Source organism: Halorubellus amylolyticus (assembly GCF_034808145.1).
Lineage (GTDB): Archaea > Halobacteriota > Halobacteria > Halobacteriales > Natrialbaceae > Halorubellus.
This window is the reverse complement of record NZ_JAXHGM010000001.1, coordinates 382,106-491,472: the sequence shown is the minus strand read 5'-3', so window position 1 is coordinate 491,472 and position 109,367 is coordinate 382,106. Positions and strand designations below refer to the sequence as shown.

Genomic DNA, 109,367 nt, shown 5'->3' with positions numbered 1-109,367 from the left:
TCGCGGTGGTCGCCCAGGAGGTCAAGGAGCTCGCGAGCGAGACGAAGGACGCCGCCGAGGACATCGAGTCGCGCCTAGAGAGCATCCAGGACCAGACCGAGCACACGGCGAGCGAGGTCCAGCAGACCGCGGACCGCGTCGCCGAGCACACCCGGAGCGTGCGGGACGCGGCCGGTGCGCTCGACGAGATCGCCGAGTACGCCGCGGAGACGAACGACGGCGTCCAGGAGATATCCGCGGCGACCGAACAGCAGGCCGCGAGCACGGAGGAGGTCGTCGCGATGGTCGACGACGCGGCGACGGTCAGCGAGGAGACGACCGCGGAGGCGGAGAACGTCGCGGCGGCCGCGGAGGAGCAGACGACGGCGCTCACGGAGGTGTCGAACTCTGCGAGTTCGCTGAGCGAGCAGGCGTCACGGCTCTCGGCTGCTCTAGACCGGTTCGATACCGCCGCCGAACCGGACGACGACGACGTCGTGTTCGACGAGGAGACGGTCGCGAGCGCGTTCGACGAACACGCCGACGGCGAGCCGCGTCCCGCGGACGTGGACCGTCCCGGAGAGTCAACCGAACCCGAGTTCGACGCCTTCGGCTCGGACGCGGACGCAGACGGCGACTCCGGAGCGAGCGACGTCGACGGTACCGACCACGACCACGCCACCAGCGACACCGGCGACGCCACCGGTGACGACGGCGGCCCCGACGAGACGTCCGCCGACAGCGACGGTTCGGACGACGAGACGTTCACGTTCGGGAACTGACCCCAGTCGCCTCGAATTTCTCCTGCCGCGTCTCGAACGAGGGCGACGCTCGACAGTCACGAGCACGACCACGACGGACCGGCGCTACCGCTCGCCGGTTCGGCGAACGACCAGAAACGAGCTCTCAGGCGTCCGCGACGACCGCCCAGAACGCATCGAGATCGCCGTCCATGCGCTCGATGAGCGCGCGGAACTCCGCCTTCGTCTCCTCGGTCACCGGGACGTGCACCATGCCCGCGTCGGGCTGCCCGTACACGACGCTCGCCCCGACTGGCGCAACCATCACCGCCGGCAGCACCGCGAGGTCCTCCTCGCCGTCGACGAACACCGTCGTGGCGTCGTCGGTCGCGAGCGCGTCACCGAGCGCGCGAACGAGCGCCGCCGAGAGCGCGCCCGCCGGATTCGAGACCGTCACGTCCGGGTCCACGACCGCGTCACGGACCGCGTCGTCGACGACCTCGCGTTTCGTGTGCTCGTCCACCACCGCCACGTCCGGCTGCCGGTCAGCCTGCAGGAGGTGATACGTCACGATGTCGCCCACCGCGACGAGGGGGCCGTCGACGTCCGCCAGCAGTGCGTCCGCGTCCGTCTCCACCGGCCCGAACGGCTCCTTGAACGCCGACCGGAGCGACTCAGGGAGCGTCAACAACACGTCCTCGACCGCCTCGGACCCACCGTCACCGGCCGCAGACACGTCGTCCTCAGGCGCGGCCCCGTCGTCGGAAGACGGCACGTTACCGGACCTTCAACGCGTACGCGCCTTCCTCCGTGACCTCCATCTCCTCGGCAATCATCGAGGACTCCGGGTGCGCGATGACGACGTACCCCGCCCAGTCCTCCGACAGCGACGTCGACCCACAGCTCGGACACTGGTTCGCGTCCGGGTCGACGACGCGATGACACTCGCGGCAGACGAGGCGATCGTTCGCCATCTAATCACCCGCCTCCGCTTCGCGACCCTGACGGTCGGCCTCCAGCCACCCGTGCTTACCCAGGCCCGGCTGCTTCGCGGTGAGGCCAATCTTGGAGTCGCGCGGGTTCCGCTCGTCGATACTCTTCGTCACGATGCGCGCCCGGATGGCGTCGTCGACGCCAAGCGTCTGGTTCGACTCGCTCGACGCGAGCTGCTGGTTCTCGCCGTCGTACGCGAGGTACTCGTCGCTGATCTGGGAGACGTGCAGCAGGCCGTCGACCGGCCCGATGCCGACGAACGCGCCGAACTCCACGACCTCCACGACCGTCCCGTCGACGACCTCCTGCATCTGCGGGTCGAACGTCACCGCGTCGAACTCCGCCTCGTAGTACACGCCCGGGCGGTTCGGCAGCACCGCGCCCGTCCCGATGTCGTGTACGTTCACGACCGAGACGACGCTCCCGACGTCTTCGTCCATTCGCCCCTCGAGTTTGTCCTGCAGCAATCGCTTGACGAGCTCCGGACTGACGTCCGCGAGCTCCTTCGGGGGGACCTCTACCGTATCCTTGAGCCTGACCTTCTTGTACATCGCTATGGTCGAGTGATATCCAGTTTGTTCGTGCCGCGTAATGCTATTACCGGAACGTTCGCGTCCAAGACGGCGTCGCGAAGCGGCCGGTCGTTCGTGACGACGGCGTCCACTCGCCCTTCGGTGGCGAGTTCGACGAGCGCGTCGTCGGCGTACGATTCGGTGGTGTCCACGCGCTCGCAGCGCTCGACGGCCAGGTCGTACCCGACCGACGCCGCAGTGCCTTCCAGCCCGCCGCCGTCGGCGAGCTTGCGGAGTTCCTCGACGACCGCTTCGGGGACGACCGGCTGGGCGTCCTCGACCACACGGTCGAGTTCGTCGAACAGCCGGACGTCGAGTTCGACCGGCATCATGAGTGCACTGGTGTCGAGCGCCACGCGCATCGGTTCGTCACCCGTCGAGCGTCCCGACGCCGATGAGCCGCCAGCGCGCGCCGACGCGGCGGTTGATGGCGATCTTCGCGCCCGTCTCCGAGCAGACGGGGCGTTTGAGGTTCACCTCGCACTCGCCGTCGCGCGCCGACGTGACGGCGCCGACGGTGGTGGCGGTGCCGACGGTGAGCATGAGCGGTTCGCCGGTGTTGATGGGTTCGACCTCGGTCATGTCGTCGCCGACGACGCGGTCGAGCAGGTCGACCGACATCGTGAACGAGTCCCAGACCGGTGGGAGCGACCCGGGTTTCCCGGCGAGCTGGCCGGCGAGCGCGTCACCCTTCGTGAGCGCCGGGTCGAGGCCGGTGCCGACGCCGAGCAGGCCACCGGGCGAGACCTCGTCGACGGACGTGCCGCCCGCTTGCAGCGAACGGATGCTCGTCTCGATGGGCCGGTACTCGGTCTGACCGCCCTCCTCGACCTCGCGACCGGGCTTGATCTCGATGTCGTCGTCGGGCTCGAAGCGCCCGCGGACGAGACTGCCGCCGACGACGCCGCCGAGGAGGTCCTCCCACGTGGTGCCGGGGCGGTTGATGTCGAAGCTCCGCGCGCAGTGCAGGAGCGGGTCCGCGTCGGGGTCGCGTTCCGGCGTCGGAATCTCGCGCTCGATCGTCTCGATGAGGACGTCCGTGTTGACGTCCTGCTGGGCGCTGATCGGGACGACGGGCGCGCCTTCGGCGACGGTGCCCTCGACGAACTCCTGGATCTGCTCGTAGTTGTCGCGCGCTCGGTCGGCGTCGACGAGGTCGACCTTGTTCTGCGCGATGACGATGTTCTCGATCCCGATGATGTCGAGCGCCATCAGGTGTTCTTCGGTCTGTGCCTGCGGGACGTCCTCGGTCGCGGAGACGACGAGGACGGCGCCGTCCATGATCGCGGCGCCGGAGAGCATCGTCGCCATCAGCGTCTCGTGACCGGGCGCGTCGACGAACGAGACGGTGCGCAGGACGTCGGTCTCGACGTCGTGCTCGGGGCAGGTCTCCTCGACGGTGAACGCTTCGGTGTCGTCGCACTCCGGGCACTCGCGGAACGTCGCGTCCGCGTACCCGAGTCGGATGGAGATGCCGCGCTTCATCTCCTCGGAGTGCTGGTCGGTCCACTCGCCACTGAGCGCCTGCACGAGCGTCGTCTTGCCGTGGTCGACGTGGCCAACGAGTCCGATGTTCACCTCCGGTTGTCGGTGTGTTCCTGACATCTTCAAAGAGGAATCTTGGATACGAATACCCTTGTGCGCTTGATAAACCCACCGTTCCTGCTTTCGCGCGCGGGGCGTCTGGGTCGTCGAGCGGACGCGAGGACGCGCGGTCGTCAGACGCCGGATCGGTCAAACGCCGGACTGCGCGGCGGGAATCGACTACACGCCGAACCACGCGGCGATGCCGAAGGTGGTGACGACGGCGAGCAGCGCCTGGAGGGGGGCGCCGACGCGAGCGTAGTCGGTGAACTTGTACCCGCCGGGGCCGTACACCATGAGGTTCGTCTGGTAGCCGATGGGCGTCATGAACGCGGTGGAGCCGGCGAACGTGACGGCGAGCAGGGCGGCGAAGGGGTCGTGGCCGAGGTCGACGGCGGTCCGGGCGGCGATGGGGCCGAGGAGGACGATGCTGGCGACGGGCGTGACGACGTTCGCGAGCACGCCGGTGAGGAGGTAGAAGGCGGCGACGACGGCGACAGCCGGGAGGCCGCCGATGGTGGCGCCGACGGTCTCGGCGATCCAGGCGGCGCCGCCGGTCGCTTCGAGTGCGGTGGCGAGCGGGAGGACGCCCGCGAGGAGGAAGACGACGTTCCAGGAGACGGCGTCGTAGCCGGTTGCGGGGTCGATGGTTCGCGTGGCGAACGCGAGCAGGCAGCCGGCGAGCGCGGTGAGGTAGATGGGGAGGGCGGTGAGTGCGGCGGCGAGGACGGCGCCGCCGAGTGCGAGGAGTGCGAGCGGCGTCTTCGGGTGGAGGTCGGGGAGGTCGCGAGCGAACGCGTCGGCGAACAGGCCCCTGGTGACGAGGAGGCTCCCGCGGTCCTGGAGGTGGTCGGCGGCACCGTCGCTCGCGTGCATGAGGAGGGTGTCGCCGGCGGTGAGTTCGGTGCCTCGAAGCGCCTCGTGGCGGACGTCGTTCCCGCGCCGGATGGCGATGACGGTGGTGTCGAAGCGGGTCCGGAACCCGATGTCGAGCGGGCTGCGTCCGACGAACGTGGAGTCGCTGGGGACGACGGCCTCGTAGAGCGTGCTCGCCGTCCAGGGAGCGGCGAGGTCCTCGGCTTCGACGACCTCGCGCGGGAGTTCGCGGAGGTCGTACTCGGTCGTGAACCGGTTGCGTTCCTGGCGGCTCCCCTGGAGGGTGAGGACGTCGCCGGCCGCGAGCGCGCGGTCGGTCTCGGCGGCGACGACGACCTCGCCGTCGCGCTCGAACTGGAGGACGTCGACGTGCTGTTCGAGGTCACCGAACCGTTCGTCGACCTGCATGCCGACGAGCGGGGAGTCCTCGCGGACGACGGCGACGCCGAGGTAGCGTTCGAGCTCGTAGACGTCGACGAGGTCCTCGGTCGGTTCGATGCGTTCGGGGACGAGGCGACGGCCGACGGTGAGGAGGTACGCGCCGCCGACGGCGCAGACGAGGAGGCCGACGGGCGTGAGTTCGAACATCCCGATTGGGCCGTGGTCCATGACGCCGGCGGCGGTGAGGTCGACCGCGATGTCGCTCGCGAGGACGTTCCCGGCGGTGCCGACGAGCGTGAGCGTGCCGCCGAGCATGCTCGCGTAGCTGAGGGGGAGGAGGAGCTTGCTCGGGGAGAGGTGGGCGTCCTCGGCGAGGTCGGTTATCATCGGGATGAAGACGGCGACGACGGGCGTGTTGTTCACGACGCCGGCGAGTGGCGTGGTGGCGGCGACGGTGGCGAGGAGCGTCCTGCGTTCGTCGCCGCGCGTCCAGCGCGCCATGAGGACGCCGAGGTAGTCGACGAGTCCGGTGCGTTGGACGGCTTCGCTGAGGACGTACATCGCGAGGATGGTGAGGGTGGCGGGGCTCGCGAACCCGGCGACGGCCTGTTCGGGCGTGACGCCGGTCCAGGGTTCAAGGAGCGGGAGGGAGACGAGGACGCCGAGCGCGGTGACGTCGGGCGGGACGACCTCGGTGACGAACGCGAGGAGCGCGAGCGCGACGACGAGGAACACGACGAGCGCGCCCGTGCTGAGTGCGGCCATCGTCGTGCTTTCTCGGGGGTGGGTCTTAACTATCGACGTCCCGTCGACCCCGGCCTCAGGTGACAATATAAATACAAAAACTGGTTTTCGGGAACGTTTAGGGTGGCTGCGGTCGGATTCGGTGACATGAGTCGCGCCAGTATCACGGAGTGCGAGGACTGCGTCGAGCCCGCGGAGGCGTTCTCCGTCGTCGGGAACGAGACGCGCCTCGCCATCCTCGAGGCGCTCTGGCAGGCCGACGCCGAGGTCGTCCGGTTCTCGCGGTTGCGGGAGGCGGTCGGGGTCAGGGACAGCGCACAGTTCAACTACCACCTCCAGGAGCTCGTCGGGCAGTTCGTCGCGGGCGGCGACGAGGGATACGAGCTGAAGTACGCGGGGAAGGCGGTCGTTCGGGCGGTCCTCGCGGGCGAGTTCACGCACGACCCGGAGTGGGAGGCGTTCGAGATCGACGGCGAGTGCGTGGCGTGTGGGTCGACGCTCGTCGCCGCGTACGCGGACGAGACCATCGCGGTGTCGTGTCCGGAGTGCGGGCACGCGCACGGCGAGTACCCGTTCCCGCCAGGTGGGCTCACGGACCGGTCGCGCGAGGAGGTGATGGCGGCGTTCGACCAGCGCGTCCGCCACCTGCACTGCCTCGCCGCGGACGGCGTGTGTCCGGAGTGCAACGGGAAGATGGAGAGCGAGGTGGAGCGCGGCGGCGACTGCTGTCTGGGTGCGGACCTCCGCGTGGAGCACGAGTGCGCCCAGTGCGGGCACTCGCTGTGTTCGGCGGTCGGCCTGGTGCTCCTCGACCAGTCGGACGTGGTGACGTTCCACCGCGAGCACGGCGTCGACCTGAACGGGACGCCGTACTGGCAGCTGCCGTGGTGCGTCTCCGACCACCACACGACGGTCGAGCGCGAGGACCCGCTCCGGGTCGCGGTCGACGTCCCACTGGACGGCGAGACGCTCCACGTCGCGATGGACGCGGACCTCCAGGTGGTCGACGTCGCGCGTCGCTGACGGCCCCAGTGGGTGGGGCGGCTACTGAACGAGAGTTCAGTACGAACGCCTACAGAAGCGCAAGTCAGACCCACAGAAACGTAATCTAGATCACCATTACGGGGTCGTGGGCTGTAGATAGAGATGAAGATGAACTCCCACAACCACTCGAAGAACGGCCCCAACGCACTCGACGTCCCCGGGGCGGTCGCACCGACGTCGCTCGAATACCAGAAGACTTTCGCTCGCACCGTCGGCCACTTTTCCCCGTGCCCTCCAGACGAACCGCCCTCCGACGCGTCGGCGTAGCGACCGCGGTCGGCCTCGCCGGCTGCAGCGTCCTCGACCGCGGCGTCGACGGCTACGTCCAACTGAAGTCGATCTTCGGGACTCCCGTCGACGGGGAGGACCGCGGAAACGAGCACGTGCTCCGCGTCCAACTCGCCTCGTCGCCCGGTTCCGAGCCGCCAGACCTGCGCCAACACGACGACAGGTGGACCGACCGCTTCGACGACCCCCGGAGACCCGTCGTCTCCGACGACCTCCACGCCGACCTCGAACGCGAGTACGACGACCTCCACTACCTCGTCGGCGTCTGCTCGCCCGCGTGGGCCGACGACGACGAACGAATCGGGTGCTACAACGTCCGGACCACCCGCGAGAACTTCAACGCGGTCCAGGTCCACCAGCGCGTCCGCGCGTCCTCCGACGGCACGTCCCTCACCATCCACTCGACCGACGGCCAGTGGGCGTTCGACTCGGACGAGGACGCGACCTGACCGCGCCGCGAGCACGACGCTTTTGCCCTCGCACCCCCTGGATTCGAGCGTGACCGAGTTCGGGTTCGAGCTGTCGCTGTGCGCGCACCTGGAGCGCGAGCGCGACGGCGTGCTCGCCCGCCAGCTCGGCGGCGGCGTCCGCGCGCCCGGGAACCGAGTGCTCGACGTCGTCCACGTCGAACCCGGCCCCGGCTTCGACGACCGCGCCGCCATCACGGAGCGCCGCATCCCGGACCCGGCCGTCCGCGGACCCGCTGGCCCCGGCCGCGCTCGCCCGTGGCGCGACGCCCTCCCCGACGGGCTGCGCGAGGAGTCCGCGCGCCGGGTCGCCGACGCCGCGGTCGACCGCGGGTTCTTCGAGCGCGAACGCCGCGGGAGCCGCGAGTACCTCCGCCAGACCACCCGGTACCCCGCGGACTGGTTCGGGCGCGTGCTCGCCGTCGAGAACAAACCCGACCTCGGCACGCCGGGAGCGCTCGAACGCCAGCTTCGCCTGGACGTCTCGCTCGCGCTCGTCGACGCGGTCGCGCTCGCGACCGAGAGCCACGTCACCGGCGCGCACCTGAACCGCATCCCGAGCGAGGTCGGCGTCTGGCGCTACCACCCCGAGACCGACGCGCTCGAGGTCGTCCGCGAGCCCGAGCCGCTCGGCGTCGACGAACCCGGCGTCGAACTCCTCGACGAGCAACCGGCCAGGACCGACGTCGCCGTCGTCGACGCCGACGAGAAACGCGGCGCGCGCCGCCGACTCGCCGAGCGCGCGTACGGCAAGGGCTGGCGGACGTTCGACCTCCCGGACTGCGAGCGTGTCGCACCCGACGCCGACCCCGTCGCCGACAACGCGACCCTCCCGTACTGTGCGTACCACGACCGCGTCGTCGACCCCGCCCGCGACTGCGGCGTCGACTGTCCCGGTCATCGGCCCGCCGACTCACCGGACGCGGACCTCGCCGCCGAACGCGACGCCCACGGCGCCTGGAAGCGCGACCCCGACGGCCGCCGCACCCGACAGAGCGGCCTCGACGCCTTCGAGTGACGAGCGAGCCACCGCGCTCGCGGGCGACCGGAACCGGAATCGTTCTTGGCGCGGACGCCCTCCGCTCGGGTATGGTCGCGTTCGAACTCCGGGACGTCGCGGGCGGCTGGGACACCGCCGCCCTCGGCCCCTCGGACCACGTCGAGTTCGCCGTGCACGCCGACGACGGCGCCGTCGTCCACACGTACGGGTCGTTCCACCAGCTCCTCCGGCTCTACGACTGCGCGAGCCGCGAGCGCACCAGGCACCCGCAGTTCCTCGGGTACGACCTCGCCGAGCGCGGCGACCGCGTCCACGTCGACCTCCACGGCGGCCGCGTCGAGACGACGTACGACGCGCTCACCGACGCCCTCGAAGCGTTCCTCGGAGACGTCTTCGACGCGCTCGACGACCACCCCGCGCACGGGTCGCGCGACGACCACCTCGCCACCATCGCCGAGCACGACGTCGCACTCGTCGACGTCACCGCGCTCTACGACGACCTCGCGACCGACGACTGAGTCACCAGCGACCGCGCAGTCGCCGTCACCGCGCTCGACGACGACCGCGCGACCGGCGACCGCGCGAACGCGGGGCTTTTGCCCGGCGGCGACCAACGAGCGGTCGACCGTGGACCTACACGTGCGGTACGAGGGCGACGACGACCCGAAGAAGTGCACGGCCCGCAAGCTCGAACGGTTCGACCTCGCGGCACTCCATCGCTCCGACCGCGCGACGCCGTACGGCGTCGTCCTGAATCCCCACGCCGAGGTCGCGCTCTCGCCGGCGGACGCCGACGCGAACCGGCTCGTCGCCCTCGACTGCTCGTGGGAGACCGCCGGCGAGGCGATGTTCAGCATCGCCGGCGACCACCGCGCCCTCCCGTTCCTCGTCGCCGCGAACCCCGTGAACTACGGGAACGCCTTCCAGCTCACGACCGTCGAAGCGCTCGCCGCCGGCCTCCACATCCTCGGCGAACCCGAGCACGCCGAGCGCATCCTCGCGAAGTTCACGTGGGGCGAGACGTTCCTCGAACTCAACGCCGAACCGCTCGACCGGTACGCCGCCTGCGAGAACTCGACGGAGGTCGTCGCCGTCCAAGACGACTACCTCGCGGACGACGACCGCGACGGCGACGGCGGATAGCGGTCGCCGGACGGCCGGTCAGGCCTCGCGCCGCAGGCGCTGCACGACGAACTCCCGCTCCAGCTTCCCGAGGAACTGGCCGAGCTGGGGGCCCTCGTCCTCGCCGAAGAACAGCTCGTAGCCCGCGCCGAAGAAGTCGCCGATCGGGATGTCGTTCGCCTTCGCGGTCTCGTAGATCTCGCCCTGGATAGCGTCGCCGTCGTGGCCCGCGTCGACGAACGCCGCGAGGTCGTCGAGCGCGGCTTCGGTCTCCGCGTCGAGGTCGACGTCCGGGAGCGTCTCGAGGACCGTGTAGTTGTACTCGTTGTCCTGCCGGCTCGCCCACGTCCGCGCTCGCTCGACGCGCTCGAACGCGCGGTCGACGACGGCGTCGCTGGGGTCCTCGGGGAGGTGCCCTTGCTTGACGGCGTGCTCGACGCGGACGTCGTGGTCGGGGAACATCCCCAGGACGGCCGCGAACGTGTACGGGATGCGGGTCGGGCGTTCGTCGGCGGGCGCGTCCGCGCTCGCGGTCCCCGGGTCGAGGTGGTCGACGAGGAACGGATAGACGCGTTCGGCGCGCTCGCGTTCGTCCTCGCTCGCGTCCACCTCGCCGTAGTAGACGCCCTCGAAGCGGTCGAACTCGTCGACGAGCTGGTCGAGTCGCGACAGCGGGAAGTCCCGCGCCTTCTTCGGGTTCTTCGCGAAGAAGAAGCGGAGCACCTCGGGTTCCAGCAGGTCGAGGACGTCGTCGACGAGGACGACGTGGCCCTCGCTCGACGAGAACGGTTCGCCGTCGAGCGTGAACCACTCGTACACCATCGGGACCGGCGGTTCGTTCTCCAGGAGGGTCCGAGCGACGTCGTCGCCGCTCGGCCACGACCCCTCGGCGTGGTCCTTCCCGAACGGCTCGAAGTCCACGCCCAGCACCTGCCACTGTGCGGGCCACTCCAGGCGCCACGGGAGCTTCCCCTCGCGGAGCGTCGCGGTCCCCTCGTGTCCGCACCCCGAGATGACCTGGTCGCCGGCCTCCATGTCCGTGCACTCGTAGTCGACCTCGCCCTCGCTCGCGCGGATGGCGGTGACGGTCTCCGTGACCTTCCCGCACTCGCCGCAGATGGGGTTGAACGGGACGTAGTCGTCGTCGACCTTGTCCTGGTACTCGCGGAGGACGTCCCGGGACTCGTCGACGTGCTCGAGGACGAACCGGGTGACGGCCTCGAACTCGCCGTCCTCGTAGAGGTCCGTGTTCGAGACCAGTTCGATGGGGACGCCCAAGGCGTCAGCGCCGGACTGGATGAGGTTCGAGAAGTGCGCACCGTAGGAGTCACAGCACCCGAACGGGTCCGGAATCGCGGTGTAGGGGTGGCCGAGGTTCCGGCCGAGCGCGCCAGCGTCGACGTCGCCGAGGTCGACGAGGTTGCCGTCGAGGTCCGCGAGCTTCCGCGGGAGCTTCCGCAGCGGGTCGCGGTCGTCGCTCGTGAACACCTGCCGGACGTCGTGGCCGCGCTCGCGGAGCACCTCGGCGACGAAGTACCCGCGCATCACCTCGTTCATGTTCCCGAGGTGCGGGACGCCCGACGGCGAGATACCGCCCTTGACGACGATCGGCTCGTCGGGGTCCCGGTCGAGGACGACGTCCGCGACGTGGTCCGCCCAGAAGGCGTGCCGGCGGTCCGCGCCGTCGTCAGCGCTCAGCGTGTACGGGCTGATGGCGTCGTCGCTCACGACGCATCACCGCCCGCGACGAGGGGGTCAGTCATACGAGAACGTCCGGTCGAACCGTTCTTAAGGGTTGTCAACTCCCGAAAGTGGCTGCGACCGGAGGAGAACGGCGAGCGAGAGCGGAGACGGAAGGTCGGACGCGCTACTCGGCCCAGTACGTGAGCTGGTCGCCGGCGCCGTCGGGGACGACGTCGGTACCGTCGTGTTCGCCGTACCGGACGGCGTCGAGGACGCGGTCGGGCTCGGTGCCGTCGAGGACGATGGTGCGGGTGCCGGCGCGCTGGATGATCTTCGCGGCGAGCAAGTCGACGGGCGCGGAGGAGCCAGCGTTCATCTCGAGGCCGGCGATGACGTCCACGAGGTCGGCGGCGGAGAGCTCGGGGTACTGTTCCGCGTCGTCGTCCTCGTTGGGGTCCGCGGAGTACACGCCGGGGACCGAGGTGGCGTACACGAGGAGGTCCGCGCCGACGTACTCCGCGACCGCCGCGGACACCGCGTCCGTGGTCTGCGCGGGCGTGACGCCGCCCATCACGCAGACGTCGCCGTTCCGGAGGACCTCGCCGGCCTCCTCGTAGTCGGTGGCGGGGGCGCTGGCGACGCCGTCGCCGAGTGCCGCGATGAGGAGGCGCGCGTTCAGTCGCGTGACGTCGATACCGAGCTGGTCGAGTTCGATCTCGTTCGCGCCGAGGTCGCGAGCCGCCCCGATGTACTCGCGAGCGACGCCGCCACCGCCGACGACGGCCGCGACCTGGCATCCGTCGTCGACGAGCGTCCGGACGACGTCCGCGTACGCCGCCACGCGCGGGGAGTCGAGGTCGGGCGCGAGGACGCTTCCGCCGATGGAGACGACTACCTTCATGTTACACCCGCATACCTCGGTGGCGTTCATAAGGGTTGCCAACTCGCGCGCGGTCGACCGTCTCGATATCGTCTGTGTGCGCCGTTTCGGCGCCCGTCGCGTCGGAGCGTGAGACGTGCGCGTCTCATGCGTTCGCGCGGTCAGCTGGTGCCTACAGCACCGAGAGGTCACATTACGCGGACATCTCGAGACAGCGAGTAGGAAAAGATTTCGAAGCGTTAGCGGCAGTTGTAAAACGTCTAAACGTCTCTGAGTCCTCTGTGAAACGAAAGAGAATCGACTCGAAACGTGAAATGAACACGGCATGACTCGAAAAAACACTAAACGAACCGAAGGGACTGCCCTTTATAACATCCTCCCGGTGATAGCGATGAGCGAGGCGAACCACAATGAGCGCAACCACGCAACCCTCCACCGACGAAGCGCCGAGCAAGGAAGCCCGCCTGACCGAGTACCTGCGCGAGAAGGCCGCCGACGGCGAGATGTACTTCAAGTCGAAGTTCATCGCCGACGAGGTCGGCCTCTCCCCCAAGGAGATCGGTGCGCTGATGGTCAAGCTCACCGACGCCGCCGAGGACCTCGAGATCGAGAAGTGGTCGTACACGAGTGCGACCACGTGGCGCGTGGAACCCGCCTGAGTCGGCTCTCGAGCGGACGTCGTCCGCGGTCCCCGCTGGTCCCCGCAGCCTTCCCCCACACCAACACGCACGCTCACCCACCCACGACGTGTCCCGTCGTCGACTGACGGCACGCGGCGCCGTGGGTTTTTACCCGACCACGCCGTAGCGAGAGATAGATGCAGCCCGGTGACCCCGCTCGGTCCGCGAACTCGCCAGCAGGCGGACGGCCGTCGACGCCACCCGGTGCGCCGGACCCTGCGGCGTTCGACGAGCAGTTCCACACGTACGAGACGCAGGTCATCGACGGCGAGATACGATACTACGGCGAGCCGCTGGGCAGCCCCGAGGCCGTCGTCCGCGACATCTGGGAGGTGTTCCACGACCACGACTACGAGGTCGAGTTGACCGTCGAGGCCGGACGCTACGTCCTCGTCGCCACCGAGCAGTCCCACGGTATCGAGGGCGTCCCCTGGAAGAACGTCGCGCTCTTCCTCGCGACCGTCGTCACGACGCTGTTCGTCGGCGCGCAATGGTACCTCGTCGACCCGGTCGCGAACCCCTGGAAGGCGGTGACGACGGCGTGGCCGTTCTCCGCCGCCGTCCTCGGCGTCCTCGCGACGCACGAGCTCGGGCACTACGTCGCGAGCCGGTATCATCGCGTGAACGCGAGCCTCCCGTACTTCATCCCGTTCCCGAGTCTCATCGGGACGATGGGTGCCGTCATCCGGATGAAAGGCCGCATGCCCGACCGGAAGGCACTGTTCGATATCGGCGCGAGCGGGCCGCTCGCTGGGCTCGCCGCGACCATCGTCGTGACGACCATCGGGTTGTTCCTCCAGCCCATCCCCGTCGACCCGGCGGTCGTCGGCGCCGAGGGCACCGTCACGATCAGTCTCGGGTTCCCGCCGTTGATGCACGCGCTCTCGTGGATAACCGGTCAACCGCTCCAGTACGGGCAGGCGCTGAACGTGAACCCGGTCGTCATCGGCGGGTGGGTGGGTGCGTTCGTCACCGTCCTGAACCTCATCCCGGTCGGACAGCTCGACGGCGGCCACATCACGCGCGCCGTGTTCGGCGAGGACCAGTCGACGCTCGCCGCGTTCGTCCCGGTGTCGTTGTTCGGGCTGGCCGGGTACCTCCACTACTTCGAGAACATCGCGTTCCAGGCGGTCGCCATCTGGGTGTTCTGGGGCGTGCTCGCGCTCGTCGTCGGCCGCGCTGGCACCGCCGAGCCCGTCCGCGACGAACCGCTTGACTCGCGGCGACTCGCGCTCGCGGCGCTCACGTTCGTGCTCGGTGCAGCGTGCTTCATGCCGGTTCCCGTGCTCGTCTCGACGACCTGACCGGCCCGGTCCGCGAACGGTCGGTCTGCGTCCGCGCGCTGTCAGTCGCCGTGCGTGAACCCGCGGTCCGGGAGTGTGTCGCCGCCGACGGTGACGGCGCCCTCGCCCGTCGCGTCGGCGGTGTCCTCGCTGACGTCACCGACGACGGTGAGTTCGACCGGGCACGCGTCGCGTGCGGTCGCGACCTCGTGCTCGGGGACGGTGCAGACGAGTTCGAAGTCCTCGCCGAAGAACACGGTCATCTCGCGAGCGTCCGCGTCGTCGGTCGCGTAGTCGGCGACGGCGTCGACGGCGGGGACCGCGTCCGCGTCGAGGTCGACGGCGCAGTCGCTCGCGGCGGCGAGCTGGTGGAGCGACCGCGCGAGGCCGTCGCTCGAGTCCATCATCGCGGTGGCGTACGGTGCGAGTGCGCGACCGGCGGCGACGCGGGGCGTGAACTGGAAGAGGTCGTTCGCGCGGTCGACGTCGCCGGCGTCGAACGCGCGGAGCGCGGCCGCGGACCGGCCGAGGCCACCGGTGACGCAGACGACGTCGGCCGCGGTCGCGCCGTCGCGACCGACCGGCGCGTCGGTCTCGCCGAGCGCGGTCGACGCGACCGTGAACTCGTCGTGGCCGTCGAGGTCACCGCCGACGTACTGCGCGTCGACGCGCTCGCAGACGTCGCGAGCGCCCGAGAGGAACCGCTCGAGTTCCGTCGCGTCGAACGACGGCGCGCCGTAGACGGCGACGGCGGCAGTCGCGTCGGCGCCCATCGCGGCGACGTCCGAGAGCGACGCGCCGACCGCCCGCCACCCCGCCGTGTACCGCGTCGTCCCCGCCGGGAAGTCCGTCGACTCGTGGAGCATGTCTGTCGTCACCACGGTCCCGTCGACGACCGCGGCGTCGTCCCCGGCGCGCCCGACCAGGCCGCCGACCAGGTCGAGTGCCGCCCGTTCGTCCATGCCCCGGAATTGCGAGCGAATCGACAAAAGCGACGCGATACCGAGGCCCCGGTGTCCGTCGTCGGCGCCAGCACCAGTGGGCGCGTCTCCGGCGTCCGCGTGCCAGCGTCGCGGCCGCGAGGCGGTGGGTTCAAACAGGGCGCGGTCGTCGGGGCGAGTATGTTCGAGGACGTCGACGGCCGCGCCATCGTCGCCGGGTTCGTCGGCGCGGCCCTGGTCCTCGTCGGCCTCCTGTGGTTCGTCGGCGTCGACGAGGTCCTCACGCGAGTCACGAACGCACCGCCGAGCGTGCTCGCACTCATCGTCGGCGCCGCCGTCTGCTGGCTGGCGTCCTGGGGGCTCGCGCTCCGCGCCGTCCTCGCGAGCCTCGGCCTCTCGCTGTCCAGACTCCAGTCGTTCGTGGTGTTCTCGGCGGCGACGTTCGCGAACAACGTCACGCCGTTCGGGCAGGCCGGCGGGGAACCCGTGAGCGCGCTGTTCATCTCGCGGGAAGCCGACACGGAGTACGAGACCGCGCTCGCCGCCATCGCGAGCGTCGACGGCCTGAACTTCGTGCCGTCCATCGGGTTCGCGCTCCTCGCGGTCGGGTACTACGCGGTCACCATCGCGTTCAACGACCGGCTCGTGTTCGTCGCCACCGCGGTCGCCGCGCTCGCCGTCGCGCTCGCGGTCGCCGCCGTCCTCGGGTGGCGGAACCGGTACGCGATAGAGCACCGGCTCGTCCGCGGGCTCGCACCCGTCCTCGGTCGCGTGACCGCACGCCTCCCGGTCGTCTCGCGCGTCAAGGTCGACGTCATCGAACGACGCATCGAGGGGTTCTTCCACGCCATCGAGCGCGTCGCGACGGACCGCCGGAGTCTCGCGAGCGCACTCAGCCTGTCCGCGCTCGGGTGGGCGTTCTCCATCACGTCGCTGTCGCTGTCGCTGTACGCGGTCAGCGACGTCGCCTCCGTGACCCTCGTCGCCGCGGCGATGCTCGCCATCCCCCTCGGGAGTCTCGCCGGCGTCACGCCGCTCCCGGGCGGTCTCGGCGGCATCGAAGCCGTCCTCATCTTCGTGCTGACGCCCGTCCTCCCGGCGTTGGGGAGCGGCGCCGTCGCCGCCGCCGTCCTCCTGCATCGCGCCGCGACGTACTGGCTCCCGCTCCTCGTCGGCGGCGGGTCCGTCGCCGCGCTCTCCGCACGACAGTGACCCCTCGACGCCGTCCACGAACCCGCGCTGGACGAGACCCGTCGCACGGCCGACGACCCGTTGCGCGGTCAACGACCCGTCGCTCGATGGCCGTCGACGACCACGGACGTCACTCGGCCACACACTGTCCCTTCGTTCGCGTTTCATCGCCGTCAGCACGCGTCTGCCCGCCGGATTCGACCGGTCGGGCGCGCGACGGTCGCCTATCGAATACGATGGACTTTTAGGCAGCGCGGGGGTACGAACCGGCAATGACGACGATGTACGACGTCCCGGCGGACGCGCTCATCGAAGCGCTCGCCGACGACCTCTCGGACCGACTCGAGGAACCGGAGTGGATGCTGTTCACGACCACCGGCAACAGCAAGGAACTGCCGCCCGAACAGGAGGACTTCTGGGCGACCCGCGGCGCCAGCCTCCTGCGGAAGGTCGCGGACAACGAACCGATCGGTATCGAGCGCCTCTCCACGATGTACGGTGGCTCCAAGGCCGGCACGAACCGCTACGGCGTCTCCGGCACGCACCGCGAGGACGGCTCGAAGAAGGTCATCCGGACGCTCCTCCAGCAGCTCGAGGACGAGGACCTCATCCAGACGCGCGAGGGCCAGGGTCGCGCCATCACGCCCGAGGGTCGCAGTCTCCTCGACGACACGGCCGGCGAGGTCATGCAGGACCTCGACCGACCGGAACTCGAGAAGTACGCGTAAGCCGGTCGTCTGATTCGGGGTCGCCGTGTCGGGTCCCGAAACCGTTTTTTCGTCGACGCCCGAAAGCGTTCGTATGAGCGACAGCCAGGACGACCTCGAGAAGCTACGCGAGGAGAAGATGCAGGAGCTCCGAGAGCGAAAGCAGGCCCAGGAGGGCGATAGCGAGGCTCAGGAGGCCCGCAAGCAGGAGGCCGAGGCCCAGAAGAAGGCGTTGCTCCGCCAGCACCTCACGGACGGGGCGCGCAAGCGCCTGAACTCGGTGAAGATGAGCAAGCCGGAGTTCGGCGAGCAGGCCGAACAGCAGATTCTCGCGCTCGCGCAGCGCGGGCAAATCGGTGGGAAGATCGACGAGGAGAAGATGAAGGCGCTCCTGAAGGAACTCAAGCCGGACGAGAAGAGCTTCAACGTGCGTCGGCGGTAGATGGAGCTGGGGTTGCTCTACAGTGGGGGGAAGGATTCGACGCTCGCCGCACTGTTGCTCGACGACTTCTACGACGTGACGCTCGTCACCGGGCACTTCGGCGTGACCGACGACTGGGAGCACGCGCAGGCGGCGGCGGAGTCGGTCGGGTTCGCGCACGAGCGCCTTGAGCTCGAGGAGCGTGCGGCGCGCGACGCGGTCGAGAAGATGGTCGCTGACGGGTTCCCGCGGAACGGTATCCAGGCGGTTCACGAGCACGCGCTCGAACGGCTGGCCGCCGAGGGGTTCGACGCGATCGCGGACGGGACGCGTCGCGACGACCGCGTGCCGACGGTGTCGCGCGCGCAAGCGCAGAGCCTCGAGGACCGCCACGACGTCGATTACATCGCGCCGCTGTCGGGGTTCGGTCGCGGCGCGGTCGACCGGCTCGTCGACTCGGCGCTGTCCGTGACGGTCGGGCCGAGCGAGTCGATTCCGCGCGCGGACTACGAGGCGGAGTTACGCGTCCTGCTCCGCGAGGCACACGGCGAGAGTGCGGTCGCCGAGGTGTTCCCGGCGCACGACCAGACGTACGTCGAAGGCCCGCGGTAGCACGCCGGGACTCGCTCTCGAGACTGTGGTGTGCGTCGACAAGCGAAAGCTTGGAGGGTCGGACTCGCGAACCGTCTGGTATGTATGATGGACTGAAGGGGTTCAAGGACTTCTATCCCCGCGAGATGGCCGCCCACAGGGAGGTCATCGACACGGTCGAGGACACCGCTCGACGGTACGGGTTCCGGGAGATAGAGACCCCGCGACTGGAGCAGGCGGCGATGTGGACGGACAAGAGCGGTGACGACATCGTCGACGAGCTGTACGCGTTCGAGGACAAGGGCGGGCGGATGGTGACGCTCGCGCCCGAGTTGACGCCGACGGTCGCGCGGATGGTCGTCGCGAAACAGCAGGCGCTCTCGAAGCCGATCAAGTGGGTTTCGACGCGGCCGTTCTGGCGCTACGAGGCCGTCCAGCAGGGGCGGTTCCGCGAGTTCTACCAGACGAACGTGGACATCTTCGGGTCGAGCGAACCGGCCGCGGACGCGGAGATCCTGGCGTTCGCCGCGGACGCGCTCGTCGACCTCGGACTCGACGCGGCGGACTTCGAGTTCCGCGTCTCGCACCGCGACGTCCTCGGGACGCTCCTCTCGGAGTACGGCGAGGACGTGGACACGCGCGAGGCCATCCGTGCGGTCGACAAGCGCGCGAAGGTCGAGGACGAGGAGTACCTCGGGCTGCTCGCCGACGCCGGACTCGCCTACGACGACGCCCGCCAGTTCGACGACCTGCTCGTCGCGGGCGAGGACGACCTCGGCGAGCTCGTCGCGTTCAGCGACGCGGTCGAGCCTGCGGTCGAGAACCTCCGCGCGGTCCTCGACGCGGCCGAGGACTTCGGGGTGCGCGAGTACTGCGACCTGTCGCTGACGACCGCGCGCGGCCTCGACTACTACACGGGCGTCGTCTTCGAGTGCTTCGACAGCGCGGGCGAGGTCGGTCGGTCCGTGTTCGGTGGCGGCCGGTACGACGACCTCATCGAGGACTTCGGCGGGCAGCCGACGCCCGCGGTCGGCGTCGCGCCGGGCGTGATGAACTCGACGCTCCCGCTCTTGCTCCAGCGCGCGGGCGTCTGGCCCGAGGAGGAACTCGAGACCGATTACTACGTCCTCCAGGTCGGCGATACGCGTCCCGTCGCGGCCCGGGTGGCCCGCGACCTCCGCGCCGCGGGCCACGTCGTCGAGACGGACGTCTCCGGGCGGAGCTTCGGCGCACAGATGGGGTACGCCGACTCTATCAACGCCGACACCGTCGTCATCGTCGGCGAACAGGACCTGGAGAACGACGAGGTGACGATCAAGGACATGGCGTCGGGCGACCAGACGACCGCGCCAGTCGACGACTTCCCCGGCGACCGCGACCGGCCGACGTACGGCGACTACGCCTGACTACGCGTCGCCGTCCGCGGCGTCGGTCTCGTCGTCGACGCCAGTTTCATTCTCGCGGTCACCTTCCGCTTCGTCGAGTGCGGCGCGACACCGGTAGACGACGGCTGCCTGCACCATCTCGCCGGGCGTGCGGAACGCGGTCGTCCGGGAGAGGAAGGAGCTCGTGGTCGCGGCCGCCGGGTCCGCGTCGTCGCCGTCGCGGCGGCCGGCGAACGCGTCGTCGACCGACGAGCGCGTCCACGGGCTCGCGCCGAGGAGGTCCGCGAACGACTCGAACTCCGAGTGCGCCCGGAGGAACGCGGGACTGAGGAGCGTCGCGAGCGCGGCGACGTCGCCGTCGGCGACGCGGTCGGCGAGTTCCGCGCCCTCGCCGAGCGCGTCGGTGAGCGCGTCCAGGTCCGCCTCCGTGTACGGCCCGTCGTCGAGCGCGAGTCGGTCGGCGAGGGTCGCACCGACGAGGTCGGCGACCTCCTCGCCCGAGTACTCGGTCATGGAGCGGTAGTCGCCCGGGGCGCGGGTAAGCGTGTCGCCACCGGGACCACGGGAGCGGTCGGCGATGCTTCAAGTACGGTGACGCAGCGATGGACGACGTGCCGTGACGACTTGCCGCGGGGCGCGCCCGACGACCAGCGCGACGCCAGCGTCCCGCGACACGCGACCCAGTCCAAGCCCCGCGAGGGCGGGGACGTGCTCGGTGCGGCGTCGCCAGTCAACCCCTTCTCGCTCGACGGGTCCACCGCCGTCCACAGCGCACTTGCCCTCGAGTCGCGTATCCGCTGGTATGCGCGCGTTCCGTGTCGCCTACGACGGCCGGCCGTACCACGGCTTCCAGCGACAACCTCAGGTTCCGACGGTCGAGGACGCCGTCTTCGATTCGCTTCGGGCCCTCGGCGTGCTCGCGAGCGACGCCGACGCACCCGAGGGGTACGCGGCCGCGGGCCGCACCGACGCCGGGGTGTCCGCGGTCGCACAGACCGTCGCGTTCGAGTGCCCGGACTGGCTGACGCCACGCGCGTTCAACGGTGAACTCCCCGAGCACGTCCGTGCGTGGGCGAGCGCCGACGTCCCGGACGCGTTCCACGCGACCCACCACGCGGCGAGTCGCGCGTACGACTATCACCTGTACGCGCCGACAGCCGACGTCGACCGTGCAGCCGCGGCACTCGCGAGCCTCGAAGGGACTCACGACTTCGCGGACCTCACGGCGGCGAGCGAGGTCGACACGACGCGGACCCTGGAGACGGCGACCGTCGTCCGCGAGGGCGACGTCCTCCGCGTCCACGTCCGCGCCGACGGGTTCCTCTGGGAGCTCGTCCGCCGGATCGTCGCGCTCGTGCGGAGCGTCGCGACCGGCGACCGCGGCCTCGACGCCGTCGACCGCGCGCTCGCACCCGAGCCGCTCCCCGACCACGAGCGCGTCGGCCCCGCTCCGCCCGAGCCGCTCGTGCTCGTCGACGCGACCTACCCGGACGCGACCTTCGAGCGCGATTCCGAGGCCGCGGCGAGCGCCGCGGCGGCCTTCGAGTCGGCGCACGCGACCGCCGTGTCGCGGGCTCGCGTGACCGGGGCGCTCCGGGACGGCGTCGACGCCGGGTCGAATAGCGTCGACGACGACCGGCGTTGAATCGGCTCCGGGTCACCGGCGAGCATGCGGTGTGATAGCGATTGAACTTATGTCGCTGCCGTCCGTACCGGTGGCATGGTCGAGTCTCCGGCCGTGACGCGACGAGGTGCTCGCGTCGCGGGCCGCGTCGTCTACGCGGCGCTGGTCGTCCACGCGCTGTACGTCGTCCTCACCGCCGAGTGGCCCGAAGCAGCGGCGCTCGCGTTCGTCCTCGCGGTCTGGTACGACTACCGTGCGTCCACGACGCTCCGGCGCGTCCACCGGCGCGTGTTCGGGTACGCCGGACGGCCGTCGTCGAGTTGAGCGTCGCGGACGTCGCTCCACGGACGGGCGGTCAGGGCTCCCAGTCGGTCGGCCAGATGCCGGCGGCGCGCATCCCGGCGTCGAACGCCTGGTCGACCATCGCGTCCCTGAGCGACGACTCCTCGACCCGACCGACGTCGCGCGTCGCGATCTCGCGGACGAGGAGTGCGGCGAGCATCGCGTGCTCGCGGACGGTCCGAGAGTCGGTCTTGTCGTAGGTGTCGGCGGCGGTGTGTCCCCAGCCGCGGCCGCGTTCGCCGGAGTCGCTGTGCAGTTGCAGTGCGGGGACGCGTTCGCGGAGGAACGGCCAGTGGTCGCTCCATGGATGCGGGTCCGCGTCGGTCTGGACGGGGTGGTCGACGTCGTCGGCGACGGCGTCGACGGCTTCCTCGAGGTCGTCGCTCCCGTGCGTCATCGCGACGAGGTTCCGGTGGCGGCCGGCGCCGTCGACGTTCACGACAGCGTGCACGTCGTCGAGGTCGAGGGCGTCGGCGAGCGCGGCGCCGCCGAGGAGTCCGACCTCCTCGGCGCCGACGCCGGCGACGCGGACGCGAGCGTCCAGCGCGTCCGCGGCGTCGAGCCGGCCGAGCGTGCGAGCGAGTGCGACGACGACGGCGATACCGCAGCCGTTGTCGAGCGCGCCCTCGGCGAGGTCGTGCGCGTCGAAGTGCGCGAGCACGACGACCTCGCGGTCCGCGTCCGCGGGGCCGAGGACGCCGTGGACGAACTCGCTCTCGCCGTCGTCCGTCGTGGCGTCGACGTCGAGTTCGACGGTCGCGTCGCGGTCGGCGTAGTCGGCGAGCCACGCGCCGGTCTCCTTGGAGACGCCGACGCCCGGCGCTCTGGCCGGTTCGTCGAACCGGAGCGACCCGGTCGGCGGGAGCTGGCCGTCGACGTGGTTCCGGAACAGGAACGCGTCCGCGCCGGCGTCGATGGCGTGCCCGAACGACTCCATGCGGTGGACGAACCGGCCGTCCGCCGGGGAGTCCGTTCTGGCGAGTGCGATGGCGCCATCGAGGTCCGCGTCCGCGATCTCGCCGTGCGTGCCGTGATCGACGTCGACGAGCGGGCCGTCGACGCTCGCGGTCGGCGAGTACGGGAGCGCGACGCCCTCGAACTCGCGGTCGGCGGGGTCGGTGACGCGGAGCGTCGTCTCGCCGCGCGTCCACACGGTGAGCGGGAACGGCTCGCGTGCGACGTCGCGGACGCCGGCGTTCTCGAAGGCGTCGGCGACGAGGCCAGCGGCGCGTGCTTCGCCGGGGTGGCCGGCCATCCGGTCGTCGAGCTCGCAGAGGCGTCGCAGGAACCGACGCGGTTCGTCGTCGTGCCACGTCGCGCCGAGCGCGCTATCGAGGTCCATGCGTCCCCGTGCGGCCGCGAGCGTAAGCCTGTTCGGCCAGCGGCGAGACCGTGGCGAGTGGCAACGTTTACCTGAAGCTGTGGCCAAGAGCGTGCCATGAGTTCGGTCCCCGAGCGGTCCGATATCGACGAGGAGTACAAGTGGGACCTCGAGAGCATCTACGCCTCCGACGACGAGTGGGAGGCCGCCTTCGAGGACGTGAGTGAACGCCTAGAGGAGCTGGCGGCGTACGAGGGCGCGGTCGTCGAGGACGGCGACGCGCTCCTGGAGACGCTGGAGGCGCGCGACGACGTGATGCGGGAGGTGGCGAAGGTCGCGAACTACGCGCAGATGCGGTCCGCGGAGGACACGACGAACCAGCAGTACCAGGCGTTGTCGGCGCGCGCGCAGTCGCTGGCGTCGGACGCACAGTCCGCGGCGTCGTTCATCGAGCCGGAGATCCAGAGCGCGACGCGCGACGAGGTCGACGCGATGGTCGCGTCGACCGACGGCCTGGAGCGCTACGAGCACTACCTCGACGACGTCCTGCGGACGAAACCGCATACGCGGTCGGCGGAGGTCGAGGAGGTGCTCGCGGAACTCGGCGAGGTGACGCACGGGAGCGGTGACGTGTACAGTATGCTCGCGAACGCGGACATGGAGTTCCCGACGGTCGAGAAGCCGGACGGGTCGAGCGTCGAGATCACGCAGTCGAACTTCACGACGCTGCTGAAGGAGCAGGACCGCGAGTTCCGCCAGACGGTCCACGAGTCGTTCTACGAGGAGTGGGCGGACGTCCGGAACGCGGTCGGGACGGCGTACAAGAACTCCGTGAAGGCGGACGTGAAGGAGGCGCGAGTGCGGAACTACGAGACGGCGCGCGAGGCGGCGATGGACGGCCCGAACGTGCCCGCCGAGGTGTACGACAATCTCGTGGGGACGGTGCGGGACAACCTCGACAAGCTCCACCGCCATAGCGAGCTGAAGGCCGAGGTCCTGGGTGTGGACGAACTGGAGATGTGGGACGTCTACATGCCGATGACGGAGTCTTCGAGTCCGGACGTCGGGTACGACGAGGCGACCGAGTACGTCGTCGACTCGCTCGGCGTTCTCGGCGAGGAGTACCAGTCGCGGGTCGCCGACGGCCTGGAGTCGCGGTGGGTCGACGTCTACGAGAACGAGGGGAAGCGAGCGGGTGCGTTCTCGGGTGGGACGTACGACACGCAGCCGTTCATCATGATGAACTACCAGGACGATATCTCGTCGATGTACACGCTCGCGCACGAGCTCGGGCATTCGCTGCACTCGGAGTACACGAAGGACGCGCAGCCGTACGTGTACTCGAGCTACGAGATCTTCGTGGCGGAGGTGGCGTCGACGGTGAACGAGACGCTGCTCACGCAGCACCTCCTGGACACGGTCGAGGACCCCGAGTTCCGCCGGCACGTCCTGAACGAGTACCTCGAGCGGGTGCGGTCGACGCTGTACCGGCAGACGATGTTCGCGGACTTCGAGCATCAGGCGCACGAACTGGAGGAGGCCGGGGAGGCGATCACGCCGGACGCGCTCGACGAGATCTACGGCGACCTCAAACGAGAGTTCTACGAGCCGGCGAACGTCGACGACCACATCGAGCGCGAGTGGATGCGCATCCCGCACTTCTATCGGGCGTACTACGTCTACCAGTACGCGACGGGTATCTCGGCGGCGGTCGCGCTCAGTCAGGGGATACTGGAGGGCGATGAGGCGGCGGCCGAACGGTACCGCGAGTTCCTCTCGAAGGGCTCTCGCGAGTACCCGCTGGAACTCCTCGAGGGTGCTGGCGTGGACATGTCGACGAGCGACCCGATCCAGTCGGCGCTCGACGTCTACGACGACTATCTCGACGAGATGGAGACGCTGATCTGACCGGCGAGCGCGCGACGGCTAGCGGGGTAGCAGCTCTCGCTGGGTACGCAGACGATTGCAGTCCCGGTCGATTGGGTTTCGAACCGGTCGTGGTTCGTGGGGGCGGCGTCGCGGCGAGCTGGGGTGTCGGTCAGTCGTCGTCGTGTTCGTCGGCGTCCTCGAGGTCGATCTCGACGGGGTCGTCGGTCGCTGCCGCGTCGTCGACGTCGACGTCGTCGGCTTCGTCGTCTTCGGTGGTGAGTGCGTCCGGTTCCTCGTCGATGTCGGTGACGTCCGCCTCGGTGTCGGTGGTTGGTTCGGCGCTCGCCGCGAGGAGGAATCCGGTGAGTCCGGCGGCGATCATGCCGGCGCCGCTGGCGCGCGTCGCGTCGACGTACCAGTCGCGGGGCGTGAACTCGCCGTCACCGAGGTCCTCGTAGCGGGTGGCGAGCGAGAGCTTGTCGCCGAGGACGGCGGCTTTCTTCGGGGCGACGAGCGTGACGACGCCGACGGCGACCGTTCCGAGTGACGCGACCTTCCGGAGCTTCGGGTTACCGAGCATACACGAACGTTCGGGGTGAGCGACCAAAAGCCCGTGCCTTCCGACGTTGGGTGTCGCCCGCGTCCGTCGCGTGACCCGCGCCCGGTACCGTCGGTGGCCGCCCTCGGTACCGTCGGTGTTCGCGCTCGCTATCGCCCGTCCTCAGTCGGCGTCGTCGCCGAGTCGGGTGCTCTCGCTCCACGCGGACCCGTCGACGTCGCCGGCGGTCTTGAACGTCCCGCGGGCGGTCGCGACGAGCGTGTCGTCGTGCGTGATCTTGACGTCGGCGACGGCGACGGTGTCGCCGTCCTTGCGGACGTCGGCCTCGGCGTGGAGGTCGCCGCGAGCGGGCGCGAGGTGGTCGAACCGGATGTCGATGGTGGGCGTGGGCCTATGGTGGAGGGAGATGACGGCGGCGCCGGCGACGGTGTCGGCGAGCCCGTGGACGACGGCGCCGTGTGCGACGTCGCTGCCGGGGACCGACGAGTGATGGTCGTCGAACGCGAGTTCGCCTTCGGCGTGGCCGTCCTCGGCGGTGGTGACCTCGATGCCGAGGTGGCGACAGTACGGAATCTGGGACATGATGTCCGCCAAGTCCATGCCCAACCCTCCGCACCCCAACCTCAAACGCGTTGTGTGTTCTCGGGCCCCTATCGTGTTAGGTGCGACTGCTATTCTCGTGGACGTGCAACAGAGCGTCGAGAACAGTACGATGGGAGCAGACGTCTACGACCCCGACGCGATAGACGACCCGCCCGTCCCCGAGCGCTACACGGCGATCGAGACCGACGACGGCGACCTCGTCGTGTTCGACGCGGAGGCCGAGGACGCGTGGATCCAGTCCGCGGACGCGACCTGTCTCACGCAGGTCCGCTAGGTCGCCCGCGCGAACCACCCGCTCGTCGGCGACCGGAATCACTACCTGTCCGGTCCGCGCACGCCGACGCATGCAACTGGGCGTCATCGGCCTCGGTCGGATGGGGCGCATCGTCGTCGACCGGACACTGGACGCGGGCCACGACGTGGTCGCGTTCGACCTCGACGAGCACGCGGTCGCGGACGCGGCCGACGCGGGCGCGACCGCCGCCGATTCCGTCGTCGACCTCGCGGAGCGACTCGGCGACGACAAACGAATCTGGTTGATGGTGCCAGCCGGGGACGCGGTCGACGCCGCGCTCGACGACCTCGAGTCATATCTCGACGGCGACGACGTCGTCGTCGACGGCGGCAACTCGTACTTCGAGGACTCCGTGCGTCGCGCCGAGTCGACCGACGCCGCGTACCTCGACTGCGGGACCTCGGGCGGTCCCGCGGGCGCCGAGAACGGTTTCTCGCTGATGGTCGGCGGCCCCGAGTGGGCGTACGACGAGCTCGTCCCGGTGTTCGACGCGGTCGCGACCGGCCCCGACGGCCACGACCGGATGGGGCCCGCCGGCTCGGGGCACTACGTGAAGATGGTGCACAACGGCGTGGAGTACGCGCTCATGCAGACCTACGGCGAGGGGTTCGAGCTCCTCGCGAACGGCCGGTACGACCTCGACCTCGAGTCGGTCGCTCGCACGTGGAACAACGGCGCCGTCATCCGGTCGTGGCTCCTCGAACTCTGCGAGGAGGCGTTCCGCGAGGAAGGCAACGACCTCGGGACGGTCGCCGACCGCGTCGAAGGCGGCTCGACGGGCACGTGGACCGTCCAGGAGGCCCTCGAGCAGGAGGTCGCGGTGCCGCTCATCTACGAGGCGCTCGGCGAACGCTTCGATTCGCGCGCCGCGGACCCCGGGAAGTTCTCGCGGCGGCTCGCGAACCGCCTCCGGTACGGGTTCGGCCGGCACGACGTCCCCCGGACCGAGGACTGAAAGGTAGGTCTCGCGACGTTTCCCCCGACCGAGGACCGACCGATAGGTCTCGCGATGCCCCCGAAGTCAGGACCGGCCAGTAGGTTCCACGCCCTCACGCATCGCTCTCGGCGGTCGTGTCGCCGTAGACGAGTTCGAGCGTCGCGTCCACCGTCTGCGTCCCGTCCAAGACGCTCCCGTCCGTGAGTCTCGTCCCGCCGCGGATCGTCGCGAGCGCGTCGCCGTCGGTGAACTCGGTCGCGGGGTCGAACGTCGTCCGGAACCGGTACGCGACCCCTTGCGTGGACGGCTCCGGCAGGACGACCCGCCACGACCGCGTTCGGTCGCCCGTGCTGGCGGCGAGCCGGAACGCGGCGTCGGGGCTGTCCGCGTCCACGGACGTCATGTTCGTCTCCGCGGCCGTCACGCGCCCGTCGGCGGCCGTCCAGTCGTGCTCGCCGCGGACGTTCGCGTACCGCCAGTCCGACCCGAACGCGCTCGCCCCCGAGCGAACGCGATGGAAGCTCACGACCACGAGCGTCCCGTCCGCGCGCTCGAACGCCGCCGTCGACGACTCGAGCACGCCACGCGGCCCACTCCCGGCGCGCGCGTCGTCGAGCGCCACCAGCTCCGGGTCCGCGGGCGCCGTCGCACCGCGCCCGAACCGCGCCGGCGTCCCCTCGCTCTCCGAACCGAGCACCGAACAGCCGGCGAGCGCACTCGCTCCAGCCAACGCACCGACACCCAGGACCGACCGACGACGAACCATACCAGCGGCTAGCCGTCTCGACCGTATCCCTGTTCGGAATCCAGCGACACAGCCACCCCGCCCCCGCGGCTCGAAGAACGTAGCCGAAAAACTGACCGCGAACGCTCGCTTACTCGCCTTCCACTTCGAACTCGATGGCGGCTCCTTGACCGAACCCGACGCAGAGGGTGGCGAGGCCGCGACCGCCGCCGCGCTTGCGGAGTTCGTGGATGAGCGTCACCGGGAGGCGCGCGCCGGAGGCGCCGAGCGGGTGCCCGATGGCGATTGCGCCGCCGTTCACGTTGAAGATGTCCTCGTCGATACCGAGCTCTTCGCGAGCGTACACGGTCTGGGACGCGAACGCCTCGTTCAGCTCCACGAGGTCGTAGTCGTCGATGTCGCGCCCGCTCCGCTCGAGGAGGCCGCGCGTCGCCGGCACCGGCCCGATACCCATCACGGTCGGGTCGACGCCCGCGACGTTGTTCGCGCCGACCTCTGCGAGAATCTCGAGGTCGTGCTCCTCCGCGAACGCTTTGGACGTGACGAGCGTCGCCGACGCACCGTCACTGATCTGGCTGGAGTTCCCCGCGGTGACGTCCTCCATGAACACCGTCGGGAGTCCCTGCAGCGTCTCGAAGTCCGTCCCCGGCCGGATGCCCTCGTCCTTCGTGACCTCGCCGTCGGGCGTCTCGATCGGGACGATCTCGTCGTCGAACCGGCCCTCCTCGGTCGCCGCGGCGGCGCGCTGCTGGCTCTGGGCCGCGTAGCGGTCCTGGGCTTCCCGCGAGATGTCGTACTCGTCGGCGACCTTCTCCGCGGTCATCCCCATCTGGAGTTCGATCATGTTGTACATGTCCTGGAAGTCCGGGTGGAAGCTCCGGCCGTCCATCCCCCCCTCCATGGGGACGTTCGTCATGTGCTCGAACCCGCCGGCGATGATGGCGTCGCGGTTCCCGGCGGCGATCGCGTCGCTCGCGGAGATCACGGACTGCATCGAGGACGCACACCAGCGGTTGATGGTGGTCGCCGGCACCTTCTCGCCGAGGTCGCTCATGAGCGCGATGACGCGCGCCACGTTGTTGTCCTGCTGGCCGCGCTGTTGCGCACAGCCCCACATGAGGTCGTCGACGTCCTCGCCGTCGAGCTCGTTCTCGTCGAGGATCTTGTCGATGAGCGGGACCGAGAGGTCCTCGCCGCGGATGTCGGAGTAGACGCCGTCCTTCTTGCCCTGCGGTGTTCGGTACGCAGCCGCGATGACGGGTGTCTGTGGTTCCATGCACGTACTGTGGCAGGCCGTCGGCATAAAACACCGCAGAACTCCGGACGCCGGAGTCCGGAGTTTACGCGGTCGACGCCGGGCGCCAGATAGCAAAAAGCGTTTACCCCCGCACGGATTCTCCGAGAACAATGACCGACGAGTCCTCGGAGCCCTCCGATTCCGACGAGGACCCCACGCGACCCGAGCACGGGCCGCCCGACGACGGCGACGCCGACGCAGTCGACGAGCCGGACGGCGACGAGCAGGCGGACCGGGACGCTACAGGAGAGAGCGACACCGGCGAAACCGACGACGAACGATCAACTGGCAGCCCCGAACCCGCAATCGACGACACCGAACCGCCAGCCGACGGGTCGACCGACGACGGACCGGGAGACGAGGACGACGGTGGGTTCGAGTTCGGTGACGCGGTCCCGTCCCGGTCGGACGCGTCCGCGTCCACGGACGACACCGCGGACGACGGCTCGACTCCCGAGGAGTCCACCGCCGACGAACGCGCGAGCGAGGACGCGGTCGACGACGATAGCGACGCGGACGCGGGGTTGTTGGCGGCGGCGAACCGACGGACGCCGTTCCCGGACACGTCGCTGACCGTGCTGGCGTCGCTCGTCGCGATGACGGTCGCGGGGTTCGTGCTTCGGTTCGTGAACCTCGGGGCGCGCGTCGCTCACCAGGACGAGGGGCGGGTCGGGTACTGGATCATCCGCTACCTCGAATCCGGGGTCTGGGAGTACCGCGCCATCGTTCACGGGCCGTTCCTCTTCCACGTGAACAAGTACGTGTTCGAGGTTCTCGGCCCGTCGGACTTCTCGTCCCGGGTCGCCGTCGCCGTCATCGGCGCGCTCCTGCCGTTGACCGCGTGGCTGTTCCGCGAGCACCTCCGGGACAGCGAGGTCGTCGCGCTCGGACTCCTCCTCACACTCAACCCGGTGCTCGTGTACTACTCGCGGTTCATGCGGAACGACGTCCCGCTCGCGGCATTCATGCTGCTCGCGGCCGGACTCGCGGTCCGGTACTACGACACGCGCCGGTACCGGTACGTGTACGGGAGCGTCGGCGCGTTCGCGGTCGGGATGACGACGAAGGAGAACGGCCTCCTCTACGCCGCGTGCTGGCTGGGTGCCGCCGCACTCCTCCTCGACCACCGCATGTTCGTCGCGAGCCGGGGTGACGCCGACCGCGGGCCGTTCCGAACGGCGGTCGCGTACGGCCGCTGGCTCCTCCCCGTTCGCGTGAAGCGCCTCCCGGCGGCCGTCCGCGGTGCGTGGAACCCGGACCGGGCGACGCCCGACGACGACGCCAGCAGTCCCGGCCGCTCTCGACCGTGGAACTGGATCGGCGTGAACTGGACGGCCGCGATAGTCGCCGTCACCGCCGTCCTCGAGTTCCTCGCCATCATCGTGTTCTTCTACGCGCCACGCGGCGGCAGCTACATGGCCGTCGGCGGCGGCGGCCCGCCCGACGTCCGCGAGGACACCGCCGGCGAGATGGGACTGTACTCGTCGCTCGACGGCCTGCTCGCCGGCGACACCACCGAGTTCCGGCTCGTCGTCGAGGAGGCCCTCGTCGGCAGCTGGCAGGAGTTCACTCGCATCTGGGGCGGCCACGAGCACTCCTACACCGCGTTCCTCAAGCACTACGTCGAGGTGATGATAGCGGGCGCGCTCGTCGTGTCCGCGTTCGCCGTCGTCGGCTTCCTCGTCGACCGATACGGCGACGGCGGCCCGCGCGACCTCGTCGCGCTCGCGAGCTACTGGGGGTTCGTGAGCGTCCTCGGGTACCCGATAGCGACCGACATCCAGGCCGGGTGGGCGACCGCGCACGCCATCGTCCCGCTCGCCATCCCGGCCGCGGTCGGGCTCGCGATAGTCATCCGGTGGGGCGTGCAGTCGTTCACGCTCGACGACGGCGTGGGCGTCGCGCTCGCCGTGATCCTCCTGCTGTCGGTCGTCGGCTGGATGGGGTTCGCGGTCACCGACCAGGTCTACGCGAACCCGCAGAGTCCGGACAACGAGATAATCCAGTACGCGCAGCCGTCGACGGACTCGAAACCGACGCTCGAGCGCGTCCGGGACCTCGGCATGGAGCGTGGTGGCCCGGGTGACGTGGACGTCCTCTTCTGGGGTGACAAGTTCGCCATCGCGAACGAGAGCGGGCTCGCGCAGCCGCCGGCGCCGGGCCCGTACTACGACCGGCGCGTGTGGATGTGGTACATGGAGATGTACCAGTACGACGCGAACCAGACCGGCGAGCACTTCGTGTACGGCGACACGGACGACAGTCGGACGCTCAACGAGACGCGGCCGCCGGTCGTCGTGGCGCTCGGCCAGAACGAGGGGCCGAAGGTCCCGAAGGACGGCGGCGAGGAGCTCCACCAGTGGCTCGTCGAGAACGGGTACGAGCGCGTCGTCCACCAGCGGTACGGGGACGACCCGGACGGCGATTACTCGCGCCCCATCCTGTTCTACGTGCGGGAGAACCCCGAGCAGTCGACGAACGACGCGCCGCTCGACCCGTCGCCGGGGCCGATAACGACGGCGAACGCGACGGCCGTCTCGTGGTCGGAGACCGCAACGTCGGACGTCGCGGCCGCCGAGACCGTGACGATGGCCGTTCGGCCGGGCGGGACGACGACCGCGGTCGTCGACGGCGCGCTCGCGCCGACCGCGATCGGGGCGCCGTCGGCGCGTTCGAGTGCGTCGACGCCGCGAACGAGGGCAACGCGACGTCCGGTTCGACGGTCTTAAACGCGTTCCGCTCGTACGTCGCGGGGAATGAGCAACGCGGCGCTCTCGGTCGTCGAACTGTTGTTGACGGCGCACGTCTACAACGAGGAACGGACGCTTGACGAGAACGACTTGCCGCCGCGGTACCGGCGTGTCTTCTATAGCGACGGGGAGGTCAAACGCCCCGTGTCGGTGACGAACGCGACGGCGCGCGCCGCCGCGAGCACGGACCATCCCTGGGACGCCATCTCCGGGTTGATGTTCACGGAACGCGACGAGTTCTCGGGCTCGATATCGCTCGCGGACACGGCGATGGCCGTCGAGTGGTACGCCGAGAACGCGGACGCCGAGCGCGTCCACACGAACCCCGTGCTGGCGTACGCGTACGGCGCCGACGGGTCGTTCGACGTGGACGCGTTCGCGGACGTCGACTACGAGTCCGCGCGGGAAGCGAACCGCCCGATCCAGGCCGACCGCGTCTGGATCGACTCGCTGCTCGACGAGTACTTCGACTCGGACGACGAGGACGAGGAGGAGATGCTCGACCTCGTCGACATCCGTGCGCCCGAGGAGATCGATATGACCCTCGACGACCTCGTCCTCACGCAAGAGCAGGAGGACGAGATTCAGAAGATCGTGAAGGCCATCGAGCACCGTGATTACCTCGCACGGATCGGACTCCGTGAGATCGGGAAGCTCCTGTTCGTCGGGCCGCCGGGGACGGGGAAGACGAGTACGGCGCGGGGGCTCGCGCACTCGCTCGACCTGCCGTTCGTCGAGGTGAAGCTCTCGATGATCACGAGCCAGTACCTCGGTGAGACGGCGAAGAACGTCGAGAAGACGTTCGAGGTCGCGAAGCGGTTGTCGCCGTGTATCCTGTTCATGGACGAGTTCGACTTCGTCGCGAAGACGCGCGGCGGGGACGAGCACGCCGCCATCAAGCGTGCGGTGAACACGCTCCTGAAGAGCATCGACGACATGTCCCTGATCGACGACGACGTCCTGCTCATCGGGGCGACGAACCACCCGGACGACCTGGATTCGGCGGCGTGGCGGCGGTTCGACGAGATCGTGAACTTCCCGAAGCCGGACCGCGGGATGCGGTCTGACATCCTCCGGCTCATCACGCACGCGATGGACATCGACGAGTTCGAGCCGGAGGCGATCGCGGACATCACGGAGGGGCTGACGGGGAGCGACCTCCGGTTGGTGATGCGGGAGGCGGTGCTGTCAGCGTTGACGGAGGAGCGGACGACGCTCACCCAGCAGGACCTCGTCGACGCGGTCGAGGAGTTCGAGGAGCGCGACAACCTGAAGAACCTCGACATGATGGACGGCGACGGCGACGCGCTCATCGCCGGCGGGACGCCGGGGGCGACCGACGGCGGACACGACCATGACGCGCACGACCACGGCGACGACTGAGTGGGTCCGAGTCGGCGTCCGGGGACGCTACGTCTTTCCGGCCGCGCCCTGTAGGGGTGCGTGATGCAGGTGACGTTGCTCGGGACGGGCGACACGACGGGGACGCCGACGCCGGGGTGCGGGTGCGAGACGTGCGAGGCGGCGGTCGAGCGTGGCGTCGAACGCACGCGGTTCTCGGTGCACGTCCACAATCCGCGGACCGGGGAGTCGTTGCTCGTGGACGCGAGTCCGGACTTCCGGTATCAGTTCCTGAAGAACGACGTCGCCCTGCCGGACGCGGCGGTCATCTCGCACGTTCACTTCGACCACTTGGACGGACTCGGGAACGCGTACCGGCTCCTGGATAGCCTGGACGTGTACGCGGCGGACGAGACCGACCCGGCGCTCGGGGAGTCGGTCGCGGAGACGGTCGCGCGGAAGTACGACTACCTCGACACGGTCACCGTGCACCCGACCGAACCGTTCGAGTCCGTCGAGACCTGCGGGTTCGAGGTGACGCTCGTCCCCGTCGACCATCCACCGCTGGTGTGCTACGGGCTCGTCGTCGAGGACCCCGAGACGGGCGCGAAGCTCTCGCTGTCGGGCGACACCAGCTACGGAATCCCGCAGGAGTCGTTGGACGCACTCGGCGACCCTGACCTCCTGCTCGCGGACGGCATCGTCCCCGCCGCGCTCTGCGAGCACCACCCGCTCGGTGGGAAGCACGAGGCCCCCGACGGCACGTACCGGACGTTCGGCACGAAGCACATGACGCGAGAGGGCGCGCTCGCGCTCGGCGACGACCTCGACGCGACCGAGACGCGAGTCGTGCACGCTGCGCACTTCTATCCCGCCGACGAGGCGTTCGAGGAGCCCATCGCGGTCGACGGCGAGACGTACGAGCTCTGATCGCTCAGTCTTCGCCGGGTATCTCGAACTGCTCGTATCGACGGAAGAACAGGAGACCGGCGCCGAGGAGGACGACGAACCCGACCGCGACCGCCACGCCGACCAATTCGAGTCCGCGCGCGAACTGGCGGAGGTCCCACCCGTCGTCGTGGGACGTCTGGTCGTCACGAGCGGTCGTTCGGTCGCTATCGCCGCCACCGAGGAGATCACCGACGATGCCGCCGTCGTCGTCGCCGAGGTCGCTGAACCGCGTCGCGTTCTTGAGCGCCGCGTCGCAGCGCTCCTGGCGGGTCGCGTCGAACGCCGCGTCGCCGTGGAGGTTCACGGCGCCTTCGGCGTCCTGGTCGGCGATGGTCGGCCCGCCGGCCTCGTCGCCGTAGGGGACGCGTTCGACGTCGTAGACGAGCCACGGCGTGTACACCTCCCAGACGACCTCGCCCTCGGGCGTGACCTCCAGCACGCGGTTGTTGCTGGAGTCGCCGACGAGTGTGTTCCCGTTCGGGAGGCGGTCGGCGTCCCGTGGCCACGTGAGCGACGACTCGTTCCCGACGCGCCACGTCCGCTGCCAGTCGCCGTCGCGGCGCGCGTACTCGACGATGCGGTCGTTCTCGGAGTCCGCGACGAGGACCGTCGACGTCCCGTTCTCGCTCTCGTAGTGCACCGGGTTGTGCTGTTTGCGCATCACGTCGCCGCTGTTCGGTTCGCCGAGCTCCCACACGACGTCGCCGCTCGTCCGGTCGACGAGAACGGTCATGTCGAAGTTCCGCGGGCTCGCGAGGTAGTGCGTCTCGTTGACGGCGTCGACGTCGTTCACGTGCGTCCAGTCGTGACTGTAGTTCCCGCCGAGGTCTGCGTCGCGGTCGTAGTGGTCGCGGAACTGCCACTGCCACGTGACCTCGTCTGTCGTGCGGTTGTAGACGAGGAGGCGGTCGCGGTTCCCGGAGACGTTCGCGGTGGCTCGCATGTTCGCGACCAGTATCTCGGTGTCGCTGAGGAGGTCGGCGTCGTGGGTGTCCTGGAACGGTGCGGTCTCGCTCCACACCGTCTCGCCGGTCTCGGGGTCGAGCTTGTAGAACACCGTCCGCCCGGGCTTGTCCTCGCCGCGGTACTTCGTGCCGGTGACGAACAGCGTGCCGTCGTCGACGGGGTCGACGTCGTACGACCACGTGACGCCGTCGCGCTGGTGGACCCACTCGACCTGTCCGCGCGGCCCGAGTGCGACGAGCCGCGCCTGGCGTTTCCCGCCGTCGTCACCGAACCGCATCCCCTGGACGCTGACGACGGTGAGGCCGTTCGCGGCACGCTCCATCGTCCCGACGCAGGGGTTCGCGTCGTCTGGCGCGGCCGACGCCGTCGACCCTGCGGTCGCGGAGGGCCCGGCGAGGACGACCGGTGCGGCGACGCAGAGACAGCACACCACGACGATGACGGAGCGACGACGCATACACCACTCCGGTTACTGGCCCCCGGTATCAGTCTTGTCCCCTGAACCGAATCGAACGCGTCGGACCGACGAGACGTCCTCACGCGGTCCGGAAGGCTAAAGTTGTGCTTGGAAAATCCTGGGGTATGGACGACGAGCAGCGACCGTCACGGGATGGGGACGGTCACGAGGATACGACGGTCCGACGGACGTTCGATTGGTCGGAGACGAAGCCGTCGGCCGCGGTCGTCGAGGTCGTCTCGAACGCGCTGGGGGTGGCGCCGACGGACGTCGAACCGCTGTACACGGCCGTCGACCCGGAGGCACTCGACAGTCTCCTCTCGGACCGCGACGGCGACCGCGACTGCACGGCGGTCGTCGTCACGTTCACGTTCGCCGACCGACACGTGACCGTGGAAGGAACGGGCACGGTCGTCGCCGAACCCGTCAACGTCGGCTGACCGGTGCTGGGACGACTCGACGCTGGGCGGCTCGATTCCGGGGGACTCGACGCTGGGTGAATCGGTTCCAGGTGGCTCGACGCTGAGTCACCCGCTGTGTCGCGGCGGCTTCTGGGACGCGACGAAGTGACGGCGCAGCACCGCGTGGATGGCGGTCTCCGTGGCGCGTCACGTCTTGACACGTGTGACCACGCTTCCGATACGATTTTCCGCGGGCCAATCGAACCGTCGGGCAAGAATGCTCAGCCGGCAGTACGTACGCGAGAACCCCGACGAGGTCAGAGACGCCGTCGAGCGGAAGGGCGTCACGGACGTGGACGTGGACGAGATCCTCGAGATCGACGCGGAGTGGCGAGATCTGAAGGCCGAGGGCGACGACCTCCGCCATCAGCGTAACGAGGTCAGTCGCTCCATCGGTCAGCTCAAGCAGGAGGGCAAGGACGAGGAGGCCGAGGAGGCCATCGAGCGCTCGCAGGCGCTGAAGGACGAGCTCGGGGCCGTCGAGGAGCGCGCCGACGAGCTGGAGACGGAGCTCCACGAGCGGCTGCTCGAGGTGCCGAACGTCCCCCACGAGAGCGTCCACACCGGCGAGGACGAGTCGGACAACGAGACCCGGTACCGCTGGGGCTTCGAGGACCTTCGGGACCTCCCCGAGGACGTCGTCCCGCACTACGACCTCGGCGAGGACCTGGACGTCCTCGACTTCGAGCGCGGTGCGAAGGTCTCGGGTGGCGGGTTCCAGTTCGTGAAGGGCGACGGCGCGCGCCTGGAGTTGGCGCTCGTGCAGTTCATGCTCGACCTCCACCGCGAGCAGGGCTACCAGGACGTCCTCCCGCCGGTCCCGGTGAACTCGGCGTCGATGCGCGGCACCGGCCAGCTCCCGAAGTTCGACGAGGACGCGTACCGCGTCGGCGCGCGCCAGGACGACGAGTACGACGACGACGATCTCTGGCTGCTCCCGACCGCGGAGGTCCCGGTGACGAACATGCATCGCGACGAGATCCTGCTCGACGACGACCTCCCGCTGAAGTACCAGGCGTACTCGCCGAACTTCCGACGCGAAGCCGGTGAACACGGGACGGAGACCCGCGGATACGTGCGCGTTCACCAGTTCAACAAGGTCGAGCTCGTGAACTTCGTGCGTCCCGACGAGTCCTACGACCGCCTCGAGAGCCTGCTCGACGAGGCGACCGAAGTGCTCGAACGCCTCGGGCTCCCGTACCGCGTGCTCGACATGTGTACGGGCGACATGGGGTTCACGCAGGCGAAGAAGTACGACGTCGAGGTCTGGGCGCCCGGCGACGACATGGACGAGGGCCCCGAGGAGGGCGGACGCTGGCTGGAGGTCTCGTCGGTGTCGAACTTCGAGGACTTCCAGGCGCGGCGCGCCGGCATCCAGTACCGGCCCGAGCGGCACGAGTCGGCCGAGTACCTCCACACGCTGAACGGCTCGGGCGTCGCGCTGCCGCGCGTGATGGTCGCGATCCTCGAGTACTACCAGAACGACGACGGCACCGTCGAGGTCCCCGAGCCGCTCCGCGAGTACATGGGCGGCAAGGAGACCATCGAGGGGCACAGTCCGGTCGGCGAGAGCGCGCTCGGCGCCGGCGACCGCGAGTAGGGCCGTGCTTGCGGCGCGACCGAACGCGGTCGGTCACTCCGAGTAGAAATCGTCCTCCACGAGTTCGTCACCCGGTCCCGAGGACGAAACAAGCGGTCGATACAGGTATTTTATAGTTATAAGTCACAGCCATGTCGGTGCGGGGGCATGGGTGATAACGTTTATTACATCTCCTCTCACGTCGTTTTGTTATGAGCAAGGCACCTTGCCCTAATTGTGGGTACGTTATCGAAGGCATCCCACTGGATAACGTGTCGAAAATAAAAAGTGGGAGCTTTTCTGGGTTTGGCTCCTGTGATTTCGAAAGCGAATGCCCAGACTGTTCAAACAACTACCATGCGTTCGATAGATAAATACCTGCGAAGATAGAACGCCCGAGACGCGTACTATAGTCCTTAAATAGTACTGAACATGGCAGATAGGTACACCTGTGACGCCTGTGGATGTGAAATCCCTCACAGTAACGATAGACGAGATTATTGTAAGAGTTGTATCGAACTTGGGAGAGATGAATAACGACCCGTTACGAGACGCCCGAGGGTGGGTGCCGCGGTAACAGTATCCCGTCTGGCGGCTATCTCAGCGCGTGTACGTGTCGAGGGCGACGATGCGGTCGGCGAGGACGTCGAAGCAGTCGACGAACCGGACGAGGACGTCGCCGGACTCGCGGACGACGGTCCCGCGGGCGAGGACGGTCTCCGCCTCGTCGCCGGCGGTCGGCGTCCCGTCGTCGCCCGTCGGGGCCTCGCAGTCGCCGTCCGGGCGGGCTCGGTGACGGTGGTCGTCGGTCGCCGGTTCGACGAACACGCCGTCGAGGTCGTGGACGGTGTCGCTGTGCGGGCGGCTGTCGCGCATGAACGAGAGGAACGTCTCGCGGCCGTCGAACGTGCGGTCGGGGCGACGCTGCGTGAACCCGGGTGCGAGCACGGTGCGGAGGTCGTCGTAGCGCGCGTCGTCGAGGCACGCGTAGTACGTGCGGACCGTCGCCTCGGCGTCCATGCCCGACCGGTTCTCGTGGGGGACTGAAAAGCGCTCGGTGCGCGGACCGCGGGCGGGCACCGGGCGGCCGGTCGGTTCCGTCGACGCCGGCCGCGCGGTCGGCCGACGACCGCGGCGCGTCGGTCGAACGCGACGTCGTCAGTCGGGCACGAGGGCGTCCGGGTCTGGCAGTTCGCCGACCTGGCGTGCGGACTCGTGGGGGCGCTGGGCGTCCGCGTGGCACTCGTCGGCGAGGCCGCCCTTCCCTTCGATGCGGTGTTCGGCGGCGCTGGCGAGCCACGTGGCAGCCTGCCGGAAGTCGTCGCTCGCGTCGCGGGCGGTCGCGGCGGCGTCGTGGACGTGCTCGCTCTCGGCGAACCGGCGCGCGGAGTCGAACGCGCCGCCGGCGGAGTCGAAGTACGCGACGGCCTCCTCGAACGCGGCGACGGCGTCGAGCCAGTTCTCGCGGTCGTACGCGCCGAGGGCGTTCTCGAACTCCGAGCGGCCGTACGTGTAGTGCTGGTAGCCGCGGCCGTAGCGTTCGGCGGCGGTGCGGTCGTCCTGCACGCCGTCGATGGCGTCCCGGACGGCGTCGAGGTCGGGTTGGACCGTGGGGTCGTCGGTACTCCAGGCGTACGCGACGCGGCCGCGGTCGTCGACGACGAACAGCGCGCGCTTCGGGACGCGCAGGTGACCGTCGAGTTCGGGGTGGAGGACGCCGTACTCCTCGGCGACCGCGCCGATGGAGTCGGTCAGGAGCGGGAACTCGAGCGCGTTCGCCTCGGCGAACGCGCGGTGGCTGTGGACGGAGTCCCCGGAGACCCCGAGGATGGTGACGTCGTCCATGAGCGTCAGGAGGTCGATGTCCCGGAGGCTGCAGAGCTCCTCGGTGCAGCCGGGACTGAAGTCCATCGGGTAGAACGCGACGACGACGACGTCCTCGCCGACGTAATCGTCGAGCGCGAACTCGCCGACCTCGCCGTCGTGGTAGCCGGGGAGTGCGAACGCGGGCGCCTCCGTTCCCTCCGTGAGCATCATCGCGGGGTACGTTCGACCCGTACTTAGGCGTCGTGCCCCAATGGTCGGTCGAGTCCTGCCCGCGGTGGTCGGGTGAAATCGAGTTCAGGGAACGGTTTTCCCGCCCGCGCTCGAATCGTGTGGTATGGCAACGAACGACGATTCGAGCGACGGGTTCGTGCGCGCGACCAGCCTCGGCGAGCTCGAGGACGCGGGTCGCGAACTCGTCACGGCCCGCGGCACGGCGATCGCCGTGTTCCACCACGAGGGCGAGGTGCGCGCGGTCGACAACCGCTGCCCGCACATGGGGTTCCCGCTGAGCGACGGGAGCGTCGAGGACGGTGTGCTAACGTGCCACTGGCATCACGCGCGCTTCGAGCTGTCCTGCGGGGACACGTTCGACCCGTGGGCGGACGACGTCCGGACGTACCCCGTCGAGGTCCGCGGCGGCGACGTCTACGTCCACCCGGATCCGCCGCGCGAGCGCGACCCGGCCGTCCACTGGCGCGAGCGCCTCGACACCGGGTTGCGGGAGAACCTCCGGCTGGTGGTGGCCAAGAGCGCGGTCGGCCTGGCCGACGCGGGCGTCGACCCGGTCGACGTCGCGGCCCGCGGGGTCGCGTTCGGGACGCGCTACCGCGCGGACGGCTGGAGTTCGGGATTGACCATCCTCGCCGCGCTGACGAACGCGCTCCCGGTGCTGGACCCGGAGGACCGGAAGCGCGCGACGTACACGGGCCTCCGGCACGTCGCGAGCGACTGCGCGGGCGAGCCGCCGCGACACGACCAGCCCGCGTTCGACGTCGACGACGTCTCCGCGGAGCGCCTCGCCGAGTGGTTCCGGGAGACGGTCGAGGTCCGCGACGCCGACGGCGCCGAGCGCGTCCTCCGGACCGCGGTCGAGACCGCCTCGCGCGAGGACGTGGAGGCGATGCTGTACGCGGCCGCGACCGACCACGCGTACCTCGACTCCGGGCACTCCTTCGACATGACGAACAAGGCCGTCGAGACGCTCGAAGCGCTCGACTGGCCGACGGCGACTGACCAGGAGCGACAGGAAGGCGAGGCCACTGACGGAGACGGCGGGATGGGTGCGGTCGATTCGGCGGACGTCCTCGCGAGCCTCGTCACGCGCTTCACGGACGCCGACCGCGCGGAGGAGGGCTCGGAGTGGCGCCAGCCCGAGGACCTGGCGGCGATGCGCGAGGCGTTCGAGGCCGACCTGCCGGCGCTCGCGGCGGGCGAGCGCGACCCGGACTGGACGCCACCGAGCGGGTTCCAGGCGACGCTGCTCGGCGACGACCCGCACGACGTCGTCGACGCCCTGCGGGACGCGGTTCGAGCGGGCGCGACCGTCGAGGCGCTCGCGCACGAGGTCGCGAGCGCCGCCGCCACCAGGGTGGCGCGGTTCGGGACGACGAACGAGTTCGGCGACTGGAACACGGTCCATCACACGTTCACGTACGCGAACGCCGTCCAGCAGGCCGCGAGCCGCGTCGAACCCACGGAGCTCTACCGGGGCGTGCTCGACGGCGCGTTCTCGGTGTACCTCGACAGGTTCCTGAACAGTCCACCCGCGCCGCTCCCGGACCCCGCGAGCGGCGACGCCGGGGAACTCGGGAGCGTCGAGGACCACCGCGAGGCGCTGCTGGACGCGTTCGACCGGGAGGGCGCGGTGAACGACGCCGGCCGCGAGGCCGCCGCACTGCTCGCGGTCGCCGACGGCCCGCGCGAACTCTGGTCGACGCTCGGCGGCGCGCTCCTCCGCGAGGACGCGGGCTTCCACACGCTCCAGGCGTACGAGGCCGCACACGCGCAGTTCCACGCGGCACGCGACCGCGCGGACGACCACCCCGAGGGACTGCCGAGCGACCGCGAGCGCACCGCGGCGATCGCGGCCGCACGCTACCTCGCCGCGCACACCCCCACGCGGCGCGAAGCCGAGCAGACGTTCACCATCGCCAGCCGCCTCCTCCGCGGCGAAAGCATCCACGAGGACTGAGTCTCGCTCCCCCACCGCGGCGCGACCGGGGCGCGAACCGACCGGGGGAATCTACTTGCCGCGGGCTGTCGAAGTCGGCGTATGGCGATGGAACGCGTGAATCCGGCGACGGGGGAGACCATCGAGACCGTCGAGACCCACACGGACGCGGAGGTCGACGAACTGCTCGGGGCCGCGCACGAGCGCTATCTGTCGTGGCGCGACGTCCCGATGCACGAGCGCTGCGAGCTCATGGCGAACGCCGCCGACGTGCTCCGCGACAACAAGGAGGAGTACGCGCGGCTCATGACCGAGGAGATGGGGAAGCCCATCACGGGCGCCAGGGGCGAGGTCGAGAAGTGCGCGTGGGTGTGCGAGCACTACGCCGAGCACGCCCAGACCTACCTGCAGGACGAGACGCTGCCGAGCCCGCCGGAGGCGGAGGCGAAGGTCGTCCACGAGCCGCTCGGCGTGGTTATGGCGGTGATGCCGTGGAACTACCCGTTCTGGCAGGTGTTCCGGTTCGCCGCGCCGAACCTCGTCGCGGGGAACGTCGGCGTCCTGAAGCACGCGTCGAACGTCCCCAGGTGCGCGCAAGCGATCGCGGACGTCTTCGCGCAGGCGGGGTTCCCCGAGGAGTGCTTCCAGACGCTCCTCGTGTCGGGCTCCGCGGCGAACGCGGTCATCGAGGACGAGCGCGTTCGCGCGGTGACGCTCACGGGGAGCGAGCCCGCGGGCCGCGCCGTCGCCGAGACCGCCGGCCGGGAGCTGAAGAAGACCGTGCTGGAGCTCGGTGGCGCGGACCCGTTCGTCGTCCTCGACGACGCGGACATCGACGCGGCGGTTGAGACGGGCGTCCGGGCGCGACTCCTGAACTCGGGGCAGTCCTGTATCGCGGCGAAGCGCTTCGTCGTCCACGACGCGGTCTACGACGAGTTCATCGAGAAGTTCGTCGCGGAGATGGAGGCCCAGACGGTCGGTGACCCGACCGACGAGGCGACCGACGTCGGCCCGCAGGCGCGCGAGGACCTCATGGAGGAGCTCCACGACCAGGTCGAGCGTTCGGTGCGCGACGGCGCGACCGTCGAGTGCGGCGGAGAGCCCCTTGACCGCGAGGGCTACTTCTATCCGCCGACGGTGCTGACTGACGTGCCGCCGGACGCGGCCGCGGCGTGCGAGGAGACGTTCGGGCCGGTGGCGGCGGTGTTCCGCGTCGACAGCGAGCGGGACGCCATCGACCTCGCGAACGACTCGACGCTCGGGCTCGGCGCGAGCGTCTGGACGGACGACCTGGAGCGCGGCGAACGCATCGCTCGCGAGATAGAGGCTGGGTGTACGTTCGTGAACGAGCTCACGAAGTCCGACCCGCGCGTTCCCTTCGGCGGCATCAAGGACTCCGGGTACGGCCGCGAGCTCGCGGCGCACGGCATCAAGGAGTTCCTGAACGAGAAGACGGTCTGGGTCCAGGAAGCACAGGACTGACCGCCTTCGCGGACCGAACGACGACCCGCGCGACCCGATAGGTCGAACGCAAGACACTTTCTGTGGCGGGGCGAACCGCCGCGCATGCCCCCGAGTCCTCCACCGACAGACGACGTGCCGTCGCGCTCGACGGCGCGGTTGCGGTTGCGCGACCGCGCCGTCTCGCGGCGCGACGTGCTCGCCGCGACCGGCAGCGCCGCGGTCGCCGCGCTCGCCGGCTGCCTCGGCACCGAAGCGTCGGCCGCCAGCGACGCCCCGTGGCCGATGCAGGGCCACGACGCCGGGCGGACGAACCACCGCGCGGACGCCAGCCCGCCCCGCGGCGACCTGGGCGTCGCGTGGGAGCACGATCGTTCCGACCACTGGCCGGTGACGAACCAGCCGGTCGCGTACGACGACCTCGTCGTCTTCCCCGCTCACGGCCTCGTGGCGGTCGGCCGCGAGGACGGCGGCGAGCGGTTCGCGCTCCACCCCACCGGGCGCGGGCTGGCGGTCGCGGCCGCCGACGGCTATCGGACGCCGACGCTCGTCGCCGGTGGCACCCGCGTCGTCGCGGGCCTGGACGCGACGGGTGGCGTCGACACCGGCGTCGGGAAGCGCGTCGCGGAACGCTGGCGGGCCGGCACCGACGACGACGGCGGACTGTTCGGCGGCGGGAACGACGTGGTCGCGGGGACGACGCCCGTCGCCGTCGACGGCGTCGTCTACCACGCGAGCCCCAGGGCTGCGGTGGTCGCGCGCGACGCGGCGAGCGGCCGGGAGCGCTGGCGGTACGTCGGCGAACGCCGCGAGGGGTTCTTCGCGGTCGACGAGCACGTCTACGTCGCGGCGTTCGGGGAGAGCGTTCGCGCACTCGACCCGGCGGACGGGAGCGTCGTCTGGACGCACCGCGAGCGCGGCGGCCACCCGAACCGCTGGACTGGCGTCGCGGCGGCGGACGGCGACGTGTTCGTGAACGACGGGCGCGGCGTCACCGCACTCGACGCGACCGACGGCGGGACGGTACGCTGGCGGACCGGCGACGGCGAGCGGACGGACGTCGAGACGGACTACGGCGTGCCGTCGGTCGTCGACGACCGCGTGCTCCTCTCCGGGTTCGACGCGGTGTACGGCTTCGACCGCGAGACCGGCGAGCGCGTCTGGAAGCGCGCCCTCGACCCCAGCGACCCGCGCCACGTCGCGGCCGCGGGCGACCTCGCGTTCGTCCCGACCGAACGCGGTGAACTGGTCGCCCTGGACGCCGCGACCGGCCGGACCGCGTGGGAGTTCGGGCGCCCTGACGCGTGGGACGTCGGGTCTCCCGTCGTCGCGGACGGTCGCGTCTACGCCGCGTTCGGCGAGAAACTGGTGTGTCTGGAGGGGTCGCGATGACGCTCACGGAGGCGGTTCGCGAGCAGCGCGAGCGCGACGGTCGCGACGACCCCGAGCGGGACGGGAACTCGACCGGTGGCGACGACGACCGCGGCCCGGACCCGTCGAAGCCGGTGCGGCGCGCGTTCGGCGTCGTGTCGCGACGCCCCGTGCTCCTGTTCGCGTTCGCGCTCGCCGCCGTCGTGGTGGCGGTCGCCGACGTCGCGCGCATCCTCGACCCGGTCGGGAACGCGACCCCGGACGTCATCGGGGGTGGGGTGTCGCTGACGGTGCTCGCGTACCCGAGCGGGACGCGGGTCACGGCGGTGACGCCGGGTGCGCTCGTCGCGCTCCAGCCGTGGTGGCTGCTGGCGGCGGCCCTCCTCGGGAGCGTCGGGCCGCTCGCGGCGGGCGCCGCGACGACGTGGACGGTCGCGCGGGCGGCGAAGCGCGAGGTGACGACCGAGCGCGTGCTCGCGACGACGACGTACGTCCTCGCGGTCGCGGTCGCCTGGCGCGCCTCGGCGTGGATCGTCGAGGTGTTCCCGGCGGCGGTCGCACCGCTCCTCCTCGTCGGCCTCTGGCTGTCGGCGCGCCTGTTCCCCGCCCCGGCGCTCGCCGCGCTGGGTCGGTCGCCGGTCGACGCCGCGAGCGAGGCGTACGCGCTCACCCGGGGTCGAGCGTTCGGCTGCTTCCTGTCCGTGCTGGGCGCCGGGACGCTCGGCGCGGTCCTCGCGAACGTCGGGAGCGGTGCGGCCGCCTCGCCCGGCGACCCGCTGTTCGCGTTCGGGACCGTCCTGAGCTACACGTTCGCGGGCGCCATCGGCGCGGTCGCGGCAACCATCTACGCCGTCGAGGCGCGCGAGGAACGCGAGCGGGGACGAGCGGACCAGCGGCAACGCGAGACGGCCCACGAGGGAGGAGAGCACGCGGACACCGCGGTGCGCGGCCTCCAGCGGCGAAACGGAAACTGACTTGCCGCCGCCGCCGAGACGACCGAGCATGACAGACTCCGACGCCGGCACGACCGACGTCGACGGTGACGGGAGCGCGATGGACCCCGAGACCGCGCTCGCTGGTGCGCGCGGGAAGCTCGCGCTCGCCGCGGTCTTCCTCGTCGCCATCGTCGCGGCCGAACTCACGGACGTCTCGGCGCCCGCCATCGGTCTGGGCACCGCGTTCGACGTGCAGGCCGCCATCGTCGGGACGTTCATCGTCCTCTTCGGTGGTGCACAGATCAGTCACGCGACGGACGTCGCCGGGAGCGCGGACGAGGGGACCGCCACCCAGCTCCAGCGCGGCGGCGCGGTCATCGTCCTCGGCGGCCTCGTCGTGCTCGCCGTCGCCTTCCTCTGACCGAGCGACCGCAGTGGTATCAAGTAGCATGGCCGGCGAGTCGTTTATTCGGTCGCGCCGCGTACGGTGCGTGAATTGTTCGTCGGACATTCGCTGCTCGCGTTCGCCGCGGTCGCCGCCGTCGCGAGCCGCGCGTTCGCGGACGTCGACGGGAGGCGAGCGCTCGTCCTCGGTGCGATAGCGGGCGCGTTCGCTTCGGTCCCCGACGCGGACATGGCGTACGCCGCGACCGGTCTCGCGGACGTCGCACTCGCCGCGAGCGCCGGTGCCGGCGTCGGCGGCGACGGCGTGTTCGCGGTGACGGGCGCGTTCTGGGCGGCGTCGACGGTCGTCCACCGGTCGATGACGCACTCGCTGGTCGTGGCGCCGGTCGCGGCCGCCGGGTTCGCGCTCCTCGTCCACCGCGGCCGGCGCGCACGACCGGCGGTCGCGACCGGCGGTGTCGTCCTCGCCGCGCTGGCGGCGGTCGCCGCGCTCGTACACGGCGCGCTCGGCCTGTTCGTGTTCGCGGCGTTCGTCGCCGCGGGCGCCGCCGTCGCCGTCCTCGTCCGCTCCCAGACCGACGTCGGCGCTCGCGGCACGTTCGCGCTCGCGCTCGTCGGCCTCGCCTCGCACCCCTTCGGGGACGTGTTCACCGGCGAACCGCCCGCGCTCCTCTGGCCGCTCGACGCCCGCCTCCTCGACGCCCGCGTCGCGCTCTCGCCGGACCCGACGCTGCACCTGCTCGCCGCGTTCGCGCTCGAACTCGCCGTCGTCGCGCTCGCGCTCCTCGTGTACGCCGACCTCACCGACCGCCGGCTGGGGCCGTCGCCGCGCGCGCTCGGCGGCGTCGCGTACGGCCTCGCGGCGTTCGTCCTGCCGGCGCCGACGCTCGACGTCTCCTATCACTTCGTGTTCTCCATCCTCGCCGTCGGCGTCGTCGCCGCCAGCCCGGGGTTCGGCGCGACCGTGCACCGCCTCGTCGCTCGCGCTCGCACGGCACTCGACGGCGTCGCACCACGACCCGTGTCCGCCGACGGCGGCCGTCCCGTCCCCGCACCTCTCGACGGCGACCGCGTCCTCAGCTCCCTCGCCACCGCCGTGACCACAATCTCGCTCGCGCTCGCCGCGTACGCCGTCGGCTACCTCGTCGTCGGCTGAACGACTCCGAGCGACTCAGACGAGGACCTCGACCTCGTAGCCGGCGTCCCGGATGGCGTCGATGAGCTCCTCGACGTGGTCGTGCCCGCGCGTCTCGAGGTCGATCTCGACCTCGGTGTCCGCCATCCCGATCTGGCGGCTGGTGCGGTCGTGCTGGATGGCGTAGATGTTCGCCTTCTTCGCGCTGATGACGTCCAGGAGGTCCTGGAGGCTCCCCGGGCGGTCCCGGAGGACGGTCTTGATCTTCACGTAGCGGCCGGTGGCGACGAGGCCGCGCATGATGACGGTCGTGAGCGTGTTCAGGTCGATGTTCCCGCCGCACATCGCGGGGACGATGACCTCGTCGTCCTCGAAGTCGAACTTCTCGAAGAGGAGCGCGGCGAGCGGTGCGGCACCGGCGCCCTCGACGAGCGTCTTCCCGCGTTCGAGGACGTACGTGAGCGCCATCGCGATCTCGGGGTCGCTGACAGTGACGACCTCGTCGACGCGCTCGCGGATGACGTCGAACGGCTGGTCGCCGACTCGACGGGTGGCGATGCCGTCCGCGATGGTGTCGACGCTATCGCGCTCGTAAATCTCGCCCTTCTGGAGGCTCTGCGCGACGCTGCTCGCGCCCTCGGCCTGCACGCCGACGATGCGGACGTCCGGGTTCCGGCCCTTGATCGCGGTCGCGATACCGGAGATGAGGCCGCCGCCGCCGATGGGGACGAGCACCGTCTCGACCTCCGGGAGGTCGTCCACGATCTCCAGGCCGATGGTTCCCTGGCCCGCCATCACGTACGGGTCGTCGAACGCGTGCACGTACGTCCGGTCCTCCGCCGTCTCGAGCTCGTGCGCGTGGTCCGCGGCGTCGTTGTAGTCCTGCCCGTGGAGGACGACCTCGGCGCCGTAACTCTGGGTCGCCTTGATCTTCGAGATGGGCGCGTACTCCGGCATCACGATCTTCGAGTCGACGCCGGAGCGGCTCGCGGCGAGCGCCACGCCCTGCGCGTGGTTGCCCGCGCTCGCCGTGACGACGCCCTTCTCGCGGGCGTCCTCCGGGAGCGTCATGATGCGGTTCGTCGCCCCGCGGATCTTGAACGACCCGGTGCGCTGGAAGTTCTCCATCTTCAGGTGGACCTCGGCCCCCGTCATGTCCGAGAACGTGTGCGAGTACTCGATGGGTGTGTTCCGCGACGTCTCCCGTACCCGCTCGATGGCTGCCTCCACGTCCGCAAGTTCGATCATGGTACGAGGTTCCCGGCCCGCCCGCTAATCGTTTTCGCCGTCCGCTCCGGGACGCGAAGGGTGGTCGGTATCGGCGTCGGCGTCGGGACCCCCGTCCGTTCGGAGCGCCCTGTGGCACTGACTCCGAGACTCCAGGCAGCACTAGCCTTTTACGCTCGCACGGGGAACGGTAGCGCAATGGGTCTCAGGTGTTCGCTCATCGGCCACGACTGGGGCGAGAGCGAGATAGAGCGCGACCGCGACGAACAGGGCAGCGAGGTGGTGTTGACAGTCCGCGAGTACGAGGTGTGTGCGCGCTGTGGCGACCGGAACCTCATCAGCGAGAACACGGAGGTGACGACGCTCGCGGGCGGCGGCGAGACGCCCGCCGAGCGTGCGCCCGAGCCGACGCGCGACGCCACCGACGAGCCCGCAACTGGCGAGGGCGCGGCGGCCGACACCGCGAACGACGCCTCGGGCGCCGACGCCGAACCCGCCGACGCGACCACCGGCGACGCGACCGACGGCACCGAACCCGCCGACGCGACCGCCGGCGACGCACCCGCCGAAGCCGGTGCAGCCGAGATCATCGGCGACGACACCGGCCCGACCGACCACGGCACCGACGACACGACGCCCGAGGACGCGACCGCGGACGGCGCCGCGACCGGAGTTGATGATGCGACCGCGGATGGCGCTACGACCGGGCTTGACGACGACCCGCCGGTTGACGACGCGGTCTTCATCGACGACGCGGACGACGACACCGACGTCGCGGACGTCGAAGACGCCGTCGCCGACGCCGAGGAACCCGTCGCAGACGCCGCCCCGGACCCGCACGGTGACGCCGCACCCGGGACGACCGCGGACGCCGCGGCCGATGCGTCCGACGGTGCCTCGCTGGACGCGGCCGCGGACGAGACCGCAGTCGCCGACGACGACGGCGTCGTCCTCGACGACGACGGCGACGACGGTGACGTCGTGGACGACCGCGAGCACGGCGAGTGGCCCGAGAGCCCGGACGGTGCGAGCGCGAGCACGCCGGACGCGGACGTCTCGGGCGCCGAGCACGCCGGCGACGCGACCACGGGCCAGTTCCAAGACGCCGCCACGGCCGAGGACGACGACGGCTACGACGCGGAGTTCATCGACGACGACGAGACCGGCGGCCGAGAGCGAACGCAGCCGGAGCCGGCCGCGGAGTCGCCGAGCGGCATCAAGTCCGCCGGCTCGACCGCACCACCGGGACAACGGCACTCGCGGACCGGCGAGCTCGTCTGTCCGAACTGCCAGAACGCCGAGAGCGCGGACCGGACGAGCCTGCGAGCGGGCGACATCTGCCCGGAATGCCGGAAGGGGTACCTGAGTAATCCCGACGAGTGACGAAACAGGTAAACACCAGCCCGTCAATGTCCCTTCCATGACGGACTACAAGGAGTACAAGATGCGTCGTGGCGAGTACCTCGAGGAGCGAATCCCGGATCTCGAAGGAACCGTCGAGGAGATGTTCGGACCCATCACGGGCACGGAGGATTTCAAGGGCAGCGACCTGTTCGTCGTCGGCGAACCCGACAACCCCGTGTTCGAGAAGATCGTCGTCGGCGCCGTCGAGTACGGCTCGAAGAAGGACAAGATCGCCGTGAGCTTCGAGGAACGCAACCCGGCGGACCTCTCCCCCGACGAGCTCGAAGCCGCCGAGGAGGCGGTGTCCGCGAAGAACGACTTCCTCCTCGAAGCGACCGGTCGTGACGCGAAGGCACGCCGTGACTCCCTGAAGCGCTCGGTCGAGGACGACCCCGACCACGACGTCGACGCCTGAATCACGCCGTCGACACCCTCGAACGGCCCTCGTTCGTTCTCTCTCTCCTCGGGTAGCCGCGCGACCACCTCCGTAGCGGCGTTACTGGCCACCAGCCGTCCCGCAGCGGCGTTACTGGCCACCAGCCGTCCCGCAGCGGCGTTACTGGCCACCAGCCGTCCCGCAGCGGCGTTACTGGTCACCTGCACCGAACAGGCGTCCTCGCGGACGCCGGATGCCGGTGCGACCGATTTTCAGCGGAGTGCTCTGGTCACCGACTGTGCGACGGTGCGTGCGCGGTCGGCGAGCGCGGGCGAGACGTGGCCGGCGTCGACGGCGGCGTCGAGTTCGTCGTCGTCGACGCGTTCGACGGTGCCGTCGGCGTGCTTCACGACGTCGACGTGGAGGTCGACGTAGCGCGCGCCGTCGGGGAACAGCTCGACCGGCGTGCAGACGTTCACGTACGTGCCCTTCTTCTCGCCGTCCTCGCTCCGGTACACGGTCGGGTACCACCACTTCCCTTCGGTGAGCTTCGTGACGGCGACGTCGCCCTCCTCGCGCGGGATGCCGAGCGCGTCGTACGTGCCGCCGCCGGCCATGTCGCGTTCGACGGTGAGCTTCTTCGCGTCCGCGTCGAGGTTCGTGATGCGGCCGCGGCCGAGCGTGATCCGGCGGCCCTCGGGTTTCCCGTGCTCGATGGTGAGCGTCCCGCCGTCTCGGGGCCCGAACGCGTCGACGACCGCGTCAAATGGGAGGTCGTCGCCGTCGTCGGCGTTCGCCCACGCGCCGTCGCCGGCGTGTGCGAGCACGCCCTCGGCGAAGTCGACCGCGTCGCTCGCGCTCGCACTCCCGGCCTTGACGCGGTGGTGGCCGGGCATCGTGGTCGCGACCGCGCGCCGGTCGTCGTCGAGCGCGAACCGCGAGTCGCGACCGAACCACACCCACGCCGTCGCCGCCGGCGGGGCGTCGTCGAGGTCGGTGTCGAGGCGGACGGGCGCGTCGTCCGGGTCGCCGTCGGGGAGCGCGTCGAGGGCGCGAGCGCGGTCGCTGGCGGCGTCGAGCGCGTCACCGAGCGCGCTCATGTCGGCGTCGGCGGCGGCGCGCTGCCAGCGGACGCCCCAGCCGTCCGGCGGGTCCGGCTGGAGGAGTTCGGTGGTGCGGACGAGTTCGGTCGCGCGCTCACCGCGGACGTTCGCGCTGACGCCCGAGCGCGCCCGGTCGAGCGCGACGAGGCCACCGCGGACCGAGAGCGGTTCGGCGACCTCGGGGCGGTCGTCGCCCCACGGTGGCGCGGGGTCGACGACCTGGACGCGCCGCAGGTCGCCCGCCTCGACGTAGCCGTCGGCGTCGTCGAAGGGCAGGAACGCCTCGCGGTCGCCGAGGTCGACGACCGCGCCGCTCCCCAGCGCGTCCGTGACGGGCGCGAGGAACACCGCGCCCTCGGGCGCCGGGTCGTCCCAGGAGAGCGCGTCCACCCCGACCGCCGAGAGGTTCTCGCGGAGCGCCTCGACCGCGTCGGGGTCGCCCGAGAGCGCGACGCCCTGCCGGTCCGCGGTCGTCGACGCGGCGACGTCCGCGGGCGCGAACCCGAACTCGCGGTCGAAGCGCTCGCGTATCGGCGGCGACGCCTGCACGACGTCGTGGTCGGCGTCGAGCAATCGCTGCGTGACGGCGGTCGTGTAGATGCCGCGGACGCGCGCCCTCATTCCAGGGCCTCCCGCGTCGGCGCGAACCGCACGCGCTCGTGGACCGACGGACCGAGCGACAGCTCCACGACGAGCGGGTCGTTCGCTGTCTCGTCCGTGGACCCGGCCGAACCGTCGTCGTCCACGCCGTCGGCGGCGCGTTCGAGGACGCGGCCGTCCTCGACGGACGCGCCCCACGTCTCGAACCGGAGCCAGCCGCGCATCTCGGCGGCGTGCGTCGTCACGTCGCAGTACGCGACGTCGTGTTCGGGGTACTCGCTCGCGCTGTGAGCCATGTCCATGTCGGAGTACACGACGTCGTGCGCGTCGAAGAACGCGCCGAGTTCGGTCGCGGTCTCGTCGACGAGGGCGGCGACGCGCTCGCTCGCAGCCTGGAGGTCGTCGGTGTCGAGGCCGACCTCGCGGAGCGCGGTCTGCGTGCGCTGGTCGAAGTGCATGCACGACCGTTCGGGGGTCGCCGGTAAGAAAACACTCGTCTCCGCGTGAACGGTCGACGTCACCGAACGAGGCCGGTAGCGTACGCTGGGCGCGTCGCTCGGCGTGAGCGTGGTTCGGCGTGACCGCGGAAACGCGTCGCTGTGGTCAGTCGTCGGCGGCGGCGAAGGAGGCGGAGCGCAGAGAATGAGAGGCGGCGTCGGCGTCGTCGTCGGTCGCCGGTCGGTTCGAGAGTGTCGGTACGCGTTTTCGGTCGTCCTCGTCCTCGGGTGTCGGGAGCCCCGGGAAGAGAAGGTTGCTGTTGTCGTCGTCTGTCATTGGCATACGTTCGCTCTTCGTTCCTTATGAAGCCTCTCCTTAAACAACTTGTGTTAGCTAATAGCATACAAGGACATCTAAGGAGAGGTGGCGGCCACGCGGCGACGCGGACCGACGACGCCGGACGGGGTCGCCGTCGTACGGTGAGGGCAACGCTTAGGACGCGCCTGCGTCTACTCGCGAGCATGAAACGGGGCCGGGACCCGGTCGAGCGCGCCGCGAGCGACGACGAGGACCTCCAGGAGGTCGCGACCTGGGAGCCACGCACGCGACTCGACCGGTTCGCGGTCGGGTTCTACGAACGCATCTTCCCCACGATCCGCGGCCTCGTCCTCGGTGCCGCCGTGCTGTTCACGCTCGTCATCCTCTTCGCGACCAGCATCGGCACCCCACGCCTCCCGGTCGTCGCGCTGTTCGCCGGCCTCTCCGCCGTCCCAGCGCTCGCACTCGCCGCGTACATCTACGTCGCGGACGTCACCACGAAGGAACCGCTCGCGCTCATCGCCGCGACGTTCGCGCTCGCGTTCGTGTTCGCCAGTTTCGCAGCCATCGTCAACACCGCCGCCGAACCGCTGTTCGCGGCGCTCGGCGGCCTCGGCCTCGTCGCGTACTACCTCCTCGTCGTCGCGCCCGGCGAGGAGCTCGTGAAGCTGCTCGCCGTCCGGTTCTACGCGTACCAGGACGGCCGGTTCGACGCGGTCGTCGACGGCGCGGTCTACGGCGCCGTCGCCGGCCTCGGGTTCGCGACCATCGAGAACGCCATCTACGTCACCGGGTTCGTGCAGCAGGCCACCACGTCGGCCGTCGTCGTCGACCAGGCGGTCGACATCGCGCGACAGCGCGCGCTCGCCGGCCCCGGGCACGTCATCTACTCCGGTATCGCCGGCTACTACCTCGGGCTCGCGAAGTTCGTCGACGAGCACCGCGGCGCCGTCGTCGTCAAGGGACTCGTCATCGCCGCGGGGTTCCACGCGCTCTACAACCTCACCATCGGGTTCGCGCCCGGCATCGTCGGCGGCGCTCTCGGCGTCGGTCCCGTCGTCGCGTTCCTCGTGTACGTCGTCGCGTTCGACGGCGTCGCCGGCGGCTACCTCGTCCTCAAACTGTACAACTACCGGGACGCGTACCACCGCGTGGACGCGGGTCGCGGCTACGACCCCGACGCGCCGGTGGACGCGACCGAGATCGACCCGGGGACGAACGAGGACGCCATCGCGCCGGGCGGCGAGCACGCGCGCACCACCGGGCGCGCCGACGAATCGACGACCGCGTGGGGCGACGACGACACCGAGTGGGGCTCGACCAGGGGCGACGACGACACCGAGTGAGGGTCGACCAGAGACGGCGGTCAGTCCCGGTAGCCGTCGAGCATCGACGCGACGTACTTCCCGACGACGTCGACCTCGAGGTGGACGGGGTCGCCGACGTCCTTCTCGGAGAGCGTCGTCACGTCGTACGTCGTCGGGACGATGGCGACCGTGACGCGCGGGCCGGCGTCACCGCTCCCCGCCTGGAGGTCCGCGATGGTGAGGCTGATGCCGTCGAGCGTGATCGAGCCCTTGTCGACGACGTAGTCCGCGTACCGCGCGGGGAGTTCGAACTCGAAGAACCAGTCCTCGCCGTCGGTCGAGTCGACGTTCGTGACGGTCGCGACCGCGTCGACGTGCCCCTGCACGATGTGGCCGTCGAACCGGCCGTCCGCGGGCATCGCCCGCTCCAGGTTGACGACGTCGCCGACGTCGACGTCACCGAGGTACGTCTTCGCGACGGTCTCCTCGGCGAGGAACACTTCGAACGTCTCGTCGTCGAACGCTTCGACGGTGAGGCAGACGCCCGACACCGCGATGCTCGCACCGTGCGCGACGTCATCGAGGACGACGTCGCCGGCGATGGTGAGTCGCCGGCCGTCCTCGGTGACCGCGACGTCGACGACCTCGCCGGTCTCCTCGACGATACCCGTGAACATACACGCGGCTTGGCCCGACCGCCGGATAGCGGTGTCGGTCGCGGCCGTCGCGCGCGTCCCGGCGTGCTTTTACTCGCCGAACCGGTAGTGACGGCAGATGCCTCGTTCGATCTCCGAGCAACTGTCGCTCGCGACCGCGGTCGTCATCGCGGCCCCGATAGCGCTCGCCGGCCTCGACATGACGCTACGCGGCGAGACGACGTGGGGGCCGGTCCTGCTCGGCGTGAGCGGCATGATCCTGCTCGTCGAGAAGTACGTCACCACCCCCCAGGACGTCCCCGGGTTGGCGGTCGCGAAGGCCGTCGGGTTCGTCGCGAAGGACCCCGAGGAGGACGCCGAGCGCGACCCCGACTCCTGACCGCCGGGCCGACATCGAGCGCGACCCCGACGCCCGACCGCGAGCGGGGTCGCCGGGTTCGGGTCAGTCCTCGGCGGTCGCGCGCCACTCCCGAACGTATCCCGCGACCTCTTGTGCGAACGTCGCTCTCGCGTCGCGCCACGCGTCCTCGTTCTCGTCGCGGGCGCGTCGCCACGCGGCCACCCGCGTGGCGTCCTCCGCGCTCGCGAGGCGCATCATCTCGACGACGACGTCGTCGGGGACGGTCCACCGCGCGTCCGGGTCGCCGCGGACGGCAGCGCGGACGGCTTCGGGGTCGTCGGCGAGCGTGAACCGCGAGCTCGGGATGCGTCGGGAGAGCTTCGGGACGCCGTCGAGCCCGGGGACGAGGCGCGTGTAGAGCGCGTGCAGCGTGCCGTCGGTCCCGCAGCGCTCGCGGACGCCCTCGACCATCGGTCGGAGGCCGAGTTCGTCGGCGCCCATGACGATGCAGTTCGCGTCGTGGCCGTCGGCGACGAGCGGGTGGAGCATGTCGGCGACCATCAGGAACCCGTCCATGCGGCGCGTGAACTCGCTCGGCTCCCAGTCCGCGGGCAGGTCGCTCTCGCCGAGGTCGGTCGCGTTCGCGCCGCGGTCGTCGTACGTCGCACTGAGCTCCCGCATCCAGTCGGTGTCGTGGACGTCGACGCGCTCTCGGTCGCGGGCTGGGTCAGCGTACCGCGAGAGGTGGTACGCGGTGTGCGTGACGTCCGCGGCACCGTACTGGGTTCGGAGGCGGCCGCAGTCGCGGTCGGACCCGAGCGCGTCGACGAACGCGACGAACCGTCGGGCGCGGTCGCGGACGGCGTCGAGCGCGTACCCCTGGGTGCTGTACGGCTCGAAGTCCGCGACGACGAACTGGACGTCGAAGCCGGCGTCCTGGAGGGCGAGCGCGGTCCGTATCTGGCCGAGAGTGCCGAGGTGCGGTGGGCCGGTGACGCTCACGCCGAACGTCAGGACGCCGTCGGTCCCGACCTCGTCGGCGAACGCGCGGGCGTCCTCGCCGACGACGAACCGGCGGCGGACCTCGGCCGGCGGGAGGTCGCCGAGCGCGAGCGTGCCGGTCGCGGGGTCGTCGATGGGCTCGTAGCGGTCGCGGTCGCGGAGGGCGTCGTAGTGCTCCTCGAGAGAGGCCATACGACCCAATCGTCTCACCTGTCAGTAAAGTGTTACTGAGTGACTAGGTACCAACACACATGCTCGCTCGTGTCGGGCACGAACATCCCGGGAAGCAGATGGACAGATGACAAGACATACTGGCGAGTCCGCCCATGTCCCGAACCGTGAACGACGGTACCGACGAACACTCGGTCCCCGGAGGCACCGACCGCGACACCCAGGAGTGGGTGCTGTACCTCGCACTCAGCTCGGCGCTCGTGATACTCGGGCTGCTCAGCTTCGACGATGCCGCCTGGTACGTCCAGTACGGCACGCTCGGCGCGGCAGTCCTGCTGTCCGGAGTCGCCGTCGTGAGAGCCGCAGGCGACGACGACTGACGGTCAGGGCTCGAGCGTTCGGGCCGCCGTCCCGAGACGCTCGGCGCCGTCGTCGGTGACGACCGCGAGGTCAGCCACCCGGACGACGCCGTCGGGGCCGGTCGCGGTCCCGTCGAGCGCGACGACCGCGCCCTCCGGGACCGCCTCGTCGCCCCCCAGGGGTCGCTCCCGCCCGTCCAGCCCCACGCCGTGGACGTCGAACGCGTCCACGGGGTCGTCGAACCCGTACGCCGTCAGCTCCGCCGCGCCCTCGCGCTCGACCGCGGCGAGGTCGACGCCGGGTTCGAGCTCCGCGAGCGCCGCGTTCACGCCGCCATCGGCGGCGAGCTGCGCGCGCCGCGTCCACCCACCGTCACCGTCGACGACGAGCGTCCGCACCACGCGCCCGTGGTAGCCGTCGCGGTCCCGCGGCGCAAGTGCGATCACGACCGGCTCCCCCGGGCGTATCGCCGCGTCCGACCGCGGCGTCGCGTCCCCGCCGGCCCCGACCGCCACCACGCCCGGGTCCACGCCCGAACTCGCGAGCGACGCCGCGACCTCGCGACGCAACCGCTCCGTCGTCAACGCCATCCCCTCGAACACGAGATGGTCGTCGACGGCGTCGACGCCGTCGTCCACGCCAGCACCCTCGGCCTCACCGTGCGAGCGCCCGCGACCACGGCCACCGCCGTGACCGTGCCCGTCGCCGCCGCCGTGGCGTTCGCTCTCGCGCAGGACCGCGCGAGCACGCTCGACCGCAGCGTCCGCCGCGGCCTGCACCGTCCGCTGCTGGAGGCGCTCCGGGTCCGTCTTCGCGACCCGCGCGTCCTCGACGACCGGCGTCGACGCCACCTCGAACCCGCGGCCCTCGAGGTACAGCGCCGCATCGTGCGGAATCGTCCGTGGCGCAAGTACCGTCCCCTCCCTGCCGAGGTCCTCCAAGGCGACCGCCACGCGCTCGCCCGTCGGAATCGACGCGCCGCCAGGGAGCACCTGATCGCCCGGGAACGCCTCGCGCGCCGCGTCCGGTGCGTCCGGCGCGAACAGCATCGACTGCTCGGGCGTCACGCACACCGCCAGCTCGCCGTCCAGCTCGGTCGCTCGCGCCAGATACCGCAGGACGACGTCCTCGCTCGTCCCCACGTGCACGAACGCCGTCGCCGACCGCTCGGCGAGCGCCTCGCGGACCGGCGCGTAGTCGACCGCGAGCGACGGCCCGGCTGCGTCCCCTCGCATCGCTCGCCTAGTCCGCGGCCTCCATCGGCTCCTTCGCCTGCGCGATGAGGTCCTCGAGGTCCGCGCCCGTCGGCTCGTTGTTCAACAGCACGTCGATCGGGAGCGTCGGCGCCCCGTCCACGAGGTTCTCCAGGAGCACGAGGCGTTCGCGAGCGCGCGACATCCCGACGTAGAACACGCGGCGTTCGTTGTCCGTCAGCATCGGGACCGGGCTCGTCGTCTTCGTGAACTCGCGCCCACCCGGGACCTCGTCGGGGTCCGCGGTCGCCGCCATCTGCTCGACGACCTTCTCCGTCAGGTCCGTGCCGACGAACACGTGGTCCGCCTCACGACCCTTCGCCGAGTGGATCGTGCCCAGGCGGACCGTATCGCGAGGCAGCCCGTGGTAGTCCGGGCTCGCGAAGTACGCCTTCATCGTCTTCTTCTGGAACGACGTCACCTTCCGCACCATGTCCGACGCCGACGCCGGCCCCGGCATGAACGGCACGTGCTCGGAGATGACGTCGGCGGGAATCATGAGGTCCGTCAGGTCCTCGACGCCCGCCTCCTCCTCCATCTCGTCGACGGTATCGAAGAGGTCGTCGCGCTCGTTCGTCCCGAACGCCGAGTCCGCGAGCATGTCCGCGAGCCGACGCGCCTGCAGGCCGTTGACGGGGTCGTCCTCGTCGACTCGCTCGACCGCGGTCGCGTAGTCGTCCAGGCGGTCCGTCCACATCCGCTGGTCCGTGAGGCACTTGAACGGGATGCCCTCCGTGATGAACTCGTCGATGAACTGGAACATCTGGTAGCGAGCGCGGAACAGCAACATCACCGTCTCCGGGTCGTCGTCGTCCATCGTCTCGTCGACCGTCCGGCGGACGTTCCGGACGAGGTCGAGCATCGACGGGCGCTGCACCGCCTCCACGACACCGCCCTCCTTGCGAGGCTTCAGGTCCTTGTCCTGGCGCTTCGCGATGTGTCGAATCTCGCGGTTCACGACGTTCAGGACGTTCGACGGCAGCCGATACGAGTTCGGGAGGATGACGTCGTCGTCGGGGTCTGCTTCGAGCAAGAGGTCCGGGTCCGCGCCCTGCCACGCGTACACGACCTGGTCGTCGTCGCCCGCGATGAGGATACCCGTCATGTGGGGTTTCCACTCCTCGTACACCTCGTGCTGGAGCTTCGTGATGTCCTGGAACTCGTCGATGACGAGGTACTCGACGTTCGGGAGCAACGACCGCTGCTCGACGCGTTCGAGCATGTCCGCGAACCCGATGACGTCGTGCTCGCCCTTGTACGACCGCCACCCGCGGATGGCGTCGGGCACGTCGATTCGGTCGTCGTCGCTCGGCCACGTCGGCGTGTACTTGTTGCCCTCCTGCGCGTTCGGATCGATCTCGGGTGGCAGGCGGACCTCCTCCTCGTTCCACTGGAACGGGACGTCGTACCAGTCGGCGACGTCGCGGTTCGTTCGCTGCAACCACTGCGAGGTGGCGATGATCTTGTTTCCGATGGTCGTCGACCGCGCCGTCCGTCGGCCGGCGCCGCCGTACTCGTCCTCGAACTCGAGGCCGAAGTCGTCGCAGAACTCCTCCTTGTCGTCCTCGCCGACGACGTCACCGCGGGAGAGGTTCAGGAGGTCGTACGCCTTCGCGTGCATCGTGCAGACGTTCCCCTGGAGCGCTCGCGGGTTCTCGTCGAGCCGTTCGGCGAGTCGCTCGCGGATCTCGGCGGCGGCGGCGCGCGTGTAGGAGACGACGAGGATGTCGCGGAACTCGACGTCGTCGTCTTCGAGGATGCCTTCGACCTTGTCGAGGAGGGCCGTCGTCTTCCCGCTGCCGGGACCACCGAACAGACGGGTGAGTGTCGCGTCCGAGTCGGTCATTGTACCCACACTGGGCCCGAACGTTCATAAGGACCGTGGGTTCGGTGGAACGGGTCGACGCGGTGCTAGATGCCGGACGGGGACGGGGCTAGATGCCGGACGAGGAGAAGGTCCCGAGTGCGGTCGACGAGCGATACGAGGCGTTCCCTGGACGATGCTAGTTGTTACGCGGAGAGCGGGCTTCGCGCACGTCGCTACCGTCGCGGATCTTGTCCTTGCAGTCCGGGCATACTCGGGGGTTCTCGACGCCCCGAGGTGTGAACACCCGAGCGTATGCATCGGTGACGAAGGACCCGCAGTTTTGACATTCCGGCATTTGGAACTCCATCTTCCTGTAGGGGAATAATCTGTATTAATGGTACCGCCGCTCGTGGTAGGCTGCCGGAATAACCACCGGTTACTGCCAGTGGAATCGAGTGACGGCGGCGGTGCTCGCCCGCTCTGGTCCGCTCGGCACCAGTCGGGAGGTATCGGTTCGGGCGGTGTCGGTCCCTGATTCGTCAGGGGTTCCAGTCGCAGACGGTGCACTCGGCGGCGCCGTCGTCGTGGAGCGCCATGCACTCCGGGCACTGGAGCTTGTTGTAGTTTCGTTCCCACCCTACCGGTTCCGTCTCGTGACCGCGGTTCTCGAGGAATTCGTCGAACACGTCGTCACCGGTATCGGGTGCGGACGCCATACGTCACGGTAACGCGTGGCAGGCATATAAAGTATGCTCCTACGACAGTCCCCGAGACGAACCGATAGGGACCCGGTAACCATCGCGAAACCACCCGCGGGAGGGGCCACAGCGGGGCCACGGCTGCGGACCCGCGGACGTAAGTTCCTGGACGTGGTACCGTCGGCCGTGAGCGACCTGAATCTGGACGCGACCCAGCTCGACCGGTACTCGCGACACGTCATCATGGACGAGGTCGGGCCGGACGGACAGGCGGCGCTGCTCGACGCGAGCGCGCTCGTCGTCGGTGCGGGCGGCCTCGGCGCGCCCGTTCTCCAGTACCTCGCGGCCGCCGGCGTCGGCCGGCTCGGAATCGCGGACGACGACGTCGTGGAGCGCTCGAACCTCCAGCGGCAGGTCGTCCACGCGGACGCCGACGTCGGCCGCCCGAAGGTCGACAGCGCCCGCGAGTTCGTCGAAGCCCTCAACCCGGACGTGACCGTCGAGACCCACGAGACGCGCGTCGATCGCGACGCCGTCGCCGCGCTCGTCGCGGACTACGACGTCGTCGTGGACGCGACCGACAACTTCGCGACGCGGTACCTCCTGAACGACGCGTGCGTCCTCGCGGACACGCCGCTGTGTCACGGCGCCATCTACAGGTTCGAGGGGCAGGCGACGACGGTTCCGGCCGGCGGCGCGCCGTGCTACCGGTGCCTGTTCCCCGAAGCGCCCGAGCCCGGGACGGTCCCGGACTGCGCGACCACTGGCGTCCTCGGCGTCCTCCCCGGTACCGTCGGTGCCGTGCAGGCGACCGAAGCCATCAAGCTCGTCACCGGCATCGGCGACACCCTCACCGGGCGGATGTTCACGTACGACGCCGCCGACCTCTCCACGGACGAGGTGCCCTACCGCGCGAACCCAGAGTGCCCGGTCTGCGGCGACGACCCCGTCGACTCCGTCGCGAGCCAGACCTACCAGGAGACCTGCGCCGTCCCCGAGTAGCTCGGGGGTGGTTCCTCAGGCCTCCGCACGCAGTTCCGCGAGCGGTCGCGCCGCCTCGCCCGGCGGTGCGTCGAACGCGTCCGGCCAGAGGGTCGCGGCGACGTGCTCGACGGTGTCGACGATACGGGGGCCGGGGCGGTTCGCGTAGTGGTGGCCGTCGAGCGCCCACGTCCGCCCGGCCGCGACCGCCGAGAGCTCCTTCCAGCCGTCGCGGCCGGTGAGCGCGTCCAGGTCGCGGGCGGTCTGGTCGAGTCCGAACCCGCAGGGGGCGGCGATGGCGACCTCCGGGTCGTACTCGCGTATCTCCGCGAACTCGCGTGGCCGCGCGGACTCGCCGGGGTCGACCATGCCGTACCGGCCGCCGGCGGCGTCGACGACGTCGGGCATCCAGTGCCCGGCGACCATCACGGGGTCGAGCCAGTCGAAGATGGCGACTCGTGGACGTTCCTTGCCCGTCTCGTCGAGGTGCGTCCCGACCCGGTCGCGGACCGCGTCCACGCGCTCCCGGAGGTCGGCGGCGACGCGTGCGGCTTCGGTCTCGCGGTCGACGGCTGCACCGACCCGCTCGACGTCCCCGACGACGTCGTCGAGCCGATGCGGGTCCGTCGTCACCACCTCGGGATTCGCGTCGATGCGCGACACGGCGTCCTCGACGAGCACGCTATCGACCGCGCACACGTCACAGATCCCCTGCGTGACGATCACGTCCGGGTCGAGGTCGTCGAGCACGTCCACGCGAACCCCGTAGACGCCTTCGCCCGACGACTCGGCTTCGGCGACCTGCGCGTTGATCTCCGAACTATCCGCGCCCGGGTCGACGTTCGCGTAGTTCACCGCCGGCAGCGCCGCGGCCTCGGGTGGATGATCGCACTCGTGACTGACCCCGACGGGCTCCACGCCGAGCGCGTACAGTATCTCCGTCGCCGACGGCAGCAACGACACGACGTTCATGGACGCGAGTTGGGCGTGCGGTCACAAAACGCCACGCGTTCGAACGCCGCCCGAAGGAGTCGAGTGTCCCATCGAGTCGCCGAGTCGTCGAGTCGAGTGTCCCGTCGAGTCACCGCGTCAACCCGACGACGCTGATCGCGAGTCCGACGACGACGAGCGGCCAGAGTTCGGGGACGACGCCGCCGACGAGGCTGACGTGGATGCCGAACAGGATGAGCTTCGGGCCGGTGAGCAGTCGCTCGTCGGCGCGTTCGGCCTTCGCGGCGCGAACCCGGGCGAGCGGCGACCGCCCGGATTCGCCGGGGGCGTCCGCAGACGACTTCGCCATGTGCGGACCAAGGCCGTCGAAGGCTATCAATCCCCGCGTCTCGCCGCGCCGTACCGGACGGTGAGGAACCTGCGGTCGGACAGCCACATCTCGTGAGTGGCGACGACCGCGTCCGTCCGCCAGTCGTCGAAGCCGCGGTCGGCGGGGAGCGCGCTCGCGACGTCGACCCCCGGTGCGTCGCCCGCCTCGACTCCGGGTTCGGCGTCGGCGGGCCACACGCGGAACCGCTGCTGAACCGGGAGCTGGTAGTCCGCGCTCGCGGTCGACCAGAACAGCCCGGGGTGGCCGGGCGTGCGCGTCCGCAGGTCGACCCCGGTGTCGTCGCGGTCGGCGAGCGGGAGCGCTCGCAGTTCGAGGACGGTCGAGAGCGTCCCGCCGGGGAGCGGCACGGCGATGTTCACGTACCGCCGGTCGTCGTGGACGTGCGACCCGTAGAGCGCGACGAACACCGCCTCGCCGGTGTCGACGTCCGTGCGAACCCAGAACCGCGCGTCCTCGCGCGGGTCGACGACGCCCGCAGCGGCCGCGGCGTCGCGGTCGAGCGCGTACAGGTCGTTCTCGACGACACGCACACGGTCCGAGTCGCGCGGTCCAGGGAGGTTCAGCTGCTCGACGGCGGTCGTGACTGGCGCGGCGAGCGCGGCGCCCGTCCGGAACGGGCGATGCCACGCGGCGGCGACGGTCATCCGGTACTCGCTCGTGCGCTCGTAGAACCGCCGGACCGCGGGCGCGACCCGCGACGTATCGAGGTCCTCGCGAGCGAACGCGTCCAGGTCGTCCATCTCACCGACGACGCGGTCGCCCGCGAGCCCCGACCGCTCGTGGAAGGTCGCGCCGACGCGACCCCGCGAACGGACGCGAGCCAGCGGGACGTCGTCGACGCCCGCCGACGCGACCCGACCGCGACCGAGCGCGGCGAGCGCCCCACCGACCGCGACCGCGAACGCACCGGCGAACGCGCGACGACGATCCATGGACGCCCGTCGACCCGCCGGACGCAAAAGGAGGCCGGAACCGGCGACGACCCGGCAGGGTTTAAGAGCCGTCCGCGAGACGACCCGGGTATGAAGCGCATCATCAGCACGGACGACGCACCCGAAGCGGTCGGCGCGTACAGTCAGGCGACCACGAACGGCGACCTCGTGTTCACCGCCGGCCAGATACCGATGACGCCCGACGGCGAACTCCTCGACGACGAGGACATCGCCACCCAGACCCGCCAGAGCCTCGAGAACGTCCAGGGCATCCTCGAAGAGGAGGGCCTCACGATGGAGGACGTCCTGAAGGCGACCGTGTTCCTCGCGGACATCGACGACTTCGACGAGATGAACGCGACGTACAAAGAGTACTTCGTCGACAATCCGCCCGCGCGCTCGGCCGTCCAGGCCGGCGCACTCCCGAAGGGCGTCGGCGTCGAGATCGAGGTCATCGCCTCCGAGTGATGGCGACAGCGGCCGCGAAGTCAGCGGCCCTCTGGGGGGTCGTCGGCGCACTCGCCTTCCTCGTCCTCCACCAGGGGTACGTGCTCCTCGGAAACGACGGCGTCGGCATCCTGCCCGCCGTCGGCATCGCGGTCGTCGTCGGCGTGGTCGCGACCGCCACGACGTACGTCGGCGAACGACGGTTCGGGTCGCAGCGACCGTAAGCCGGCGCTGGAACCGCCCGAAGACGAAACAAAGCCCTTAAATTACCGAGTCCGGTATCGTCGAACGGAGCCAGGATGGCCGAACGGTAAGGCGCACGCCTGGAAAGCGTGTTCCCGTATGGGATTCAGGGTTCAAATCCCTGTCCTGGCGTTTCTCCCGCTGACTCAGACGACGAGCGTAGCGAGGAGTCCGTCGGCGAGGGAAACCGAACGACGGGTTTGAACCCGGCCAGTCGCGCGCAGCGAACGAACGTGAGCGAGCATGTCTCATCTCGGTTCAAATCCCCGTCCTGACGTTCTTCGCGACGTAACACGACCGAGGAGCGGTAGCGACGAGCGAGTCGTTCGAGCGTGGGGCGATGTATGGGAATGGGTGGGTAGGTAGGTGGGTAGGTGAGGAGGTGGGTGGGTAGGTAGGTGCGGGTGAGACTGGGGGCGGGTGGTCGTGTGGGCCAGTAGCCGATAGGGCTATCTCCCTCCACGTGTTCGATGAGGGTAATCGATGGAGGAGTCGGTATTTGAAGTGGTGAAGCGGCGGGCGGACGTTCTGGATCTGTTGCGCGATGGGCCGTTCGACAAGCGGGTGCTCGTGGAGCGCGTGGGGTCGTCGCGGTCGACGGTCGACCGTGCGACGAGGGAGTTGGCGTCGAAGGGGTTGATCCGGCGGGTGAACGGCGAGTTCGAGACGACGGTGACCGGCGTGTTGGCGCTCGATGTCGTGCAGGAGTGCGAGCGGTCGGCGACGGCGCTGGAGCGGGCGGCGGCGGCGCTGGAGCCGTTGTGGAAGGAGTCGCCGTTGTCCGTGGACTTCCTTCGGGGCGCGGACCGTGCGCTCGTCGGTGACGTCGCGGGGTTCGACGTGCGTGCCGGTGTTCGTGCGGCGTTCGAGCGTGCGTCGTCCGTTCGCGCGGTCGTCCCGGACGTCTCGAGCGTCGAGCATCTGGAGGTCCTGTACGCACAGGCGGTCGAGGGCGACACGACCGTCGAGTTGGTGTGTTCGGAGGCGTTGTTCGACGCCCTCGCGGCATCGTACTCGGGGTGGTTGCACGGGATCGTCGTTGACGGCGGCGCGACCGTCGGGACCGCTGCCGTCCCCGAGTTCGCGCTGTTCGTGAGCGACCTCGGCACGCATCGAGTCGCGCAGCTGCTCGTGTACGACGACGGTCGGCCGCACGCCGTCCTTCGGAACGAGACGGACGCGGCGCTCGCGTGGGCCGACGGTTGCGTCGAGGCGTGTACGGCGAGAGCGACGGACCGGACGGCGGACGTCCGCGACCTCCCGGAGTCGTCGTCGTTCGCGGGCGTGGACGGGTCCGGTCCGGTTCTCGGCGACCGTGCCGCGGCCGCGACCACGCCGGCCGACCTCGATGGCGGCGAGCCGGTGAGCGAGTCGCTGCTCGGTGCGGGGTACGCCGTCGACGGCGAGCGACTGCGGACGCCCGCGTTCGGCGCGACCGGCGCGGCGACGGTCGCGTGCTGGCTGCGGCCGACCGGCTCGCTCTCGACGTGGCAGGTCGTCGTGAAGTGGGACGAGCTCTCGCTCGCGCTCCGCCACAGGCGGTTCTTCGGGACGCTGTACGACCGCGACGATGAGCGTCGACGCGCCGAGGCCGGGCTCCCGGTGGCGGAGCTGACGGTGGACGCCTGGCAGCACGTCGCGTACGTCGCCGACGGCGAGACGGGGACGCTCTACCTGGACGGCGAGGTCGTCGCGGAGACCGTCGACGCGTATCCGGTCGCCCTCGACGACATCGGCGCGGCGATAGGGTACCACTACGTCGACCGCGATCAGGGCGTTCACACGCCGGACTTCGAGGGACAGCTCGCCGACGTCCGGTTCTACGACGCCGCGCTCGACGCCGGCGACGTCGAGCGCATCTATCGGACGACCGCGCCGTCTCGCGGTCACGCGGCGCGCTGACGGACACGCTCCGTGGCGCGGCGCCTGACCGTACGCTACCAGGGGACAGTCGCGGTGCGTGACCGACTGCCGGCGACGGTGCGACTAAGCGCCCGCCGGCCCTACGACCGGGTATGTGTGGTCGATACACGCTGACGGTCGACGCCGGGGACCTCGCGGAGCGGTTCGGCGTGGACGTCCCGGAGCGCTACGAGCCGCGGTACAACGCGGCGCCCCGACAGTCCCTCCCGGTCATCAGGACGAGCGTCGACGTCGACGACGAGCACGCGCAGACCGGCTCGTCGACGTCGAGCGTCGCCACCGACGCGCCGACGTCTCCGGCCCGCGACCGCGAGCTCGCGTTCCACGAGTGGGGGCTGGTGCCGTCGTGGGTGGACGAACCCGACGACGCGAACCACCCGATCAACGCGCGGTCGGAGACGGTCCGCGAGAAGCGGTCGTTCCGCGAGGCGTTCGCACGCCGACGGTGTCTCGTTCCCGCGGACGGGTTCTACGAGTGGACCGACCGCGGCGGCGGGAAACAGCCGTATCGCGTGACCCTCGACGACGAGTCGGTGTTCGCGATGGCGGGCCTCCACGAGGTCTGGGAGGGCGAGGTCGCACAGTCCAGTCTCGCGGCGTTCGGCGCCGACGGCGACGACGACGACCGCCGGCGACGCGTCGAGTCCTTCACCGTCCTCACCACGGACCCGAACGACGCCGTCGCCGACCTCCACCACCGGATGGCCGTCGTCCTCCACCCCGACGACGAGGCGACGTGGCTCCATGGCGACCCCGACGACGCCGCCGCACTCCTCGAACCGTACGACGGCACGATGCGCTCGTACCCGGTCTCCACCGCCGTCAACGACCCCGCGAACGAATCGCCGGGGCTCCTCGACGCCGTCGACGGCTGACCCCTCCTCCGGAAACGCCGGCCTGGCAGCCAGCGTATGCTCGTACCAACACCACCACAGAAACGCCGGCCTGGCGGCCGGCGTATGCTCGTACCAACAGTTCCGCGGAAACGCCGGCCTGGCGGCCGGCGTATGCTCGTGCGGTCAGTTGCTTCTCGTAGTGTCCGACGAGGCTCACCTCGCCGTCGGGCGTGGTGAACTCGGCGAGTTTCTCGCGGTCGGCGTCCCGACTGTTCTCCTCGATGTCGACGCCCCAGGACGTGTACAATCTCGTGGTCGTCCCAGCCCGCGATGAGCGTGTGCCGTTCGAGCGTCTCCTGGAAGCGGTCGTCCCGCTTGTACTGGTTGTAGAGGTACCGGAAGTCCTCGATGGACTCCGCGAGGTCCGCGCCGCTCGGCAGCGTGAGCTCGCGGTCCTCGGGGACCTCGCCGTTCGGACTGATGTACGCACCGTCGGCGGATTCGTAGATGAGGTCGCCCATGTGGACGACGTAGTCGACGTCCTCCCGCGCGATGTGATGGAACGCGCCGTAGTAGCCGTTCTGGTAGCCCTGGCACGTCACGACCGCGAACGAGACGGAGTCCGGGCTGGCGGCAGCTGGCGGCAGCGTCCGGAGGCGGCCGGGTCGACGTCGAGCGTGCCGCGAGCGTCGTCGATCTCGCTGGCGGCGACGGGTCGTGCGAGTTCTCGGCCGCCGAGGACGGCCGCGAGACCGCCACCGACGCCGGCGCTCGCGACGGACCCGAGGAAGCCACGGCGGCTGGCGCCATCGGTTCCCGAGTGCGTGTCGTGGTCACTTCCGTCGGTGCTGTCGTGGTCGGCTGTCGAGTCGTCGGCTGTCGGGGGATGCTCTGGCATCGTTCGAGCTGGCAGCCGACTGGAACAAGTAAGTATAAGTATTTTTATATATTTGAGTACGTATCATGGTCGTCGTTTCAGATCGATATGTAGTGGAAACATTTAATCCACTGACGGGGAGCCCGACGCGTCTTGACGTGCTCGACGCGCCGCGAACAGCGGTACTTAAACCCCAGGTTCGAGCCGGGCACGGCGCGTCGCGGAGCTTGGTAACACCCAACATACTCAGTCGCTATACCCGGCCGCGTACTGCGTTTTTCGGACGCACAGCACGACCAGCAGATTTTATGACGGATATCATATGGTGCACCTTTATTACGAATCACATTCATAGATGCGAGTGACTATGAGTCAGCGAATGGCCCAAGGCCAGCCCATGATCGTAATGTCCGACGAATCCCAGCGCGTCAAGGACAAGGACGCGCAGGAGTACAACATCTCCGCGGCTCGCGCCGTCGCGGAGGCCGTGCGCTCCACACTCGGACCGAAAGGGATGGACAAGATGCTCGTCGACTCGATGGGCGACGTCACCATCACGAACGACGGCGTCACCATCCTCAAGGAGATGGACATCGACAACCCGACGGCCGAGATGATCATCGAGGTCGCCGAGACCCAGGAGGACGAGGCCGGTGACGGCACCACGACCGCCGTCGCGGTCGCGGGCGAGCTCCTCAAGAACGCCCAGGACCTCCTCGAGCAGGACATCCACCCGACGGCCATCATCAAGGGCTTCCACCTCGCGAGCCAGCAGGCCCGCGCGGAGGTCGACGACATCGCCGAGGACGTCGAACCCGACGACGAGGCGCTCCTCCAGAAGGTCGCCGAGACGTCGATGACCGGGAAGGGCGCGGAACTCGACAAGGAGCACCTCGGCCAGCTCATCGTCGACGCCATCCGGCAGGTCGCCGTCGACACCGACGCCGACGAGACGCTCGTCGACATGGACTTCCTCAACATCGAGACGCAGACGGGTCGCTCCGCGAGCGAGAGCGCGCTCCTGAAGGGCGCGGTCGTCGACAAGGACCCCGTCCACGACGACATGCCCAAGAGCGTCGGTGACGCGGACGTCCTCCTCCTCAACGAGGCCGTCGAGGTCGAGGAGACGAACGTCGACACCGAGGTCAACGTCACGGACCCGAGCCAGCTCCAGCAGTTCATCGAGCAGGAGGAAGCCCAGCTCCAGCAGAAGGTCGACCAGATCGTCGACACGGGCGCGGACGTCGTCCTCTGCCAGAAGGGCATCGACGACATGGCCCAGCACTACCTCGCGAAGGAGGGCATCCTCGCCGTCCGTCGCGTGAAGAAGTCCGACATGGAGTTCCTCTCCGAGATCGTCGACGCGGCGGTCGTCAGCGACCTTGACGACGTCTCCGCGGCCGACCTCGGGCACGGCGACGTCGAGCGCGACGACGCCGACGAGATGTTCTACGTCACGGGCGACGAGGACGCACACGGCGTGACGCTCCTGCTCCGTGGCTCCACGCAGCACGTCGTCGACGAGCTCGAACGCGGTGTCACGGACGCGCTGGACGTCGTCGCGTCGACCGTCCGCGACGGCCGCGTCGTCGCCGGCGGTGGCGCCATCGAGGTCGAGGTCGCGAACCGACTGCGCGACGACGCGAGCAGCGTCGGTGGCCGCGAGCAGCTCGCCATCGAGGCGTTCGCCGACGCGCTCGAGCTCGTTCCCCGCGTCCTCGCGGAGAACGCCGGTCTCGACTCCATCGACACGCTCGTCAAAATCCGCTCCGCGCACGAGAGCGGCGACCACCGTGCGGGCCTGAACGTCTTCAGCGGCGACGTCGAGGACACGTTCGAGTCCGGCGTCGTCGAGCCCGCGCACGCCAAGGAGCAGGCGCTCACGTCTGCCACCGAGGCCGCGAACCTCGTGCTCAAAATCGACGACATCATCTCCGCCGGCGACCTCTCCACCGACAAGGGCGACGACGACGGCCCCGGTGGCGCCGGCGGCATGGGCGGCATGGGCGGCATGGGTGGCATGGGCGGCGCGATGTGAAGCTCGGTTCGATAACTTCACACCCCCCAGCCGTTCGCGCCACGCACTGACTCAGAACACGTTGCGGTCTTTCTTCGACGCCTGATAGACACGTCAAGTGAACTAGCTCACCGAGAGGAATCGCCGGACGCCATCAGCCAATTACGTGATTGAATCCGGATTTCAGAAGCCTCCGCTGTCTCGCCACCGCCAAGCGATACCCCCCAAGAATACCAGCCCGACAGCGAATACCAGCCTCGAGTTCGGTGTCGTAGTCTGTAGGATGGTCGGGAAGACACAGGCATACATATCAGAGCCAGATTTGCCGATGTGCGGGAAGCAGGCCAGCAGTGGAACTCCCACAAGAAGGGTGGTAATAGCAGCCGCCACGAATTTCGCCTTCTCTACCGCGTCCACACGCCACTAAAGGTACACTTGCTTTGATAATTCTTGTGTGCACCCCGGGAGAGGTTACCCGTCCTGCTTCGCGGGGTGCGTGTCGCTGAGGCGGTCGCGACCGAACAGGTTCCCGCGGAGGGTGTCGCCCTCGTACTCGTCTCGCAGCAGGTCGCGCTCGCGGAGTTCGGGGACGACGAGGTCGACGAAGTCCGTGAGGGTCTCGGGGCGCGCGACCTCCTTGACGTTGAAGCCGTCGACGCCGACGTCGCGGTACCAGTACTCGATCTCGTCGGCGACCTGCTCGGGGGTGCCGACGACGACCGGGCTGGTGGTGCCGAGCCCGGCGAACTCAGCCATCTCGCGGACCGTCCACTCGCTCTCGCCGCCGGCGAACGCGTTGACGGTGCCCTGGATGGCCTCGGTCTCGATGTGCTCGATGCGCTGGTCGGGGTCGAGTTCGCTCAGGTCCATGTCCACGAACCCCGAGAGGAGCGCGAGCACGCCCTCAACGTCGACGGCGTCCCGGTAGCTCTCCTCCTTCGCTTCGGCGAGGGCCTCGGTCGGGGCGACGACGGGGACGATGCCGGGGAAGAACGCGAGTTCGTCGGGGTCCCGGCCGTGGTCGGCGGCGCGCTCGCGGAGGTCCGCCATGTACTCCTCGACCTTCTCGGGCGTCGGCTGGGAGACGAAGACGGCTTCGGCGTTCTTCGCGGCGAACTCGCGCCCGCGGTCGCTGGACCCGGCCTGGTAGACGACCGGCGTCCGCTGCGGGCTGGGCTCGCAGCCGTGGGGGCCGGGGACCTGGAAGTGCTCGCCGTCGTGCTCGATCGCGCGCACCTTCTCGGGGTCGCTGTACCGGCCGGCGTCGCGGTCGTGGACGACCGCGTCGTCGTCCCACGAGTCCTCCCAGAGCGCGTAACAGACGTCCATGAACTCGTCCGCGCGGTCGTAGCGCTCGTCGTGGTCCATGCGGTCGCCGACGCCGAGGTTCGCCGCCGCCGATTCGAGGTAGCTCGTGACGACGTTGAACGCGACGCGCCCGTCCGTGACGTGGTCGAGCGTCGAGAACTCGCGGGCGAGCTGGTAGGGGTGGTTGTACGACGTCGACTTCGTCACCGCGAACCCGAGGTGCTCGGTGACCTCGGCCATCGCGGGAATCAGGTACGTGGGGTCGTTCGACGGCGTCTGCACGGCGCGCTCGATGGCTGGGTCGCGGCTGTCGTCGTAGACGTCGTAGATCCCGCGGACGTCAGCGAAGAACACGCCGTCGAACCCGCCGCGTTCGGCGGTCCGGGCGACCTCGGTCCAGTACTCGCGGTCGGCGTACCGCTGGGACTGGTCGCCTGGGTACCGCCAGGAGCCGACGGTGACGTGCTCCACCGCGTTCATCGTGAAGAGGTTGAGGCGAACGTGGTCGTCGGTCATGGACTCGCGTACCGCGCGAACGTCGTAAGGGCCCGCGGTAGCGGCGAGTCTCCCGGGGTCCGCGCGGTACCGGCGAGAACGACCGGCTGCCGCCGCGGGCCGCTGGCACCCGCCCGTCGCATCGGGGTCGGCGTCGCCGCTCAGCAGGCGCAGTAGTACTCGCGGAGCCCGAGTTCGGTCCGCAGGAGCTGGTAGGTCGGGTCCGGGTCGTCGGGTCGGTAGACGCCCGCGACGAGGTCGCTCCCGTCGCCGCCGGCGAGGGCCGCGGGCGCGACGTCGCCCTGCGCGACCGCGTGCCAGTCCTCCCGGGAGAGGACGTCGCCGCCGTTCGCGGCGACCTCCTGGACGTAGTCCGCGAGGAACACCCACCGCGGGTCGCGTGTGTCGCGGGCGTCGCTGGCGTCGTGGGCGTCGGCGGAGCGACCGGGCTCGTAGGTGGCGTCGTCGACCGTGGCGGCGTACGCGGCCATCGGGAGGTTCGCGCCGGCGGCGACGGGGAGCGTTATCCACTTCCAGGGGCGCGTGTTCACGTCGAGGAGGACGTACTCCTCGCGGGACTCGTCGTAGACGAACTCGCTCTCGCTGATACCGTGGTAGTCGGCGTCGTCGAGGACCGCCTCGGCGCGCTCGCGTACCGCCGGACCGTCGACGACGTCCACGACGCAGGACGTCCCGAACCCGCGCGGATGCCGGACGCGCGCGTTCCCGACGACCCCGAGGACGTCGCCGTCGGGATTCCGGTACGACGCGAGCGACCGGTCCTCGCCCTCGGCGACCGCGACCTTCTCCTGGGCCATCACGCGGATGCCCTGTTCGGCCGCGCCGTCGACGACCTCGCGGAACTCCTGGCGGTCCGCGACCTCGACGACGTTCGTCCCGACCGCCTCCTCGAACTCGCGCTTGCGCGCCGGCTTGACGACGAGCGGGAACCCGAGCGCGTCCGCGGCCGCGTCCGCGGACCGCACGGGCGGCCCGTCACCGTCGACGCCGGCCTCCTCGACGCGATACGTCTCGGGATACGGGACGTCGAGTCGCTCGCAGCGCGCGTACAGCGCGGTCTTGTCGAGCACGCCGTCGATTGCCTCGGTCGCGAACGGGAGTCGAACGCCGTCGGGGTCCGCGGCGACAAGCGCGTGCACCCACTCGTCCATGCACGCGAACGCCACCGGCTCGCCCGCCACGGCGTCCGCGACCGCCTCCACGTCCGCGCGGAACCCGTCGAGGTCGTCGAGCGGGTACGTCACCGCGCCCGCAGCCGCGACCGCCGTCGACCCCGGCGCGACGCCGTCCGGCGTCCGGTCGAGCGCGATGACCGGGACGTCGTGCGCCGCGAGCGCGCGAGCGACCCCGAGCCCCGTGACGTGCGCGTTACAGACGATAGCCGGCGGTCGCTCGAACGACCGCGCCTCCAGATCCGCGACCAGCTCCTCGGTCGTAGCGAAACGCGTACTCATTGCGTCCCCGTACTCGAAACACGCAAAAGTGACGTCCGCTTCCGGCAGGCGACGCCGGAGCCACCACACCCTCGCACACGGCAAACGCTCGGACGAACAACAGGGAAACGGCCGCCTGGAGGCGGTCGTCCGGTCGCGCGACCCGTCAGGAGACGCCGACCTGGCGGTCGGCGTACGCTCGTGCCAGCGGCAGGGAAACGACCGCCTGGCGGCGGTCGTACGCTGGTCGAGTCAGTTCACTCGACGTCCAGCGTGAACTGTTCGTTCTCGTTGACGGTGTTGAGGACGACGCTCGTGTTCGACTCGTTGATGTCCGGGTCGGTGAGCAGCTCCTTGATCTGGGCGTTCATCCCGTCAGTGTCGAGGAACTTCCCGACGGCGACGACGTCGTAGTCGCCCGTGACCTCGTAGACCGAGGTCATCTGCTTGTGACCCTGCAGGCGCTCCGTGATGTCCGGGAGCGCGCTCCCTTCGACCTTCAGCTGGATGAACGCCGTCACGTCGTACCCGAGCTCGTCGTAGTCGACGACGGGCGTGTACCCGCGGATGACGCCCTGATCCTCGAGGTCGCTGAGGTGGTTCGAGACCGTGGTCACGGAGACGTCGAGGTCCTCCGCGAGCGACCGAAGGCTCGCCCGACCGTCGCCGAGAAGTGCATTCACTAGCTTCGCATCGAGATTTTCGTACGTCATTGCTCCAACGTGCGCCCCGGAGGGTTTAGAACTTTACGAACGTACAATCGGTTCGAGATGGGCGAAAGTTTGCGTACAGCACTAAGGTTTTTGTACTGGAAGTAGTTTATCGAAGCGAGCATAAGATGACAAGCGGCAACCTCTCCGAGAAGGAGGAAGCGGTGCTGGAGACCATCGACGAAGAGAACATCGACTTCCTGCGGCTGCAGTTCACGGACATCCTCGGGACCGTCAAGAACGTGTCCGTCCCGGCGCGCCAGGCCGAGAAGGCGTTCACGGAGGGCATCTACTTCGACGGCTCCTCGATCAACGGTTTCGTCCGCATCCAGGAGTCCGACATGCGCCTGGACCCCGACCCGGAGACGTTCGCCGTGCTCCCGTGGCGGACCACCGAGGACGGTGGCGCCGCGCGCCTCATGTGCGACGTCATCAACACGTCCACGGGCGAGCCGTTCTCGGGCGACCCGCGCGGCGTCCTGAAGGACGCCATCGAGCGCGCTGACGAACTCGGCTACACGGTCAACGCCGCGCCCGAACCGGAGTTCTTCCTGTTCGAGGAGGACGAGGACGGGCGTGCGACGACGAAGACGAACGACGCCGGCGGCTACTTCGACCTGGCGCCGAAGGACCTCGCGCAGGACGTCCGCCGCGACATCATCTTCGGCCTCGAGTCCATGGGGTTCGAGATCGAGGCGAGCCACCACGAGGTCGCGCAGGGCCAGCACGAGATCAACTTCGAGTACGACGACGCGCTGTCGACGGCCGACAACGTCGCGACGTTCCGCGCGGTCGTTCGCGCCATCGCGTCCGAGCACGACCTGCACGCGACGTTCATGCCGAAGCCTATCGCGCGCATCAACGGCAGCGGGATGCACACGCACTTCTCGCTGTTCCGCGACGGCGAGAACGCGTTCCACGACGGCGACGACGAGTTCGACCTGAGCGAGACCGCCAAGCAGTTCACGGCCGGTATCCTCGAGCACGCGCCCGCGATCGCGGCGGTCGCGAACCCGACGGTGAACTCCTACAAGCGCCTGGTGCCGGGCTACGAGGCGCCGGTGTACGTCGCGTGGTCCGACCGGAACCGCTCGGCGCTCATCCGGAAGCCGGCGGCGCGCGTCCCCGCCGCCTCGCGCATCGAGGCCCGCTTCCCGGACCCGTCGTGTAACCCGTATCTCGCGTTCGCGGCGCTCATCCACGCCGGGCTCGACGGCATCGAGCAGGGCATGGACTGCGACGACCCGGTCCGTGAGAACATCTACGAGTTCGACGAGGCCAAGCGCGAGGAGTACGGTATCGACACGCTCCCGGAGAACCTCGGCGAGGCGCTGGACGCGCTCGAGGCGGACGAGGTCATCCAGGACGCGCTCGGCGAGCACGTCACGGAGAAGTTCCTCGAGGCGAAGCGCTCGGAGTTCCAGGACTACCGCGTCTCCGTCTCCGAGTGGGAGAAGGACCGCTACCTCGAGACGTTCTGAGGGCCCGCGGCGCGACAGGTTTCTTTTAGCGTGTGTCGGTCAGAGGCGTGCGCTCGCGAGCGCGACGAGCGGTGCGAGGACGACGACGTAGGTGCCCGCGGAGAGCGTCCAGTCGCGGCGGACGGCGGGGAGCCGGTCGGGTTGGATGCGCGACCGCGGGAGGACGACGACGGCGAAGAACCCGACCATGAGGACGAGGAGGACGGCCGCGGCGGCGACGGTCTCGACGGCGCTGTCGACGTCGAGCGCGGCTTCGGTCGCGTACAGGAGCCAGACGTAGAGCCCGCCGCTGAGACCGCCGGCGAGGTAGTGGACGACGGTCGCGAGTCGTTCGGGTGCGCGGTCGGGGCGGCGGTCGGTGAGGACGCCGGCGGCGACGGTCGGTGGCGTGGCGCCTTCGGGACGGCGTGCCATGACGGCGTCCATCGCGAGCGTGGCGACGACGGCGGCGCCGATACCGGCGAGGAACCGGAGCGGTACCTCGAACCCTGGTGCGGCGGCTGGTTGCATGCCCGCTCGTTCGCTCCAGAGGGGTATCGGGTTGACGAACGGGGCATCGTGCGTGCGGGTCGCGTCGCTCACCAGCCACGTGGTTCGTCAACGTTTAGCGCGCTCGACTGCTAGCGTGACGCATGGACGCGGAAGCGACGTTCAGGGTCGAACCGGACGGCGGACGGGTCGTCCTCGTTCCCGAGTTCTGGCCGAGCGACCTCGACGCGGACGCGCGGACCGCCTACGAGGGACTGCGGACGCTGCACGTCGTCGAGGACGGCGCCATCTCGATGCCCGCGGAGTACCTCCCGGAGACGGAACCGGGGAGTACGGTGACGCTTTCGGCGGTCTGGACGGCGCGCACCGAGCGCTTGGGCGCGCTCGGCGTCGGGCCGTTCCCGGCCGGGGCCGTCGGCGGCGCGATGGCGGACCGCGACCGCATCGCGCGCACGCTCCTCGACGACGACCCGGGACGGTAGCGACCGTCACGCGTTTGACGTCGCCGCCCGTCGACCCGGACATGACAGAGACGGACATCCGCGAGCTCGACGCGAGGACCGTCGAGCGCATCGCGGCCGGGGAGGTCGTCGAACGACCGGCCTCGGTGGTGAAAGAACTCGTCGAGAACGCGCTGGACGCGGGCGCGTCACGCGTCACGGTCGGCGTCGAAGACGGTGGGGTCGACGGTGTGACCGTGCGCGACGACGGGCACGGGATGACCGAGGCGGACGTGCGCGCGGCGGTCCGCGAGCACACGACGAGCAAGATACGGGACGTCGAGGACCTCGAAGCCGGAGTGTCGACGCTCGGGTTCCGCGGCGAGGCGCTGCACACCATCGGTGCGGTGTCGCGGCTGACGATCAGGACGCGCCCGCACGACGCCGAGACGGGCACCGAGCTCGTGTACGCGGGCGGCGAGGTCGAGTCGGTGACCGAGGTCGGGTGTCCGGCGGGGACGACCATCGAGGTGCGGGACCTGTTCTACAACACGCCGGCTCGCGAGAAGTACCTGAAGACGACGCCGACGGAGTTCGCGCACGTCAACCGCGTGGTGCGGTCGTACGCGCTCGCGAACCCGGACGTCGCGGTCTCGCTCTCGCACGACGACCGGGAGGTGTTCGCGACGCCCGGGCGCGGTGACCGCCTCGCGACCGTGATGGCGGTGTACGGTCGCGAGGTCGCGGAGGCGATGCACGCTGTCGACGACGTCGACGTGGCGCTCCCGGACGGGCCGCTGGACGACGTCCACGGGCTCGTGTCGGACCCCGAGACGAACCGGAGCGCGCGCGAGTACGTCTCGGTGTTCGTGAACGGTCGCGCGGTGTCCGCGAGCGCGGTCCGCGAGGCCGTCGTCGAGGCGTACGGCGGGCAGCTGGACGCGGACCGCTATCCCTTCACCGCGCTGTTCCTCGACGTCCCGGCGGGGGACGTGGACGTGAACGTCCACCCGCGGAAGATGGAGGTCCGGTTCGCGGACGAGGCGGCGATGAAACGCCAGGTGCGCGCGGCCGTCGAGGAGACGCTGCTCGACGCGGGCCTCGTCCGGTCGAGCGCGCCACGCGGCCGGTCGAAGCCGCCGGAGGCGGCGGTCGAGCCGACGACCGCGACCGACCTCGACACCGAGGGTCCCGCCGACGACCCCGCGGTCGAGTCGGCCGACGCATCGCAGGACGACGTGCCGCGGGCGGACGACGACGATGACCGCGGCGACGCCGAGAGCGAGTCGACCACCGTCGACGCCAAGGATGACTCTGGGGCGAATCACGGCGCCGGTGGCGACGAGTCCGGCAGTCCGGTCGCGGCGGACGCGTCCACGCCGGTCGACGACGAGACGACGCGCGACGCGAGCGAGCGGCGAGCGCGTGCGACCGACGCCGACTCGTCTGCGGGCGCGAGTTCGACTGACGCGGGCTCGACTGACGCGAGTTCGACCGAGGCGACGGGGTCCACGTCGGGGTCGACGAGCACGAGCGGTTCCACTGGTGTGTCGACCGCGAGCGAGTCCACCCCGGCCACTGGTGAGTCCACCCCGGCCACTGGTGAGTCCACCTCGGCGTCTGGTGGGTCCACCTCGGCCGCGGGCGACCATCGGCCCGTGGCGGACCGGAAGTCCTCGGGCGACGGACGACGGTTCGATGGCGCCGCGGAACAGCGGACGTTGACGGGCGAGGCGGCGACGCCGGCAGGCGAGTACGGCCGGTTGCCGTCGATGCGCGTCCTCGGCCAGTACCGCGACACGTACCTCGTCGCGGAGACCGACGACGGGCTGGTGCTCGTCGACCAGCACGCCGCGGACGAGCGCGTGAACTACGAGCGGTTGCGGGCGGCGTTCGAGGCGGACGCGACCGCGCAAGCGCTCGCCGAACCCGTGACGCTCGAACTGACCGCGGGCGAGGCCGAGGCGTTCCCCGCGTACCGCGAGGCGCTCGCGACGCTCGGGTTCCACGCCGAACGGACCGACACCACCGGCAGCGACGACGCCGGAAGCGACACTGCCGGAAGCGACGACGTCGACGGTGACGACGCCGGAGGCGACGACGCGACTGGCTCCCGGGAGGTGACGGTGACGACGGTGCCCGCGGTGTTCGACGAGACGCTCGACCCCGGCGACGTCCGGAACGTCCTGTCGGGATTCGTCGCGAGCGACGACGACGGCGCCGAGACCGTCGACGCGCTCGCGGACGCGTTCGTCGCGGACCTCGCGTGCTATCCCTCGGTCACCGCGAACACGTCCCTGACGGAGGGGTCGGTCGTCGAGTTGCTGGAGGCGCTCGACGACTGCGAGAATCCCTTCGCGTGCCCGCACGGCCGGCCGACGGTCGTCCGCATCGACCACGCCGACCTCGAGGACCGGTTCGAGCGCGACTACCCCGGCCACGGCGGCCGTCGCGAGCTCTGACGATGCCGGTGACGATAGACGGGAGCGCGGGCGGCGGGCAGGTGCTCCGGTCCGCGCTCTCGCTCGCCGCCGTCACGGGCGAGGCGGTCCGCGTCGAGGACGTCCGCGGCGCTCGACCGAACCCGGGCCTGAAGCACCAGCATCTCGCGTGCGTCGAGGCCGCGGCCGCGGTCTGCGACGCCGACGTCGACGGCGCCGAACTCGGGAGCGACGTCGTCGCGTTCGACCCCGGCGACCCCACGGGCGGGTCGGTCGCGGTGGACGTCGGGACCGCGGGCGCGGCGACGCTCGTGTTCGAGACCGTCCTCCCGCTCGGCGTCGTCGTCGACGACCCCATCGAGCTGACGGTGACCGGCGGGACCGACGTCGCGTGGTCGCCGACCGTCGACTACTATCGGGACGTCCGCCTGCCCCTCGCCGCGCGGGCCGGGTGGCGCGCGACCGTCGACGTCTCCCGGCGCGGCTTCTATCCCGGCGGCGGCGGGGAGGCGACGCTGCGCGTGGCACCGAGCGAGCGCGAGCGCGTCGCGTTCGACGACCGCGGCGCGTTCCGGGGGGCGCGCGTCGAAGCGGTCGCGTCCAGCGACCTCGCGGACGCCGACGTCGCCGACCGGCTCGTCGCCGCCGCGGTCGACGACCTCGAGACGGCGAACGTCGAGGTGGATATGTCGACCGCTCGGAGCGTTCGCGCGCCCAGTACCGGCGCGGGCGTGCTCGTCGTCCTCGACTACGAGGCGACGACCGCGGGCTTCAGCGCGCTCGGCGAACCCGGGACGCCGGCCGAGGACGTCGGGGAGCGAGCCGCCGCGGACGCCGTCGCGTTCCGCGGGCAGGAGCGTTCGAGCCCGGACGCCGGTGGGCCACGCCGACCGCCCGTCGTGGACGTACACGCCGCCGACCAGCTCGTGCTCGCGCTCGCACTCGCCAGCGGTCGCGTGCGGCCCGCGGCCGTGACCGAGCACGTCCGGGCGAACTGCGCGGTCGCTCGCGCATTCGGGTTCGACGTCCGCGTCGACGACGACGGCGTCATCGTCGGCGAGTGAATCGACGTGCGGCGGTGACCGCAGCCCGCCTCGCCCCGGCCGGTCGCGGACTGTCGGTCGAGCGAACGCTTGCGCCGCGGGGGAGACTTATACCGGTCCCTTCCGTTGTGGCGACCATGACTGGCGTACGCTCCCCTGGGGTGGTTCGATGAGCGACGACCTCGTGACGTTCGGCGAGACGATGCTCCGACTCTCGCCGCCGAACGACGAACGACTGGAGACCGCTCGCGAGTTCGAGGTGCGCGCGGCCGGCGCCGAATCGAACACCGCCATCGCGGCCGAACGCCTCGGTGCGGTGACGACGTGGATGTCGAAGCTCCCGGACACCGCGCTCGGGCATCGCGTCGACGGCGGCCTCCGACAGTACGGCGTCAACACCGACGTCGTGTGGACGGACGACGACGACGTCCGCCAGGGCACGTACTACCTGGAGTCCGGGGGACGACCGCGCGGCTCGAACGTCGTGTACGACCGCGAGGACGCCGCGGTGACGACCGCGACGCCGGACGAACTGGACGTCGACCGCATCCGGCAGGCCCAGGCGTTCTACACGACCGGCATCACGCCCGCGCTCAGCCCCCAGTTGCGGGAGACCGCGGCGACGCTCCTGGACGCCGCCCAGCAGGCGGGGACGATGACGGCGTTCGACGTGAACTACCGCTCGAAGCTCTGGTCGCCCGAGGAGGCCCGGAAGACGATCACGCAGTTCTTCCAGGTGGTCGACGTCCTCATCATCGCGCTGAAGGACGCGAAGGCCGTCTTGAACTACGAGGGCGACGCGACACAGCTCGCGCACCACCTCGCGAGCGAGTTCGACTTCAAGACGGTCGTCGTGACGCGGGGCGACCAGGGCGCGCTCGCGTGGAACGACAACGTCATCCACGAACAGCCGGCGTTCGAGACGGATACCGTGGACGCGGTCGGGACCGGCGACGCGTTCGCGGGCGCGTTCCTCGCACGGCGCCTGTCCGGCGCGAACGTCCCGAAAGCTCTGGAGTACGCGGCCGCGGCCGCCGCCCTCAAGCGCACCATCCCCGGCGACGTGGCGACGGTCACGAAGGCCGAGGTGGACGCGGTCGTGGGCGAGGGCGGCGAGGCCATCTCGCGGTAGCTCCCCGTCGACATCGGTCAGACGGGTTCCTCGCACGTTCGGCACACGGCAGGCGAACTGCTATCACGCTCGCCCACCCAGTCCCCGCCATGACACACGTCGCTATCGTTGGTGCGTACGGGAGCGCGGGCGCCGCCGTCGCCGGTGAACTCGCCGACGAGCCAGGAGTGGAGTTGACGCTCGTCGACGACGGCGAACCCGGCGGTGGGCTCTGCATCCTCCGCGGGTGCATGCCGTCGAAGGAGGTCATCTCCGCGGGTGCGCACCGCTTCCAGGCGCGCCACGACCATCGCCTCGACGGCGACGTCCCCGACGTCGACCTGGACGCGGTCGTCGACACGAAGGACGACCACGTCCTCGGGTTCGCCGAGCACCGCCGCGAGGCCGTCCACGACCTCGCCGAGCGCGACGACGTCACCTTCCACCACGAGACCGCGCGGTTCGTCGACGACCGCGTCCTCGCGGTCGGCGACGAGACCGTCGAACCGGACTACGTCGTCGTCGCCACCGGCTCGACGCTGAACGTCCCCGACATCCCCGGCATCGACGACGTCGACTACATGGGAAGCGCAGACGTCCTCGACGCCACCAGCCTCCCGGACTCGGGCGTCGTCATGGGCTTCGGCTACGTCGGCCTGGAACTCGTCCCGTACGTCGCCGAGGCCGGCGGCACCGACCTCACCGTCGTCGAGCACGACGCGCGCCCGCTCGACGAGGCCGACCCCGAGTTCGGCGACGACCTCCTCGACATCTACGAGGACGAGTGGGACGTCGACGTCCGCCGGCACACGTACGAGGAGCGGGTCGAACAGACGGACGACGGCGGCGTCCGCCTCCACGTCTCCGACGAGAACGGCGACCACGACGTCGTCGAAGCCGAGGAGCTGTTCCTGTTCACGGGCCGCCGCCCGAACGTCGACGGCCTCGGGTTCGAGCACACGAGCCTCGACCCCGGCGAGGGCTGGGTTCGGGAGACGATGCAGGCGCGCGACGACGACCGCGTGTTCGTCGTCGGCGACGTCAACGGGAAGGAACCCATCCTCCACGTCGCGAAGGAGCAGGGGTTCCAGGCGGCGGAGAACCTCCTCGCGCACGGTCGCGGCGACCACGACGCCATCGAGCCATACGAGAACGTCCATCACCACGTCGTGTTCTCCGCACTCGGCGTGTATCCGTACGCGCGCGTCGGGCACTCGAAGGCGAGCGCCGAGACCACCGGTCGCGACGTGGTCCACGTCACGCGCGAGGCGAGCGACGACGGCGTGTTCAAGACCAAGGACGTCCCCGAGGGCCGCGCGAGCCTGGTCGTGGACGCCGATGACGGGACCGTCCTCGGCTACCAGGGCCTGCACTACCACGCCGACGTCATGGCGAAGACGATGCAACTCGCCGTCGAGATGGGACTGGACGTCCGCGAGCTCCCCGACCGCGCGTACCATCCGACCACGCCCGAGATACTGGACGGCCTCGTCCGCGACGCGAGCGACGCCGTCGCACCCACCGAGGGCGACGACTGACGGACGACCGACACCGGGTTCGGCGAAGCATCTCGAACGCCCGCCAGGCGCCGTGCTAGCCCGGTTCGCTACGTCTTTATCTCCTCACACGACGTACGAGTGGTGATCACAAATGCGAAACTTCGACGAAATGAGCCGGATGTTCGAGGAGATGGAACGGACCTTCGACAGCATGTGGATGGACCGCACGTTCGGCGACCGCACACCCATGCTCGAGGGGCGAACGACCGACGGCATCGAGCGCACGACGAGCCTCCACGAGGAGGACGACATGTACGTGTTCGTCATGGACCTCCCCGGGTTCGAGACGGACGAGATCGACCTCGTCTACCACGACGGCCACCTCGAGATCTCCGCGGTCACCGAGACGAGCGAGGAGTCCGAGCAGTCCTACGTCCGGCACTCGCGAAGCACCACGGAGACGGTCAGCATCCCCGGCGAGATCGACGTCGAGGGTATCGAGGCGTCCTACCACAACGGCGTCCTCGAGGTCACGCTCCCCACGCTCGAGGGCGAGCGTGACCTCGGCCACGACATCGACATCCGCTAGACGACGCCCGCGTCGGCGTCGAGTTGGGCGGCACACTTCGGCACGCGACGGCACACCTTCGGTACGCCCGAGCGGTACTCGACAGAAGACGAGTAGCGAGACCGAGTATCGAGGATCGGGGACCGAATCCCACCGTCTCCATCTCGCAACTCAAATCTACGACCCGCCGACGGTTTTAATATACGGAATCAACTGGTAAGGAAATATTAGATACCTTTAGGCGCATTGCTGGTTACCGATGATGATATGGGTCGGAAATTCGGCGCCTGTCTCGGTACGATCGGACTGCTCACCACGAGCGCCGCCTCGTGGTTCCTGATGAAAGGACCGTTCCTCGGGACTGGACTCCCGAGGACCGAGTACCTGCTCGGCGCAATCGCGCTCCTGCTGGTCGGCCTGGTGCTGCTCCGCAGCGGCCTCAACTCTCTCATCCACCACCGCGAGAGCACCGAGCGCGTCATCATCAGCAACAAGAAGACCTGACCGGCAGCAACCACACACGGACCCACCGCCCCGACACCCGACCCCGTCGCCCTCCCACCCCCACTCGGACCCTCAGACGCCACGGACTCACCCGCGTCCACACCCACACCACACGGCAACTCCCAGCGACTCCTCGACACTACGGTTCGTTCCACCGTGCGTCCGCGAGCGTCCGCTGCACGACCTCGTGCCCGACCGCCTCAGCGAGCGTCTCGAACCCGGAACGCTCCGACCGGTCGTCCGCGTTCGCCACCAGCCGCGACACGATGAACTCCGGCGTCGACCGGCCGACCTGCCCGAACCGCGGCTGATAGTCCACCTCCAGTTCGAGATCCGGCGTGAGTCCTTCCGCGAAGATACCGTCCACGCGCGCCGTTCCCGGGAGCGGCTCCAGATCGTCCGCGAGATGCGTCACGAACGTCCCCAACGCCGCCTTCTCGACCGTCAACGTCACCAGTCCGTGCAGGAGATCCGCCGCACTCCCCGGTTCCGTTATCGCCTCGAACTCGTCGACGAGCATCAACGTCCGGCCCTCGGCGGTCAGCGGCGGGACGACGTTCCGGAGCGTCGACTCGAGCACGCCCGCGTTGAAGCTCGCGTGCCGACGATGGAACACCACCGAATCGAACCGGCCGACCGCAGCACGGTCCGCGGGCACCGGGAGTCCCATGTGCGCGAGCAGGACGACCTGACAGAGCGTCTCCAGGAGCGTCGTCTTCCCGCCGGAGTTCGCGCCCGTGAGGACGCTCACGCGCTCGCGGCCCGGCGGCGCGTCCAGGTCGTGCTCGCCGAGCGCGTACCGGACCGGCTGCACGGACTCCTCGCCGCTCGCCGCGAGCGACAGGTTCCGCGCCCCCGCCACGGCGACCGCGTCCTCGACGAACTCGGGCGACGTCAGGTCGAACGCCGCCGCGAACCGCGCGAGCGACAGCTCGAACGCGACGTCGTCGACCGCCGCGACCGCCCGGTCGACGTCCGCTCGCGCGTCCGCGACCGCGCCCTGAAGCTCCACGCGAACCTCGCGCTCGCGCGCCTCGACCGCCTCTCGGCGGTCCGCCGACAGCGCCCGCAGCGCCTCGTTCACGAAGTCCGTCGCGTCCCGCGCCCCCTCGGGCGCCGCATCCCGGACCGTCGTCGCCTCGACACCCGTCTCCGCGCAGACGTGGTCGACGAACGCGTCCTGGAACCCGCCGGCGGTCCGCGCACCGTCCCCGCGTATCGCCTCGACGACCGACTCCGCGTTCGCCTCCAGCGTCTCCACGGCCGCGACCTGCTCGCGGCGGTCATCCAGGCGGTCGTCCGCACCGCTCGCGACGTTGCCCTCGCGGAGCGCACCGAGCGCACGCGCAGCGTCCGCGAGCGCCTCGCGGTCCAAGCCCGCCAGCGGCGCGAACACGCCCTCGTCGGCCACGACGCCCGCGTCCACGAGCGCGATCGCCGCCTCGACGCTCGCCTTCTCCCCGCCGTCCGCGTCGTCGTACGCGTCGAACGCCGCCACCACGGCCTCGCGCTCGCCGTCGTCCAGCGCCGCCCAGGACTCGCGCGCGGCCTCGACGTCCGCGAGACGCTCCCGCATCGCCGACCGGTCCGACAGCGGCGTCAGCACGTGGATGGCGTCGGCCGCCCGCGCCGTCAGCGCGAACGACCCCGCCACCGAGAGGAGGTCCTTGTACACGTCCCGGGCGTCGCTCGTCGCGAGCACGTCCATCCCCGACCCGCCCGTCGCCCGCCGGAGAATGCGGGTCGCTCGTCCACGCGGCACGCCCGCGTCGACGAGCGCCCTGACGTCCCCCGATTCGATCGCGTCGATGGCCGCGTCCACGCCCAGTTCCTCGACGAGCAACGCCCGCGTCTTCGGGCCGACACCCCAGTACTCCTCCAGTCGCATACCCCAAGCCTGCGAGCGCGACGTAATCAAAACCCCGCAACCGTCCCGGGGACGCCGGGAGCGGGCCCGCCCGAGGGATTGATTTCCCGAGCACGCCAACACGTCGCCATGACCGACCCCGCAGACGACGCTCCGCGAGCCGGTATCGACGAGGACGCGAGCTCGTTCCGGTACTATCGGAACGCCGTGTCCCGCCACTGGGACCCCGTCGACGTCGACCTCGACGCGGACGTCGACCGCGTCGCGGACCTGGACGCGGCGGCCTTCGACTCGCTCCGGCGGACGCTCGCGCTGTTCGGTGCCGGCGAGGAGGCGGTCACGGAGGACCTGTCGCCGCTCGCGGTCGTCCTCGACGACGTCAACGACCAGTTGTTCGTGACGACCCAGCTCTACGAGGAGGCCAAGCACGCGGAGTTCTTCAATCGGTACTGGACGCGCGTCGTCCACGCGGCCGAGGACCGCCGTGGGACGGCGCGCTCGGACCCGCACGACTCGGGGTGGTTCAACGACGCGTACGACGAGCTCTTCGAACGGAACGAGGCGGCGATGACTCGACTCCTCGAGGACGACACGCCGGAGAACCGCGCGCGAGCGTACTGTCACTACCACCTCACGGTCGAGGGCATCCTCGCGCAGACGGGGTACTACGGCGTGCAGACGTCGTTCAGTGGTGACGTCGCGGGGCTCCCGGAGCTCCCGGGGCTCGTCGAGGGGTTCTCGCGGATACGGAGCGACGAGGGTCGGCACGTCGGGTTCGGGATGCGGAAGCTCAAGGACCTGGTCGCCGCGGGCGACGTGTCGCCGTCGTTCCTGCACGAGTTGACGGGCGAGCTCGCGATGCTCGTCCAGGACGCGGTGTCGACGGCGTCCGACGACGACGCGGTCGCGGTGGGCGCCGAGGACCTGGCGTCGTACGCGGCGCGCAAGCACGCCGAACGCATGGAACAGATCGTTGACGCGGCGAAGGACGTGCCGGACGTGGAGACGTTGACCGAACTCGACGGGTGACTGCCGCCGGGGAGAGTGAACTGACTCACCGGGGCTGTGGCGGTACGTCCTCCGGTGTGCGTCGACCGTTCACGTGCCGTACGTGGTATCGAGGAAGTCGACGATGTTCGCGGATTCGTTCATCGTGACGCCGTGAGCGTCGTCGACGAGGACGGGGACGGCGCGCTGCCCGGACACGCGCTTGACCTCGTCGCGCGCGGAGTGCATGGCGTCGACCCAGACGGTGTCGTAGTCGAGGTCGAGCTCGTCCATGCGGTCCGCGACCGTCTCGCACCACGGGCAGCCCTCGAGCTGGTAGAGTGTTCGCGTCATGGTGACACCCTTTGGCCTGATTGTAGAAGGGTCTGGGGGTCGGACTGGCGCCCTCCGCCGTCGATGTTCAGGTGTCCCCTCGTCGACGTCCCAGTGTCCTCTCGTCGACGTCCCGGTATCTCGCCGTCGGTGCGCCGACGCTGGACGTTCTGGAGCGCGGTGTGGGGCGAGCAGCCGGGCCGTGGGTGAGTGACGCGACGGCGGCCCGGACTCCCGTCTCGACCGTCGCGTCGCACGCGTCAGGTGATGCCGACGTTGGCCGCGGCTTCGCACTTGAACGCTCGGGGGTTCGACGATGGGTAGTCCGGCGATGGTGGCGACGACGACGTTTTCCCGCTGAACCGGGTACGTAGGGATGATGATGGCGACGACGCACGCGTTCGTCGGGCTGGCGTTGGCGAGCGCGTACGCCGCGGTTGGAGGGGAGTACGCGACGGTCGCTGCGGCGGGCGCGATCGCCGGCGGGATGTTCCCGGACCTGGATCTCCTGGCGGAGCACCGGAAGACGCTGCACTTCCCGGAGTACTACACGGTGCTCTCGGTCCTCGCGGTGGTAGTCGCCGCCGTCGCGACCGTGCCCGCGACCGTAGGGGTGGCGGCGTTCCTGATGTCCGCGGCGGTGCATTCGGCGAGCGACGTTCTCGGTGGTGGGACGGAGGCGCGACCGTGGCTCGCGCAAGATCAGCGTGGCGTGTTCCTGCACACGCAGGGACGGTGGGCGGCGCCGCGGCGGTACGTCCGGTACGACGGTGCACCCGAGGACCTCGCGGTCGCCGTGACGTTCGCGATCCCGGGGTGGGTCGCGTTCGATGGGTGGATTCGAGGGCTCGTGCTCGGGGGCGTCGCGCTGTCGGTCGGGTACGTCCTCGTCCGCAAGCGGCTGCCGACGCTCGAGGAACGGTACCTCCAGTAGCCCCGAGACGCATGTGGTGCTTTCACAATCAAGCTGTATCTCCAACGTACCGCGTCTCAGAAATTAAAACGTGCCCTTAGATGAGTGAAATTTATAGTGTTGGGGCGCGATGGTTATTCCAATGGCACAGCGAGAGGACCGGGCCGAGGAGTTCGTCGAGGTACGGGTTCCAGCGGCGCTCGCCGACCGCATCGACAGCGTCTACGCGGAGTGTCGAGGGTACGAGTCCTCGTCGATGCAGGAGAGCTTGAGCGTGCTCTGCGACGTCGCGGCCGGTCGTCTCGACGTCCCGGGTGAGCCCGCGCTCGACCGCGCGAGCGTGCACGAGGGGGACGATGCGGCGGACCCGACGGCGGAACTGACGTCGCCGACGGGGGTCGTCGCCGAGTTGAGCGACGAACGGCGCGCGAACATCGACGCGGCGTTCCCGACGCGGTGGAGTGCGGATTCGACGGTCGCGGGGAGGTTGACGGCGGTCGTCGACCGGTACGTGCGGAACCCGGAGGGGATGCCGGACGCGGACGCTCGCGAGGCCGACGCGCTACACGTCGTCGGGGAGCGCGAGGGGATGGCGCCGGACGAGCTCCGCGAGCAACTCGTCACGGTCCTCTACGGGAACACCGGGCTCCCGGACGACCTCGCCGGGGAGTTCTTCAGCGAGGCGCTCGCGACCGTCGAGGAGGCGGCGTCCGCTGGCGACGACGACGAGGACGGCGACGGGGAACGCGACGTCGACGAGACGCTCGACAGCCCGGATTCGCCGATCTTCGACGACGACGGCCCGCCGGCGCTCACGGACGGCCCGCCCGCGAAACCCGCTCGGCCCGCGAGCGGCGTCGACCCGGAGACGGCGTTCGATTCGCCGACGGACGAGGTCACTGTGGATTCGCTGCTCGCCGACGAGGCGGCGCCGACGGCGCGCTGCGAGCGCTGCGAGGCGTACCACGAGGTCGACGACCTGGAGACCGTCATCGGGTCGGCGTCGTCGACCATCGAGTTGCTGTGTGCGTCGTGTGCGACCGCCGTAGAGGAGAAGCATTAACGGGCCGGCGGGCAGACGGTTCTCGCATGGCTATGGTCGAAGTCGTCGTTCGCGCGATCCATCTGGTCGTCGCGGCGATGTGGGTGGGGTCGGTGTCGTTCTTCGCGTTCGGCGTGCTCCCGCTGGCTCGAGAGGGGACGTTGAACGCTGCGCCACTGGAACGGTTCACGGAACGTCTCCAGGTCGGATCTCGGCTCGCGTCGGTGCTCCTCCTGCTCTCCGGTGGGTACATGATCTCGCTGGCCGGGTACGAGGAGTCGCTGCTGTCGTCGACGAGCGGGCATCTCGTGCTCGGGATGGTGGTCCTCTGGGTCGCGTTGACGGGACTGGTCGAGGTCGGTGCGTCGCGAGTGCTCGAGGGTGCGGACGATCTGAAGGTGCGGACGCCCGCGAAGCGCGCGACGACGGTGCTGCGTGCGGCGACCGTGGTCGGCGTGCTCCTGTTGGCGGACGCGGTCCTCATCCGGTTCGCGCCGACGTTGTTCTGAGGTGAGTGTCGGCGCCGAGGCCTGGACCGGCGTCTGGGGTCGGGACCGAGTGGGCTTCGGGCGTCGGGGCCTGGATGAGGGTCGGGCGTCGCCGCTTGGGCCTGGCCTTCTTCAGTCGTGATGACGTAGTGGCGGGTATGACTGATGGCGAGACCGACCCGTTCGCGGACCCGTACGATGGACCGATACCGGAGGGCGTGGACGAGGCGGCGGTCGAGCGGATGCGGCTCGTCGCGAAGGTGATGGACGACGCGGTGGCGCTCCCGGGCACCGACTTCCGCGTGGGCGCGGACCCCGTCCTCGGCGTGCTGCCGGGCGTCGGTGACGTCGTCGCGGCGGGCGTGTCGATGTACGTCGTGCTGGAGTCGGCGCGGTTGGGGGTGTCCTACGGGACGCTCGTGGAGATGCTCGCGAACGTCACGATAGACGTCGCCGGGGGCGCGATTCCCTACGTCGGCACGGTCGTGGACGTGGTGTTCAAGTCGAACCAGCGGAATCTCGCGCTCGCGCTCGACGACCTCGCCGACGGGGCGTCGGACACGGTGTTCGCGAGCGTCGAGGACGCGGCGGCGGACGCGTTCGAGGGGGCGGCGGACGCGACCGAGGAGGTCGTGGACGCCGCAGCGGACGCCGCGAGCGGGGACGGGACCGTTAGCGCTGGGACGTCGCCGGAGGGGGACGGTCCGGTGGAGATTCCCATCGAGGTCGAGGACGAGGACGCGGAGTGAGTCGCTGAGAGCGCCGGTCAGCGTGCGGTCGCACGTCGGAGGTGGTCGGCGACGTGTTCGGGGCGCTCGACCGCGGGAAGGCTTTTGCCGCCGTCGAGAGTACCGCCGGTATGCCTTCGAGGAACTTCCTGTTCTGCTCGCTCGATTCGGCGCTCTGCGGCGACCTCGCGTGGCAGGTCGGCCGGGAGGGTCACGACATCAAGTACTACGTCGAACACGACGCGGACCGCGACATCGCGGACGGATTCGTCGCGAAGACCGACGACTGGCGCGCGGAACTGGACTGGGCGGACGTCGTCGTGTTCGACGACATCTGGACCGGGAACGAGGTCGGGACCGGGAAGCTCGCGGAGGAACTGCGAGCCGACGGGCACGCCGTCGTCGGCGGGACGCCCGCGACCGACCGGCTGGAGGACGACCGCGGGTACGCGATGTCCGTGCTCGAGGAGGCGGGCATCGAGACGGTCGAGCACCGCGAGTTCACCGACTTCGACGACGCCATCGCGTACGTGGAGGCGAACCCGGCGCCGTACGTCGTCAAGCCCCTCGGCGAGGTCCAGAACGTCAAACGGCTCGTGTACGTCGGCCGGGAGCGCGACGGGAGCGACGTCGTCGACGTCCTCGAAGCGTACGAGTCCGCGTGGGGGCACCGCATGAAGGGCTTCCAGCTCCAGCGACGCATCGACGGCGTCGAGGTCGCCGTCTGCGGGTTCTTCGACGGCGACCGGTTCGTGGACCCGATCAACTTCAACTTCGAGCACAAGAAGCTGTTCCCGGGGAACGTCGGGCCGTCGACGGGCGAGATGGGGACGGCGATGTTCTGGGCGGGCCGGAACCGGCTGTTCGAGGCGACCCTCGGGAAGCTCGAGGACTGGCTCGCCGACGAGGGGTACGTCGGGAGCATCGACCTGAACTGCATCGCGACCGACGAGGGCGTCTATCCCCTGGAGTTCACGCCGCGCTTCGGGTATCCGACGATCGCGCTCCAGGAGGAGTCCCTCCTCTCGGGGAGCGGCGAGTTCCTCCACGGCCTCGCACGCGGGACCGACCCGGAGCCGACGGTGCATCGCGGGTTCCAGGTCGCGGTGCGCGTGGTGCTCCCGCCGTTCCCGTTCGACGACGAGCGGACGTACGACGAGAGCTCGCGCAACGCCGCGCTCGTGTTCGACACCGCGGACGGCCGACCGCCAGAGGGCGTCCACATCGAGGACGCGAAGCGCGTGACGGCCGACGGCGACCCGACGACCGACCCCGCGGGCGAGTGGCGGGTCGCGGGCGAGGCCGGGATGCCGCTCGTCGTCACCGGGATGGGCGAGACCATGCAGGCGGCGCGCGAGCAGTGCTACGAGCGCGTCGACGACGTGCTCGTCCCGAACCTCTACTACCGCGACGACATCGGGGAACGCTGGATCGACGGCGAGGGCGACCGCCTGCACGCGTGGGGCTACCTCGGCCCGCAGTAGGCGTCGGCGGCCGCGGTCGCTGGCCGGGCGGCCGTCGACGCGAGGCGGTTCGTCGTCGTCGCGTCAGAACTCGGTGCCTTTGCGGGCGCGGACGCCGTCGTCGAACGGGTGGGTCTGCTTGCGGACGTTCGTGACGAGGTCGGCGCGGTCGGTGACGTACGTCGGCTCGTCGTGGCCGCCGGTGAGGACGAGCTCTAGGTGCTCGGGTTTGCGGTCGAGGAGGTCGACGACGGCGTCGGGCGAGACGAGGTCGCGGTTCGCGGCGTAGCAGAGTTCGTCCAGTATCAGCATGTGGACGCCGTCGTCCGCTGGCCCGTCCAGAGCCAGAGGTCCGCCGAGGTCGGCGTCGCTGGCGGCGTCGAGGAGGTCGCGAGCGCGTTCGAGGCCGCCCTGGGCGCGGGCTTCGTGGTCGACGTCGTCGCTGCCGTCGTTCATGCCGTGCCAGCCGTAGTGCCCGGAGTGCTCGTACGTGAACCCGGGGACGGCGTGGATGGCGTTGTACTCGCCGCGGACGTCCTCGACGCTCGCCGCGCCGCCCTTCATGAACTGGAGGAGGTGCACGCGGTAGCCGTGGCCGGCGGCGCGGAAGCCCATGCCGAGCGCGGCGGTCGTCTTTCCCTTTCCGCCGCCCCACCAGACCTGCGTCCGGCCGAACGCGTCGGGCGCGGCGGGTCGGATGTCGTGCGCGTCGGGCGCTCCGGTGTCGTCGTGCATACGTCGACGGTCGACCGCGGGTCGCTTCAGTCCTCGGCTTCTCGCGCCCGGTCGACGATGGCGACGGCGGCGTCGAGTTCGTCCTCGACGACGCCGTGCCCGATACCCTGGTAGATGCGTTCGTCGACGTCGCCGCCGAGCGCGTCCAGTATCTCCGTGGTCTCGTGGACGCGGTCGAGCGCGATGTGCGGGTCGTTCGCGTCGCACCCGAGGAAGACCGACGTGCCGGCGAGCGCGTCGTCGTCCGTCGCGTACTGGTCGACGGAGACCTCGGGCCCGATGAGGCCGCCGCTGAAGACGACGAGCCCACCGTAGCGTCCGGGGTTCGTGGCGACGTACTCGCTCGCGAGGCACGCGCCCTGAGAGAACCCGAGGAGGACGACGTGCTCGCGGCCGACCGCGTCGACGGCGTCGGCGACGACCGCGTCGAGTTTCGCGAGCGCGGAGTCGAGCCCGGGCTGGTTCGACTCGGTCGGCGCCGTGAACGGGTTCGGGTACCACGTCCGGCCGGCGGCCTGCGGCGCGAGGTACGCGACGTCGTCGAACCCGAACTGCTGGGTGATCTGGAGCATCGACTCCGCGGTCGCGCCGCGCCCGTGCGCGCACACGACCGCCGCGCTCGCCTCGGCAGGGTCCGGTCCAGCGGTCGCGACCGGCTGGTCGCCGTGCGGGTCGTCGCCGCTGTGCGGGTTCCGCCCCCTCACCGCGACCGTCCTCCAGCGTTCGACAGTAGACGCGTCATGGACCGTGGTACGTGCGCCAGCGGTTTAGCGAGTCGGCTCCCGGCCAGGAGCGAGACTTGTTCTCTCACGCTTCGACCGGTTCGTCGACAGCTCTCACGCTTCGACTGGTTCGTCGACGAACTCGAGGACGGCGTCGGCGCCCTGGAAGCCGTCGGCGACCCGACGAACCGGCTCGCCGTTCTCGTAGTACACGAGCAGCGGGACGCTCGTGACGTTCAGTCGCTCGACGAGCGGCGGGTCGTCCCGCGGGTTGACGAGTGCGACGGCGACGTCGGTCGCGCGAGCGACGTTCCCGAGGACGGGCTCCATGGACGCGCAGATACCGCAGCCGTCCGTGTAGGCTTCCAGCAGGACGCGGTCGTGCTCCGCGAGGAACGCGTCGAGTTCGGCTTCGTCAGCGAGAGCGGTGGGTTTCCCGGAATCTGTCATACTCACAGCTAGGGTCCGGAGCGGTTTGAGTCTGTGGCCGACGCGTGGATGCGGCCGGGTCGGGAGCCGCTCTGGCCCGCGGTGACGGCGTCCAAGCGATTTAAGCGCACGAATCTCATATACGGTCCATGTTCGGGGTACGAATCCGGGTTCGGCTCCCGGACGACTGGACGTCGTCGCTGGGACGGCACGACATCTGGGGCAGCGTCTACACCGCGACGCTCCACGACCGACGGTACACCGCACTCTATCGGTTCCGCGGCCCGAGCGTCGACGAGGCCGTCTCCCTCGCCGAGTCCGCCGACTACTTCGAGACGGTGGACGTCGTCGAACGCGGTACGACCGGACGGAACGAGCACGCGATGGTTCTGGTGTCGGCGACGTTCCCCGACCCGACGCCGTACACGATAATGCTCGAGAACGACTACATGCCGCTCGACCCGACGACGCTTCGGGACGGCAACGAGTACTTCGACCTGTTCGTCAGGGACCGGGACCGGCTCGTGGCGCTCGTCGACCGGCTCGAGACCGTCGGCGAGGTCGGCATCGAGCGCGTCGTGAACGACATCGAGACGGTGTTCAACCCGAGCCCCGTCACGTGGGGCGCGCTCGTGGAACTCCTCACCGAACGGCAGCGCGAGGTGATCTCGGTCGCTGGCGAGATCGGGTACTTCGACGTCCCGCGCAAGGCGACGTTGACCGACGTCGCGGACGTCGTGGGCGTGGAGAAGAGCACGGCGGGCGAGCACCTGCGTCGGGGGATGTCGCACGTCGCGGACGTCCTCGTGGAGCGCGAGGGTCGCTCGTGACGGACCGATCCGTGGTATCGAGCGAGCGGAACGGCAGACCATATAAAACCCCCTATTTGTACGATGCAATCGTTACTCCAAGGGAGAACGTCACAGATTACCATGTCAGACGGTATTGACCGGCGCACGGCACTGAAGCAAGTCGCAGCTGGATCGGCCGCGACCCTGGGCACCGGCGTTTCCGGGTGTCTCAGCCTCCTGAACGGCGGTGGCGGCGGACAGACGTTCGTCGTCTCCTCGAAGAACTTCACCGAGCAGTTCGTCCTCAGCAACATCAGCATGGTGTTGCTCGAGGAGGCGGGCCACGAGGTCACCGACAAGACCGGGCTCGGCGGGTCGCCCGCGAACTTCGAGGCGCTCAAGAACGACGAATCCGAGCTGTACTGGGAGTACACGGGGACCGCGTGGGCGAACGTCCTCGACCGCGAGACGGACGTCGACGACCCCGAGACGCTCTACGAGAACGTCGACAGCGCGTACAACGAGGAGTACGACATCGACTGGCTCGAGCGCGCGCCGTTCAACAACACGTACGTGATGGTCGGGAACCCCGAGTGGGTCGAGGAGAACGGCCTGGACACGCTCGAGGACCTCGCCAAGCACGTGAACGCCGGGAACACCGACTTCGACGTCGCGATGAACCAGGAGATGGTCAAGCGCGACGACGCCTGGGGCGGCCTCCCCGACGCGTACGGATTCGGTGAGAAGAAGCAGGACATCGGTGTCGTCGAGATGAAGATCGGCCTCGTCTACGAGGCGGTCAAAGAAGGGAAGGCCCAGCTCGGGTTCGGGTTCGCGACCAACCCGAAGATCAAGCAGTTCGACCTCCCGGTCGTCGAGGACACCGAGCCGTTCTTCAACATCTACAACCCGGCTCCGAACGTCCCGAACGACGTGTTGACCGACGACCTGAAGGAAACGCTCAACGCGGCGACGAGCGAGCTGACGACGGATACCCAGCGGTCGCTGAACGCGAAGGTGACCGTCGACGGGAAGGACCCGAAGACCGTCGCCGAGACGTTCCTGAAAGACAGCGGGTACATCTGAACCATGCCGACAGCGACGGCCGTCGTAACGTGGCTGGTCGAGAACCAGGATCTGATGGTCGAACAGGCCGTCCAGCACCTGAACATCGCACTGACTGGCCTGTTCTTCGGGGTGGTCCTCTGGGGAACGACCGGGCTCCTCATCCATCGATACGACCGCTTCTCGGACGTCACCCTCGGCGTGTTCGGGGTGCTCCTGACGATACCGAGCCTGGCGTTGCTCTCGCTACTCATCCCACTGGTGGGTATCGGGACGCCCGCGGCGGTGACGGCGCTCGTGCTCTACTCGGCGCTGCCCATCGCCCGGAACGTCTACGTCGGACTGGAAAGTGTCGACGAGTCGAGCATCGAGGTCGGTCGCGGACTCGGCATGACCGACCGTCAACTACTGTTCCGGGTGCGGTTCCCGCAGGCGATGTCGGTCATGATGGCCGGCATCCGGCAGGCCGCCGTCCTCCTCGTCGCGATCACGACGGTGACGGCGTTCTTCGGCGCACCGGGGCTCGGACAGAGCATCTTCCGTGGTATCAGCGTCGGAAACACGAGACAGATACTGGGCAGCGCTATCGTCATCTCGACGATCGCCATCGTCCTCGACACCGGACTGTACGGCGTCCAGCGCTTCCTCTCCCCCACTGAGGTGACGAGTACATGAGCATGATAACGTTCGACAACGTGCGGAAGGTATACGCCGGCGGGACCGTCGCGGTCGACGGCATCGACGTCGAAGTGAACGCCGGCGAGACCCTGACGCTCGTCGGGCCGTCCGGCTGTGGGAAGACGACGACGATGAAGATGATCAACGACCTCATCCCAGCGACGGAGGGGACCATCTCCGTCGACGGGGAACCCATCGGGAGCCGGGACACCATCGAGCACCGACGCTCGATAGGGTACGTCATCCAGGAGATCGGGTTGTTCGACCACATGACCGTCGGCGAGAACATCGGTCTTGTCCCGGACCTCCTCGGCTGGGATCAGGACCGCATCGACGACCGAGTGACGGAGCTCCTGGAGCTCATCGAGCTGCCGTCGTCGACCAGAGACCAGTACCCGGGCGCGCTATCGGGCGGACAACGCCAGCGGGTCGGCGTCGCTCGCGCGCTCGCCGCCAACCCGCAGGTGATGCTGATGGACGAGCCCTTCGGGGCGCTCGACCCGCTGACGCGGGAGAACCTCCAGAACGAGTTCCTGGAGCTCCAGTCGACGCTCGACGTGACCATCGTGTTCGTCACGCACGACATCGACGAGGCGCTGAAGATGGGCGACAAGGTCGCGGTGATGCGCGACGGTGAAATCGTGCAGTGCGACACGCCGAAGACCATCCTCTCCGACCCAGCGAACGACTTCGTCGCGGACTTCGTCGGCGAAGACCAGCAGATGAAGCACCTGTCGACGGTCACCGTGGCCGACGTGATGGACGACGGTGGGGCGTCGCGGGACGCCCCCGAAGTCGCTCCGACGGACGACCTGAAGGACGTCGCGCAGGCGTTCCTCGGCGGGACGCACGACGCCCTCCCGGTCGTTCGAGACGGCGAGGCCGTCGGCACCGTCACGAGAGCGCATCTGCGAGAGGTCCTCGGTAACGGTCCCTCGCTCTCCGAGGTCGGGGTGGACCGTGGTGCGTGACTCGATGGTCCTCGCCGGGATCGGCGAGTACGGCGACTCGGTCGTGAAAGCGCTCGCGTACATCGGCGACAACTGGGGGACGTTCCTCTCGCTACTGGAGACGCACATCGTCATCGTCCTCCTCGGTGTCGGGCTCGCAATCCTCGTCGCCGTCCCCCTCGGCGTCGTCGCAACCCGATTCGAGCGCCTCGGATGGGTCGTGATGAACATGGGCGCGGTCGCACAGACGCTCCCGCCGCTCGCGGTCATCGCCATCTCGTTCTCGTTCGTCGGCCTCGGCCGGAACCCGGTGATACTCGCGCTGTTCTTCTACGCGCTACTGCCGATACTGAAGAACACGGTCGCCGGCATCGACGGGGTCGACGACTCGATCGTCGAAGCCGGACGCGGGATGGGGATGACGCAGTTCGAGCGGCTCGCCCGGATCGAGCTCCCGCTCGCGCTACCCGTCATCTTCGCCGGCATCCGGACGTCCACCGTGATGTCCGTCGGGGTCGCGTACCTCGGCGCGTTCATCGGGGCGGGCGGCCTCGGGAACTGGGTGATTCTCGGCCAGCAACAGCTGGACACCCACATCACGATGGCCGGTGCGATCCCGGGCGCGGTCCTCGTGATCGTCCTCGACCTACTCTTCAAGCACCTCGAAGGCATCGTCACTCCGCCGATGTCGAGCGCGGAGGAGACGACCGAGGTAACGGCGGCTTGAGCGCCGTCGTTCCAGCCATCGAAGACAGCGATACGACATGATAGAACTCACTGGGTCCCTTGCACTGGACGACGTCGTCGCGGTCGCTCGCGGCGACGAACGGGTCTCGCTCGCCGAGGCTGCTGCGGCGGAGATGCGCGAGACCCGCGACGTGGTAGAGTCCGTCGTCGAGACGAACGAACGGCAGGTCTACGGCCTGAACACGGGGTTCGGACGGCTCCAGGACGTCGACGTCTCCCGCGAGAACCTGGGCGCGCTCCAGGAGAACATCGTCCGGAGTCACGCGACTGCGGTCGGCGACCCTGCGCCGACGTCGGTCGTTCGGGCGGCGATGCTGAGTCGAGCGAACACGCTCGCGGCGGGCCGGTCGGGCGTCCGGCCAGCGCTCGTCGAACAGTTCGTCGACCTCCTGAACGCTCGCATCCATCCGGTCGTTCCGCTCGCGGGGAGCACCGACGGGCTCGGCGCGAACGCGCACTTCGCGCGAGCGCTCCTCGGCGAGGGCCGCGTCGAGTACGAGGGCGAGGAGGTCGACGCAGCGGAGGCACTCGCCGACGCCGGCATCGAGCCGCTGTCGCTCGCACCGAAGGAGGGCCTGTCGACGCTCAGCGGCACGCCTCTGATGACGGGGTTGCTCGCGATCGCTGTCGACGACGTCGAGACGCTGCTCTCGGCGGTCGACGCGGTCGCCGCGCTCACGTTCAGCCTCGTCGGGAACTGTCCGAGTACGTTCCAGGAGCGCGTCCTCGCGGACCGGCCGCAGGACGGCCACCGGGAGGCCGCACGGAACGTCCGTCGGCTCCTCTCGGACGACGTCGGCATCGACCGGATGGAGCAGGACCCGCTCTCGCTCCGACTGCTCCCGCAGCTCCACGGGACGACGCGGATGCAGGCCGAGCGCGCGCGGGAGGTCGTCGAGACGGAGCTCGACAGCGTGACGGACAACCCGTTGGTGTATCCGGACGGCAGCCTCGTCTCCTGCGGGAACTTCCACGGACAGCACCTCGCCGAGACCGCCGACCAGCTCGCGCGGAGCCTCACGAAGATCGCGGAGGCGAGCGAGAAGCGGACGCACAAGCTCCTGCACGCGGACGCCGTGCCGGCGCCGTTCCTCGCGGACGAACCGGGGCTCGAGTCGGGGCTGATGATCGGCCACTACTCGGCGACCGGCCTGGTCACGGAGTCCCGACTCGTCGACGGGGCGAGCGACCACTCGGTCGTCGTGTCCGGCGGTCAGGAGGACGTCCACAGCATGGGCGCGATCGCCGCACGGAACCTTCACGAGACGGTCGAGCGAACGACCCTCGGGTTCGCCATCGAACTGCTGACGGCCGTCCAGTTCGCGTCGCTCGCGGACGACCCGCCGCTCAGCGACCCGCTCGACGACCTCGTCGACGTCGTCACCGAAGCGGTCCCGCTCCCGCCGGGCGACGTGCACCTCCACGACAAGGTCGAAGCCATCGCCGGGCTGCTCGGCGACGGCATCGTCGACGACGTCGTTTTGGATCGATAACCGGACGAGTTATCCGAACACGCGCCGTTCGCGTTCGAGACCGGTCGTCCCGTGCGCCGTGCCGGGTCGTTCGACCGCGCTGGTTCTTCAGTCCGCGGCCTGTCCCTGCTGGGCGTTCTGGGCGGTGCGGAGGAGTTCGCGGTAGCGGTCGCGGATGGTGACCTCGCTGACGTCGGCGGCGTTGCCGACCTCGCGCTGGGTGAGGTCGGCGTCCTCCAGCAGGCCGGCGGCGTAGATGGCGGCGGCGGCGATACCGACGGGAGACTTCCCGGAGTGGACGGCTTCGCGCTTGGCGGTCTCGACGAGTTCGCGGGCGCGGCGTTCGACGGCGTCGGGTGCGTCGAGGTCGCTCGCGAACCGCGGCAGGTAGCTCGCGGGGTCCGCGGGCTGGACCTCGAGACTGAGTTCGCGGACGATGTAGCGGTACGTTCGCGTGAACTCCTGTTCGTCGACGCGCGAGACCCGGGTCATCTCGTCGACGGTCCGGGGCGAGCCGGCCTGGCGGGCGGCGGCGTGCAGGCTCGCGGTCGCGACGCCCTCGATGCTGCGGCCGGGGAGGAGGCCGTCCTCGAGCGCGCGCCGGTAGACGACGCTCGCGGTCTCACGGACGTTCTTGGGCAGCCCCAGGGCGGAGGCCATGCGGTCGATCTCGCCGAGGGCCTGCTTGAGGTTGCGTTCCTGGCTGTCGCGGGTGCGGAAGCGTTCGTCCCACGTGCGCAGGCGCTGCATCTGCTTTCGCTTCTGCGCGGAGAGACTGTTCCCGTAGGCGTCCTTGTTCTGCCAGCCGATGGTGGTCGACAGCCCGTCGTCGTGCATCATCTTCGTGGTGGGGGCGCCGACGCGGGACTTCTCATCCTTCTCGCTGGCGTCGAACGCGCGCCACTCGGGGCCGCGGTCGACCTCGTCCTCGCTGACGACGAGCCCGCAGTCCTCGCAGACGGTCTCGCCGCGCTCCTCGTCGACCGCGAGGTGCCCGCTGCACTCCGGGCACGTCGTCACGCTCTCGTCGTGCTCGTGCTCGCGTTCGTCGGCCTCGTCGGTCCGGGCGCGTGTGCCGGGTCGCGTCCGCGACGGGCTCTCGTCCGCTCGCGAGCGTCGAGTGTCGAAGCGTTGGGTCGTCATACCCATTCATTTCTCGGACAGCCCCGAATAGATTCGTTTGGCGTGTGCCAAGCGACCTCGGCGGACGGCGGGGCTCTACCCCACCCACGTCCAGCGATTCCTATCACTTATATAACTACCGGCGAAACAGTTAGGTTGGCATATGCCGAACGCTTCGGTGTGAGAGAGTACGTCTTCACGCTCGAATACGACCGCGGCGTCGACCCGATCGCGGACGTCTTCATCGACCACCCCGAAGCCATCGCGCGCTCGGTCGCCTGCAACGTCGTCGGCGAGGACATGTGGCGCATCGACCGCTTCACCGGCCCCGAGCACGCGATCGACGCGCTCGAAGAGCTCGTCCTCGACGCGAACCGCTGCAACGAGTGCCCCGAGGGCGCGTGCGACTCCTACCGCGAACACGAACTCCTCGAGACCGGGCCCACGACCGCCACGGTCTACACGTACCGCCAGGGAATCGACGCCTGCCCCGCCCTCCCCTATCCCGCGAGCGAACACCTCGGCCCCGGCCTCGTCTTCGAGACGCGTCGACGCGGGAACGAGTACGTCTGGCGGGTCCTCACGCGCGACGGCACCGGCGCCGGCGAGCTCTTCGATCAGGTCCGCGAGTCGTTCCCCGACACCATCGGCATCTCCCTCAGTCAGACCGGCGACCCCACGCACTGGGGCGACGGCGACGACGACCGCGACGAGCTCCCCTACGAGCAGCGCGCCGCGCTCGAAGCCGCCGTCGACGCCGGCTACTACCAGACCCCGCGCGAGAGCACGCTCGCCGAGGTCGCCGAGGACGCCGGCATCCCGCGGTCGACGCTCCAGTACCGCCTCCAGAAGGCCGAGACGTGGCTCGCCACCGAGTTCACCGAAGGCTGCCTCGGCGTCGACGAAGCCGTCCCGGAACGCGCGCCGTGACCGCTCGGGTGGAGAGCGCGCTCCTTAACACGACGCCGCTCCAAGCACGGCCACGAATGGACGGCGAAGTCGCCCCCGAGGACGTCGAAGCGCTCCGCGGCGCAGACGACGTCGACGTCTGCATCGTCGACATCCGGAACCCATCCAGTTACGCTCGCGGCCACATCCCGGGCTCGCGGAACGTCCCGCTCCCCGAACTCGCGAACGCCGTCGAATCGCTCCCCGACGCCGACCGCGTCGTCACCGTCTGCCCGCACGGCAAATCGAGCGTGCAGGCCGCACGCCTCATCGCGTCCTACGAGGGCGTGGACGCGCCCGTCGAGAGCATGGCCGGCGGCCTCACCGCGTACGACGGCGAGGTAACCACCGGCACGGACGACGCCGACGCCGGGTCGACCGACGGTCCGACCGCTCCCTTCTGACCGCGACCCGCGAGAACGACGGCCCGTCAAGTCGCGGCCGACAACGCGCGTTCAGAGCGACGGCGCTGGCGCTCGCGAGCGGTGAACGAACCGAGGAGAGGGAGGTCAGGCGACGTTGAACCCGCGGTCGCGGAGGAAGTCCTCGATGCGGCCCGAGTGGTTCCCCTGGAGTTCGATGTGGCCGTCCTCGACGGTCCCGCCACAGGCGAACTTGGACTTCAGGTCCGACGAGAGGGAGTCGATGTCGACGTCCTTCGATTCGAACCCTTCGATGACCGTTACCTCTTTCCCGTATCTGCGCTCGTCAATGCGGATGGTTATCTCCGTATCTCCCTTGGCCACGTCCTCGCAGACGCAGAGTTCCTCGGGGAGCCCGCACGTCGAGCAGACTTCCGACATTACGATTCGAGGTTACGGCGTCGCCATATTAAACACTATCGGGACCACGGGACCCGAATAAAACTCGAACCCCGTCGCTTCGGCGCGTTTCCCGGGTGGATACCGTGATAAGTCGCCGCGTCCGCGTCAACCGACCTCGCGCGACGTGAGCGAGCGCCGAGGCGGTCAGAGTCGCCGCAGGAGCGGGGTGTGCGCTCGCACGGTGTCGTCGACGAGCGCGACGACCTCGTCCGCCTCCGCCTCGTTGACGCCGTCGCCGTACACCGCGTGCTCGTAGAGCTCGCCGACGCGAGTCACGTCGTCGTCGAGGCCGGCGCGCCTCAACGACTCGATGTACGCCGGCGGCGACTCGTCGACGTGCCGCGGCCGATAGTGCCGTTCCAGCAGGAGTTCCAGTCGTTCGACCGCGCGCCTGACGTCGGTCTCCGGGTCGACGCGACCGCCCTGCCAGTGGATCTTCGCCGTCCGGAGCGCACGGTCGGTCGCGCCCGAGCGATGCGCGCCCGCCGCGAATCCGACGAGCGCGACGAGCGCGACGAACAGCGTCTCCGGCGGGATCGGCCCGCCACCGCTGCCCTCGTCGCCGCCGTCGCTCCCGTTCGTCGTCTCCCCGCCGGTCTCGAGCGTGAAGTTCGCAGCACCCGCGGCCGTCGTCCCGACGAGGTCGGGGTCCCGGAACGTCCGCTCGGAGCGGTTGACGTCCGTCGCGTTCGGGAGCGGCGTCGTCGGCGTGGTCGTCGTCGTCAACGGCGCCTGGTCGCTGTCGTCGACGTCGACGTTCTCCTGGCCGTCCTCGCGAGCGTTCTCGATGCTATCGACCTCCGCGGACTGTCGGGGCCCCGACGGCGTCGGGTCGAACTTCACCCAGCCGACGTCCTCGAAGTACACCTCGACCCACGCGTGCGAGTCCGACCCGCGGACGACCCACTCGTTGTCCTCGACCTGCTGGCCGGGCGTGTACCCGACCGCGAACCGCGCCGGGATGCCCTGACTCCGGAGCATCATCACCATCGTCGTCGCGTAGTACGTACAGTACCCCTGCTCCATCTCCAGGAGGAACTTCTCCGCGATGTTCCCGCTCGGCCGCTCGGTGTCGAGCGAGTACCCGCGGTTCCCCTCCAGCCAGTCCTCGATCGCGACCGCGGTCTCGTAGGGGTTCCCCGCGTCCGCGTTCGACACGATGCGCTCGGTCTTCTCCGTGAACGTCGACGAGAGCCCTTGCGCTTCCGTGTAGCGCTCCTCGACGCGAGAGGGATACTCGGTGCCGGTCGCCCGGAGCGTCTCCTCGTCCGCGGTCGGCACGGCACTCACGACGCTGTACCGGTCGCCTTCGCGGAACCGCACGTCCGCCTGGATACCGCCGTTCAACGTGACCTTCGTGAAGTCGCGGACGTCGCCGCGGACCTCGACCGGCTGGTTCGCCGCCGGCATCACCTTCGCCGGCGCGAGCACCTCGAACGTCTGACTCACGCGCGTCGTCTCCCCCGGTGGTTCGTCCAGCAGCCTCGACGCGTAGTCCTGCGCTTCACCGCTCCGCAACCACGTCTGTCCGGTGAAGCGGTCGTACGTCGCCACCCGCCAGTAGTGCCCCTGGTCCGCCTCGACCTTGAACCGGACCTCCGGAGACAGCTGGATGGACCCGACGATGGGTGCACGACCCGTCTCGGCGGTGAGACTCCCTTCGACGGTCGCCGCCCCCTCACCGCCCGCTTGCGGTAACAACAGCGGACTGCCGGGGAGGACGGGGACCGACGAGACGACGAGCATCGCCGCGAACAGGAGGACGAGGACGTCGACCTGCTTGAGCGTCCCGCCGCGCTTCTCGAGTTCACCGAACCCGACCGCCGCGATGCCCGCGACCGCGCCGAACAGCAGCGGGACGCGACCGAGCAGGACCGGTGCGTCGCCCGTCATGATGAGGACGGCGAGCGCGAGGCCGGCGACGCCGACCGCGGCGACGTACCGGCGGCGGAGCGCGAGGTACGTCGTGATGAACACCGGCGCGGGCGCGAACCCGAGGATCCACACGGTCGGTTCGACGAGCTTCAGGACGCGCCAGCCGGTCAGGAGCGCGAACGCGTCCGTCACGATCTGGCCGCCGCGCGTCGTCAGCGACACCACGCCGAGCGGCGTCGCGAGCAGGTACGCGACCGCGCCCGCGAACACCAGGCCGACCGTGAGGAGCGCTGCGACGCGCTCGCCGACGGTCCGCGAGAGCGCGTACCCGCCGGCGACCGACCCGACGACGACCGCCGCCAGTTCGGGCGTCCCGCCGACCGACGGCACCGCCGTCAGCTCGAAGAGGACCGCGAGGTACGTCGCGGTGATACCGGCGACGCCGGCGAGCGCGAGCGCTCGGAAGCGGTTCGACTCGGATTCGCCGTCGGACGCGAACCGCGTCCCGAGACGGTCGACGGTACTCATACCGACACCTCCACGCGACGGGAGCAGTCGGTGGTACTCATGCGCGCACCTCCTCGCGAGTGGGTTCGTCGCGGACGAACGACGAGAACGGGACCTCGCGGTCGGCCATCTCGACGCGAACGCCAGTCGACTCGCTCCCCGTGACGACGACGTTCGCGCGCTCGCGGTGCTCGTCGGGGACCTTCCCCGGGCCGACGGTCGCGAGCAGCGCGAGCAACGCCTCGCGCTGGTCCGCGCCCGCGTCGGCCTCCAGTTCGCCGTTCGGCGCGGAGAGCCCGACGCGGATCCCGGAGTCGAGCAGGTACAGCGCGATGCTCGCGGTCGCCTCCGCGACGTGGTCGTCCCAGCCGTCCGCGCTCTCGCACGCGATGTGGACGTCGCCGACGTCCTCCTCGCTCACGAACTGCTTCACGACGAGGTCGTCCGCCGCGCGCTTCGCGCTCGACTTCCAGTGCACGTCACGGAGCGAATCCCCGCGGTCGTACTCGCGGAGGTTCTCGAACTCCTCGCGGTTGTGCTCGAACCCGCCCTCCGGAAGGAGGTTGAGGTCGTGCCGCGTCGACCCCGTCAGCGCGTACACCCGCGGGTACACGAGCACGCTGTCGCGATGCCCGTACCGGTGTTCCGCCTCCGCGAGCCCGAGCACGTCCACGATGCGGACCGAGAGCGGCCCGAAGTCGTGCTCGCCGCGGTCGCAGTACGTCGCGTCGTACGCGAGGTCGCGCGTGCCGAGCGTCGCCTCGAAGTACGCGCCGTCGAGCTCGAGGCCGGCGTCCGCGTGGTCCTCGACGGTCGCCGCGACCGGCGACCCGACGTCGAACGACAACGTCACCCGCTTCGTCTCGTCGATGAACCCCGGGTCGGGGACGCGCCGCGTCACGTCCGGGCGGCCCGCGCGCCGCACCTGGACGGCCGCGCCGACGACCGCCACCAGCACCGGGATGACGATGACGCCCAGCGCTTGCGCGCCGAACACGCGCGCCATCACCACGCCGAGCACGACCACCACGAGGCCAGCCTTCCCGCGTCGCGTCAACCGCATCTTACTCCACGGGGACCGTCTCGATGGCGTCCGCCACCACCTGCTCGCCCTGGTCCTGCGGCCCGCTCGCGGAGAGACGGATGCGGTGACTGAGCACGCGCGGCGCCTCCGTCTGCACGTCCTCCGGCGTCACGTACCCGCGACCGCGGACGACCGCTCGCGCCTGCGCCGCCCGCAGCAGCGCGATGGTCCCGCGCGGCGACACCCCGAGTTTCGCGTTGTCGCGCGTGTACGCCGCAATCCGGGTGCCGTACTCGCGGACCGCGTCCTTCACGGTGACGTTCGCGACCGTCTCCCGCGCACGCCGGATGGTCGCGGTGTCCGTCACCGACGTCAGCGACTCGATGGGGTGATGGCCGACCGCGCGCGCGACGACCTCCGACTCCTCGGCCTGGTCCGGATACCCGAGGTGGAGTTTCTTCATGAAGCGGTCGACCTCGGCGAGCGGCAGCTCGTAGGTCCGGTTCGGTTCGACGGAGTTCTGCGTCGCGATGACCGTGAACGGCTGCGGGAGCATGCGCGTCGTCCCGTCGACCGTCACCTGCTGTTCCTCCATCGCCTCCAGGAGCGCGCTCTGGGTCTTCGGCGGCGCGCGGTTGATCTCGTCCCCGAGGACGACGTTCGCGAACACCGGTCCCTTCTGGAACTCGAACTCCCGGGTCTTCTGGTTGAAGACGTTCACGCCCGTGATGTCGGAGGGCAGGAGGTCGGGCGTGAACTGGACGCGTTTGAACGAGCACTCGATGGACGCCGCGAGCGCTCGTGCGAGCATCGTCTTCCCGACGCCGGGGACGTCCTCGAGGAGGACGTGCCCGCGGCCGAGCATCGCCGTGACGACGTGCTCGATCTCGTCGTGGTGGCCGACGATGACGTCCTCGACGTTCGAGATGACGTTCCGGCTGACCTGCGCTGCTTCCTCGACGGGGAGCGATTCGGGTTCTGTTTCTGGGCGACTCGACTGCGGCGTCGCGTCTGGAGTGTTAGCGTCCGTCATGTATTGTCGTCTGAAAGCGCCGGTATGGCCGCCAGTGACCAACCTGAAGGGCGGTCGTTCCCTTCGCAGTGCGTCCTACTCCCGCGACGGCCGGACGGGCTCGACGCTACCGATGGCCGGACCCGCGCGCCCCGTGACCGAGCGTGACACACCACGTACTGCCAGTGTGTAGCGGTCGCTCGCATGTAACGTTGCCGGGGACACAAAATTTCGTTTGTCCGAAGCTGTCCTGCGATTAGAGGCGCGTGAGGTTCTCGGCGCGCGGGCCCTTGTCGGCCTGCACGATGTCGAACTCTACCTCCTGTCCCTCTTCGAGGTCGGGGCCGCCGATGTCCTCCATGTGGAAGAAGACGTCCTCGTCCGCGTCCTCGGTGTCGATGAAGCCGTAACCGCCCGTGTCGTTGAAGAAGTCGACCGTGCCTGTTGCCATACGCTTGCATGATGGGCGTTGGCAAGCATAAAGGTTGCCACGGGAACGATTCCGCACGTTCCGGCCTCGAAGCGCCCGGACTACCAGGGTTTGCACGCCGCGCAGACGTCGTCGTCGTCGGCGACCCACAGGCGCTCGACGACCGACCCGCATGCGGTACACGCCCCACCGGTCGGCTCGTACCGCGACGTCGACGCCGCCGAGTCGTCCGGTTCGAGCCCGTCACCCGCCTGATTATCGACGCCGTCCACGACCTCGTCCGTCGCGTCGTTCTCGGTCGCGTCATTCCCGGTCGCGTCGCTCTCGGTTCCGTCGTTCTCGGTCGTTCCCTCGCGCTCCCGCCGGGTGAAGTCGTCGATGGAGGCGTCCTCGGTCATGTCACGGTCGAGGAGCGGCCGGGCCTTGAGCGCAACGGACAAGTACCAGCGCTCGAAGGTTCGACCATGAGCAACGGAACGTTCTGGCTCGTGTCCGAACTGCAGACCGCCGCGGAGTCGTTCGGGACCGCCGCCGGCGTCGACCCGATCTCGGCCGTCCTCGTCCTACTCGGCGGCCTCATCACCGCGGGAGCCTCGATCGCCTTCGGCGCGTTCGCCGTCGGTGGCATCCTCGACGGACTCAGCGACAGCTTCTCGCAGTCTCCGCCCCCGGGCACGAACTGACTCGCGTCGACGGCCGAAGCGCGAACGACCGACGACCGACGGCCGACGACCACACCGCCCCAGAACTCACTCCTCTGGACATCCTACGGCAGGTACTCCTCCATGCATCGCACAGCGCCGCCACCGGCGGTGAGACCACCGAGTCCGTCGTCCGTCGGTGACGGTCAGCGGACGCGGTCGAGCGCCTCCGCGGTCAGCTCGACCGCCGCGTCGACGTCCGGGCCGAGTGGCGCCGCGGCGACGATACCGTCCGCGTGGTCGAGGATGGCGTCGAACCGCTCCGAGACGTCCGCCGGCGTTCCCGCGATACAGAACGCGTCCAGCATCGCGTCCGTCACGGCCGCGCCCGCGTCACGGAACTCGCCCGCGGAGACCGCGTCACCGACCGACGCGGCCCGCTCCCCGTCGATACCGTGCCGGTCGAGCACCGGCGGCGGCGCACCGCCGACGATGAACGCGACCGGAATCCGGGCCGCATCCCGTGCCGCCGTCTCGTCCTCGGCGATGCTCACGCTCGCGTACGCCAGGAACGACACGTCCCCGTACTCGTCGGGTCGGTCCTCGCGACCCTCCGCGACGCGCTCGGCCGCCCACGCGACGTCCCGCGGATGCGAGCCGTTGTAGAGCACGCCGTCCGCGTGCTTCGCCGCCATCCGCGTCATGTGCGGGCCCTGCGCGCCGACGAACACCGGCACCTCGCCCGGCGGCTCGTAGTTCAGCTTCGCGCCCGACGCGACGAACGTCCCGTCGTGGTCGACGCGCTCGCCGTCGAACAGGTCCTGTGCGACCTTGAACGACTCCAGGACGCGCCGGAGCGGCCGGTCCTGGTCGACGCCGAGGTTCGCGAGCGTCGACCCGTCGCCGGCTCCCAGACCGTACAGCGCCCGCCCGTCGCTCGCCTCCGCGAGCGTCGCCACGCGCGACGCCTGCGTCACCGGATGCGTCTCGTAGGGATTCACGACGCCCGGCCCGAGACGAACGCGCTCGGTCGCCCCAGCCATCCGCGACAGCGCGACGAACGGGTCGCGGTTGTTGTAGTGACTCGACGCGAACACCGCATCGAACCCCACTTCTTCCGCCGTCTGCGCGAACCCGACGAGGTCCTCGACCGGATGCTCGGGCGTCACCTCAACCCCGAACCGGACGTCCCCGGACGCCACCGCGTCGCGGTCACTCGTCATACTCCCACCCCCGCAAGGCCTGCCGGACGAAGTCCCCGTCGACCGACCGATAGAGGTTCTCGCTCCCGTCCAGCGCACCGAACTCCCAGTCTCGCGCGACCGTCACCGGCGTCCCCGCATCCGCTTCCCCGGAGACGAGGTTCGCCGCCGCCGCGAGCTCGTCGACGACGCACTGCACCGTCACCGCGAGCTCGTGCCCGTCCCGGTCGAGTTCCCCGCGGTAGTCGCGACTCGCCGGCATCCCCGCGTACCCGATGGCGACCCCGGTCTGTCCGTGCCTGAACGGCCGTCCACTCGTGTCAGTCACCACCACGGGATTCCCGTGTTCGAGCCCCTCGTGGATGCGCGCGGCACTCTCGTCCGGCCGTTTCGGGAGCAAGAGCACGTCGCCGGACGGCACGTTCGACCGGTCGATGCCCGCGTTCACGCCGACGTGCCCGAACCGCGTCTCCGTGAGGAGAAAGGGCGCCTCCATCAGGAGTTCCGTGGACTCCTCGAGGACAGCCTGCGCGAACCGCGGGTCCTTCTCGTCGCCCGTCACGTCCTCGAGCCGCGTAGCGATCTCGCGAGCACGCGGCCCGGCGGGGAAGTCCGCGAGGTCCGCGACGCGGCCCTCGGCCTTCGAGACGACCGTCGACGCCACCACGACCACGTCATCCGGCGCGAGGTCGAACCGGGCCTCGACGAGCGCCGCGAGGTCGTCGCCCTCGCGGACCTCCGGCACGTCCGGGACCGACAGCAGTTCCATGCACGAGCGTCCGGGAGCCGCCCTCAAAGACCAACCGGTACCGGACGCGCTGGCCGCCCGCGACGACGCCGGCCGGAGTCGACGCTCACGCCTCCCGGAGCGTCGCGTCCACCGTCCCGTCCACGACGTCGAGCTCGTAGCACGTCGTCCGCGTCGCCGGCGCCGCTCCGGTCGCACTCCCCGGGTTGAGGAGTCGGATACCGTCGACGGTCTCGTCGAGGACCTCGTGCGTGTGCCCCGAGAGGACGACGTCCGCGTCGTGCTCCCGGCCGACGTCGCGAACGCGCTCGCGGTAGGACTCGACCGGGCCGGTCCCGTGCGTGACAACGAACCGGACGTCCGCGAGTTCGAACGTCTCGACGTCCGGGAGGTCCAACCCCGCGGGGTCCATGTTCCCCGCGACCACGGTCGCGTCGGGCGCGAGCTCGCGGACGGCACGATACGACGAC

The 109,367-nt window shown here is 69.9% G+C and carries 115 protein-coding genes, 1 tRNA gene and 1 pseudogene (2 of these 117 running past the window's edge); 64 read left to right on the top strand and 53 right to left on the bottom strand.

The features are described from left to right. Positions 1 to 761: the final stretch of a methyl-accepting chemotaxis protein gene (locus SM754_RS02450; protein ID WP_323674625.1), read on the top strand. Its footprint begins 1,834 nt before the window's first position; 761 of the gene's 2,595 nt are visible here — the last part of the coding sequence; its start codon lies beyond the left edge, outside the window; the stop codon is at positions 759 to 761. Positions 762 to 885: 124 nt separating this feature from the next. Here the strand turns inward: SM754_RS02450 and SM754_RS02445 are convergent, their stop codons facing one another. The 6 genes from SM754_RS02445 to SM754_RS02420 form a co-directional block, all read right to left on the bottom strand. Next, complete coding sequence (locus tag SM754_RS02445) at positions 886 to 1,494, bottom strand: GTP-dependent dephospho-CoA kinase family protein (RefSeq protein WP_501993730.1); 609 nt, start codon at positions 1,492 to 1,494, stop codon at positions 886 to 888. 1 nt (position 1,495) lies between these two features. Then, on the bottom strand, positions 1,496 to 1,693 hold the full coding sequence (gene spt4, locus SM754_RS02440; protein ID WP_323674624.1) for a transcription elongation factor subunit Spt4: 198 nt from the start codon (positions 1,691 to 1,693) through the stop codon (positions 1,496 to 1,498). Next, positions 1,694 to 2,263 carry a DNA-directed RNA polymerase gene (locus tag SM754_RS02435; RefSeq protein WP_323674623.1) on the bottom strand — a complete coding sequence of 190 codons (570 nt, stop codon included), beginning with the start codon at positions 2,261 to 2,263 and terminating at the stop codon, positions 1,694 to 1,696. It abuts the gene before it with no gap. A 2-nt stretch (positions 2,264 to 2,265) separates the two neighbouring features. Then, on the bottom strand, positions 2,266 to 2,646 hold the full coding sequence (locus SM754_RS02430) for a type II toxin-antitoxin system VapC family toxin (protein WP_323674622.1): 381 nt from the start codon (positions 2,644 to 2,646) through the stop codon (positions 2,266 to 2,268). A 7-nt stretch (positions 2,647 to 2,653) separates the two neighbouring features. Further along, a complete protein-coding gene (locus tag SM754_RS02425; RefSeq protein WP_323674621.1) occupies positions 2,654 to 3,889 on the bottom strand; it encodes a translation initiation factor IF-2 subunit gamma in 1,236 nt (411 codons plus the stop codon). Positions 3,890 to 4,048: 159 nt separating this feature from the next. Continuing rightward, entirely contained in the window at positions 4,049 to 5,890 is a 1,842-nt protein-coding gene (locus tag SM754_RS02420; protein WP_323674620.1) for an SLC13 family permease, read from the bottom strand. Between the two features lie 126 nt (positions 5,891 to 6,016). Here SM754_RS02420 and SM754_RS02415 point away from each other — a divergent pair, with 126 nt between their 5' ends. The 5 genes from SM754_RS02415 (at position 6,017) to SM754_RS02395 (ending at position 9,811) form a co-directional block, all read left to right on the top strand. Beyond that, a complete protein-coding gene (locus SM754_RS02415) occupies positions 6,017 to 6,892 on the top strand; it encodes a DUF7351 domain-containing protein (protein ID WP_323674619.1) in 876 nt (291 codons plus the stop codon). A gap of 248 nt (positions 6,893 to 7,140) precedes the next feature. Beyond that, positions 7,141 to 7,650, top strand: coding sequence for a hypothetical protein (locus SM754_RS02410; RefSeq protein ID WP_323674618.1), 510 nt, complete (start codon positions 7,141 to 7,143; stop codon positions 7,648 to 7,650). Between the two features lie 49 nt (positions 7,651 to 7,699). After that, the gene (locus SM754_RS02405) at positions 7,700 to 8,686 is read left to right on the top strand and encodes a DUF5787 family protein (RefSeq protein WP_323674617.1); all 987 of its coding nucleotides are present in this window, start codon (positions 7,700 to 7,702) and stop codon (positions 8,684 to 8,686) included. 71 nt (positions 8,687 to 8,757) lie between these two features. Next, positions 8,758 to 9,186 carry a hypothetical protein gene (locus tag SM754_RS02400; RefSeq protein WP_323674616.1) on the top strand — a complete coding sequence of 143 codons (429 nt, stop codon included), beginning with the start codon at positions 8,758 to 8,760 and terminating at the stop codon, positions 9,184 to 9,186. A gap of 109 nt (positions 9,187 to 9,295) precedes the next feature. Continuing rightward, positions 9,296 to 9,811, top strand: a complete 516-nt coding sequence (locus SM754_RS02395; RefSeq protein ID WP_323674615.1) for a DUF367 family protein — start codon at positions 9,296 to 9,298, stop codon at positions 9,809 to 9,811. Between the two features lie 18 nt (positions 9,812 to 9,829). Here the strand turns inward: SM754_RS02395 and lysS are convergent, their stop codons facing one another. Together lysS and pyrH are read right to left on the bottom strand one after the other, a co-directional pair. Beyond that, complete coding sequence (gene lysS, locus SM754_RS02390; protein ID WP_501993729.1) at positions 9,830 to 11,518, bottom strand: lysine--tRNA ligase; 1,689 nt, start codon at positions 11,516 to 11,518, stop codon at positions 9,830 to 9,832. A 139-nt stretch (positions 11,519 to 11,657) separates the two neighbouring features. Further along, the gene (gene pyrH, locus SM754_RS02385; RefSeq protein ID WP_323674614.1) at positions 11,658 to 12,374 is read right to left on the bottom strand and encodes a UMP kinase; all 717 of its coding nucleotides are present in this window, start codon (positions 12,372 to 12,374) and stop codon (positions 11,658 to 11,660) included. 389 nt (positions 12,375 to 12,763) lie between these two features. Between pyrH and SM754_RS02380 the strand changes: the two genes are divergently transcribed. Then, complete coding sequence (locus tag SM754_RS02380; protein ID WP_323674613.1) at positions 12,764 to 13,012, top strand: DUF7123 family protein; 249 nt, start codon at positions 12,764 to 12,766, stop codon at positions 13,010 to 13,012. Between the two features lie 158 nt (positions 13,013 to 13,170). Continuing rightward, complete coding sequence (locus tag SM754_RS02375) at positions 13,171 to 14,337, top strand: site-2 protease family protein (RefSeq protein WP_323674612.1); 1,167 nt, start codon at positions 13,171 to 13,173, stop codon at positions 14,335 to 14,337. A 41-nt stretch (positions 14,338 to 14,378) separates the two neighbouring features. Here the strand turns inward: SM754_RS02375 and thiL are convergent, their stop codons facing one another. After that, on the bottom strand, positions 14,379 to 15,278 hold the full coding sequence (gene thiL / locus SM754_RS02370) for a thiamine-phosphate kinase (protein WP_323674611.1): 900 nt from the start codon (positions 15,276 to 15,278) through the stop codon (positions 14,379 to 14,381). A 159-nt stretch (positions 15,279 to 15,437) separates the two neighbouring features. Between thiL and SM754_RS02365 the strand changes: the two genes are divergently transcribed. From SM754_RS02365 to hisS, 5 genes are all read left to right on the top strand, one after another. After that, a complete protein-coding gene (locus tag SM754_RS02365; protein ID WP_323674610.1) occupies positions 15,438 to 16,469 on the top strand; it encodes a lysylphosphatidylglycerol synthase transmembrane domain-containing protein in 1,032 nt (343 codons plus the stop codon). Between the two features lie 251 nt (positions 16,470 to 16,720). Then, positions 16,721 to 17,176 (top strand): 30S ribosomal protein S19e, encoded by a 456-nt coding sequence (locus SM754_RS02360; protein ID WP_323674609.1) that lies wholly within the window; start codon positions 16,721 to 16,723, stop codon positions 17,174 to 17,176. A 73-nt stretch (positions 17,177 to 17,249) separates the two neighbouring features. After that, positions 17,250 to 17,597 carry a DNA-binding protein gene (locus SM754_RS02355; protein ID WP_323674608.1) on the top strand — a complete coding sequence of 116 codons (348 nt, stop codon included), beginning with the start codon at positions 17,250 to 17,252 and terminating at the stop codon, positions 17,595 to 17,597. After that, a complete protein-coding gene (locus tag SM754_RS02350; RefSeq protein WP_323674607.1) occupies positions 17,598 to 18,188 on the top strand; it encodes a DUF7411 family protein in 591 nt (196 codons plus the stop codon). It begins immediately after the preceding gene. 80 nt (positions 18,189 to 18,268) lie between these two features. Then, positions 18,269 to 19,573, top strand: coding sequence for a histidine--tRNA ligase (hisS, locus tag SM754_RS02345; protein ID WP_323674606.1), 1,305 nt, complete (start codon positions 18,269 to 18,271; stop codon positions 19,571 to 19,573). Here hisS and SM754_RS02340 read toward each other — a convergent pair whose 3' ends face one another. Further along, positions 19,574 to 20,065: a hypothetical protein gene (locus tag SM754_RS02340; RefSeq protein WP_323674605.1), complete on the bottom strand. Its 492-nt coding sequence runs from the start codon at positions 20,063 to 20,065 to the stop codon at positions 19,574 to 19,576. Between the two features lie 289 nt (positions 20,066 to 20,354). On the opposite strand from SM754_RS02340, the gene truA reads away from it, so the two are divergent. Both truA and SM754_RS02330 read left to right on the top strand, forming a co-directional pair. Beyond that, positions 20,355 to 21,197 carry a tRNA pseudouridine(38-40) synthase TruA gene (gene truA / locus SM754_RS02335; protein ID WP_323674604.1) on the top strand — a complete coding sequence of 281 codons (843 nt, stop codon included), beginning with the start codon at positions 20,355 to 20,357 and terminating at the stop codon, positions 21,195 to 21,197. 75 nt (positions 21,198 to 21,272) lie between these two features. Beyond that, entirely contained in the window at positions 21,273 to 21,500 is a 228-nt protein-coding gene (locus tag SM754_RS02330) for a hypothetical protein (RefSeq protein WP_323674603.1), read from the top strand. Positions 21,501 to 21,531: 31 nt separating this feature from the next. Here SM754_RS02330 and SM754_RS02325 read toward each other — a convergent pair whose 3' ends face one another. Then, on the bottom strand, positions 21,532 to 22,860 hold the full coding sequence (locus SM754_RS02325) for a M28 family peptidase (RefSeq protein WP_323674602.1): 1,329 nt from the start codon (positions 22,858 to 22,860) through the stop codon (positions 21,532 to 21,534). Between the two features lie 96 nt (positions 22,861 to 22,956). Here SM754_RS02325 and pepF point away from each other — a divergent pair, with 96 nt between their 5' ends. Next, positions 22,957 to 24,747, top strand: coding sequence for an oligoendopeptidase F (gene pepF, locus SM754_RS02320; RefSeq protein ID WP_323674601.1), 1,791 nt, complete (start codon positions 22,957 to 22,959; stop codon positions 24,745 to 24,747). Between the two features lie 130 nt (positions 24,748 to 24,877). On the opposite strand, the gene SM754_RS02315 is transcribed toward pepF, so the two are convergent. Both SM754_RS02315 and SM754_RS02310 read right to left on the bottom strand, forming a co-directional pair. Next, positions 24,878 to 25,288, bottom strand: coding sequence for a DUF6199 family natural product biosynthesis protein (locus SM754_RS02315; protein WP_323674600.1), 411 nt, complete (start codon positions 25,286 to 25,288; stop codon positions 24,878 to 24,880). A 141-nt stretch (positions 25,289 to 25,429) separates the two neighbouring features. Then, positions 25,430 to 25,867, bottom strand: coding sequence for a PaaI family thioesterase (locus SM754_RS02310; RefSeq protein WP_323674599.1), 438 nt, complete (start codon positions 25,865 to 25,867; stop codon positions 25,430 to 25,432). 79 nt (positions 25,868 to 25,946) lie between these two features. Between SM754_RS02310 and SM754_RS02305 the strand changes: the two genes are divergently transcribed. Both SM754_RS02305 and gnd read left to right on the top strand, forming a co-directional pair. Beyond that, positions 25,947 to 26,144 (top strand): DUF7331 family protein, encoded by a 198-nt coding sequence (locus SM754_RS02305; RefSeq protein ID WP_323674598.1) that lies wholly within the window; start codon positions 25,947 to 25,949, stop codon positions 26,142 to 26,144. Between the two features lie 70 nt (positions 26,145 to 26,214). Beyond that, the gene (gene gnd / locus SM754_RS02300) at positions 26,215 to 27,120 is read left to right on the top strand and encodes a phosphogluconate dehydrogenase (NAD(+)-dependent, decarboxylating) (protein ID WP_323674597.1); all 906 of its coding nucleotides are present in this window, start codon (positions 26,215 to 26,217) and stop codon (positions 27,118 to 27,120) included. A gap of 94 nt (positions 27,121 to 27,214) precedes the next feature. Here gnd and SM754_RS02295 read toward each other — a convergent pair whose 3' ends face one another. Next, complete coding sequence (locus tag SM754_RS02295; RefSeq protein ID WP_323674596.1) at positions 27,215 to 27,868, bottom strand: hypothetical protein; 654 nt, start codon at positions 27,866 to 27,868, stop codon at positions 27,215 to 27,217. Positions 27,869 to 27,977: 109 nt separating this feature from the next. Then, a complete protein-coding gene (locus SM754_RS02290; protein ID WP_323674595.1) occupies positions 27,978 to 29,123 on the bottom strand; it encodes a thiolase family protein in 1,146 nt (381 codons plus the stop codon). A gap of 131 nt (positions 29,124 to 29,254) precedes the next feature. On the opposite strand from SM754_RS02290, the gene SM754_RS02285 reads away from it, so the two are divergent. The 3 genes from SM754_RS02285 to SM754_RS02275 all read left to right on the top strand — a co-directional run bounded on the left by SM754_RS02285 (position 29,255) and on the right by SM754_RS02275 (position 34,165). Next, positions 29,255 to 31,873 carry a flippase activity-associated protein Agl23 gene (locus SM754_RS02285; RefSeq protein WP_323674594.1) on the top strand — a complete coding sequence of 873 codons (2,619 nt, stop codon included), beginning with the start codon at positions 29,255 to 29,257 and terminating at the stop codon, positions 31,871 to 31,873. 27 nt (positions 31,874 to 31,900) lie between these two features. Beyond that, on the top strand, positions 31,901 to 33,277 hold the full coding sequence (locus tag SM754_RS02280; protein WP_323674593.1) for an ATP-binding protein: 1,377 nt from the start codon (positions 31,901 to 31,903) through the stop codon (positions 33,275 to 33,277). 63 nt (positions 33,278 to 33,340) lie between these two features. Next, positions 33,341 to 34,165, top strand: coding sequence for an MBL fold metallo-hydrolase (locus SM754_RS02275; protein ID WP_323674592.1), 825 nt, complete (start codon positions 33,341 to 33,343; stop codon positions 34,163 to 34,165). A gap of 4 nt (positions 34,166 to 34,169) precedes the next feature. On the opposite strand, the gene SM754_RS02270 is transcribed toward SM754_RS02275, so the two are convergent. Beyond that, complete coding sequence (locus SM754_RS02270) at positions 34,170 to 35,609, bottom strand: aryl-sulfate sulfotransferase (protein WP_323674591.1); 1,440 nt, start codon at positions 35,607 to 35,609, stop codon at positions 34,170 to 34,172. 125 nt (positions 35,610 to 35,734) lie between these two features. Between SM754_RS02270 and SM754_RS02265 the strand changes: the two genes are divergently transcribed. Beyond that, positions 35,735 to 36,049 carry a HalOD1 output domain-containing protein gene (locus tag SM754_RS02265; RefSeq protein WP_323674590.1) on the top strand — a complete coding sequence of 105 codons (315 nt, stop codon included), beginning with the start codon at positions 35,735 to 35,737 and terminating at the stop codon, positions 36,047 to 36,049. A 238-nt stretch (positions 36,050 to 36,287) separates the two neighbouring features. Further along, positions 36,288 to 37,670, top strand: coding sequence for a serine--tRNA ligase (gene serS, locus SM754_RS02260; RefSeq protein ID WP_323674589.1), 1,383 nt, complete (start codon positions 36,288 to 36,290; stop codon positions 37,668 to 37,670). Between the two features lie 579 nt (positions 37,671 to 38,249). On the opposite strand, the gene SM754_RS02255 is transcribed toward serS, so the two are convergent. Together SM754_RS02255 and SM754_RS02250 are read right to left on the bottom strand one after the other, a co-directional pair. Next, complete coding sequence (locus tag SM754_RS02255; RefSeq protein WP_323674588.1) at positions 38,250 to 38,669, bottom strand: nuclear transport factor 2 family protein; 420 nt, start codon at positions 38,667 to 38,669, stop codon at positions 38,250 to 38,252. A 138-nt stretch (positions 38,670 to 38,807) separates the two neighbouring features. Further along, complete coding sequence (locus tag SM754_RS02250) at positions 38,808 to 39,683, bottom strand: redoxin domain-containing protein (protein ID WP_323674587.1); 876 nt, start codon at positions 39,681 to 39,683, stop codon at positions 38,808 to 38,810. 127 nt (positions 39,684 to 39,810) lie between these two features. Here SM754_RS02250 and SM754_RS02245 point away from each other — a divergent pair, with 127 nt between their 5' ends. The 6 genes from SM754_RS02245 (at position 39,811) to SM754_RS02220 (ending at position 46,974) form a co-directional block, all read left to right on the top strand. Beyond that, complete coding sequence (locus SM754_RS02245) at positions 39,811 to 41,667, top strand: Rieske 2Fe-2S domain-containing protein (RefSeq protein WP_323674586.1); 1,857 nt, start codon at positions 39,811 to 39,813, stop codon at positions 41,665 to 41,667. A gap of 87 nt (positions 41,668 to 41,754) precedes the next feature. Continuing rightward, positions 41,755 to 43,128 (top strand): NAD-dependent succinate-semialdehyde dehydrogenase, encoded by a 1,374-nt coding sequence (locus tag SM754_RS02240; protein WP_323675242.1) that lies wholly within the window; start codon positions 41,755 to 41,757, stop codon positions 43,126 to 43,128. 84 nt (positions 43,129 to 43,212) lie between these two features. Then, the gene (locus SM754_RS02235) at positions 43,213 to 44,499 is read left to right on the top strand and encodes a PQQ-binding-like beta-propeller repeat protein (protein ID WP_323674585.1); all 1,287 of its coding nucleotides are present in this window, start codon (positions 43,213 to 43,215) and stop codon (positions 44,497 to 44,499) included. Continuing rightward, positions 44,496 to 45,452: a hypothetical protein gene (locus SM754_RS02230; protein WP_323674584.1), complete on the top strand. Its 957-nt coding sequence runs from the start codon at positions 44,496 to 44,498 to the stop codon at positions 45,450 to 45,452. The genes SM754_RS02235 and SM754_RS02230 overlap by 4 nt, the downstream gene beginning before the upstream one ends. A gap of 28 nt (positions 45,453 to 45,480) precedes the next feature. After that, positions 45,481 to 45,834, top strand: coding sequence for a hypothetical protein (locus tag SM754_RS02225; RefSeq protein ID WP_323674583.1), 354 nt, complete (start codon positions 45,481 to 45,483; stop codon positions 45,832 to 45,834). A 75-nt stretch (positions 45,835 to 45,909) separates the two neighbouring features. After that, a complete protein-coding gene (locus SM754_RS02220) occupies positions 45,910 to 46,974 on the top strand; it encodes a metal-dependent hydrolase (RefSeq protein ID WP_323674582.1) in 1,065 nt (354 codons plus the stop codon). Positions 46,975 to 46,989: 15 nt separating this feature from the next. On the opposite strand, the gene ilvA is transcribed toward SM754_RS02220, so the two are convergent. Next, positions 46,990 to 48,201: a threonine ammonia-lyase gene (gene ilvA, locus SM754_RS02215; RefSeq protein ID WP_323674581.1), complete on the bottom strand. Its 1,212-nt coding sequence runs from the start codon at positions 48,199 to 48,201 to the stop codon at positions 46,990 to 46,992. Between the two features lie 177 nt (positions 48,202 to 48,378). Between ilvA and SM754_RS02210 the strand changes: the two genes are divergently transcribed. Together SM754_RS02210 and SM754_RS02205 are read left to right on the top strand one after the other, a co-directional pair. After that, positions 48,379 to 49,563: a DUF7093 family protein gene (locus tag SM754_RS02210; protein ID WP_323674580.1), complete on the top strand. Its 1,185-nt coding sequence runs from the start codon at positions 48,379 to 48,381 to the stop codon at positions 49,561 to 49,563. Positions 49,564 to 49,600: 37 nt separating this feature from the next. After that, positions 49,601 to 49,999 (top strand): DUF5611 family protein, encoded by a 399-nt coding sequence (locus SM754_RS02205; RefSeq protein WP_323674579.1) that lies wholly within the window; start codon positions 49,601 to 49,603, stop codon positions 49,997 to 49,999. 233 nt (positions 50,000 to 50,232) lie between these two features. On the opposite strand, the gene SM754_RS02200 is transcribed toward SM754_RS02205, so the two are convergent. The 3 genes from SM754_RS02200 to SM754_RS02190 form a co-directional block, all read right to left on the bottom strand. After that, positions 50,233 to 51,684: a ribonuclease FAU-1 family protein gene (locus SM754_RS02200; RefSeq protein ID WP_323674578.1), complete on the bottom strand. Its 1,452-nt coding sequence runs from the start codon at positions 51,682 to 51,684 to the stop codon at positions 50,233 to 50,235. Next, positions 51,681 to 52,121, bottom strand: a complete 441-nt coding sequence (locus SM754_RS02195) for a DUF7532 family protein (RefSeq protein WP_323674577.1) — start codon at positions 52,119 to 52,121, stop codon at positions 51,681 to 51,683. The genes SM754_RS02200 and SM754_RS02195 overlap by 4 nt, the downstream gene beginning before the upstream one ends. 145 nt (positions 52,122 to 52,266) lie before the next feature. Then, positions 52,267 to 52,437: a hypothetical protein gene (locus SM754_RS02190; protein ID WP_323674576.1), complete on the bottom strand. Its 171-nt coding sequence runs from the start codon at positions 52,435 to 52,437 to the stop codon at positions 52,267 to 52,269. A 185-nt stretch (positions 52,438 to 52,622) separates the two neighbouring features. On the opposite strand from SM754_RS02190, the gene SM754_RS02185 reads away from it, so the two are divergent. After that, on the top strand, positions 52,623 to 53,765 hold the full coding sequence (locus tag SM754_RS02185) for a PrsW family intramembrane metalloprotease (RefSeq protein ID WP_323674575.1): 1,143 nt from the start codon (positions 52,623 to 52,625) through the stop codon (positions 53,763 to 53,765). 20 nt (positions 53,766 to 53,785) lie between these two features. Here SM754_RS02185 and SM754_RS02180 read toward each other — a convergent pair whose 3' ends face one another. Next, positions 53,786 to 54,403, bottom strand: a complete 618-nt coding sequence (locus SM754_RS02180) for a riboflavin synthase (protein WP_323674574.1) — start codon at positions 54,401 to 54,403, stop codon at positions 53,786 to 53,788. Between the two features lie 97 nt (positions 54,404 to 54,500). On the opposite strand from SM754_RS02180, the gene SM754_RS02175 reads away from it, so the two are divergent. Further along, positions 54,501 to 54,761, top strand: a complete 261-nt coding sequence (locus SM754_RS02175) for a DUF7533 family protein (protein WP_323674573.1) — start codon at positions 54,501 to 54,503, stop codon at positions 54,759 to 54,761. Between the two features lie 63 nt (positions 54,762 to 54,824). On the opposite strand, the gene SM754_RS02170 is transcribed toward SM754_RS02175, so the two are convergent. Next, positions 54,825 to 55,916 carry a nucleotidyl transferase family protein gene (locus tag SM754_RS02170; protein WP_323674572.1) on the bottom strand — a complete coding sequence of 364 codons (1,092 nt, stop codon included), beginning with the start codon at positions 55,914 to 55,916 and terminating at the stop codon, positions 54,825 to 54,827. Positions 55,917 to 56,062: 146 nt separating this feature from the next. Here SM754_RS02170 and SM754_RS02165 point away from each other — a divergent pair, with 146 nt between their 5' ends. Then, positions 56,063 to 56,275, top strand: a complete 213-nt coding sequence (locus tag SM754_RS02165; protein WP_323674571.1) for a hypothetical protein — start codon at positions 56,063 to 56,065, stop codon at positions 56,273 to 56,275. 3 nt (positions 56,276 to 56,278) lie between these two features. Here SM754_RS02165 and SM754_RS02160 read toward each other — a convergent pair whose 3' ends face one another. The 4 genes from SM754_RS02160 to SM754_RS02150 all read right to left on the bottom strand — a co-directional run bounded on the left by SM754_RS02160 (position 56,279) and on the right by SM754_RS02150 (position 60,031). Then, positions 56,279 to 57,490 (bottom strand): M24 family metallopeptidase, encoded by a 1,212-nt coding sequence (locus SM754_RS02160; protein ID WP_323674570.1) that lies wholly within the window; start codon positions 57,488 to 57,490, stop codon positions 56,279 to 56,281. Positions 57,491 to 57,497: 7 nt separating this feature from the next. Continuing rightward, entirely contained in the window at positions 57,498 to 59,354 is a 1,857-nt protein-coding gene (locus SM754_RS02155; RefSeq protein ID WP_323674569.1) for a UvrD-helicase domain-containing protein, read from the bottom strand. A 157-nt stretch (positions 59,355 to 59,511) separates the two neighbouring features. Further along, entirely contained in the window at positions 59,512 to 59,670 is a 159-nt protein-coding gene (locus tag SM754_RS20470) for a DUF7563 family protein (RefSeq protein WP_418934290.1), read from the bottom strand. Between the two features lie 184 nt (positions 59,671 to 59,854). Then, positions 59,855 to 60,031 (bottom strand): HVO_0416 family zinc finger protein, encoded by a 177-nt coding sequence (locus SM754_RS02150; RefSeq protein WP_323674568.1) that lies wholly within the window; start codon positions 60,029 to 60,031, stop codon positions 59,855 to 59,857. Positions 60,032 to 60,199: 168 nt separating this feature from the next. Between SM754_RS02150 and ubaA the strand changes: the two genes are divergently transcribed. Further along, positions 60,200 to 61,015 (top strand): SAMP-activating enzyme E1, encoded by an 816-nt coding sequence (gene ubaA / locus SM754_RS02145; RefSeq protein WP_323674567.1) that lies wholly within the window; start codon positions 60,200 to 60,202, stop codon positions 61,013 to 61,015. Positions 61,016 to 61,030: 15 nt separating this feature from the next. On the opposite strand, the gene SM754_RS02140 is transcribed toward ubaA, so the two are convergent. The 3 genes from SM754_RS02140 to SM754_RS02130 all read right to left on the bottom strand — a co-directional run bounded on the left by SM754_RS02140 (position 61,031) and on the right by SM754_RS02130 (position 63,268). Next, positions 61,031 to 61,966, bottom strand: coding sequence for an ABC transporter substrate-binding protein (locus SM754_RS02140; protein WP_323674566.1), 936 nt, complete (start codon positions 61,964 to 61,966; stop codon positions 61,031 to 61,033). A gap of 109 nt (positions 61,967 to 62,075) precedes the next feature. Next, complete coding sequence (locus SM754_RS02135) at positions 62,076 to 62,294, bottom strand: hypothetical protein (RefSeq protein ID WP_323192886.1); 219 nt, start codon at positions 62,292 to 62,294, stop codon at positions 62,076 to 62,078. 26 nt (positions 62,295 to 62,320) lie between these two features. After that, positions 62,321 to 63,268 (bottom strand): hypothetical protein, encoded by a 948-nt coding sequence (locus SM754_RS02130; RefSeq protein ID WP_323674565.1) that lies wholly within the window; start codon positions 63,266 to 63,268, stop codon positions 62,321 to 62,323. Between the two features lie 90 nt (positions 63,269 to 63,358). On the opposite strand from SM754_RS02130, the gene SM754_RS02125 reads away from it, so the two are divergent. The 5 genes from SM754_RS02125 (at position 63,359) to SM754_RS02105 (ending at position 66,756) form a co-directional block, all read left to right on the top strand. Continuing rightward, on the top strand, positions 63,359 to 63,736 hold the full coding sequence (locus tag SM754_RS02125) for a Rid family detoxifying hydrolase (RefSeq protein WP_323674564.1): 378 nt from the start codon (positions 63,359 to 63,361) through the stop codon (positions 63,734 to 63,736). Then, on the top strand, positions 63,736 to 63,939 hold the full coding sequence (locus SM754_RS02120) for a DUF7981 family protein (RefSeq protein ID WP_323675241.1): 204 nt from the start codon (positions 63,736 to 63,738) through the stop codon (positions 63,937 to 63,939). The genes SM754_RS02125 and SM754_RS02120 overlap by 1 nt, the downstream gene beginning before the upstream one ends. 69 nt (positions 63,940 to 64,008) lie before the next feature. Continuing rightward, a tRNA-Ser gene (locus tag SM754_RS02115) sits at positions 64,009 to 64,090 on the top strand. A 351-nt stretch (positions 64,091 to 64,441) separates the two neighbouring features. Next, on the top strand, positions 64,442 to 65,860 hold the full coding sequence (locus SM754_RS02110; protein ID WP_323674563.1) for a LamG-like jellyroll fold domain-containing protein: 1,419 nt from the start codon (positions 64,442 to 64,444) through the stop codon (positions 65,858 to 65,860). Positions 65,861 to 65,973: 113 nt separating this feature from the next. Continuing rightward, on the top strand, positions 65,974 to 66,756 hold the full coding sequence (locus SM754_RS02105) for an SOS response-associated peptidase (protein ID WP_323674562.1): 783 nt from the start codon (positions 65,974 to 65,976) through the stop codon (positions 66,754 to 66,756). Positions 66,757 to 67,079: 323 nt separating this feature from the next. Here SM754_RS02105 and SM754_RS20465 read toward each other — a convergent pair. Beyond that, positions 67,080 to 67,319 (bottom strand): annotated as a pseudogene (locus SM754_RS20465) (alkaline phosphatase D family protein); the annotation flags it as partial. Further along, positions 67,316 to 67,615, bottom strand: coding sequence for a hypothetical protein (locus SM754_RS02100; protein WP_323674561.1), 300 nt, complete (start codon positions 67,613 to 67,615; stop codon positions 67,316 to 67,318). The gene SM754_RS02100 and the pseudogene SM754_RS20465, both read right to left, overlap by 4 nt. A 346-nt stretch (positions 67,616 to 67,961) precedes the next feature. Here SM754_RS02100 and thsB point away from each other — a divergent pair, with 346 nt between their 5' ends. After that, positions 67,962 to 69,632, top strand: a complete 1,671-nt coding sequence (thsB, locus tag SM754_RS02095) for a thermosome subunit beta (RefSeq protein WP_501993728.1) — start codon at positions 67,962 to 67,964, stop codon at positions 69,630 to 69,632. Between the two features lie 162 nt (positions 69,633 to 69,794). Here thsB and SM754_RS02090 read toward each other — a convergent pair whose 3' ends face one another. The 4 genes from SM754_RS02090 to lrp all read right to left on the bottom strand — a co-directional run bounded on the left by SM754_RS02090 (position 69,795) and on the right by lrp (position 73,581). After that, positions 69,795 to 70,028, bottom strand: coding sequence for a hypothetical protein (locus tag SM754_RS02090; RefSeq protein WP_323674560.1), 234 nt, complete (start codon positions 70,026 to 70,028; stop codon positions 69,795 to 69,797). Between the two features lie 54 nt (positions 70,029 to 70,082). Next, the gene (locus tag SM754_RS02085) at positions 70,083 to 71,435 is read right to left on the bottom strand and encodes an LLM class flavin-dependent oxidoreductase (RefSeq protein ID WP_323674559.1); all 1,353 of its coding nucleotides are present in this window, start codon (positions 71,433 to 71,435) and stop codon (positions 70,083 to 70,085) included. A gap of 140 nt (positions 71,436 to 71,575) precedes the next feature. Next, complete coding sequence (locus SM754_RS02080) at positions 71,576 to 72,889, bottom strand: carboxylate--amine ligase (RefSeq protein ID WP_323674558.1); 1,314 nt, start codon at positions 72,887 to 72,889, stop codon at positions 71,576 to 71,578. A 236-nt stretch (positions 72,890 to 73,125) separates the two neighbouring features. Then, positions 73,126 to 73,581 carry an HTH-type transcriptional regulator Lrp gene (lrp, locus tag SM754_RS02075; RefSeq protein WP_323674557.1) on the bottom strand — a complete coding sequence of 152 codons (456 nt, stop codon included), beginning with the start codon at positions 73,579 to 73,581 and terminating at the stop codon, positions 73,126 to 73,128. 125 nt (positions 73,582 to 73,706) lie between these two features. Between lrp and glnA the strand changes: the two genes are divergently transcribed. Beyond that, on the top strand, positions 73,707 to 75,059 hold the full coding sequence (glnA, locus tag SM754_RS02070) for a type I glutamate--ammonia ligase (RefSeq protein ID WP_323674556.1): 1,353 nt from the start codon (positions 73,707 to 73,709) through the stop codon (positions 75,057 to 75,059). A 39-nt stretch (positions 75,060 to 75,098) separates the two neighbouring features. On the opposite strand, the gene SM754_RS02065 is transcribed toward glnA, so the two are convergent. Beyond that, positions 75,099 to 75,641 carry a hypothetical protein gene (locus SM754_RS02065; protein ID WP_323674555.1) on the bottom strand — a complete coding sequence of 181 codons (543 nt, stop codon included), beginning with the start codon at positions 75,639 to 75,641 and terminating at the stop codon, positions 75,099 to 75,101. Positions 75,642 to 75,691: 50 nt separating this feature from the next. Between SM754_RS02065 and SM754_RS02060 the strand changes: the two genes are divergently transcribed. From SM754_RS02060 to SM754_RS02030, 7 genes are all read left to right on the top strand, one after another. Continuing rightward, on the top strand, positions 75,692 to 76,030 hold the full coding sequence (locus SM754_RS02060; protein WP_323674554.1) for a hypothetical protein: 339 nt from the start codon (positions 75,692 to 75,694) through the stop codon (positions 76,028 to 76,030). 41 nt (positions 76,031 to 76,071) lie between these two features. Beyond that, entirely contained in the window at positions 76,072 to 78,450 is a 2,379-nt protein-coding gene (mutL, locus tag SM754_RS02055; protein ID WP_323674553.1) for a DNA mismatch repair endonuclease MutL, read from the top strand. Positions 78,451 to 78,452: 2 nt separating this feature from the next. Beyond that, complete coding sequence (gene rtcA / locus SM754_RS02050; RefSeq protein ID WP_323674552.1) at positions 78,453 to 79,493, top strand: RNA 3'-terminal phosphate cyclase; 1,041 nt, start codon at positions 78,453 to 78,455, stop codon at positions 79,491 to 79,493. Between the two features lie 148 nt (positions 79,494 to 79,641). Next, on the top strand, positions 79,642 to 80,604 hold the full coding sequence (gene kdgK1 / locus SM754_RS02045) for a bifunctional 2-dehydro-3-deoxygluconokinase/2-dehydro-3-deoxygalactonokinase (RefSeq protein ID WP_323674551.1): 963 nt from the start codon (positions 79,642 to 79,644) through the stop codon (positions 80,602 to 80,604). Positions 80,605 to 80,693: 89 nt separating this feature from the next. Beyond that, positions 80,694 to 82,121, top strand: coding sequence for a dihydrolipoyl dehydrogenase family protein (locus SM754_RS02040; protein ID WP_323674550.1), 1,428 nt, complete (start codon positions 80,694 to 80,696; stop codon positions 82,119 to 82,121). A 151-nt stretch (positions 82,122 to 82,272) separates the two neighbouring features. Beyond that, positions 82,273 to 82,671 (top strand): Hsp20/alpha crystallin family protein, encoded by a 399-nt coding sequence (locus SM754_RS02035; RefSeq protein ID WP_323674549.1) that lies wholly within the window; start codon positions 82,273 to 82,275, stop codon positions 82,669 to 82,671. Positions 82,672 to 82,917: 246 nt separating this feature from the next. Next, on the top strand, positions 82,918 to 83,154 hold the full coding sequence (locus SM754_RS02030) for a hypothetical protein (protein WP_323674548.1): 237 nt from the start codon (positions 82,918 to 82,920) through the stop codon (positions 83,152 to 83,154). Positions 83,155 to 83,293: 139 nt separating this feature from the next. Here the strand turns inward: SM754_RS02030 and SM754_RS02025 are convergent, their stop codons facing one another. Further along, the gene (locus tag SM754_RS02025) at positions 83,294 to 85,042 is read right to left on the bottom strand and encodes a MutS-related protein (RefSeq protein WP_323674547.1); all 1,749 of its coding nucleotides are present in this window, start codon (positions 85,040 to 85,042) and stop codon (positions 83,294 to 83,296) included. Positions 85,043 to 85,150: 108 nt separating this feature from the next. On the opposite strand from SM754_RS02025, the gene SM754_RS02020 reads away from it, so the two are divergent. After that, complete coding sequence (locus SM754_RS02020; protein WP_323674546.1) at positions 85,151 to 86,050, top strand: ribonucleotide-diphosphate reductase subunit beta; 900 nt, start codon at positions 85,151 to 85,153, stop codon at positions 86,048 to 86,050. A gap of 69 nt (positions 86,051 to 86,119) precedes the next feature. Here the strand turns inward: SM754_RS02020 and SM754_RS02015 are convergent, their stop codons facing one another. Further along, the gene (locus SM754_RS02015; RefSeq protein ID WP_323674545.1) at positions 86,120 to 86,362 is read right to left on the bottom strand and encodes a glutathione S-transferase N-terminal domain-containing protein; all 243 of its coding nucleotides are present in this window, start codon (positions 86,360 to 86,362) and stop codon (positions 86,120 to 86,122) included. Between the two features lie 358 nt (positions 86,363 to 86,720). Here SM754_RS02015 and SM754_RS02010 point away from each other — a divergent pair, with 358 nt between their 5' ends. From SM754_RS02010 to SM754_RS01990, 5 genes are all read left to right on the top strand, one after another. Then, a complete protein-coding gene (locus tag SM754_RS02010; RefSeq protein ID WP_323674544.1) occupies positions 86,721 to 87,275 on the top strand; it encodes a metal-dependent hydrolase in 555 nt (184 codons plus the stop codon). Positions 87,276 to 87,396: 121 nt separating this feature from the next. After that, positions 87,397 to 88,317 carry a hypothetical protein gene (locus SM754_RS02005; protein ID WP_323674543.1) on the top strand — a complete coding sequence of 307 codons (921 nt, stop codon included), beginning with the start codon at positions 87,397 to 87,399 and terminating at the stop codon, positions 88,315 to 88,317. Positions 88,318 to 88,343: 26 nt separating this feature from the next. Next, positions 88,344 to 88,805: a transporter gene (locus SM754_RS02000; RefSeq protein ID WP_323674542.1), complete on the top strand. Its 462-nt coding sequence runs from the start codon at positions 88,344 to 88,346 to the stop codon at positions 88,803 to 88,805. A gap of 137 nt (positions 88,806 to 88,942) precedes the next feature. Continuing rightward, positions 88,943 to 89,533, top strand: a complete 591-nt coding sequence (locus tag SM754_RS01995) for a DUF4112 domain-containing protein (RefSeq protein ID WP_323674541.1) — start codon at positions 88,943 to 88,945, stop codon at positions 89,531 to 89,533. A gap of 110 nt (positions 89,534 to 89,643) precedes the next feature. Beyond that, complete coding sequence (locus SM754_RS01990; RefSeq protein WP_323674540.1) at positions 89,644 to 90,996, top strand: phosphoribosylamine--glycine ligase; 1,353 nt, start codon at positions 89,644 to 89,646, stop codon at positions 90,994 to 90,996. A 63-nt stretch (positions 90,997 to 91,059) separates the two neighbouring features. Here the strand turns inward: SM754_RS01990 and SM754_RS01985 are convergent, their stop codons facing one another. From SM754_RS01985 to SM754_RS01975, 3 genes are all read right to left on the bottom strand, one after another. After that, positions 91,060 to 91,710, bottom strand: coding sequence for a cob(I)yrinic acid a,c-diamide adenosyltransferase (locus SM754_RS01985; RefSeq protein WP_323674539.1), 651 nt, complete (start codon positions 91,708 to 91,710; stop codon positions 91,060 to 91,062). A gap of 26 nt (positions 91,711 to 91,736) precedes the next feature. Next, positions 91,737 to 92,414: an alpha/beta hydrolase gene (locus SM754_RS01980; protein WP_323674538.1), complete on the bottom strand. Its 678-nt coding sequence runs from the start codon at positions 92,412 to 92,414 to the stop codon at positions 91,737 to 91,739. A gap of 132 nt (positions 92,415 to 92,546) precedes the next feature. Next, the gene (locus SM754_RS01975) at positions 92,547 to 92,882 is read right to left on the bottom strand and encodes a thioredoxin family protein (RefSeq protein ID WP_323674537.1); all 336 of its coding nucleotides are present in this window, start codon (positions 92,880 to 92,882) and stop codon (positions 92,547 to 92,549) included. 128 nt (positions 92,883 to 93,010) lie between these two features. Between SM754_RS01975 and SM754_RS01970 the strand changes: the two genes are divergently transcribed. The 6 genes from SM754_RS01970 to SM754_RS01945 all read left to right on the top strand — a co-directional run bounded on the left by SM754_RS01970 (position 93,011) and on the right by SM754_RS01945 (position 98,585). Then, positions 93,011 to 93,691 (top strand): helix-turn-helix domain-containing protein, encoded by a 681-nt coding sequence (locus SM754_RS01970; protein WP_323674536.1) that lies wholly within the window; start codon positions 93,011 to 93,013, stop codon positions 93,689 to 93,691. Positions 93,692 to 93,793: 102 nt separating this feature from the next. Then, a complete protein-coding gene (locus SM754_RS01965; protein ID WP_323674535.1) occupies positions 93,794 to 94,738 on the top strand; it encodes an ABC transporter substrate-binding protein in 945 nt (314 codons plus the stop codon). Positions 94,739 to 94,741: 3 nt separating this feature from the next. Then, on the top strand, positions 94,742 to 95,392 hold the full coding sequence (locus tag SM754_RS01960) for an ABC transporter permease (RefSeq protein WP_323674534.1): 651 nt from the start codon (positions 94,742 to 94,744) through the stop codon (positions 95,390 to 95,392). 2 nt (positions 95,393 to 95,394) lie between these two features. After that, positions 95,395 to 96,366 (top strand): ABC transporter ATP-binding protein, encoded by a 972-nt coding sequence (locus tag SM754_RS01955; RefSeq protein WP_501993745.1) that lies wholly within the window; start codon positions 95,395 to 95,397, stop codon positions 96,364 to 96,366. Then, complete coding sequence (locus SM754_RS01950; RefSeq protein WP_323674532.1) at positions 96,359 to 97,072, top strand: ABC transporter permease; 714 nt, start codon at positions 96,359 to 96,361, stop codon at positions 97,070 to 97,072. Before SM754_RS01955 ends, SM754_RS01950 begins: the two co-directional genes overlap by 8 nt. Before the next feature lie 37 nt (positions 97,073 to 97,109). After that, positions 97,110 to 98,585 carry an HAL/PAL/TAL family ammonia-lyase gene (locus tag SM754_RS01945; RefSeq protein ID WP_323674531.1) on the top strand — a complete coding sequence of 492 codons (1,476 nt, stop codon included), beginning with the start codon at positions 97,110 to 97,112 and terminating at the stop codon, positions 98,583 to 98,585. An 87-nt stretch (positions 98,586 to 98,672) separates the two neighbouring features. On the opposite strand, the gene SM754_RS01940 is transcribed toward SM754_RS01945, so the two are convergent. Continuing rightward, a complete protein-coding gene (locus SM754_RS01940) occupies positions 98,673 to 99,707 on the bottom strand; it encodes a transcription initiation factor IIB (protein WP_323674530.1) in 1,035 nt (344 codons plus the stop codon). 159 nt (positions 99,708 to 99,866) lie between these two features. Between SM754_RS01940 and SM754_RS01935 the strand changes: the two genes are divergently transcribed. Continuing rightward, the gene (locus tag SM754_RS01935) at positions 99,867 to 100,616 is read left to right on the top strand and encodes a helix-turn-helix domain-containing protein (RefSeq protein ID WP_323674529.1); all 750 of its coding nucleotides are present in this window, start codon (positions 99,867 to 99,869) and stop codon (positions 100,614 to 100,616) included. A 56-nt stretch (positions 100,617 to 100,672) separates the two neighbouring features. Further along, complete coding sequence (locus SM754_RS01930; protein ID WP_323674528.1) at positions 100,673 to 101,038, top strand: rhodanese-like domain-containing protein; 366 nt, start codon at positions 100,673 to 100,675, stop codon at positions 101,036 to 101,038. Positions 101,039 to 101,143: 105 nt separating this feature from the next. Here SM754_RS01930 and yciH read toward each other — a convergent pair whose 3' ends face one another. From yciH to SM754_RS01900, 6 genes are all read right to left on the bottom strand, one after another. Next, positions 101,144 to 101,437 carry a stress response translation initiation inhibitor YciH gene (gene yciH, locus SM754_RS01925; RefSeq protein ID WP_166039521.1) on the bottom strand — a complete coding sequence of 98 codons (294 nt, stop codon included), beginning with the start codon at positions 101,435 to 101,437 and terminating at the stop codon, positions 101,144 to 101,146. Between the two features lie 165 nt (positions 101,438 to 101,602). Then, positions 101,603 to 103,861 carry a transglutaminase TgpA family protein gene (locus SM754_RS01920; protein ID WP_323674527.1) on the bottom strand — a complete coding sequence of 753 codons (2,259 nt, stop codon included), beginning with the start codon at positions 103,859 to 103,861 and terminating at the stop codon, positions 101,603 to 101,605. A gap of 37 nt (positions 103,862 to 103,898) precedes the next feature. After that, positions 103,899 to 104,903, bottom strand: a complete 1,005-nt coding sequence (locus SM754_RS01915; RefSeq protein ID WP_323674526.1) for a DUF58 domain-containing protein — start codon at positions 104,901 to 104,903, stop codon at positions 103,899 to 103,901. Position 104,904: 1 nt separating this feature from the next. Continuing rightward, positions 104,905 to 105,897 carry an AAA family ATPase gene (locus tag SM754_RS01910; protein WP_323674525.1) on the bottom strand — a complete coding sequence of 331 codons (993 nt, stop codon included), beginning with the start codon at positions 105,895 to 105,897 and terminating at the stop codon, positions 104,905 to 104,907. A gap of 235 nt (positions 105,898 to 106,132) precedes the next feature. Continuing rightward, positions 106,133 to 106,327: a cold-shock protein gene (locus SM754_RS01905; protein ID WP_015762509.1), complete on the bottom strand. Its 195-nt coding sequence runs from the start codon at positions 106,325 to 106,327 to the stop codon at positions 106,133 to 106,135. 80 nt (positions 106,328 to 106,407) lie between these two features. Beyond that, positions 106,408 to 106,704, bottom strand: a complete 297-nt coding sequence (locus SM754_RS01900; RefSeq protein ID WP_323674524.1) for a DUF7573 domain-containing protein — start codon at positions 106,702 to 106,704, stop codon at positions 106,408 to 106,410. A 66-nt stretch (positions 106,705 to 106,770) separates the two neighbouring features. Between SM754_RS01900 and SM754_RS01895 the strand changes: the two genes are divergently transcribed. After that, entirely contained in the window at positions 106,771 to 106,989 is a 219-nt protein-coding gene (locus tag SM754_RS01895) for a DUF8024 family protein (protein WP_323674523.1), read from the top strand. A gap of 164 nt (positions 106,990 to 107,153) precedes the next feature. On the opposite strand, the gene SM754_RS01890 is transcribed toward SM754_RS01895, so the two are convergent. The 3 genes from SM754_RS01890 to SM754_RS01880 form a co-directional block, all read right to left on the bottom strand. Then, on the bottom strand, positions 107,154 to 108,170 hold the full coding sequence (locus SM754_RS01890; protein WP_323674522.1) for a 5,10-methylenetetrahydromethanopterin reductase: 1,017 nt from the start codon (positions 108,168 to 108,170) through the stop codon (positions 107,154 to 107,156). Beyond that, positions 108,160 to 108,918 (bottom strand): coenzyme F420-0:L-glutamate ligase, encoded by a 759-nt coding sequence (locus SM754_RS01885; protein WP_323674521.1) that lies wholly within the window; start codon positions 108,916 to 108,918, stop codon positions 108,160 to 108,162. Before SM754_RS01885 ends, SM754_RS01890 begins: the two co-directional genes overlap by 11 nt. 85 nt (positions 108,919 to 109,003) lie before the next feature. Then, positions 109,004 to 109,367 carry the 3' portion of a YfcE family phosphodiesterase gene (locus tag SM754_RS01880; protein ID WP_323674520.1) on the bottom strand. Its footprint extends 122 nt past the window's final position, so only the last 364 of its 486 coding nucleotides appear in the window; its start codon lies off the right edge, out of view — the gene reads right to left on this strand; it ends in the stop codon at positions 109,004 to 109,006.

Excerpts from the sequence above, each read along its gene's own strand:
- spt4 (WP_323674624.1), bottom strand. The coding sequence starts at position 1,693 with ATGGCGAACGATCGCCTCGTCTGCCGCGAGTGTCATCGCGTCGTCGAC.
- SM754_RS02435 (WP_323674623.1), bottom strand. The coding sequence starts at position 2,263 with ATGTACAAGAAGGTCAGGCTCAAGGATACGGTAGAGGTCCCCCCGAAG.
- SM754_RS02430 (WP_323674622.1), bottom strand. The coding sequence starts at position 2,646 with ATGCGCGTGGCGCTCGACACCAGTGCACTCATGATGCCGGTCGAACTC.
- SM754_RS02425 (WP_323674621.1), bottom strand. The coding sequence starts at position 3,889 with ATGTCAGGAACACACCGACAACCGGAGGTGAACATCGGACTCGTTGGC.
- SM754_RS02420 (WP_323674620.1), bottom strand. The coding sequence starts at position 5,890 with ATGGCCGCACTCAGCACGGGCGCGCTCGTCGTGTTCCTCGTCGTCGCG.
- SM754_RS02415 (WP_323674619.1), top strand. The coding sequence starts at position 6,017 with ATGAGTCGCGCCAGTATCACGGAGTGCGAGGACTGCGTCGAGCCCGCG.
- SM754_RS02400 (WP_323674616.1), top strand. The coding sequence starts at position 8,758 with ATGGTCGCGTTCGAACTCCGGGACGTCGCGGGCGGCTGGGACACCGCC.
- pyrH (WP_323674614.1), bottom strand. The coding sequence starts at position 12,374 with ATGAAGGTAGTCGTCTCCATCGGCGGAAGCGTCCTCGCGCCCGACCTC.
- SM754_RS02380 (WP_323674613.1), top strand. The coding sequence starts at position 12,764 with ATGAGCGCAACCACGCAACCCTCCACCGACGAAGCGCCGAGCAAGGAA.
- SM754_RS02375 (WP_323674612.1), top strand. The coding sequence starts at position 13,171 with ATGCAGCCCGGTGACCCCGCTCGGTCCGCGAACTCGCCAGCAGGCGGA.
- thiL (WP_323674611.1), bottom strand. The coding sequence starts at position 15,278 with ATGGACGAACGGGCGGCACTCGACCTGGTCGGCGGCCTGGTCGGGCGC.
- SM754_RS02365 (WP_323674610.1), top strand. The coding sequence starts at position 15,438 with ATGTTCGAGGACGTCGACGGCCGCGCCATCGTCGCCGGGTTCGTCGGC.
- SM754_RS02360 (WP_323674609.1), top strand. The coding sequence starts at position 16,721 with ATGACGACGATGTACGACGTCCCGGCGGACGCGCTCATCGAAGCGCTC.
- SM754_RS02355 (WP_323674608.1), top strand. The coding sequence starts at position 17,250 with ATGAGCGACAGCCAGGACGACCTCGAGAAGCTACGCGAGGAGAAGATG.
- SM754_RS02350 (WP_323674607.1), top strand. The coding sequence starts at position 17,598 with ATGGAGCTGGGGTTGCTCTACAGTGGGGGGAAGGATTCGACGCTCGCC.
- hisS (WP_323674606.1), top strand. The coding sequence starts at position 18,269 with ATGTATGATGGACTGAAGGGGTTCAAGGACTTCTATCCCCGCGAGATG.
- SM754_RS02340 (WP_323674605.1), bottom strand. The coding sequence starts at position 20,065 with ATGACCGAGTACTCGGGCGAGGAGGTCGCCGACCTCGTCGGTGCGACC.
- truA (WP_323674604.1), top strand. The coding sequence starts at position 20,355 with ATGCGCGCGTTCCGTGTCGCCTACGACGGCCGGCCGTACCACGGCTTC.
- SM754_RS02330 (WP_323674603.1), top strand. The coding sequence starts at position 21,273 with ATGGTCGAGTCTCCGGCCGTGACGCGACGAGGTGCTCGCGTCGCGGGC.
- SM754_RS02325 (WP_323674602.1), bottom strand. The coding sequence starts at position 22,860 with ATGGACCTCGATAGCGCGCTCGGCGCGACGTGGCACGACGACGAACCG.
- pepF (WP_323674601.1), top strand. The coding sequence starts at position 22,957 with ATGAGTTCGGTCCCCGAGCGGTCCGATATCGACGAGGAGTACAAGTGG.
- SM754_RS02315 (WP_323674600.1), bottom strand. The coding sequence starts at position 25,288 with ATGCTCGGTAACCCGAAGCTCCGGAAGGTCGCGTCACTCGGAACGGTC.
- SM754_RS02310 (WP_323674599.1), bottom strand. The coding sequence starts at position 25,867 with ATGGACTTGGCGGACATCATGTCCCAGATTCCGTACTGTCGCCACCTC.
- gnd (WP_323674597.1), top strand. The coding sequence starts at position 26,215 with ATGCAACTGGGCGTCATCGGCCTCGGTCGGATGGGGCGCATCGTCGTC.
- SM754_RS02295 (WP_323674596.1), bottom strand. The coding sequence starts at position 27,868 with ATGGTTCGTCGTCGGTCGGTCCTGGGTGTCGGTGCGTTGGCTGGAGCG.
- SM754_RS02290 (WP_323674595.1), bottom strand. The coding sequence starts at position 29,123 with ATGGAACCACAGACACCCGTCATCGCGGCTGCGTACCGAACACCGCAG.
- SM754_RS02285 (WP_323674594.1), top strand. The coding sequence starts at position 29,255 with ATGACCGACGAGTCCTCGGAGCCCTCCGATTCCGACGAGGACCCCACG.
- SM754_RS02280 (WP_323674593.1), top strand. The coding sequence starts at position 31,901 with ATGAGCAACGCGGCGCTCTCGGTCGTCGAACTGTTGTTGACGGCGCAC.
- SM754_RS02275 (WP_323674592.1), top strand. The coding sequence starts at position 33,341 with ATGCAGGTGACGTTGCTCGGGACGGGCGACACGACGGGGACGCCGACG.
- SM754_RS02270 (WP_323674591.1), bottom strand. The coding sequence starts at position 35,609 with ATGCGTCGTCGCTCCGTCATCGTCGTGGTGTGCTGTCTCTGCGTCGCC.
- SM754_RS02265 (WP_323674590.1), top strand. The coding sequence starts at position 35,735 with ATGGACGACGAGCAGCGACCGTCACGGGATGGGGACGGTCACGAGGAT.
- serS (WP_323674589.1), top strand. The coding sequence starts at position 36,288 with ATGCTCAGCCGGCAGTACGTACGCGAGAACCCCGACGAGGTCAGAGAC.
- SM754_RS02255 (WP_323674588.1), bottom strand. The coding sequence starts at position 38,669 with ATGGACGCCGAGGCGACGGTCCGCACGTACTACGCGTGCCTCGACGAC.
- SM754_RS02250 (WP_323674587.1), bottom strand. The coding sequence starts at position 39,683 with ATGCTCACGGAGGGAACGGAGGCGCCCGCGTTCGCACTCCCCGGCTAC.
- SM754_RS02245 (WP_323674586.1), top strand. The coding sequence starts at position 39,811 with ATGGCAACGAACGACGATTCGAGCGACGGGTTCGTGCGCGCGACCAGC.
- SM754_RS02240 (WP_323675242.1), top strand. The coding sequence starts at position 41,755 with ATGGAACGCGTGAATCCGGCGACGGGGGAGACCATCGAGACCGTCGAG.
- SM754_RS02235 (WP_323674585.1), top strand. The coding sequence starts at position 43,213 with ATGCCCCCGAGTCCTCCACCGACAGACGACGTGCCGTCGCGCTCGACG.
- SM754_RS02230 (WP_323674584.1), top strand. The coding sequence starts at position 44,496 with ATGACGCTCACGGAGGCGGTTCGCGAGCAGCGCGAGCGCGACGGTCGC.
- SM754_RS02225 (WP_323674583.1), top strand. The coding sequence starts at position 45,481 with ATGACAGACTCCGACGCCGGCACGACCGACGTCGACGGTGACGGGAGC.
- ilvA (WP_323674581.1), bottom strand. The coding sequence starts at position 48,201 with ATGATCGAACTTGCGGACGTGGAGGCAGCCATCGAGCGGGTACGGGAG.
- SM754_RS02210 (WP_323674580.1), top strand. The coding sequence starts at position 48,379 with ATGGGTCTCAGGTGTTCGCTCATCGGCCACGACTGGGGCGAGAGCGAG.
- SM754_RS02205 (WP_323674579.1), top strand. The coding sequence starts at position 49,601 with ATGACGGACTACAAGGAGTACAAGATGCGTCGTGGCGAGTACCTCGAG.
- SM754_RS02200 (WP_323674578.1), bottom strand. The coding sequence starts at position 51,684 with ATGAGGGCGCGCGTCCGCGGCATCTACACGACCGCCGTCACGCAGCGA.
- SM754_RS02195 (WP_323674577.1), bottom strand. The coding sequence starts at position 52,121 with ATGCACTTCGACCAGCGCACGCAGACCGCGCTCCGCGAGGTCGGCCTC.
- SM754_RS02190 (WP_323674576.1), bottom strand. The coding sequence starts at position 52,437 with ATGACAGACGACGACAACAGCAACCTTCTCTTCCCGGGGCTCCCGACA.
- SM754_RS02185 (WP_323674575.1), top strand. The coding sequence starts at position 52,623 with ATGAAACGGGGCCGGGACCCGGTCGAGCGCGCCGCGAGCGACGACGAG.
- SM754_RS02180 (WP_323674574.1), bottom strand. The coding sequence starts at position 54,403 with ATGTTCACGGGTATCGTCGAGGAGACCGGCGAGGTCGTCGACGTCGCG.
- SM754_RS02175 (WP_323674573.1), top strand. The coding sequence starts at position 54,501 with ATGCCTCGTTCGATCTCCGAGCAACTGTCGCTCGCGACCGCGGTCGTC.
- SM754_RS02170 (WP_323674572.1), bottom strand. The coding sequence starts at position 55,916 with ATGGCCTCTCTCGAGGAGCACTACGACGCCCTCCGCGACCGCGACCGC.
- SM754_RS02160 (WP_323674570.1), bottom strand. The coding sequence starts at position 57,490 with ATGCGAGGGGACGCAGCCGGGCCGTCGCTCGCGGTCGACTACGCGCCG.
- SM754_RS02155 (WP_323674569.1), bottom strand. The coding sequence starts at position 59,354 with ATGACCGACTCGGACGCGACACTCACCCGTCTGTTCGGTGGTCCCGGC.
- SM754_RS20470 (WP_418934290.1), bottom strand. The coding sequence starts at position 59,670 with ATGCCGGAATGTCAAAACTGCGGGTCCTTCGTCACCGATGCATACGCT.
- SM754_RS02150 (WP_323674568.1), bottom strand. The coding sequence starts at position 60,031 with ATGGCGTCCGCACCCGATACCGGTGACGACGTGTTCGACGAATTCCTC.
- SM754_RS02140 (WP_323674566.1), bottom strand. The coding sequence starts at position 61,966 with ATGAACGTCGTGTCGTTGCTGCCGTCGGCGACGGAGATACTGTACGCG.
- SM754_RS02135 (WP_323192886.1), bottom strand. The coding sequence starts at position 62,294 with ATGGCGAAGTCGTCTGCGGACGCCCCCGGCGAATCCGGGCGGTCGCCG.
- SM754_RS02130 (WP_323674565.1), bottom strand. The coding sequence starts at position 63,268 with ATGGATCGTCGTCGCGCGTTCGCCGGTGCGTTCGCGGTCGCGGTCGGT.
- SM754_RS02125 (WP_323674564.1), top strand. The coding sequence starts at position 63,359 with ATGAAGCGCATCATCAGCACGGACGACGCACCCGAAGCGGTCGGCGCG.
- SM754_RS02120 (WP_323675241.1), top strand. The coding sequence starts at position 63,736 with ATGGCGACAGCGGCCGCGAAGTCAGCGGCCCTCTGGGGGGTCGTCGGC.
- SM754_RS02110 (WP_323674563.1), top strand. The coding sequence starts at position 64,442 with ATGGAGGAGTCGGTATTTGAAGTGGTGAAGCGGCGGGCGGACGTTCTG.
- SM754_RS02105 (WP_323674562.1), top strand. The coding sequence starts at position 65,974 with ATGTGTGGTCGATACACGCTGACGGTCGACGCCGGGGACCTCGCGGAG.
- SM754_RS02100 (WP_323674561.1), bottom strand. The coding sequence starts at position 67,615 with ATGCCAGAGCATCCCCCGACAGCCGACGACTCGACAGCCGACCACGAC.
- thsB (WP_501993728.1), top strand. The coding sequence starts at position 67,962 with ATGAGTCAGCGAATGGCCCAAGGCCAGCCCATGATCGTAATGTCCGAC.
- SM754_RS02085 (WP_323674559.1), bottom strand. The coding sequence starts at position 71,435 with ATGACCGACGACCACGTTCGCCTCAACCTCTTCACGATGAACGCGGTG.
- SM754_RS02080 (WP_323674558.1), bottom strand. The coding sequence starts at position 72,889 with ATGAGTACGCGTTTCGCTACGACCGAGGAGCTGGTCGCGGATCTGGAG.
- lrp (WP_323674557.1), bottom strand. The coding sequence starts at position 73,581 with ATGACGTACGAAAATCTCGATGCGAAGCTAGTGAATGCACTTCTCGGC.
- glnA (WP_323674556.1), top strand. The coding sequence starts at position 73,707 with ATGACAAGCGGCAACCTCTCCGAGAAGGAGGAAGCGGTGCTGGAGACC.
- SM754_RS02060 (WP_323674554.1), top strand. The coding sequence starts at position 75,692 with ATGGACGCGGAAGCGACGTTCAGGGTCGAACCGGACGGCGGACGGGTC.
- mutL (WP_323674553.1), top strand. The coding sequence starts at position 76,072 with ATGACAGAGACGGACATCCGCGAGCTCGACGCGAGGACCGTCGAGCGC.
- rtcA (WP_323674552.1), top strand. The coding sequence starts at position 78,453 with ATGCCGGTGACGATAGACGGGAGCGCGGGCGGCGGGCAGGTGCTCCGG.
- kdgK1 (WP_323674551.1), top strand. The coding sequence starts at position 79,642 with ATGAGCGACGACCTCGTGACGTTCGGCGAGACGATGCTCCGACTCTCG.
- SM754_RS02040 (WP_323674550.1), top strand. The coding sequence starts at position 80,694 with ATGACACACGTCGCTATCGTTGGTGCGTACGGGAGCGCGGGCGCCGCC.
- SM754_RS02035 (WP_323674549.1), top strand. The coding sequence starts at position 82,273 with ATGGAACGGACCTTCGACAGCATGTGGATGGACCGCACGTTCGGCGAC.
- SM754_RS02030 (WP_323674548.1), top strand. The coding sequence starts at position 82,918 with ATGGGTCGGAAATTCGGCGCCTGTCTCGGTACGATCGGACTGCTCACC.
- SM754_RS02025 (WP_323674547.1), bottom strand. The coding sequence starts at position 85,042 with ATGCGACTGGAGGAGTACTGGGGTGTCGGCCCGAAGACGCGGGCGTTG.
- SM754_RS02020 (WP_323674546.1), top strand. The coding sequence starts at position 85,151 with ATGACCGACCCCGCAGACGACGCTCCGCGAGCCGGTATCGACGAGGAC.
- SM754_RS02015 (WP_323674545.1), bottom strand. The coding sequence starts at position 86,362 with ATGACGCGAACACTCTACCAGCTCGAGGGCTGCCCGTGGTGCGAGACG.
- SM754_RS02010 (WP_323674544.1), top strand. The coding sequence starts at position 86,721 with ATGATGGCGACGACGCACGCGTTCGTCGGGCTGGCGTTGGCGAGCGCG.
- SM754_RS02005 (WP_323674543.1), top strand. The coding sequence starts at position 87,397 with ATGGCACAGCGAGAGGACCGGGCCGAGGAGTTCGTCGAGGTACGGGTT.
- SM754_RS02000 (WP_323674542.1), top strand. The coding sequence starts at position 88,344 with ATGGCTATGGTCGAAGTCGTCGTTCGCGCGATCCATCTGGTCGTCGCG.
- SM754_RS01995 (WP_323674541.1), top strand. The coding sequence starts at position 88,943 with ATGACTGATGGCGAGACCGACCCGTTCGCGGACCCGTACGATGGACCG.
- SM754_RS01990 (WP_323674540.1), top strand. The coding sequence starts at position 89,644 with ATGCCTTCGAGGAACTTCCTGTTCTGCTCGCTCGATTCGGCGCTCTGC.
- SM754_RS01985 (WP_323674539.1), bottom strand. The coding sequence starts at position 91,710 with ATGCACGACGACACCGGAGCGCCCGACGCGCACGACATCCGACCCGCC.
- SM754_RS01975 (WP_323674537.1), bottom strand. The coding sequence starts at position 92,882 with ATGACAGATTCCGGGAAACCCACCGCTCTCGCTGACGAAGCCGAACTC.
- SM754_RS01970 (WP_323674536.1), top strand. The coding sequence starts at position 93,011 with ATGTTCGGGGTACGAATCCGGGTTCGGCTCCCGGACGACTGGACGTCG.
- SM754_RS01965 (WP_323674535.1), top strand. The coding sequence starts at position 93,794 with ATGTCAGACGGTATTGACCGGCGCACGGCACTGAAGCAAGTCGCAGCT.
- SM754_RS01960 (WP_323674534.1), top strand. The coding sequence starts at position 94,742 with ATGCCGACAGCGACGGCCGTCGTAACGTGGCTGGTCGAGAACCAGGAT.
- SM754_RS01955 (WP_501993745.1), top strand. The coding sequence starts at position 95,395 with ATGATAACGTTCGACAACGTGCGGAAGGTATACGCCGGCGGGACCGTC.
- SM754_RS01945 (WP_323674531.1), top strand. The coding sequence starts at position 97,110 with ATGATAGAACTCACTGGGTCCCTTGCACTGGACGACGTCGTCGCGGTC.
- SM754_RS01940 (WP_323674530.1), bottom strand. The coding sequence starts at position 99,707 with ATGACGACCCAACGCTTCGACACTCGACGCTCGCGAGCGGACGAGAGC.
- SM754_RS01930 (WP_323674528.1), top strand. The coding sequence starts at position 100,673 with ATGGACGGCGAAGTCGCCCCCGAGGACGTCGAAGCGCTCCGCGGCGCA.
- yciH (WP_166039521.1), bottom strand. The coding sequence starts at position 101,437 with ATGTCGGAAGTCTGCTCGACGTGCGGGCTCCCCGAGGAACTCTGCGTC.
- SM754_RS01920 (WP_323674527.1), bottom strand. The coding sequence starts at position 103,861 with ATGAGTACCGTCGACCGTCTCGGGACGCGGTTCGCGTCCGACGGCGAA.
- SM754_RS01915 (WP_323674526.1), bottom strand. The coding sequence starts at position 104,903 with ATGCGGTTGACGCGACGCGGGAAGGCTGGCCTCGTGGTGGTCGTGCTC.
- SM754_RS01910 (WP_323674525.1), bottom strand. The coding sequence starts at position 105,897 with ATGACGGACGCTAACACTCCAGACGCGACGCCGCAGTCGAGTCGCCCA.
- SM754_RS01905 (WP_015762509.1), bottom strand. The coding sequence starts at position 106,327 with ATGGCAACAGGCACGGTCGACTTCTTCAACGACACGGGCGGTTACGGC.
- SM754_RS01900 (WP_323674524.1), bottom strand. The coding sequence starts at position 106,704 with ATGACCGAGGACGCCTCCATCGACGACTTCACCCGGCGGGAGCGCGAG.
- SM754_RS01895 (WP_323674523.1), top strand. The coding sequence starts at position 106,771 with ATGAGCAACGGAACGTTCTGGCTCGTGTCCGAACTGCAGACCGCCGCG.
- SM754_RS01890 (WP_323674522.1), bottom strand. The coding sequence starts at position 108,170 with ATGACGAGTGACCGCGACGCGGTGGCGTCCGGGGACGTCCGGTTCGGG.
- SM754_RS01885 (WP_323674521.1), bottom strand. The coding sequence starts at position 108,918 with ATGGAACTGCTGTCGGTCCCGGACGTGCCGGAGGTCCGCGAGGGCGAC.